We start from the raw sequence: 112,318 nt of genomic DNA, 5'->3' as shown, positions 1-112,318 counted from the left end.
AAGCCGGAGGGCTTCATCGAGGTCATCGAACGGATAGAGCGACGTGACCGGCCCGAAGGTTTCCTGGGCCGCTACCTCCATCCCGGGCTGGACACCGGAGAGGATGGTCGCATGGCACACATGGCCCGTCCATTCGCCCCCGGCGAGTATTTCGGCTCCCTTGCCGCGGGCGTCATCGATATGCTGCCGCACGCGCGCGCGCTGACGCCCGGAAATGATAGGACCCAGCATCGTTGCGGGATCGCGCAGATCGCCGGATGAGAGTTTCGCAGCTGCAGCAGCGAAAGCCTTGGAGAACCGGTCGAAGATCGGACGTTCGACATAGATACGCGACGCCCCCATGCACACCTGGCCCTGATACATGAAGATGCTGAAGATCGCGGCCGCCACGGCCTTTTCGATGTCGGCGTCGGCGCAGACGACGAGAGGACTCTTCCCGCCGAGTTCGAGGGTATATTTCTTGAAGCCTTCAGCTGCGATGCGCGCGATATGCCGCCCGACCCGGGACGAGCCCGTGAAGGTGATCGCGCGAACCTTGGGATGGCCAGTAAGCGCATCGCCGATTTTGGCGCCGTCCCCATATACAATGTTGAACAGGCCTTCGGGCACGCCTGCTTCCTCCCAGAGGCGCGCGAGTTGATCGGCCACGCGCGGTGCCGCTTCCGACGGAAGCAGGACGAAGGCATTGCCCGTCGCGAGCGCCATGGCCGACTGCTTGATCCCCTTGATCAGCGGGACGTTGAACGGCGTAATGCCGGCAACGACTCCGACCGGTTCGCGAAAACTCATGCTGACGCGGCCGGGCGCATCGGATGGAATAGTCTCGCCGCGAATGCGCCGGGGAACGCCTGCGGCCGCGCGCAAGAAGCTCGTGGCGAACCGGGTCTCGAAACCGGCCTTTGCGATCGGCGAGCCGATTTCATCAACGAGCGTGTCGGCAAATTGCGATGCGTCACGCTCCATGAGAGCCGAAGCCTTTATCATCCATCCCTCGCGCGCGGCTGCGGAAAGGTCGCGGTTCCGGCGATAGGCCGTGTCGGCCGCCTCAACTGCTCGATCGACGTCGGCCGGAGTCCCGGCAGCCGCCCGGGAATAGAGACTGTCGTCAATCGGGTTCAGGCTTTCGAAATAAGCGCCGTCGCCAGGGGCAACCGGTGACCCGCCGATCCAGTGGTCAAGCCCCCTCACTTCGTCCTTACGCATCATGAATCTCCTGGGAGCGTGGGTCGCGTGGCATCAGGGACGCGCCGACTTCGGCCATATGCCCTGCTTTCCGGGCGAAAGAATGCCGTTGGGATCGAGAGCGTCCTTCAGGCGGTGATGGAGATCCCAAAGCGCCCCGTCGTTGTAACGATAGGTTCCAGCAATCTGGTCCATGAAGGCGAGATGAGTACGATATTCGCCGAACCCCGCCGCCGCGGCCTCATCCACCAGGAGACTGAAGAGATCGTGGGCGCTCTTGCGCATCGTTTCATCGGCCCGATTGTACATGATCATCAAAATGTGATGCATGTCCCGCCAGCCGACCAGAAACTCCCCGATGTAGTCGAAGCCGAATTCGTGGCAGCGTTTCTTGATCAGATTATATTGAGCCAAGGCTTCCGCCCCGTCGGGCGCGGAAATCGGGGAAAAGTTGACGTGTCCCCCTCCGCCGATCCAGTTCATGATGCTGAACTCGGTCATATTGGGTTCGCCGCGCATGAGCTTAACGCGATAATCCCACGCAGGATCATTCTCGCGCGCGAAGTGGAACTTGGCGCCCGGAATGTTGCTGAATGCCTCCTCGATCAATTTCCAATTATTCTCGATCATGGGCGGTGGTCCGTAGAGGGCGCCGTAATAATTCCACATCCCGAGATTGAGGTCCGCGGCGATCTTCGTCCGGATCGACGGCGGGAGCGGCCCCTTGCCGTCATAATAATGTCGCCGCGTGGTCTTCGCCGAGGCCTCCCACAATAGGTCGACCGCGACCGCTGCGTTAGGGATCACCTGATTCACCTTGAGCGGGCGCGTGATCTCGAAAATCTGCTCGAGATCCTCTTCGCGTGGAAAGGTGATCATGAACGGCTTGTAACCGGGCGGCTCCGGCATCAGCCAGATGCCGAGTTTGGTGACGACGCCGAAATTCGACTGGGTGAACATGCCATCGAACTGCGGTCCGAGCCCATGTTTGCTGATCTGCCAATGCTTGCTGTTAGAGATGCCTCCCTGGCCCGTGCGAACGACCTGGCCATCGGCAAGCACAACTTCCATCCCGCATTGCATAATGAAGTGATCGCCATAGGGCGTGTAGCCGGCGCCATGCTCGAGCGCGTTCCCCATGACGCCGCCCCAGGCGGGCGCTGCCGGATCGATCCACAATTTGCTGCCGATCCGCTGCAGGTGGCGATAAAGCTGCATGTAGGAAACGCCCGGCTCGACCAGCGCATATCCATATTTTTCGTTGACTTCGATGATCCGGTTCATCCGTTTCAGATCGAGGACAAGATATCCGGATTTGCGGGGTGCCGGCCCGCCATATGCGAAGTTCCGTCCAGTCCCGATGGTCCAGATCGGCAATCGGAAGCTGTTGGCGATGGCAAGGATCCGCTGCACCTGTTCGACGCTTTCCGGAGCGACGGCGGCAGAAGGAAGCAGAGTGCCATCGGCAAGCGGCGAATACCGGCGAGACGAAACGTCTTGAAATCCCCCCGTTCCGGGATCTCGCTCTCATGGCAAACCGGATGCCACTCCTCGCCATGAAAAATGCGCTGCAGTTCGGTGTCGTAAACGTCCTTGCGTACAAAAACTTCCTTCGGAATCTCATTGAAATTGTGAGGCCAGTCCAAATCTAGCTTCGTCATGGGATTGCCTCCAATGATAATGGCGTGGATTGCTCGCGTTCCAGCTCGCGTCCCAGATCGGCCCACATCGTGCCGGATTTGCGCGCCCCGGCCAGAAACGGCTCGGGTACGAGATGATAGGGCGGCCGAACTGGTCCCGCTTTCATCCACCCTGCAGCGTCCATTCGGGCCTTCTCGAGGCCGATGTTATACGTTGAAAATTCCTTGAAGCTCCCATTCGGGAACAGGGGCGCGGCGGTGGGGCCCAAGCGGCAGCGGCGAATTGCTAGCAGACCAGCCGAGCGTCAGGTTCAACAATCTCAGCTCATCGATCACTTCCGAGATTTCGATCCGCGCCTCGTCGACCGCGCGCGCGACCAATGGCGATCCCAGCGTCGGCCTGTATCGCAACGGTGCCTATATCGCCGGTGGTCCCGTGGGCGGGCGAAACTTCACCCGCCTCGATCTCCTCGATATCGGCCGGGTCGAGGTGCTGCGGGGGACACAGGGCGCACTCTATGGCCGCAACGCGGTCGGCGGCGCGATCAATATCATTTCGGCCGAGCCCGAATTCGATCTCTCAGGCTGGGCGAGTGCGCGCTACGGCTTCGAGAATAACAGCTTCCACCAGCGCGAACAGATCAGCAAGATTGGCGGGCAGGTCTGCGGTAAATGCCGCATTGGGTGCGAGAGTCAGGATGGCGAGCGCGCCTGCGCTGTCTATCCTTCCCAGGTTTCCGAAGTCGCTTGAGAAGGAGAGGTTCGAGGGACTCAGAACATGCCCGGAAAGGCCTGCGATCGAAATCGCTGTCCAGTCACCTTCAACGACCAACGTTGAAATGCCATCTCCTTCGCGAACGAAGATGTTCGGTGCTGTGCGCGCATTCATCGCAGCAAGTCTCCAACCGGTGTCGGGAGAGCGGATCGCCCGTGGCAACTTCCTCTCCCATAGCCCGTCGTCGAGCGGATCATGCCAGCAAGCGGGACCACTGACCCCACACATTTAACCATGCCGATCCACACATCGCGCCTTGCCTCAATGACATTATGTAGACGTCAGCGTAGCGTTATATCAGGTCGCTTGCAAGGAGTATGCTGCGCACAAATCGGCCGACAGATCGTTTGAATAAGCACAGGATACTCTTGCTAAGGTTAGATAAAATTGTCAGGTGAAATCCCTATGAGATTCTTTCTGAACCGATATCGCACCTTGGAGTTTATATTAACAACACTCGTAGGTGACATTAAATCTTTGCTTGCATTTGCCATCCCAGGCCGAGTGATTTTTGCAGGGCGATCCATGACAGCGTGAGCGCCGCCTTTCCCCGGACGAGGTCGGTTGCCGCCTGCTCCTGTTTGCGAAGCGTGCGATTTAGGTCAGCGCGCGAGATCACTCCGCCGGCAAATCGTTGTCGATCAAGATCGGCTGCGCCATCTGCCTGGGACTTGATCTGCGCGAACGCCACCAGGGCAGAGCGCTGCTGGCCAAAGCGCGACAACGCGCGCTCGGCGTCCTGAAGTGCAGAAAGCACTGTCTGTCGATAGTTGGCAACCGCCTCGGCACGGGCGGCGCTCGCCTGATCGACCGAGGCATCGACCCTTCCGAAATCGAGGAAGTTCCACTGCAGCTGCGGAATAGCGAGAATTGACGGGTTGCTCACATCAAAGAGATCGTCTGGCGACGTTCCGCCAAGTCCCAAGATTCCCATGAATGACAGCTTCGGAAATCGTGCGGCCTCCGCAACACCGATCCGAGCCGTTGCTGCCGCCAGGCTGCGTTCGGCCGCGCGGATGTCGGGCCGACGTGCGACAAGGTTTGAGGGGTCGCCCACCGCGACCTGTTCCGGCGGGAGGGGAACATCGAAGATCTGTTTCAGCGCTTCGTCCGTTGTCCCTGGGATCTGCCCAGCTAAAATGGCAAGCGCATCGAGCAATACCGCCGTGTCAGCTTCGGCCTCGGCGAGCTGAGACTTGAGCAACTCGAGCTCGGCATTTGCATTGCCGAGAGGGAACAGGGGCAAAACGCCTTGCTGATACCGTTGATAGGTTAGCGAGAGGATTTGATGCTGCAACTCGCACTCGGTTCGGTACGCTTTGGCTCGAAACTGGGCCTCGCGCAGGTTGACATAGGCATTGGCGACTTCGGCGGTCAGCTGGACCTTGGCATCCTCCACATTGGCAACCGCTGCCGCTGCCTGAGCGTTGCCGGCCTCGATCCGTCGCTGCGTTCCTCCTGCGAAATCCAGCTCCCAGTTAGCGTTGAGCCCGAGATTGTAGACACTGAGGCTATCATCCGCCTGTCCCTGCGGACTAACAGGCGCGCTCGCCGAAGGCGGGGCACTGTTCTGAATATCAAGGCCCGGCAAGCGGCCCTGAATAGCCGTCGCCTGGGTTCCAAGCGTCGGAAATCTTCCGGCCTTCTCCTGTCTCACGGATGCCCGCGCCTGCGCGATCCGCGCTTGCGCAGCCTGAAGCGAAGGATTGTCCGATAACGCGGCCTCGATAAGCCTGTTCAATTCCGGATCGTTCAAAAGGAGCCACCAATCTGCCAGCTCGGGCTCGGCATCGCTGACGTTACCGCCGGCACGGACAAAGCCGTCATTTCGGTTCGCCGAGAATACTTCTGGAGGCCCGGCGTAGTCTGGGCCCGCGACACAACCGGCCAGCAGAAACGAGGCGAGAAGCGATATTACAGATTTTTTTATCATATCAGGCTCAGTGCATCGAAAGGGAAACATTCCTGGGAAGCGGCTTCAAAAAGATGACCAAAGGAACGGTCATCAAGGTTAGGACGCCCATCGCCAAGAACACATCATTGTAGGTCATTACGAACGCGTCCCGCTGGATGGTCCGGCCTAGCATCGACATGGCACCCTCCATCCCGCCGAAGCTTTTCGCGAGTTCATCAAGATAAATCTGGAGCGAAACACTGTTGGCATTCAGCGTTTCTTCCATGCGCCGGCTATGGTGCCAGATCCGCTGGTCCTGAAACGAAGCCAGTCCGGCCAAAGCGAAAGATCCTCCGAGATTTCGAGCGGCGTTAAAAATACCGGAGGCATCGCCAGCATCTGTATTTGCCACTGAGGCTACGGTAGCCTGGTTCAGGAACATCATGGACAGAATCATGCCAACACCCCGAATAAGCTGGCTTTCGATGAATACGGCGCCCCCGGATTCCGCGGTGAGGCTTATGCTGACGAAACAGCTGGCCGCCATCAGAAGCATTGCGACTCCGACGGCAATGCGGATGTGGAGCCTACGGATCATTAAGGGCAGGATCGGCATAAGCACAAAGGCCGGAATACCCATCCAAAATATAACGAGCCCGGTTTGAAAAGCGTTATAATCCGATATGATCGCAAGAAATTGGGGAATGACGTAGGTCGAACCATACATCACCATTCCCAAGGCGAGAGCCATCACCGCAACGCTTCCGAATTGGCGATTGAGAAGGAGGCGGAGTTTCAGGACGGGCTTGGACGCATTCAGCTGCCCGTAGATCAGTGAAGCGAAACCGATGACGGCAATGAGGGCCAGCCAGCGAATAAGAGCGGATTCAAACCATTCCTCGCGATGCCCCTCCTCAAGCAACACAGTCAAAGCGCCCAACCCCAGAATCAGGCCGGCAATGCCCGCCCAATCAGCATCGGTCAGATACTCCCACTTCGGCTCTTCGTGAGGAAGCCCGACGAATAGCAGCAGCAGCAGCACAGCGCAGATTGGAACATTGACAAAGAAGGCATAGTGCCAGCTCAAATTTTCGGTCAGCCAGCCACCGATCAGCGGCCCCATGACCGGACCCAGAATCACTGTCATGCCGAACAGCGCCATGCCGATCGGCTGTTGATGGGGCGGCAATCTTTTCGCCACGATGGTCATCGCAGTCGGTATCAGCGCACCACCCATGAAACCCTGACCCGTGCGACCGATGATCATGGTCGTGAGGTCGGTCGCCATACCGCAAAGAATTGAAAAGCCGGTGAACGCGGAAACCGCAATGATGAGCAGATTTCGCAGTCCAAAAAGGCGTTCAAGCCAGGCGCTAAGCGGAATTACCACGATTTCGGCTACGAGAAATGCGGTGGCAATCCAGGTTCCCTCGGTGCCGCTGGCTCCGATTTCGCCCTGGATCACCGGAAGCGCGGAATTGACGATAGAGATATCGAGTGTTGCGAGCATGGCGCCAAGTGCGCCCGCTGCGACCGCTATCCACGCGGTGATATCGGCATTCCGCCTGTCTGCAGTCGGAGTACCAGAGGCGCTGTTCGATGCCAACTCGGCGGTCATTTGTCGGTACTCGAGATCTCTTTCAGCTCTCCGGCAGCATTTCGCGTGTCGACAACTGCCACAACCGACATGCCCGGGACGAGCAGACGACGCACTTTGGGCGAGGCTATTATCGCGATACGAACCGTTATCCGCTGAACAATCTTGGTGAAATTCCCTGTGGCGTTTTCGGGCGGCAGGATTGAAAATTCTGCTCCGGTTCCGGGGGAGATGCTCTCAACGCGTCCGGCAATCTCAAAGTCGGGAAGTGCGTCGACCTCGAGCTTGACCGGTTGCCCCGCCCGCAAAAGGCCGACCTGCGTCTCCTTGAAATTAGCGATGACGTAGATTTCGTTTACCGGAACCACCGTCATCAATCGCTGGCCGGGCTGAACGAATTGGCCGACCCTTACTGTTAGATCGCCAACGCGACCTCCCTTGCTGGCTCGCAGCAGGGTCGATGTGACATCTAGGTCGGCCGCTTCCAGCTGCGCGCGGGCCGCGTCAGCTTGGGCTTCGGTCTGGTCGATCTGTTTGAACAAGGTGGCCCTCCGACCGTTGGCGGCAGAGACTGCTGCCTGGGCAGCAACAAAGTCGGCGTGCGCTTGCTGCGCCTGTGTCTCATATTGTTGAAGCTTTTCTCGCGGCTCCGCACCGGTCGCGGCGAGGGGGCGATACCTCGCTACCTGCTCATTGGCGAGGTCGAGCGCCGCGCGCTTGGCGGCGAGTTGGGCCCGCGCCTGTCGAATCGCTGAGTCCTGTTCGGTTACTTGCGAGCGGATTGTGTCGGCGCCGGCCAGCGTCGCCGCAATCTGCGCACGCGCCTGTTGCGCCTGGGCTCTATAATCTCGCACATCCAGTTGCACGAGCGCCTCGCCGGGACTGACCCACCCGTTCTCAGAGACGAGCACCGCGTCCACGTATCCGGCCACTTTTGATGAAACCACAACGCTGTCGGCCGCGACATAGGCGTTGTCGGTCGACTGCATGTACTGCCCATAGGTGACATGCCTGTAATACCACCAACCACCTGCAATCAGCGCAGCAGTGATGGCTATGATGAGGATGAGGCGAAATTTGGGTTGCGATTTCAGGCTGGATGCGGGCGCGCGATCCTGTTCCCGCTCATTTGGTTCGTCGGTCATCTGCCTCTTTCGAAGGATTTTGGACATGTGCTAAGTCGCTTCATGGCGTGGCGTAGACCGTTCCATCCAGTTAGTAAAATCGTTTAGTAATTTGCGTTTTGGCATTCCCACGAAACGGACTAGGCAGCGGTATGAACGCAAATCTCGACACAATGCCGCCACGGCTTCGCGAAGGCGCCCTCACCGACGACGACCGTATGCTATATTTGATGGACGAGATTAGTCGGGGGGCGAGGCGCGCTTATGACGCACGGATTGCCAAGAGCGGCCTCAATCAGACGCAGTGGCGCATCATCGGACAACTTCTCCGCGAACCATCGTTGACGCAGGCCGGAATTGCCAAGCGACTAGAGTTGGAATCCGCCACGATCGGTCAAGCCGTCGCTGGCCTTTGTGAGAAAGGATTGATGGAAAGGCGACGAGCCAAAACGGACGGCCGGGCATGGCAGCTCATCCTGACCCAGGAGCTCGACAGGTTGTTGCCCCAACTGAGAGAATCCGCGGACGGGCTGCATAGGGTCTTATGGCGGAACGCCACGCGCGACGAAAAACGGACGTTGCTGGACATTCTTGTGCGGATTGCGTCGAATCTCGATCAGAGCCGGACCGATGCGGAATAGGACATATGCCTGGGTTCCGAGATAAACCGATAGGAGACATCGCACGCGCCGCCGAGATAGGACAGATTCTTGTCCGGCACGGCGCCAAAAGCCTGGCGGGCGCGCTCGGCGTCATTCCGCATCCTGCCAATTCAATCGATCCAGGTGAATTGCGGCCGGCGGCGGTCGTCGCACTCCTGCGCGACATTGGTCCGGTCGGAATAAAGCTTGGACAGCTGCTGGCGACGCGCAGCGATCTGTTTTCCAGGTCCTGGATTGCTGCCTTCGCGACGCTCCACGATCAGGTTTCTCCGGTGCCATTCGAAGAAATCGAGCCCATCCTTGCCGCAAGCTGGGGAGCTGACTGGCGAGGGGAATTCACCCAATTCGATGAACAACCACTGGCTTCGGCTTCGGTAGCGCAGACCTACTCTGCTTCGCTGCTCGACGGCGCCGGCGTTATCATAAAGGTGCGGCGTCCGGGCACTGCTGCGCGAATGGAGGCCGATGTGCGGCTGCTGTCGCGCCTCGCCGCCGTTGCCGAGGATCGATCCCCTGAAATCGCCCGCTATCGCCCCGTAGAGTTCCTGCGAACCTTTGGCAGAAATCTTGCCTGGGAAATGGATCTGGCAGCCGAAGCTCGTGCATGCGAGCGTATCGGTGGCTATCTTGACACGCTTGGGATCAAGACTCCAACAATTCATTGGGAACTGACGGGGATACGGGTCAACGTCCAGGAGCGGCTGTATGGAACGCCCGCGTCTGCGCTCGAGGCCGGCTCGACCGACCCACGCGTGGCGGCGTTCGCGAGACAATATGCGAATGCAGTCCTGCGCATGATCATTCTGAATGGCGAATTCCATGGCGATCCGCATCCGGGCAATGTTTTCCTTATCGGGGAACAGGATGTGGGCTTTATCGACTTTGGATCGGTCGGCACTCTCACGAAGGCGAGACGCGAGGAGCTGGTGCGACTTGTCATGGCTATAGCCGACGAGGACACAGCCGACGTCGCGAACGTGTTGCTCGAATGGGCCGGAAATCCAAAAGTTGACCGTGATGGGCTCACCCAGAATTTGGACCAGCTGATAGGTGAATTCAGAGGAACCGTCCTTTCGGGGATTGAGTTCTCGCATATTTTCAGCCGCGTGTTCGATCTCCTGCGAGACTATCAGCTCGCACTTCCGCCTGATCTGGCGATCCTTCTTCGAACATTGCTCACGGCGGAGGGGTTTGCGCGTTCCTTTGCGCCTGGTTATAATATTGGGGAGGAAACACGCCCCATCATGTTGGAGCTGTTCGCGGAAAGATTCTCTCTCGGCCGAAATCAGCCCAATCTAAAAAAAGTTCGCCGAAAACTCCTCGCCTTGGCGGCGGTCATGCCCGACCTTCTCGATAACGCCGCCGTGATCGCCAAGTCCGGGTACGTGCCTGTCCAGATCGATCCGGCCAGTTTTGAACGGCTTGCAGCCATTCGCCGCGCGAGCCAGCCTGTCAAAGGTCCTGTGGCGGCCGCACTTATCGTCTCCGCGGCGCTGCTTGCGAATCAGTCCTGGGTGCTTGCAAGTGTTGCACTGGCTCTTGCCGGGTTGGTTCTTCTGCGCAAATGGCGATAAGATCGTTGCTCAGCCTGAACGGGCCAGCGTCCAATATCAGGCCAATTCAAACTGGAGTTTATGATGACCCTGCAGAAGCCAGTCAATCCGGTCCCCGCAGCCACCATGCTGTTGCTTCGCGACGAGCCGGAGTTCCAGGTGCTGATGGTCAAGCGGCATCACCAGATCGATTTTGCATCCGGCGCGCTGGTCTTTCCGGGTGGAAAGCCTTCTGCTGCCGATGAAGCGCCTGAATGGGCCGATTATTGCAGGGGTTGGAAAACGCTAGATCCTACGCAGCGCACCCTCCGGATTGCCGCGATTCGTGAAGCCTTTGAGGAAGCAGGCATCCTGCTGGCCGATCATCGCGACGGTAGCGAGTTCGAGGATATTTGCGATCTTGAAAGCCGCAAAGCCGTCGAGCGAGGCGAGCGCGAATTTTTCGACATTGTGCGTGAGGCCGATGTGCAACTGCGCCTTGATCGCCTGAGCGAGTTCGCGCGGTGGATCACGCCCAGCTTTATGCAAAAGCGCTTCGACACTCATTTCTTCGTCGTTCGCGCCCCAGAGCGCCAGATCGCAGCATGTGATGGATATGAAACCGTTGATGCGGAATGGCTTTCGCCAAGCAAAGCCCTGAAACTGGGTGTCAGCGGTGAACGAACGATCATCTTTCCTACGAGATTGAACCTGCAACTGCTAGCCGAAGCTGCGAGCGCAGACGATTGCGTCGCGCGGGCCAAGGCTCGCGAAATCGTGCCGGTCCTTCCAGAAGTCATCCAGCGAGACGGCACGAACATCCTCACTATTCCCGCCAACGCGGGATACGGCGCAGCGTATGAAATTTTAAGTTGAAAGGCACTGTTGGCACGCCCCCCTCGACTCGCGGGCGCACGAGAGCTAGGTCAGCACAGATCCGCCATTTGATGCTGGGACCTCTGAAAGGTAGCGAGTACCTCCTGGTTGAGCTCTACTCGCGATTTCAGACAGTCGAGCGTCGTGTGAAACACGCGTCACGCAGGCATGTCAGTATTGCTGCTCGGGAACATGCAGAATCAGACCTTCCACCAAGGGCTCGATGGGAATCTGGCAAGCGAGGCGACTATATTCGTTCGCCCCTTCCGCAAACTGCAGGAGGTCTGCCTCCGCACCGCCTTCGGCCAAGCGGCCGACCTTGTCGATCCAGGCCGGATCCACAAACACATGGCAGGTTGCACAAGCGCACACCCCGCCGCAATCACCGTCGATGCCCGGCACATCGTTGAACAGCGCCGCTTCGCGCGCTGTCTCACCTTCGGCTATGTCGACTGCCCTCCGCGTTCCATCGCTGGAAACGAACGTCACTTTGACCATATCAAGCTCCGCTTTTTTTGAATCAGCCAATCAGCGGGCGTGGAGCCTCACCGGCAGTTTCGTAATCCCTCGCACTAGGTTCGAGAACAGGCGCTCGGGTTCACCGGTCACTTCGATCTTCGCGAACCGCTTGTGGATCTCTTCCCAGATGATCCGTAGTTGCAGTTCTGCGAGCCGGTTGCCCATACAGCGATGAATGCCATAGCCGAAAGACAGATGATGCCGTGGGTTCTTACGGTCTATGATGAACTCGTCCGCCCTGTCGATGACCGTCTCGTCGCGGTTACCCGACAGGTACCACATCACAACCTTGTCGCCTTTTCTGATCTTCTTGCCGCCGATCTCCCAATCTTGCAGCGCCGTGCGGCGCATATGGGTCAGCGGTGTCTGCCAGCGGATGATCTCTGGCACCATGCTAGTGATGAGCCCAGGATCGTTATTCAATTTCAAATACGCGTCCGGGTTCTGGTTCAGTGCCAGGACACCACCGCTGATCGAGTTGCGCGTGGTGTCATTGCCGCCCACGATAAGCAGCAAGAGGTTGCCCAGAAACTCCAGGAAGGGCATGTCCCGTGTCGCCGGAGAATGCGCCATCATGGAGATCAGGTCATTCTTCGGCTCCGCATTGATGCGCTGCTCCCACAGACCCTTGAAATACATTGCGCATTCGATCAGCTCTGCGCGCCGCGCCTCATAGGATGCGACGATCCCAGTTTCAGGGGCGGCCGTTGTGACGTCGGACCAGCGCGTGAGCTTGCGGCGTTCCTCCCACGGGAAGTCGAACAGGGTCGCAAGGGTCATTGTGGTCAATTCGACCGCCACCTTATCAACCCAATCAATATCTTCGCCGACCGGCAAGTCGTCGAGGATTTGGCATGCTCGTTCGCGGATAGTTGGCTCAAGCAGCAGCAAGTTGGACGGCGCGACCGCACCAGTAACGGCCTTTCGTTGCTGGTTGTGCTTTGGTGGGTCCATCGCGATGAACATTTCAAGTTCAAGCGCGCTTTTCGCCGAGTGCATGTCCTCGATGGCGATACCGCCGAGCTTCGCCTCTGACGAAAATACCTTATGGTTGGTGTCCACGGCCATGATGTCGTCGAACTTTGTAATCGACCAATATGGTCCGACATAGCTTTCGCGGCAGTAGTGGACCGGCTCCTCTCGGCGAAGCCGCTCGAAGAACAGGCCGACCGTGTCTTTCTGGAAAAGGCTCGGACGCGCAACATCAATCTCGTCGATCGGGATGAAAGCGACCTTTTCGCGGATATTCGGCTCCACCATGTCGGTATCCATGTCGCGCCCTTCGTCGATAACAGCACAATTGCCCTACTTGAAATCGTAAATCCCTTCTGAGGCTCAGTCAATAATGCTTATAAGGTTTTATCATTTTTTTGCATCTGAAACATTTTTATCTCACGACCATGGACATAAACGGAACTTAAATCTTATAAGGCTTCGTGACAGGGGTGAGGCAGAGTGATGTTGCTGAAAGTCGAAAACGCGAAGAAAGCTAAGCGCGCACTCTCGCTTGCCCAGCACATCGTTCGCGATATCGAGGCAGGTGCACACGCCCCGGGCGACAGGTTGCCGCGTGAGGAAGAAATGCTTGCGCGATATGATGTCGCGCGAGCGACCTTGCGCGAAGCGCTCCGCTTCCTTGAGCTCCAGGGCGTTATCCATCTTCAGCTGGGCCGTAGCGGCGGTCCGGTGGTTGCGCGTCCGCAGACCGGCGACTTTGCAAACAGTCTCTCGCTAATTCTGCATTTCATGGACGCCGACCTCAGAGGCCTGCTCGAACTACGTGAAGCGATCGCCGCGGATGTTGCCGCCTACGCCGCCCAGCGCGCGACTACCGGCGACCTGAGCGCACTCGCCGATTGCCTCAAAGAGCTGGAACGAAATGAAGCCGGAGGCCAGTTCGAGGAACTGAACCGTCGTTTTCATGACCTTCTCGGCTGGGCCAGCGGCAATCCATTGTTCGGGCTATTAACGTCGACGCTGCATTTAATTACGCGCGAATTCTCTCACTCACTTGGCTATTCGGCGCAGGAGCGAGCGGTCCAATTGCGATTCCTCCGCCGTGTCCTCGAAGCAGTACGCACCGGGGATTCCGAAGCGGCGCGTCAGGCCATGGCCCGGCTCGTCTCGGGATCCGCGTCCTATCTGGCAGAGCGAAGCCCCGAGCTTGTATCCCAGCGTGTCAGGTGGGGGCAGATTTAGAAAATTGCGTCTGATCGGGCGCGGAACGGAGAGGGTAGGATAATGGCGCTGAAGAGCCCTGTTTGCAAAATTCTCGGGATCGAATATCCGATTCTTCTGGCTGGAATGGGCGGGGCGAGCGTGCCTGCACTCGCTGCCGCGGTGTCGAACGCAGGCGGACTTGGTGTTCTCGGCGCTGCCGCATGCTCGCCCGACCAGTTACGTAGCTGGATCAGGCAAACCCGCGAGATGACCGACATGCCTTTTGGGGTCGATACCTTGCTGCCGGCGTCTGTCAGGCGCGGTTCGGCGCCGGAGAGCGGAGGTGTAGCAGAAAACCCCCTGGCTTTGCTCGGCGAATATCAGGAGTTCACCCGCGAATTCATGGAGCGCGAGCATTTGCCCGCAGTGGACGCCGCCACGGCGATGCGCGCGGCGGGCGCCCCGGACATGGGCAAGGGCGGACTGCAGCTGTTCTCGCGGGAGTTCTTCGAAGCGCAGATGGAAGTAATCATCGAAGAAAAAGTGCCGGTCTATGCCGCAGGCCTTGGCAATCCCGAACCGTGGATGGAACGCCTTCATGCCAATGGCACCAAGGTCATGGCGGTGATCGGAAAGGTCAAGCACGCCCTGCAGGTAGTGGAATCGGGTATCGACCTGATCGTCGCGCAGGGTCACGACGGCGGCGGCCACAACTCTCCTGTCGGAACCTTCTCGCTGATTCCGCAAGTGGTTGATGCAGTCGGCGATCGTGTTCCCGTAATCGGTGCGGGAGGAATAGCCGATGGTCGCGGAGTCGCCGCAGCGATGATGCTCGGCGCCCAGGGGGCGTGGATCGGATCGGCGTTCCTCGCAACCGACGAAGCAGGTATCGAACAATTTCAGAAAGAAGCCATCACCGAAAGCGGCGATGCCGATACGGTGGTCAGCCGATCGCTAACGGGCAAGCCTGCCCGGATGATTCGGAACAAATGGGCCGATGCTTGGGTGGCGGCCGGCAAAGAGCCGCTTCCGATGCCTTATCAGTCGATGGTTTCGGGGCCTGTCATGGCTTCTGGCATCAAGGCCGCACGCAAGGACATCATGCCCGGCTTCGCAGGCCAGGGGATTGGTCTGATCGATGCGATCCGCCCAGCGGCAGTCGTGATGCGCGACCTTATAGAGGGCGCGGAGAGAGCATTGGCCGGCGCCGGAACTCATTTCTGACCGGCGAGCGAGACAGGGACGCGGCATGAATCTTTCATCCACCCTTTCCTTTGCCGACAAGGCAGCAATCACCGGGGTCGGCCAGACCGATTTCGTCAAGGGCACCGAGCGGACTGCAGTGGAAATGATGCTCACCGCCTCGCGCCGGGCCATCGCGGATGCTGGACTGAAACCCTCCGATATCGACGGCATGGTGCCGCCGCCAATCTATACGACGTCGGAGGAGATGGCCGCCAATCTGGGCATTGATGTGCTGCGCTATGCGGCAACCGTGCACATGGGCGGCGCCAGCCCGACAACGGCACTACAGAATGCCGCCATGGCGATCGCCTGTGGTCTATGCGATCATGTGCTCGTGACACTGGGCTGGAACGGCTATTCCGCTCTCAGACCTAAGCCGGGCGCCCCGCCCACCCGGCCGATGAACATGAACACCCTGACCAATACGATCCAAGGCTACTACAGCCCCTACGGCGTATTGTTGCCGGTGCAGATGTACGCCTGGCTGGCGACCCGTCACTCGAAGCTCTACGGCGTTGGCGAAGATGCGATGGCGGCCGTGGCGCTCGCCTGCCGCCGTCATGCGCAATTGAATCCACGCGCCTTTACCTATGGCCGCGAACTCGACGCGGAAACCTATTATTCGGCGCGCTGGATATCTGAGCCGTTTCGCCTCTACGATTGCTGCCTCGAGACCGATGGCGCCTGTGCTGTCGTCCTCTCGCGCATGGACCGTGCCAAAGACATGCCGCATGTGCCCGTCAGCATCGCCGGCGCGGCCGAAGGCCATCCCTATCCCGCCGACGACATCCCTTCCCGCCCCGACCCCTTCAAGATCGGCCTCAGCGATGCCGCCCCGCGCGCATTCGATATGGCGGGCGTCACGCGCGACGACATGGACTTCCTCCAGATCTACGATTGTTTCACCTATATCGTTCTGCTGCAGCTCGAATCGCTCGGATATTGCGAGCCTGGCGCGCAGGCCGAATTTGTCGCCAATGGCCAGATCGAGCTGGGCGGGCGCTTACCGATCAACACCCATGGCGGCTTGCTTAGCGAGGCGCATGTCTGGGGTCTCAACCATGTTGTGGAAGCAGTACGACAGCTGCGCCATGACTGCGGCGAGCGTCAAGTGATCGGAGCCCAGACCGGCCTTGTGACAGGCTGGGGAGACCTTGGCGATGGCAGCATCGCGATCCTCAGGAGGTTTGCATGAGCGACGAGCATGATGTGCCTCCCAAGGCGCGGCCCTCCGCGCAGGCAACGCCGGCCAAGCCGCAGCCGCGGCCGCAGGACCCGATCGAACAGGAGTTCTGGAGGCTGTGCCAGGACGGTCAACTCTATTTCCAGCGTTGCGGAAGTTGCGGCATCTTTCGCCACCTGCCTCGCTACATGTGTGCACGATGCGGCTCGCCAGACTATTCCTGGGAACCCAGCAGCGGCAAGGGCACGCTTTTTTCCTGGACCGTGACCCATCAGGCGCTGCACCCCGCTTTTGCCGCCGACGTCCCGTTCGTGGCTGCCGTGGTGGAACTTGAGGAAGGCGTGCGCATGGCCACGCGCCTCGTGGATTGCGAGCGTGACATCCTCGCACTCGATCTGCCGGTCGAACTCGATTTCGAAATGATCGGGGGGGACTTTCGCCTTCCTGTTTTTCGTCCGCGTGAAGGGTAGAGACGACATGGATCTCGACTACGGCCCCCAATATGACGCCTTCCGCGCGGAGATCCGCGCCTTCATCAATGCGCACAGACATTTGGCGCCACCCTCCGCCACCCGGTTCTCCCGGCCCTCAGCCGAAGCTATCCGATGGCAAAAGCTATTGATCGAGCACGGCTATACGGCGCGCACGATACCGGCCGAATATGGCGGCTACGGAGCGGCGCCGGATATACTCAAATCGCGCATTATCGCGGAAGAGTTTTCGCGAGCTCGGCTTCCGAGCGGCTTGGCGAACCAGGGCATCTCAATGCTCGTCCCGACTTTGCTCGAGTTGGGCACCGATGAACAGAAGCGGCGGTGGATCGCAGCAACGCTGACGGGCGAAGTCGTGTGGTGCCAAGGATATTCCGAACCCGGTGCGGGATCGGACCTCGCCAACCTCAAGACCAGCGCGCGCATCGAAAATGGAGAATTCGTTATAAATGGCCAGAAAATCTGGACCAGCACCGCGAAGCAAGCCGACATGATCTTTTGCCTTGTGAGGACCGAACTCGAGGCCTCGAAGCATAGCGGTATCTCTTATCTGATTTTCTCGATGGACATACCGGGGATCGAGGTACGCCCCTTGAAGACGATGACCGGTCACGCCGAGTTCAACGAGACATTCTTTACTAATGTGCGGGTTCCGGTGGACCAGATCGTCGGCCAGCGAGGACAGGGCTGGTTCGTCGCGAACGCAACGCTTGGCCACGAGCGCGGAATGCTGGGCGATCCCGACGCACTCGAGAACCGGCTGCAGGCATTGATTGGCCTGATGCAGCAGGAATCCATCGGCGAAGGTCGGGCGATCGACAATGCGGTCCTGCGCGACCGGCTGGTGGCGCTCCAGGCCGAAGTGACGGCGATGAAATGTAATGGAATGCGCATTCTATCGAACAGCCTCAAGGGCGAGCCTGGCGGCATGGCGAAGCTGATCGTCAAACTGCAGAGTTGCGAGGTCGCGCATCAGATCTCTGCGCTGGCGATCGACGCGATGGGCGAGATGGGCATTTTGTATCACCGCAGCCCGCGGGAACGAGACGGAGGGGCTTGGCAATGGAACTATATGTTCCAACTCGGCCTCATAATAGGTGGCGGCACCGCGCAGATCCAGAAGAACATCATCGCCGAACGTGGCCTAGAGATGCCGCGCGAGCCGAAGCTGGCGCGGATTTCCGACGAAGCGAAGGGAGCGGCAGGCATGCAGACCGACAGGCAGGGAGCGGCGTGATGGACTTCGGCCTTTCGCAGGATCAGCAGATACTGCGCGACGCAGTTGCGCGGTGTCTTGCCGATACCTCCCCGCTTGAGCATGTCCGCGAATGTGCCGGGCGCGACAACCCGTTAAGTGACACTATTTTCGGAGCCCTCCACGATCTGGCGGTCCCAGCCATGCTTGTCCCCGAAGAGCATGGTGGCCTAGGCATGACCCTTCTCGACGCTGCGGTCGTGGCGGAACAACTCGCCTATGCGGTCACACCAGCGCCATTTCTAGCCAGCGTAGTTCTCGCCCCGATCGCGCTGAGCGAGGCAGGAACTAACAAGCAAAAGTGCCAATGGCTTCCGAAGATCGCGCGTGGCGAGGCCCGTATCGGAGTCGCGATTTCCGCGACGGTCCAGGCGCGCGACGGCGCGGGAGTTCAATTCGTCGAAGGGAAGCTTAGCGGCACCGCCCTGTTCTGCCTCGATTTCGAAGGCGCGGACGCGTATCTCGTAGCGGACGCCGGTGGCAGGCTGCACCTCGTCCCAGCCCTAGCATCGGGACTCAAGGCGACCCGCCTCACCACCATCGATCGCACGCGCAGCGTGGGAGAATTGTCCTTTGCGGCTGTCGAGACCGATCCGCTTGCCGACGACGGCGGCACAGCATCGGCTCGGCTGCGCGATGCTGGCCGCGTGATCCTTGCCGCCGACAGCTTAGGCGCAGGGCAGGCCATGATTGAAAAGGCGGTCGATTATGCTGGTCAGCGAGAGCAGTTCGGCCGCCCTATCGGCAGCTTCCAGGCGGTAAAGCACATGTGCGCCGAAATGGCCGCACGCCATGAACCGTGCCGCGCGCTGGTCTGGTACGCCGCCCATGTCTTCGATGCGCTGCCGGAGGATGCATCTCTCGCGGCTTGCCATGCGAAATCCCTCACGGGCGACGTCCACCGATTTGTCGCCCGCACCGCCACTGAAGTGCATGGCGGGATGGGGTTCACCGATCTGCTCGGCCTGCACTACTGGTTCAAACGGATCGGCTTCGATCGGCAGGTCTTGGGTGGCCCCGAAGCGGTGCGAGCCGAGGCAGCGGCTCTGCAGGGTTGGACGAGAGCAGCCTGATAGTAACGGGAGTCATGCGCCCCGATGCTGCGGCCCCGTCCAGAGAGGAGAATCAATGTGATCGACTGGAATCTCGGGGATATTCTCGACGCGATCGAGCCCTTCATGCCCGAAGATGCGCCGGCTCTGATACATGGAGACCGGATCGTCACCTGGCCCGAGATGTCGGCGCGCTCGAACAATATCGCCCGCGGGTTGCGCCAACGCGGCATCCGCGATGGCGCGAAGGTCGCCTTCTATATGCGCAACCGACCCGAATATGGCGAGTTGATGGCGGCCTGCTTCAAGGGGCGTTTGACGCATGTGAACATCAATTACCGTTATCGGGCCGAAGAGGTGTTTTATATCTTCGACGATTCCGACAGCGAGGTCATCGTTTACAGTTCGGAATTCCGCGACACTATCGTCGAACTCAACGACCGGCTTAGGAAGGTTCGCACCTTCGTCGAAATTGGCGAGCTGTCTTCAATCGCGCCCTTTGCGATCCACTATGAGACTCTCGCGCAAGAGGGGGACGGATCGGCGCTCGGCATCACACGCTCGCCCGCCGATCTGCTTTTCATCTATACGGGTGGTACGACCGGAATGCCCAAGGGCGTGATGTGGCGTCATGATGACATGCGCAAGGCCCAACTCGACGCACAGAAGTTGCTCGGCCCCGTTCCAGAGACACTCGAAGAAAATGTCGCGCTGATCGCCCGCGAAGGCCCGGGCAGGCGCACGCTTTCCTCTTGCCCGCTGATGCACGGAACGGGCTTTATCACTGCGATCGGCACGCTGATGTCTGGCGGCGCGATAGTTACGTTGGAGGCATGGTCTTTCGATGCCGAGGAACTGTGGGATACGGTGGAAAGGCACAAGGTGGAAGGTATAGCGATCGTGGGCGACGCCTTTGCCAAGCCAATGCTTTCCGCGCTCGACGACCACCCTGGCCGCTGGGATACCAGCAGCCTCGTTACAATCCTCTCTTCCGGTGTGATGTGGAGCAAGGAGGTCAAGTCCGGCCTGTGCCGGCATATTCCGCAAATCGTACTGATGGACAGTTTTGGCGCATCCGAAGGCCTCGGCTTCGGCCTTGCCGTCACCACTGCGGAGGGCGGCACGAACACCGCGAAATTTGGGATCGGCGAGTTCTGCGATGTTTTCGACGAAACCGACCAGAAAGTCGAACCGGGGAGCGGCGTGCCGGGATTTATCGCCCGGAAGGGTGCGATCCCCATAGGCTATTACAAGGACCCCGAGAAATCCGCGAAGACGTTTCGCACGATCGATGGGGTGCGCTATTCCATTCCGGGCGACTGGTGTCGGGTAGAAGCCGATGGCAGCCTGACCTTGCTCGGCCGCGGAAGCGTCTGCATCAACACGGCGGGAGAGAAAGTTTATCCCGAGGAGGTCGAGGAAGTGCTCAAGACCCATCCCGCCATCGGGGACGCGCTGGTCGTAGGCGTGCCGGATGATAAATGGGGCCAAGCCGTAACCGCGATCGTCCACCTCAACGACCACGCCCAGTTCGACGAACAAGCGGTCAAAACCCATGTGCGCGCACATTTGGCGGGATACAAAACTCCCAAGACCATAATTCCGACAGACATCCCCATGCGAGCCTCGAACGGCAAGGCCGATTATGCAACGGCAAAAGCGATTGCCGAACGATCGAATGTCGCGACGTGAGATCGACTGGCTCTCCCGATTACGATGCCGTGATCGTCGGTGCAGGCTTCAGCGGCATCTATCTGCTGCACAAATTGCGTGACGCCGGGTTCAAGGTGCTGCTGGTAGATGCGGCCGCCCAGCCCGGCGGCATTTGGTACTGGAATTGCTATCCCGGTGCCCGCGTGGACTCGCAGGTACCGCTCTATGAGTTTTCGATACCCGAGGTTTGGAAATCATGGGCCTGGAGCGAGCGCTTTCCCGGATGGAAGGAGCTCAGAGCCTATTTCCGGCATGTTTGCGATACGCTGGGCCTTTGGCCGCTTATGCGGATGGGATCGAGGGTCCAAAGCGCAAGGTTCGATGAAGAGGGACGACGGTGGCGCCTGCAGCTTGAGGGCGGGGAAGGAATATCGACACACTTCCTTCTGCCCGCTTTGGGATTCGCATCGAAGCCGTATATTCCCGATATGCGAGGAATCGCGGCGTTCGAAGGCGATTGGTGTCACACGGCGCGATGGCCGCAACAGGGTATCGATCTTTCGGGCCGCCGGATCGCCGTCATCGGCACTGGTGCGAGCGGAGTGCAGATCGCGCAGGAGGCCGCCAAATGCGCAGAAAAGCTGACCTTGTTTCAGAGGACTCCTATTCTGGGCCTGCCCATGCGCCAGGAACGGCTTACCGAAGACATTCAGCAGCGTGATAAGCAGGGCTATCCCGCCATTTTTGTTCGGCGCAAGCGAACGAACGGGGGATTCGAATGCCAGTCGCTTGACATCTCCGCGCTCGATGTAGACGCCACGACGCGCAACAACCATTTCGAGACCCTGTGGCGGCAGGGCGGCCTCAAATTCTGGTACAACAACTTTGCCGACATACTGACCAATCGCGAAGCGAACCGCTACGCCTATGAGTTCTGGCGCAAAAAGGTTCTCGCGCGGATTATCGACCCCGTTCTGGCCGAGAAACTTGCGCCTGCGGAGCCGCCGCATCCTTTCGGCACGAAAAGACCCTCGCTCGAACAGGGATATTATGAAATTTTCGAGCAGGATAATGTCGCGCTGGTCGATCTGAAGGCAAACGCGATCATCCGTATCGAGCCCCAGGCCATCAAGATGGAAGACGGTGAGGTCGAATGCGATCTGATCATTTTTGCGACCGGCTTCGATGCCGGGCGTGGCGGGTTGATCGACATGAACATCACCGGGAGGGAGGGGCTTCCCCTTTGGCAGGCGTGGGAAGACGGTGTGCGCGCCTATCTCGGCATGGCGGTGTCGGGTTTTCCCAACATGTTGTTCGCTTATGGTCCTCTCAGCCCGTCGGGTTTCGCCAATGGCCCGACAAGCGCGGAAATACAGGGCGACTGGATTTGCGATTTCATGGTCTGGTTGCGTAGGAGGGACATCGATCTTTTCGAGGGCAAACCGGCTGCCGAAACTGGCTGGACTGAAATGGTTGCCGCGGCTGGCGCGATGACGCTCTTTCCCGAGGCGGCCTCATGGTACATGGGCGCGAATATTCCGGGAAAGAAGCGCCAGCTCATCAATTTTCCGAGCGTGTCTGGCTATGCCGCGCTCTGCGACGAAGAGGCGGCCGGCAGCTATGCTGGCTTCGCTTTCGAAAAACTCACACGCAAGGACGGCCCAACAATATGAACGAGGCGGTAAAGATTGAAGATTGCCCCGAGGACATCGACGCTCTCTGGGCGGGCGATGGTTCGCATCTGCCCGAATGGTTCGTTTCCGCTCTCAGGGTGCCGCGCGAGGAAGGCTATGTAGAGATCGAGGGTGCCAAAGCGCATTACTTTCGCTGGGGCGACCGGGCGAAACCCAAGGTACTGATGACGCACGGTTTTCTCTCGCATGCCCGCTGCTTTTCCTTCATCGCGCCGTTTCTGGCCGAAGATTATGATGTGGTGGCCTTCGATCTTGCCGGCATGGGCGACAGCGAAATGCGAGGGCACGCCGACCCCTTGGCCAGGGGGCGCGAGTTCGGCGAAATTGCCGAAGCGCTTGGACTGTTTGCGGATGGCCACAAGCCCACGATCATTGCCCACAGTTTCGGTTCTGGCGCAGCGTTGACGGCCGTCACCCAATCGCCCGATACCTTCTCCGGCATTGTGGTTTGCGACCTGATGGTCATGCGACCTGCGCTCTTGCAAGCGTATTGGAATCTCCGCCGCGCCAGCCCCGGATCCGGCGACCCGGACAAAGCCAAAAGTCGCTATCCCAGCTACGACGCGGCGCGCAGTCGATACGTCCTTTCCCCACCCCAGCCTGTCGGTGAGCCATTTCTTTTGGACTATATGGCCTTTCATTCTCTGCGGCGTGACGGGGAGGGTTGGACGTGGAAATTCTCTCCCGAAGTGTTCCGGAGGAGCAACCGGCCCGACGAGTGGCTCACCATCGGCGAGCGCCTAGTGAACGCGCCGGGCCGCAAGGCTATCGTTCACGGCGAGGAGAGCCAGCTCTTCAACCGGGATTCCGTGGCATATGTTCGTGAACTGGGGGGAGGAGCCATTCCGATCATTGCCGTGCCTCAAGCCCGCCACCATCTGATGCTCGACCAGCCGCTGGCCTTTGTCACCGCGTTGAGGAGCCTTCTCCGGCTTTGGGAAGCGCCGACTTGAGCAACGTCTAGCGCGATTTTATGGTTGCATGCGACCGTAATGGCGATGCGAGAATTGCCGATCCAACATTTAGTTAAACGATGAGGCCTCTTTTGCACAGCAAGACATAAATACTAAGGCCGAGGCAGAAATAACCAAGCAGAGTTCATATGTTCTGTTTAGATCTTCTTCTCTTGCCTGTGTTGCTTGGCGCCACAAAGAAATCTATCGTGGCACAGTTGGTCGATATGCCTTCCGAGGCAAACAGCAAGGCAAGGTCATGGAGCCACAAAAGGCTGTCCAGCTTCGGCGGGACATGCGCTCGGGATCGGGCGTGCCGTACCGCAGCCGCATCCAAAAGTCGTCGGCGCGCGCTCGACCGTGCCAAGGCTGAAGCGCTGACAGCAAGCATCGGATGTATAAACTGATTTCTTCGGATCTGAGATGGAACACCTCCCAGCGCCCCGAGCAATATAATAAAGTGCCATAATAAAGTTCTTTACCAAATACCGAAAAACTGCTCAGCTTCAAGCCGGGCGGCGAGAATCTTTTCCTCTCCGGAAATCTCCTTCTGGCCACCTCTCAAACTCGGGGCAGCTCGGCGAGCTGCCCCATTTTTGAACATCGACTACCGGGGAAAAGGACGGGTTCGCGTAAGAAACTAAAAAATCGAGACAGGGAGAGAAGGGTGATGAATAACAAAGCTTATTTGTTGGCAAGCGCCGTCCTGATGGCGTTGCCACAGGTCTCAAATGCTCAGGAAGCCATAGCTGAAGAGCCAGATGGCGGTAACGATGTCATCGTCGTGACGGCGCAACGTCAGGCGCAAAGCTTGCAAGACGTGCCGATAGCTGTCAGCGCATTCAGCGCTGAGGCGCTTGAAAGCCAGCAGATCGAAAATGCCTCGGATCTACAGCTGACGCTGCCCAATGTATCTTTCTCGAAAGGCAATTTCACCTCAGCTTCATTCACTATTCGCGGCGTTGGCGACCTGTGCGTCGGCGTCACCTGCGATGCTGCGACCGCAATTCATGTCAATGGATCACCCTTGTTCGGAACACGCCTGTTCGAGACCGAATATTTCGATCTGGAACGGATTGAAGTCCTTCGCGGACCTCAAGGCACCCTGTTCGGTCGGAATGCGACCTCCGGGGTCGTGAATGTCGTGACCGCGAAACCCAAACTCTCCCGTTTCGAGGCTGAAGCGCAATTCGAGTATGGCAATTTCAACAGCATCGAAGCGCGTGGCATGGTCAATGTCCCGATCGGGGATATGATCGGCGTGAGACTGGCGGGCATATATGTGAACCGCGACGGTTATACGACGAATCTTTATGATGGATCGGACATCGACACTCGGGACCTTTACGCGTTGCGAGGCTCACTTCGTTTCGAGCCCGGTCCTGATACGACGATCGATCTCATGGGCTATTATTTCCGGGAAAAGGACACGCGCCTCAGAAACCAGAAACAAACGTGCCAACGCGATCCATTGGGCGTGCTCGGATGCCTGAACAATCGACGTGATTTCGATACCACGAACGCAAATTCCACGGTCGGTGCGACGCTCAGTTCTTCCGAGTTCTTCGCCATTCAGGGCATTCCCGCCGTACTCGGCCTTGGCAGCCTTTATGGCCCTGACGGGTTTTCCGGGTTTCAGGAGCCTGGCGATGTGCGTGTCGTCAACACGGCCTATACGCCCTTCTATTTTGCGGAAGAGCTACAGGTGCAGGCGCGCCTTGAGCAAAAATTCGGCGCGATGACCCTGACGGCCACCGGCATTTATCAGGATACTGAAGTCGATTCCAGGCAGGACTATTTTCTTGGAATTCAAAGCCGTGCCGGTTTCGCCCCGGCGCTCAATACGCTGGCCTTTTTTGCGGCTAACGGATTGCCGACGGGTCTTGCTCCGCCGGCGCCGGCCTTCATTCCCGGCTCCTCGGCCTATTTTTCGCCGATTGCCGGCGCTCTCATCCCGGACGGTCCGCAGGGCGTGCTGTGCACCTCGGATAATGATGATGGAAGCAGAGGCGCTTTCGAAGGGAACTCGCTGTGTTCCGAAACGCCGCTTTCTTTCGATCGATCTTCGGAACAACGCGAATCGTGGAGCGGAGAGCTCATCCTTACGAGTGACTTCGACGGGCCGTTCAATTTCCTGTTGGGGGGAATTTACGCGAAATCGAAAACCACCGACAATAGCTATTATGTGAACTCGTTTGCGCTCGATTACGCCAGTGCCATATTGGGTTCATTCGGCTCCTTGTCGGGCGGCCTTCCGCCATCCTATTTCGCGACGTCGATGTATCGGAACAACTCGCTGGAATCGAATCTGGAGAGCTATGGGATTTTCGGCGAGGTCTATTTCGATCTAAGCGACCGGCTGACGTTGACCGGGGGGCTGCGTTACAACAATGACAAGAAGGATGTAACGGCGCGTACGACACTGATCAGTTTCCTGAACCCTTATGCCAACGATGGAGATCCGTTCGATACCCCGATAACGCCTCTCACCGGGCCGTCTGGACTTTTCGATGCCGACCCGGGGACACCGGGCCAACAGCTCGCCCAGTTTCGCGAAGTAAGCTTCGACGAAATTACCGGACGAGCAGTTCTGGCCTTCGAGGTTACGCCGGACAATTCACTCTATGCATCTTACTCGAGGGGTTACAAATCCGGCGGTATCAATCCTCCGCTTTCTCCGATTTTCGCCGTCAGCGAGAGTTTCGGCTCTGAATCGATCGATGCCTTCGAGATTGGCTCCAAGAACGTCTTCGCAAACGGCGCGTTGCAACTGAATGCCACCGCATTTTACTACAAATATAGTGGACTGCAGCTCAGCCGCATCGTGGCAAGAACGTCTGTGAATGACACGGTTGACGCCAATATCTGGGGTGTCGAACTGGAGTCTGTCATCAGGCCGGACCCGAACTGGCTTATCAATCTGTCCTTCAGCTATCTCAATGCCAAGGTCGCCGGCGATCAATTCTTCTCCAATCCGCGTGATCCGGGCGGCGGAGATCCTGATGCCGTGATTATCAAGGACATCAGCAATGGTGCGCACTGCGCTGTCACGGGACCTGCGCCTGGCGTTGCTGATGCGTTCGTTGCGGGAGTAAATGCGGCTCTCGGCCTTCGCGCACCGCAGGAATTTCCTTCGGACGGCAATATCGCCTCCAGCGGCGCGTTCGGCATTTGCGGTGTCCTCGCGAGCGCTATCCCTGCGAACAGCGGGATCCAGGTATTGAGTCCTGGCGTCGAGGTTAACATCAAGGGCAACACATTGCCCCAAGCGCCGAATGTCAAGGTCTCGATGGGCGTGCAGTACACGGCAGAGGTTGGGAATGGTATGACACTCGTCCCCCGCGTCGACATTTCCCTTACCGGAAAGCAATATGGCAATATCTTCAACGGCAGGATTAATCGTATCGAACCTTTCGTCCAGGCAAATGCGGTTTTACAGTTGAATGGCGCCGACGAGCGCTGGTTTGTCCGGGGGTTCGTTCAGAATATTTTCGATAGCAACTCGGTTACCGGACTTTATGTCACCGATGCATCTTCCGGTAATTTTACAAACATCTATACTCTTGATCCGCGGCGTTATGGTGTCGCCATCGGAGCAAAATTCTGACGATTTAGCGGTTCCAATCTAACTCGCATAGAAATCGCGGCGTCGGAGAGACGGGGGAACCTTCTCCGACGCCGGTTTCCATGCGCCAGGCCCAAGGCACCAAACGGGGGCATCTGCGACGGAAAGAGGCAAGTCATCTGGAGCCACGCCCAGAACAGCGCGGCAATCGTCACGTCGATGACGATGAGGGTCGAGGAGAGAAAGCCGACTTCGCCCCCGAGCAGCCCGAAGCCGCTGTCGATATAAGTCGAGAAGACCGCCAGAAACTGGTCGATAACGCCGGTGTCTTCCATCGGGCTAGTCCTTCTGTCCAAAGAAATGGCGGCGCCTGGCGTCCCAGGCCGCTTCACAGTCCGCATCGGCGACCGTGACCGTGCGGCAGCGCTCGGCCACGTCGGCGGCTGCCGGGTGTGGCGGTCCCGGCAGGCGGCCAGGCGCGTCAGCCGCGCCCCGAAAGTCGTTCGACCGCGCGCCGGAGCCTTTGCTCCCCCAACACGATCGACCCCGCTCGCCGCGCCGCTTCGGCATAAGCCGATAGCGGGTGGCTTGCCGTGAAGTGGAGGTCGCGTTCGATCGTGAGGCCGAACGGAAGGCGGACGGACTCGAGTTCGGACAGCGCGAAGCTGCCGAGTTCGGGGCAGCCGAAGCCGAGATCGGCGAGGCCGAAGAAAATACCGTCCGCATCGATCTCGGTCGCGAGCCAGGTCGCCGCGCCGACGGGGCTGAACAGGCGGACGACCGGTTTGGGGTCCGGCTCGCGTTCGCCGCGCGAAAGCGTGTCGATCCGGGTGGCCAGATTGGCGCGAAGCTGCGCCTCGAGCGCGGGGGTCAAGAGTTTCATGGTACTTTCTCCTGGGGCGACCGGCGGCGAGCCTCTCTCGCCGCGCGCGGTCCGCCGCCCAGGGGCGGGCCATCTCTTCCTCGCCGGTTTCTGGCGTTGCCGGTGGCGGCCGCGCGCCCCGGACCGGGCGGCGACGGGCGGCAGCGGCAGCAAGCGCCCGCTGACCACGCAGGCCGCCCGCGCTGTCCCGGTCACCCACTTGCCAAATTGTTCTCTCTATGTTCTCATTAGGGCATGGACAATATCGATACTGCCCGAGTCGCAGAGACCATCCTTTCCGCCCCTGGCTGGGCGCGCGTGGGTATCACCGCGCCGACGAATCACATCCGTGTCGAGGCCGCGTTCGAACTCGCCCGTGCGATCGTCGAGAGCGTCCGTGCCGGCGCGGAGCCCGCAAGCCCCGACCAGCTTGGACTCTCCCTGTGACGTGGGCGGATGGACAAAGGACGGACAGCATCGCGCCACGCATGTCTTCGAGGCCGCGGCCTGGTTTCGGGCGATCAAGCCCGTTTGCCGCTGCGGGCATAGTGCGACGTTCAATCCCTATGGGATCTGGTGGCGCTTCGAGTGCAGGATGTGGGACGGCAATCTCGTCAAGGCGTGCCAGAAATTCTGGTGTGTTCGCTGCGGCGCGCGGACGGGCAAGCGCGTCCGCCCGGTGCGGATCGAGCTCGTCGACCCGAGCCCCGATGACATCGCCCTGCCGATGCCCGAAGAACGCGAATGGAAGCGCGCGCTCAGCCGTTTCCGCGCCTGAGGACTGAGTTCATGGATATCGAGACGGACGACGCGCTGGTCGGCATCGGCAAGCTCCACCGCGTGATGGTGTGGAACGGCCAGCGCGAATGCGAGAAGGAGATGCTGTGGGGGCTGCCCTCGCGCGATGCCGATATATTCCAGATCCCGCTCCTGAAGTCCGAGACCGCGATCATTGATCGCCCCTGTCTGCTGCTCGCCAATGAGTTCGGCCTCGTGAAGCGCGGCAAGACGATCTACGCCGCAAGCCTCATCAGCGACGAGCCTTTCTTCTGCATCGCAGCGGTCTGGCGTCCGGCGCACCGCCTGTGGCCTGAGAGCTTCGCGGTGCTCACCGTCCCGGCCTATGACGATCTGGCGCCGCACAAGGATCGCCACGTCGGCGTGGTCCGCCCCGAGGACTGGTTCGACTGGTTGATGGGGGCGCGGCCGCCGCTGGACATGTTGCGACCTTTCCCCAAGAATAGCTTCAGCATCATGCCGCCGATCCAGCAGAATTTCGACGAAATGCTCGGCGCGGCCTGACCGAAACCACCCAAGGGGACTCGCCGCCATGTGCAATCTCGTGACCCTCAAGGCTTCGGTCGCCGAAGTGGCCTCGGCGTTCGGTGCGCGGCGTCCGCTCACCAATGCGCAACCCGGCGAAGTCTATCCCGGCGGACAAGGATTTGTGGTCCGTGACGACGCGGGCACGCGCGCGCTCCAGTCGATGACCTGGGGCTTCCCGGTGCGGCTCAAGCATATGAAACCGACGAGCAAGCCCAAGCCCGTCAACAATGCCCGCGACGACAAGCTGATGACCTTCTGGCGAACATGGTTTACCAATCCCGCCCAGCGCTGTCTGATCCCGATCACGGCCTTCGCCGAAGCCGAAGGCGAGAAGGGCAAGATGACGCGAACCTGGCTAAGCGTCGTCGACCAGCCGCTCGCCGCCTGCGCCGGGCTCTGGCGTCCGACCAACGAGTGGGGCGATTGCTATACGATGGTGATGGTCGATGCGACCGAGGAGCTGTTCGACATTCACGACCGGATGCCGGTCATTCTTCACGCCGCCGATCATGACGCCTGGCTGCAAGCTTCGGCTGAGGAGGCAATGAAGCTCGTTACCCAATATCCGGCAAGCCGGTTGGAGGTTGAGCGGACCGACGTCCCGTGGTTCAGCCGCAAGCCCCCGAGCGCGTATGCCCCGACGCTCCTTTGAGAAGCTGGATAGCGGGGCGACGTCACCCGCCGAATAGCGACCGGATCGCGCCGATGAGGCCGGCAATGAAGGAGCCGCCGACGAGAACAGCGGCGAACCAGAATTCGATCGCCAGCGCGCGCGATTTCCATTTCGGTTCCTGATCCATCTGACCGGCATGCCATGACCGGTGAATGTAGGAAATAGTGGAATCGGGGCCATCTCCGAACGCCATAATCATTGCATGACATGTGACAAAACCTATGATACATCGCATTTAAGTTAGAGGTTTTGTCACATGCACACATCGATAACGCAAGGCGAGACGCTTCGAGCGCTCTTTGGCGCGCATCCGATCCTGCGCGCGCGCGAGCTACGCGCCGCAGGCGTGGCACCCGAAACCATCGCTCGCGCGGTCGACAGTGGCGACATCGACCGTATCGCGCGAGGACTCTATCAGCTTCACGGCGCGCCGATCGACACCGACCAAGGCCTCGCCGAAATCACCAAGCGCATCCCGAACGGGGTTATCGCCATGGTATCGGCGCTCGCTTTCCACGGGCTCACCGACCAGATGCCGCGGCGGGTCTGGGTAGCAATAGGACCCAGCGACTGGGCACCGGTCATCGATTATCCGCCTGTCCGGATCGTCCGCCTCGCCGACAAATATCGACGCCAGGGGATCGAGCATCACAAGGTCGCCGGGGTCGATGTTCCCATCTATTCGGTTCCCAAAACGCTGGCCGACCTGTTCCGTAATCCGCGCCTCGTCGATCGCTCGGTTGCGGTCGAGAGTCTGCGCGCAGCGCTCGACCAGCGCAAGACGAGTCCCGGTGACATCGCCGAGGCCGCGGCAGCGGGCGGGGTCTGGAAGCGAATGCAGCCCTATCTCGAGGCGCTCAGCTTCAATGGCTAAGGCACCCGTCAATCTGGCAGCCTCGGTCAAGGACCGGCTGCTCCAATTGGCGCGCAAGGAGCGTCAGCCCTTCGACGTTCTGCTCGTTCGCTTCGCGCTCGAGCGCCTGCTTTACCGACTGTCGCTCTCGCCGCTACGGGACCAGTTCATTCTCAAAGGCGGTCTTCTCGTCACGCTCTGGCTCGAAGACGATAATCGAGTCACCCGCGACGCCGACTTTCTCGCCTTCGGCGATGCAAGCGCCGAACGGCTGATAGCGGATTTCGGCGCGATCATGAAAATCGAGGCGGCTGACGGGCTGACTTTCGATATCGACGCACTCACCGCGCGGCCGATCCGCGAGGGAGCCGAATATGGCGGCATGCGGCTAACAACGACCGCCTTTCTCGAACGAACGCGCATCCCGATCACGATCGACCTCGGCTTTGGCGACGCCCTCTCGGATCCGGCGCCGCCGACTTCCTTCGCGACGCTGCTGGACTTTCCCGATCCGGAGATCCGCACCTATTCGCCGACAAGCGTCATCGCAGAGAAATTTCAGGCGATGGTAGCGCTCGGGATCGCCAATGGTCGCATGAAGGATTTCTACGACCTCTGGGCGATTCCGCAGGCCTGCGACATCAATGCTCAAGCGCTCGACGCAGCACTTGCGGCGACATTCGATCGACGCGGCACGCCGATCCCGGCTGACCGTCCGCCGGGGCTCTCGGCTGCCATGTTCGAAGACGGCGACAAGCGGCGGCAATGGGATGCCTATGCCGCGAGCCTTGAGCTTGAAGGCGTGACATTCTCCGCCGTGATCGACGCGGTCTGGGGCCTTGTCGCGCCGAGCTGCGAACGACTGCTTGCCCATGACGTTTCGATCGCCACTTCGACTCCAGATGCCGCCGGTGCGTGACGCCGGCTCCGCCGCGGTCGGCGTATTAAGGCATTAGGTGTCAATCTGGGTCCGATTGGTGCACCAAGCCGCTTTATCAGGTGATTTCCTGTCGTTACACCGAAGAGGCGATCGGCATTGCGTATAGAGGCTGAGGTATCACCCGCCCGCCGCAGTGCGAGGACCATCGCGCAGCTTGTCCAACTTCATTGTCTCCCGGAGAGGAAACGGGAGCGATGAGCCATGGAGCGGATCGCGGGCGGACGGGTCGGGAACGCGTCGGCGGCCGATGAATCGACGTGAAGCATTTTAATCTGACGGAGGAACTCGCACACGACATATCAGGCGCCGACAAGGAAGAACGGCTCTTTGCCGCCCTGTCGAACGCCGCCGACCGCATGGGATTTGATCTTTTCGCGCTCGCCTTCGATCGCCGCGGCGGCGGCGGCGAGGGTGCATCGATGCTCGTGCATAATTATCCCGACGCCTGGGCGAATGTCTATGTCGGCTTCGATCTCAGCGGCACCGACCCGATCCGGCGCGCCGGCGAAAAATCCATGACGGGTTTTCAATGGCGCAATGTCGATCACTACATCCCGCTTTCTCGCGGTGACCGGCAGTTGCTGAAGGTCGCCCGCGAGAGCGGAATCGGCGACGGCTTCACGGTGCCGCGGCACTTGCCTGGCGAAGCGACCGGAAGCTGCTCCTTTGCCGTCGCTCCCAATGCCAGGATCCCGCTCGAGATGCTCCACGCCGCCGAGATCGTCGGCGCCGTGGCGCTCGCCGCGGCGCGGCAGCTCATCGGGACAGGCTCCTATACTCCGCGGGCGGCGCTGACCGAGCGGCAGCGCGAATGCGTGCTCTGGTCCGCCCGCGGCAAGACTGCTGGCGAGACCGCCAGCATCCTCGGCATCAGCGAAGAGACCGTGGTCCGTCATCTCAAGATCGCGCGCGAGCGCTATTCAGTGCCTTGTCGGCAAATGCTGATCCTCTGCGCCCTGTTCGACGGCGTCATCGGCTTTTCGGATGTCTATGACTGGTGGCGCCCGCTCTGACGCTCGCACATAAATCGTCCCGGGATTGCCCATTTCTGGGCATACCGGCGATCGCTAGATCGTCTGATCCTGTCCGGCGGTGCTAGCCTGAACTGATCCAATTTTCTGATGAGAGGCACCAGATTCTTACCCACGGCACGGTACTTGTCGCGACCTTGGAGAGGTTAACTGAGGGAGGATATGAGAGGCAACCTACAGGATTTGAACCGGTGACCTTCGCCATCAGAGAGTCGTCAAGATTGGTCTTGGAAAGGTCCGATCGAAGAGCAGATTTGCGCGTGGCCACGAGGTTTTTTCGCTCCTGAAAACGGTGATTGCTGGGTGATTGCTGGCCAATTTTTGGAGGTCAAAATTCTGTTAAAAGTCATTCTATTTCAATAGCATGATTGACTTGTCACATGAAGTCTGGTATTTCCGCTATCGCCGCAAGGCGTAGGCCGCACAAACAAATGGGGCGGCCTCGTTGTGAGTGCCGCCCCAGTTAGTGGGGTCCGTCGGGAGAGGGAGAGGACGGACCGGAGATTGGTGTCTTGGGCTTATCTGTTAACGCGCCGCCATCTGGCTGTCGGCTTCGACTTCGGCGACGCCGGCGACCTTCAGGGCCGCGCGGAACTGCTTGGCGGCGGCACGTTCGTTGCCGGCTTCGCAAAGCTTCTTGCCGGTCGAAACGAAGCGCTTCGCGCTTGCCTTCTGGGCGGCGCTGGCGCCGTCGGCCGCGGTGTTCGCCTGGTCAGCGAGGCCCGCACAGCGATAGTCGCTGCCGCTCTGGGCATAAGCAGGCGAGGTCGAGGCGATCAGGCCGGTGAACGCGAGGGCCGAAGCCGCGACGATCGCGAAGGCCGAGGGGAAGCGGCGAAAAGAGGAGAGCTGATTGGTCATGGGAGAGGTTCCTTTCGTTTCGTTGTGCAACCTTTTTAGGTGCTGTTGCGCAAATAGATAATCCTCTATAATCTGCAAGTGCTTTGAAGCAGGATTTAACAATCCCCCATGGGGCGCTCGACGGGATCGAAGCCTTTCTTCGCGTTGCGGAAAGACGAAGCTTTTCCGCCGCCGCCGCCGACCTCGGCGTCTCTCCCTCGGCGATCAGCCAGACGGTGAAAGCCTTGGAGGCGCGCATCGGCGCCCCGTTGTTCATGCGCACGACGCGGAGCGTGGGGCTGACGCAGGCCGGCGAAATGTTCCTCGAACGCGCCGCGCCCGCCTATTCGGGCATCGCCGACGCCTATGAGGCCGCGCGCAACCTCGGCAACCGCCCCGCCGGGCGGCTGCGGATCAATCTGATGCGCGGCGCGGTGCAGCCGCTGTTCGAGCCGATCATCGCCGGCTTTTGCGAAGCCTATCCCGAAATCGAACTGGAGATCTATGCCGACGACGCGCTGTCGGACCTCAGCGCGGGCGGGTTCGATGCCGGCGTGCGGATGGGCGAATCGCTCGATGCCGATGTGATCGCGGTTCGCCTGACCGGCCCGTTCCGCTTCGTTGTCGCCGGGACGCCCGCCTATTTCGAGAAATATGGCCGCCCCGAAACGCCCGAGGATCTGCGCAACCATCGCTGCGTCCGCTTCCGGCTCGCGACCGGCGCGTTGATGCCCTGGACCTTCGAAAAGGGGAATCGCGAATTCGACGTTGCGGTGACCGGCCCGGTGATCGTCAACGACTGGATCGCGGCGACCGTGGCGATGCGCAGCGGGATCGCGATGATCATGACCGCCGAGCCGGTCGCGAAGGCGATGGTCGAAACCGGCGAGGTCGAACTGGTGCTCACCGAATTTGCGGGCGCGACGTCGGGCCTGTTCCTCTACTACCCGAGCCGCAAGCAGGTGATGCCCAAGCTGCGGGCGTTCATCGATTATGTCCGCGAATATCTGCCCGACGACCTTTCGGGACGGTCGGCCTGACGGTTTCACCGGCCGCGAAAACAAATCCCTTCACCGCCAGCAGAAAAATTGGGCTGGCAAATGCGCGCGAAAAGCGGCAGCCGGTTGTCAATTAATATAGTTGGGATGAAGTCATGTTCGATCTGGCGGTGCTGGACCCCTCTTCGCTATTACCCTTCATCCTGATCGGCTTCGCGGCGCAGCTCGTCGACGGCGCGCTGGGCATGGCATTCGGCGTGATCTGCAACACGCTGCTCGTGGCGGTGATGGGCGTGCCGCCCGCACAGGCGTCGGCGCGCATCCATGTCGTCGAAATGTTCACCACCGCGGTGTCGGGGATCAGCCACCTGATCCATCGCAACATCGAATGGCCGCTGTTCTGGAGGCTGCTGATCCCCGGCGTGATCGGCGGCGTACTCGGCGCCTATGTCCTGACCTCGCTTCACTCCGATGCGGTAAAGCCCTTCGTGCTCGCCTATCTCGTCGCGATCGGGATCTGGTTGCTGGTGCGCGGCATCCTCTATCCGCCAAAGGTGCAGAAGCCGACGGTGATCGCGCCCCTTGGCCTCATCGGGGGCTTTCTGGACGCGGCGGGCGGCGGCGGCTGGGGCCCGGTCGTAACCTCGAACCTGCTCGTCCAGGGGGCCGAACCGCGCAAGGTGGTCGGCACGGTGAACAGCGTCGAATTCTTCCTGACGCTCACCGTATCCGCGACGTTCATCTATCATCTGGGCTTCGCCCAGATCGCCGGCGCGACGCTGGGCCTGCTCATCGGCGGCGTGCTCGCCGCCCCGCTCGGCGCCTTCATGGCGAAGCGCTTTTCGGTCAAGCTGATGCTGACGCTGGTCGGCGTCGTTTTGACCGCGACCAGCGCCTTCGGGCTCTATCGCGCGCTGACATAGGACCGGCCGGACCTCCCGGCATCAAGGGCCCGCTCAGCCTGCGTTCAGCGTCCCTTCCTTACGCAGAGGTCAGTTATGACATGCTGGCGCGCGTTTGCGCTGGACCATCGGACCCATCCGCTGATACGGAGCGGGCCGGAACCTCTGTTATAGGGTGAAGATGACCAAAATTTCGACCATGATCGGGCTGATCGTCTCGGCCGCCGTTATCGCGACGCCGGTGGTGGCTCAGACCGTCCCGGACAATGAAGTCCCTACGACCAGCCTCAACATCCCCGGCAATGTCCAGCTTTACGGCGATGCCAAACCGAACGTCTATCGCCCCTCCGCGACTGTGAACGGCGAGATCATCACCGCGACCGATATCGAGCAGCGGATGGCGCTGATCCGTATCGCGAACAACAATGTCAACCTTCCGCCCGAGGAAGAACAGCGGCTGCGCCAGCAGGTGTTCAGCAACCTGATCGACGAGAAATTGCAGATCCAGGAAGCCAAGGCGGCGAAGATCGAGATCGACGAAAAGCTGGTCGACGACCAGTTCGCGCGGCTTGCGGCGCGCTTCAAGCAGTCGCCCGACCAGTTCGCCAAATATCTGACCTCGAAGGGCTCGTCGGCGGGCGCGGTGAAGCAGCAGATTCGCGGCGAATATGCCTGGGACCGTCTGCTCCAGCGCAACATCCAGTCGTCGACCAACGTGTCCACCGAAGAGGTCGAGGCGATCGTCAAGCAGATGAATGAATCGAAGGGGCTCGACGAGTTCCATCTCGGCGAAATCTATCTGTCGGCGACCCCCGAAACCGCCGCCGCCGTGGCCGAGAATGCGCAGAAGATCATTCAGGCGCTGCAGGCCGGCGGCAGCTTCCAGGCCTATGCCCGCCAGTTCTCGGAAGCCTCGACCGCGGTCGTCGGCGGCGACCTCGGCTGGGTCAAGGCCGCGCAGCTTCCGCCGACGATGGCCGAAGCCGCCGCGCAGATGGCGCCCGGCCAGCTCGTCGGCCCGGTCGAGGTGCCCGGCGGCATCTCGATCATGGTGATGATCGACCGGCGCCAGGTGCTCACAGCCGATCCGCGCGATGCGGTGCTCAGCCTGAAGCAGGTCTCGCTCGACTTCCCTGCCGGCACGACCGAGGCACAGGCCACCGAACTGGCCGGCAAGTTTGCCGAGGCGACGCGCGCGATCGCCGGTTGCGGCGGCGCCGACAGTGTCGCGGCCGCGCTCGGCGCGCATGTCGTGTCGCGCGACAATATCCAGATGCGCGCGCTGCCGCCGCCACTGCAGGCGACGCTCGCATCGATGCAGATCGGCCAGACGACGCAGCCCTTCGGCGCGGCGAAAGAAGGCATCAGCGTGCTGGTGCTGTGCGGCCGCGACATGCCGCAGACCGCGACCGCGCCCGACCTGCAGGAGATCGAGAATCGCCTGCTGGAGGAAAAGGTCAACAAGCGCGCGCAGCGCTATCTGCGCGACCTGCGCCGGGATGCCGTGATCGAATATAGCTGATGAGCGATTCCTGTCAGCGGCGCCCGATCGCGGTCACCATCGGTGACCCGGCGGGCGTCGGCCCCGAAGTCGCGGCCGGCGCTTGGGCGGCGCGACGCACGCACGATCTGCCTCCCTTCGTCGTTATCGGCGACGCCGCCGCGATCGAAGCGGTCTGGGATGGTCCGGTCGCGCGCGTGGGCGATATGGACGAAGTCGCCGCCGCGTTCGAGACGGCGCTGCCGGTCTGGCATCTCGAAGACAGCGGCCCGCTGACCCCCGGCTCGCCGACGCCCGCCGGCGCGGCGCTGGCGCTCCACGCGCTCGAAACGGGGATCGGACTGACCCGCAACCAGGCGGCGGCCGCGCTCGTCACCGGATCGGTGTCGAAACATGCGCTGCATGGCATCGGCTACACGCACCCCGGGCAGACCGAATTCATCGCCGAACGCTGCGGCGTCACCGCGACCAACGCGGTGATGATGCTCGCGGGACCGGGTCTGCGCGTCGTACCGCTTACCGTCCACATCCCGCTGGCGCAGGTGCCCGAACGGCTGACGAGCGAGTTGATCGTCGCCAAGGCGCGCATCGTCGCGCGCGGACTGACGCGCGATTTCGGGATCGCGGCGCCGAAGCTGGCAATTGCGGGCCTCAATCCGCATGCGGGCGAGAGCGGCCAGCTCGGCGACGAGGAAGTGCGGATCATGGCGCCTGCCGTCGCGCAGCTTGCCGAGGAGGGGATTGCCGTCGACGGGCCGCTCGCGGCCGACGCGCTGTTCGCGCCCGGCATCCGCGATCGCTATGATGCGATCCTCTGCGGCTATCACGACCAGGCGCTCGCGCCGTTCAAGGCGCTGCATTTCCACGACGGCGTCAATCTGACCTTGGGCCTGCCGATCATCCGCACCTCGCCCGACCATGGGACGGCGTTCAATATCGCGGGGACGGGCAGGGCCGATGCCGGGCCGACGATCGCGGCGATCGCGATGGCGGCGCGCATGGCGGCCGCGCGCGAGCGCAGCTGCGCGCCCGCGAAGTGAGCGTCAAGCCGCGCGTCCCCCTGCCCCCCTTGCGCGAGACGGTGCGCGCGCACGGGCTGTCGGCCAGCAAGGCGCTGGGCCAGAATTTCCTGTTCGACGAGCAATTGCTCGACCGGATCGCCGCGCTGCCGGGCGATTTGGGCGGCGCGACGGTGTTCGAGGTTGGGCCGGGCCCCGGCGGGCTGACGCGCGCGCTGCTTCGCGCGGGCGCGAAGGTGATCGCGGTCGAGCGCGACGAGCGTTGCCTGCCGCTGCTCGCCGAACTGTCCGACGCGTTCGGCGGGCGGCTGACGGTGGTGCCGGGCGATGCGATGGCGATCGATGCCGACGCGCTCGCGGGCGGACCCTATCATATCGTCGCGAACCTGCCCTATAATGTCGGGACCGCGCTGTTCACGCGCTGGCTCGAGCCCGCGGCCTGGCCGCCGCAATGGCTGTCGCTGACCTTGATGTTCCAGCTCGAGGTCGCCGAGCGCATCGTCGCACCGGTCGGCACCGATGCCTATGGCCGCCTCGCCGTCCTCGCGCAGTGGCGCTCGCACGCCCGGATCGCGATGAAGGTCCACCGTTCGGCCTTCACCCCGCCGCCCAAGGTGATGTCGGCGATCGTCCATGTGACCCCGGCCGACGAGCCCGAAGGCGTCGATCCGCGCATCCTGTCGAAGCTCACCGAAAAGGGGTTCGGCCAGCGCCGCAAGATGCTGCGCCAGAGCCTGAAGGGCGTCGCGGGCGCGATCGAGGCGCTGGACGCGCTTGGCATCGATCCGACGCGGCGCGCAGAAACGGTCAGCGTCGCCGAATGGGTTGCCTTGGCCCGACTATTGGGCCGCTGACCTTCCGCTCAGTTCGCCGGCTTGGTCTCGTCGATCTTGTCGACCCATTCGGGATAGAAGCTCGGTTCGCGCGCCGACCAGCCCGGCGCGGTCGCGGCGGCTTCGCTGATCGACTGGAGCAGGGTCTTGCGCTTGTCGGGGTGAAGATGCGGCAACGAGGCTGCGGCGCAGAAGGCGCCGGGCAGCCACGGCCGCGCGTGCGCGCCGAGCAGCCGCTCGTACAGGAAGCGATAGGAGGCGAACCCGGGCAACCGGTCCTGCCCCAGGTCGAACGCCGACACCGCGACGAGCGGCGCCATGAAGCCCTCGAGCGCATCGAGCCCGCTGTCGTCGGGGATATGCGCACGGATATCGCCGATCCGCTGATAGACTTTCGCCTGCACGCGGATCGCGGTTTCCTCGACCATGTCGCGCGACCAGCGGGCGATCGCGTCTTCGCGTTCGAGCCCGATATCGAGCGAGCGGCGGATGTACCGCTGCGTCGCGGCGGGAAAGCCCGCGAATTCCTTGATCTCGGATATGGACAGGTCGCCTGCGGCCGGTCCTGAACGCGTCGCCATGGTCATGCTCCCGCACGGCGCCCGGGGAGCCATCCCCCCGGAGGCCTGCATCCGACAATCTGCCACGAAAAGAGTTAGTGGCAGGTTAACCATGAAGTCGGCGATCGTTCAGCATCGCGAGGGGCGTTGCGCGGCCGCGCGACCGGGCCTAATCAGCGTGCCGAGCCAAGAACAGGACACGCAGGACCCACCATGTCGCACACACCGCAACCGGTCATTTCGTCGACCGGCCTCTTCACCCCCGCCGAAGCGATCTCCAACGAAGAACTTGTCGCCAGTTTTAACCAGTATGTTGCGCTGCACAATAGGGAAAATGCGGCAGCGATCGCGGCAGGCGACGTCATCGAACTCGCTGAATCGAGTGTCGAATTCATCGAAAAGGCGAGCGGCATCGGATCCCGCTACGTCGTCGACAAGGCCGGCATTCTCGACCCGCACCACATGGCGCCGCGCATCGCCGAGCGCAGCAACGACGAGATATCGATCCTCGCCGAAATCGGCGTCGCTGCGGCCAAGGACGCGCTCGCCCGCGCCGGTCGCGACGCGGGCGACGTTGACGCCGTGCTCTGCGCGGCGTCGAACATGCAGCGCCCCTATCCGGCGATGGCGGTCGAGATCCAGGATGCGCTCGGCATCGACGGCTTCGGCTTCGACATGAATGTCGCCTGCTCGTCGGCCACCTTCGGCATCCAGACCGCCGCCGACTATATCCGCGCCGGCCATGCGAAGAGCGTCCTCGTCGTGAACCCCGAAATCTGCTCGGGGCACCTTAACTGGCGCGACCGCGACAGCCATTTCATCTTCGGCGACGTCGCGACCGCGATCCTCGTCGAGGATAAGTCGATGGCTCCCGAGGGCCATTGGGACATCCTCGGCACCAAGCTGAAAACCCAGTTCAGCAACAATATCCGCAACAATTTCGGTTTTTTGAACCGGGGCCATGGCGGGATCGACCAGTCGGGGCCCAAGTCAGACAAGCTCTTCGTCCAGGAGGGCCGCAAGGTCTTCAAGGAAGTCGTCCCCATGGTCGCAACCATGATCGTCGAGCAGATGGAACTGCTCGGCCTCGAAGGCAGCGACATGCGCCGGCTGTGGCTGCACCAGGCGAACACCAACATGAACCGCCTGATCGCGCACCGCGTACTGGGCCACGAGGCGAGCGCGGACGAGAGCCCGACGGTGCTCGACACCTATGGCAATACCTCGAGCGCGGGATCGATCATCGCCTTCCACCTCAACCACGCGGATATGAAAGCCGGCGACATCGGCCTGATCTGCTCGTTCGGCGCGGGCTATAGTGCGGGGACGGTGTTTGTTCGCAAGACCTGAGGTCGTCCTTTCTTCCGCGTCACCCTGAACTCGTTTCAGGGTCCATGGCCTGACCGCGCCCTGAGCGCGGCTTCGAACGGGAGCGTCGACCATGGATGCTGAAACAAGTTCAGCATGACGAAGGTAAAGTGCGCTTGTTTTACGGCACGAAGGTCGTGAACAGGTAAACCGCGAACAGCATCAGGTGGATCGCACCCTGCAACACGGTGGTGCGTCCGTTCGCCAGCGTCTGCGACGCGACGATCAGCGACAGGAACAGCAGCACGGTCGACTTGGCATCGAGGCCGAGGCTGATCGGCAGGCCGGTGAAGATCGACAGGATCGCGACCGCCGGGATGGTCAGCCCGATCGTCGCCAGCGCCGACCCCAGCGCGAGGTTGAGGCTGGTCTGCAGGCGATCCGCCTTCGCCGCACGCACCGCGGCCAGTCCCTCCGGCGCGAGGATCAGCGCCGCGATCAACACGCCGAGCACCGCGGGCGGCGCGCCCCAGTCGGCGAGCAGCGCGCCGATCACCGGCGACAGGGCCTTGGCGAGAAGCACTACCGCGAACAGGCTCGCGAGGAGCAGCGTGCCCGAAATGGCGGTGCGCTGCGCACTCGGCGGTGCGGCGTGCGCGTCGGGCTCTCCGTCGCCGTCGGCATCGCCGTCGGGAAGGAAATAGTCGCGGTGGCGCACAGTTTGCACCAGCGCGAAGGTCGCATAGAGGATCAGCGAAACCGCCGCGACGAAGCCGAGCTGGGTCGCTGAATAGAAGGGGCCCGGCACGCTCGACGTGAAATTGGGGAGGACCAGCGTCACGACGGTGAGCACCGTCAGGGTCGCGAGCGCGGCGCCGATGCCGGTGCGCTGGAAGCGCTGCTCGTGATGGCGGATCGCGCCGCTCAGGAGGCAGAGGCCCATCAGCAGATTGAGGATCACCATCACCGCCGCGAACACCGTATCGCGCGCCAGCGTCTGCGCCTTTTCGGGTTCGGCCTGCATCAGCGTCAGGATCAGCCCGACCTCGATCACCGTTACCGCGAGCGCGAGGATCAGCGTGCCGAAGGGCTCGCCGACGCGGTGCGCAATGACCTCGGCATGATGGACCGCGGCGACGACGGCACCCGCCAGGATCGCGCCGACGAGCCAGGGATTGAGCGGCATCGCGAAGCTCGCCAGCGCGGCAACAAAGCCGAGGATCGGAACGATATCGTTGGCGCGGTCGGCGAGGCGGAGCTTGGACATCATGGGACTTTTATTGCAGCCCCCTCCAGCCGTGACCACCCCCGCCCGGAATTAATGGGTCCTGAACCTAATGCGCGCGGACCGGCAATCCGGCGGCGGCGAGCCGCGCATGGGCCTCGGCGATCGTCGCTTCGCCGAAGTGGAAGATGCTGGCAGCGAGCACCGCGCTCGCGCCGCCCTCGATCACCCCCGCGACCAGATGATCGAGGGTGCCGACGCCCCCCGAGGCGATCACCGGCACGCCGACCGCATCGGCGATCGCGCGGGTGAGCGCCAGATCATAGCCGTCCTTCGTCCCGTCGCGGTCCATGCTGGTGACCAGCAGCTCGCCCGCGCCCATTTCGGCAAGCCGGACGGCATGGTCGAGCGCATCGACGCCGGTAGGCTTGCGCCCGCCGTGGGTGAAAATCTCCCATCGCCCTTCGCCGACCCGCCGCGCGTCGATACTGCCGACCGCGCACTGGCTGCCGAAGCGGTCGGCTATGTCGGCGACGAGTTCGGGCCGCGCGACCGCGGCGCTGTTCACCGCGACCTTGTCGGCGCCCGCGAGCAGCAGAGCGCGCGCATCGTCGGCGCTGCGTACCCCGCCGCCCACGGTCAGCGGCATGAAGCAGACCTCGGCGGTGCGGCTGACCATGTCAAGCAACGTCCCGCGCCCCTGATGGCTGGCCGAAATGTCGAGAAAGCAAAGCTCGTCGGCGCCCGCGGCGTCATAGGCGCGCGCCGCCTCGACCGGGTCGCCTGCATCGCGCAGGTCGACGAAATTCACGCCCTTGACCACGCGCCCGTCGGCGACGTCGAGGCAGGGGATGACGCGGACGCGGACGGTCATGCCGCTAATCTCTCAACCCCGTTCGTGTCGAGCGAAGTCGAGACACCCTTCAGGGCCGCGCCATACCGATGGGCATCTCGACTGCGCTCGATGCGAACGCGAGTGGGACGGCGGGTCATGCCGCGCCCGCCGCAATCGCCTGGGCAAGATCGAGGCGGCCGTCGTAGAGCGCGCGGCCGGTGATCACGCCTTCGATTCCGTCGGCGACATGCGGGCGCAGCGCGTGGATGTCGTGGATATCGGCGACCCCGCCGCTCGCGATCACCGGGATATCGACCGCCTGCGCGAGCGCAACCGTCGCCTCGACATTGCAGCCCTTGAGCAACCCGTCGCGGCCGACGTCGGTGAAGAGCAAGGCGGCGACACCCGCATCCTCGAAGCGGCGCGCAAGATCCTCGACGCGGACGTCGGACACGTCGGCCCAGCCCTCGGTCGCGACCATGCCATCGCGCGCATCGACCCCGACGACGATCCGGCCGGGAAGGTCGCGCGCCGCCGATTTGACAAATTGGGGGTCTTTCAGCGCCGCAGTGCCGATGATCACGCGTTCGACGCCGAGCGCGAGCCAGCGGTCGACCCCCGCGCGGTCGCGGATTCCTCCGCCGACCTGCACCTTGCCCGGAAAGGCGGCGATGATGCTCTCGACCGCCGTGCCGTTGACGCTTGCGCCGGCAAAGGCGCCGTCGAGATCGACGACATGCAGATGCGTTGCGCCCGCGCCCGCAAACAGCCGCGCCTGCGCCGACGGATCGTCGCCATAGACGGTCGCGCGCGCCATATCGCCCTCGGCGAGCCGCACCACCTGCCCGCCCTTGAGATCGATCGCGGGAAAGATGGTCAGGGCCGCCAATTGATGAACCTTTCGAGCGTGGCGAGGCCATAGGCCTGGCTCTTTTCGGGGTGATATTGGACGCCGACGATATTGTCCTTCGCCACCGCGGCGGTGAAGGACGTGCCATGGCTGCTCGTCGCGGCGACATCGACCACATCGGCGAAATGATAGCCGTGCAGATAATAGGCCTCGCCCGCCGCGATCACCGGATGCGCCAACGTGGGAACGACGTCGTTCCATCCCATGTGCGGGATACGCAGGCCCGGCGCCGGGGCGAACGCGCGGACCGTGCCACCGATCCAGCCGAGTCCCTTGTACGTGCCATGCTCCTCTCCTGCATCGGCGAGCAATTGCATGCCGACGCAGATGCCGAGGAAGGGCGCGCCCTCCTGGCGCACGCGACGGTCCATCGCATCGATCAGCCCGTCGATGGCAGAAAGCCCGTTCATGCAGGCAGCAAACGCTCCGACGCCGGGCAGCACGATGCGGTCGGCTTGTCCGACGACATCGGGATCGGCGGTGACGGCAACATTCTCCGCGCCCGCCGCGACGAGCGCATTATGCACCGAGCGAAGATTGCCCGCGCCATAGTCGATCAGGGCAATGGCGCTCATGGACGGCTCCTAGAGCACACCCTTGGTCGAGGGAATCGCATCGCCCTTGCGCGGGTCGATCTCGACGGCCTGACGCAGCGCCCGGGCAAGCGCCTTGTACATGCTTTCGGCGATGTGGTGATTATTCTCGCCGTACAGCGTCTCGATGTGCAGCGTGATGCCCGCGGTCTGCGCGAAACTGTGGAACCAGTGCGGGAACATCTCGGTGTCCATCTCTCCGAGCCGCGGCTGCGAGAAGCTCGATTTATAGACGCAGTGCGGACGCCCCGAAATGTCGAGCACGCAGCGCGTCAGCGTCTCGTCCATCGGCGCGTGCGCCTCGCCGTAGCGGGCGATGCCGCGTTTGTCGCCGAGCGCCGTCGCGACCGCTTCGCCGAGCGCGAGCGCGCTGTCCTCGACGGTGTGATGCTGGTCGATGTGAAGGTCGCCCTTCACCGTCATCGCAATGTCGATCAGCGAATGGCGCGACAATTGCTCGACCATATGATCGAGGAAACCGATGCCGGTGGACACCGAATAATCGCCCGTGCCGTCCAGATTGACGGTGATCGCGATATCCGTTTCCTTGGTCGTGCGCTGGACAGTGGCGGTTCGCATGGCCGACGCCTTAGAGCCTGTGTTTCACGTTGCAAGGCGATTCTCCGCCCTGCCCCCTCTTGACCGGCGCGCGCGCCGCGTTCATCCCCCGCGCATGACCGACGATGTCCGCGACAGCCTGATTCCCTATGACGAAATCGTGCAGGATGCCCTGCGTGCCGTGGTCGGCCGCGTGCTCAGCCAGATCGAGGGGCATGACAGCCTGCCGGGCGAGCATCATTTCTATATCACCTTCAAGACGCAGGCGCCGGGAGTCGACATCCCTGCACATCTGATCGCCAAATTCCCCGACGAGATGACGATCGTGCTCCAGAACCGCTTCTGGGATCTGACGGTCGAAGAGGATCATTTCAGCGTCGGCCTGTCGTTCAACCAGACGCCATCGATGCTCACGATCCCCTATGCGGCGATCACCGCTTTCGTCGATCCGTCGGTCGACTTCGGACTGCAGTTCCAGGTCAGCGACGACGATATCGAAGCCCCCGAGCCACACGACGAAGCCGACAACGACCGCCCCGAGGTCGTCAGTGAGGACGGCTCCAACGTCGTGACCGTGGATTTCGGCAAAAAGAAATAGCATGCCGGGGCCCGCTTGGCCTCCCAGCCGCTTCTGGCAATATTGGGCCCTCGCGGGCATGCTCGTTCTCACCGGTGCCTTCTGGTGGGGTGTCGAGGGCTATGCGCTGTTCGAGGGCGGCTATGCCGGGGGTCAGATCGCCGACGGACTGCTCCGTTTCAGCCTGCTCGTCCTGACCCCGACGCTGGTGCTGGTGTGGATCGCGGCCGCATGGCTGCGCCGCCGCGTCGGCGAGAGCGGCTATTGGCAATTGCTCGGCCTCGTCGCGATGATCTGGGCGGGGGCGATTTTGGTCACAAGGATGCTGCTGGCATGAGCGAAATGCGGATCGAGAGCGACAGCATCGGCGAAATCGAGGTTCCCGCCGCCGCCTATTGGGGCGCGCAGACCGAGCGCAGCCGGCACAATTTCGCCTTCCCGCCGCACGAGCGCATGCCGCTGCCGATCGTCCACGCGCTCGCGCGGGTCAAGGGCGCCGCCGCCCGCGTCAACCGCGCGCACGGGCTCGACGCAGCGCTCGCCGACGCGATCGCCGCCGCCGCCGATGCGGTCGTCGCGGGCGAGTATGACGACGAGTTCCCGCTCGCGATCTGGCAGACGGGTAGCGGCACCCAGTCGAACATGAACGCGAACGAGGTCATCGCGGGAATCGCCAACGAAAGGCTTGCGGGCACGCGTGGCGGCAAGTCACCCGTCCACCCCAACGACCATGTCAACATGGGCCAGTCGTCGAACGACAGCTTCCCGACCGCGCTCCACGTCGCGGTCGCGGTCGAGACGACCGTGCGGCTGCTCCCCGCGCTGGCCGAGCTCACCGATGCGCTCGCTGCGAAAGCGGCGGTCTGGGGCGACATCGTCAAGATCGGCCGCACCCATTTGCAGGATGCGACCCCGCTGACCCTGGGGCAGGAATTTTCGGGCTATGTCGCGCAGCTCATGGCGTGCCGCGCGCGGATCGAAGGCGCGCTGGCGCACAATGTCTGCAAGCTCGCGCAGGGCGGCACGGCCGTCGGCACCGGGCTCAACGCGCCTGCGGGCTTCGACGTTGCCATGGCCGCCGAACTGTCGAAAGCGACCGGCATCGCTTTCGAGCCGGCACCCAACAAGTTCGAGGCGCTGGCGTCGAACGACGGGCTCGTCTTCTTCTCGGGCGCGCTCAACACGCTTGGCGTCGCGCTGACCAAGATTGCCAACGACATCCGCCTGCTCGGATCGGGTCCGCGCGCGGGTTTCGGCGAGCTCGACCTGCCCGCGAATGAGCCCGGAAGCTCGATCATGCCCGGCAAGGTCAACCCGACGCAGTGCGAGATGCTGACGATGGTCGCGGCGCAGGTGATCGGCAACCATCAGGCCGTCACCATCGGGGGGCTCCAGGGGCATCTCGAACTCAACGTCTTCAAGCCGCTGATCGGCTCGAATGTACTCCGCTCGATCGAACTGCTCGCCATCGGCATGGCGGGCTTCACCGAACATTGCGTCGTCGGGATCGAGCCCAACCGCGCGCGCATCGACGAGTTGATGAACCGCTCGCTGATGCTGGTGACGGCGCTCGCCCCCGAAATCGGCTATGACAAGGCCGCGAAGATCGCCAAGCACGCGCATGAGACCGGATCGACATTGCGCGACGCAGCGCTCGATCTCGGCTATGTCGATGGCGCGACCTTCGACCGCGTCGTCGATCCGCGCACGATGTTGGGGCCGGAACCCTGAGCACGCGCGAGGCATTTATGGAGGGGAAGGAGAGAAAGATGATGGGACGGATCATCGGCGGCGTGCTTGGAAGCGCGATCGGACGCCAGAAAAATCATCACCCCATCGCGGGCGCGGTGATCGGCGCGGGAACGCTGTTCGCGGCGCGGCGCCTGTTTCCGCAGCGCTATGCGGTACTCGCCGCGACCGCCGCCGCCGCCTATCTCACCAAGAAATGGGCCGATCGTGCCGAGGCGCGGCAGGCGGCCGCGGACATGCAGGCCGCGACCGCGAAACTCGCGGCGAACGGCGAGCCGCCGACCGACGGCGAAATGCTGGGCGACGCACTCCCGCCCGAAATCCCGATCGATGCGAACGGGCACGCGGCCATCCACTAACCGCCCGCCTGCCACTCCTTCACCGCCTCGACCGGTGCGACCAGCATCAGGACATTGAGCGTCAGATTGTCGCGGATCGTCCACAGCGTGAACAGCTCGAAGGCAATGGCAAGCACCACCGTGACCCACCAGCGCATCCGGCTCGCGGCGAGGAAGCCCAGCACCATGAACGCCGTGTCGCTGACCGAGTTCAGGATCGAATCGCCCGAATAGCCATAGGCCATCGTCACCTCGCGATAGCGGTCGATGATGATCGGCGAGTTCTCCAATATCTCCCACGCGCCCTCGATCCCGATCGCCAGCGCCAGCGCGACCCAGAAGGGCCGCGACGGCATCAGCCAGCGCGACAGGCCGAAAAAGATGAAGCCGTGGATGATATGGCTGAAGCTGTACCAGTCCGAAATCTGCTGGCTGTTCTGGTTCGACTGGACGATGCCGTGCCACAGGCTGACCGTGCCGCATGGGCAGATCGGCGGGCGCCCCATCGCGAAGAGGATCGCGCCCAGCAGCGCGAGCAGCGCCGCGGTAACCAGCCAGCCCTTGCGCGACATCCCCGCCATCCGTCTCTCCCCCTTGACCGCTGCCCTCACCCGCGCGAATAGCGCGCATGACCGAAAGCGTCCATCTCAACCGCCGCGGCGTACTCTTCGTCCTCTCCTCGCCCTCGGGCGCGGGCAAGACGACCATCTCGCGCATGATGCTCGAAGCCGACAAGGATATCGCGCTCTCGATCTCCGCCACCACACGCCCGCCGCGCCCGGGCGAGGTCGACGGCGTCCATTATCATTTCGTCGATACCGACACCTTCAAGAAGATGGCGGCCGACGGCGAATTCCTCGAATGGGCGCATGTCTTCGGCCACCGCTACGGCACCCCGCGCGCGCCGGTCGAGGAAATGCTCGCGGCGGGCAAGGATGTATTGTTCGACATCGACTGGCAGGGCGCGCAGCAGCTTTATCAGGAGGCCGGCCCCGACGTCGTGCGCGTCTTCGTCCTGCCGCCGACGATGGACGAGCTCGAACGGCGGCTGCGGTCGCGCAAGACCGACAGCGACGAAGTGATCGCCGCGCGGATGGAGCGCGCCGCGAACGAGATCAGCCACTGGGACGGCTATGACTATGTGCTGATCAACGACGCGGTCGAGGAATGCTATGGCGAGGTGATGGCGATTCTGCGCGCCGAGCGGCTGAAGCGCCGCCGCCAGATCGGCCTGATCGGCTTCGCACGCGACCTGATCCGGTCGGTGCCCGACGCGGACAGGAAGCTTTGAAGCAGGCTCGCCCTGACTTTTTGTCGTCATCCCGGACTTGATCCGGGATCCACTTACGCAGCGCTGGAATAACGGATCCCGGATCAAGTCCGGGATGACGAAGGTGAGGTTTGGCTAGGCCGCCCTCGCCAGCTTGGCTTCCAGCTCGGCGACCATCTCCGCCCGCAGCGATTTTGCCTGACCGTCGGTGCGGCACACGACCACCGTGTCGCAGGTCGCGATGCAGCGGCCGTTCTGGAACATCGCCTGCACGATCGTCCAGCTCGAGGTGCCGAGGCGGCCGATGCCGGTCGCGATCTGGACCGGATCGGGGAAATTGCCCTCGGCGAGATAATTGATCTCGACCGCCGCGACCATCGTGCGCTCGTTCGCCGGGCGTTCCTCCCACGGGCGGATTTCGCGGTTCAGCAGGACGCGGCCGCTTTCGAACAGCGCTGCGAAGGCCACATTGTTGAGGTGGCCGTTGATGTCCATGTCCTGGAACCGCGTCTGCAGTTCGATGCGGACGGGGTAGCTGGCGGCGTCGAGCCGCCAGCTTTCCGGTTTCGGCATATCAGCGCGGCGCCATGCGGATGCCGCCGTCGAGGCGGACGTCCTCGCCGTTGAAATAGCCATTCTCGATCATGCAGAGCGCGAGATTGGCATATTCGGCCGGATTGCCGAGACGCTTCGGGTTGAGCACCGAGGCGCCGAGCGCGTCGCGGACATTCTGCGGCGCGCCGGCGAGCAGCGGGGTGTCGAAGATGCCGGGCAGGATCGTGTTGACGCGGATATTCTCCGACGCAAGGTCGCGCGCCACGGGGAGCGTCATGCCGACGACGCCGCCCTTCGACGCCGAATAGGCCGCCTGACCCATCTGGCCGTCCTCTGCCGCGACCGACGCGGTGTTGACGATCGCTCCGCGCTCGCCGTCTTCCATCGGGTCGAGCGTCATCATCCCCGCCGCCGACTTGGCAATGCAGCGGAAGGTGCCGACGAGGTTGATCTGGATGATCCAGTTGAAGGCATCGAGCGGGAAATGCTTGATGCTGCCGTCTTCCTTGCTGCGGCTCGCGGTCTTGATCGCATTGCCGGTGCCCGCGCAATTGACGAGGATGCGCTCCTGTCCGATCGCGGCGCGCGACTTGGCAAAGGCGGCGTCGACCGACGCGTCGTCGGTGACGTTGCATTCGCAGAACACGCCGCCGAGTTCGGCCGCGAGCGCGGTGCCTTTCTCTTCCTGCAGGTCGAAGATCGCGACCTTGACGCCCTTGGCGGCGAGCGCGCGCGCCGTCGCGGCGCCAAGGCCCGAGGCGCCCCCGGTAACGACGGCGGATACGGTGGAATCGAGTTTCATGGGTTTCTCCTGAAAAAGCCCTCCCCTTCAGGGGAGGGTTTGGGTGGGGCATGGGGGAGGCAGCTCGCAGGCCCTCCCGTGTCACGAGTCACGTGCTTCGTGACGCCCCCTCCCGCAAGCGGGAGGGGAGATTTCTTAAAGCCGCTCGACGATCGTGACGTTGGCCTGGCCGCCCCCTTCACACATCGTCTGCAGGCCATATTTGCCGCCGGTCGCATCGAGCACGCCGAGCAACGTCGCCATCAGCTTTGCACCGCTGGCGCCGAGCGGGTGGCCGAGCGCGATCGCGCCGCCGTGCTGGTTGAGCCGCGCATGATCGCCGCCCAGATATTTGAGCCACGCCAGCGGCACCGGGGCGAACGCCTCGTTGACTTCATAGGCGTCGATGTCGCCGATCCTGAGCCCGGCCTTCTTCAGCGCCTTTTCGGTCGCGAACAGCGGTTCTTCGAGCATGATCACCGGATCGCCCGCGGTCACCGACACATGGTGGATGCGCGCGCGCGGCGTCAGTCCATGATCCTTCAGCGCCTGTTCGGAAACAACCAGCACCGCCGAGGCGCCATCGCAGATCTGGCTCGACGTCGCGGCGGTGATCGATCCGCCTTCCTGCAGCAGCTTGACGCCGGCAATGCCGTCGAGCGTCGCGTCGAAACGGATCCCCTCGTCGACCTTGTGCCATTCCTTCCCCTCGGGGGTCTCGATCTCGACCGGCACGATCTCGCGCTCGAACACGCCTGCCTCGGTTGCCGCCTTCGCGCGGCGGTGGCTTTCGAGCGCGAAGGCGTCGAGGTCGTCCTTGGTGAAGCCGTGCTTCTTGACGATCATCTCGGCGCCCATGAACTGGCTGAACATGATGCCGGGATATTTCTCCTCCAGCCGCGGCGACTTGTAGTTGCCCAGCCCCTCTTTCATGAACAAGGTCGCGACCGATCCCATCGGCACGCGCGTCATGCTTTCGATGCCGCTGGCGAGGACGATATCCTGCGTGCCCGACAGCACCGCCTGCGCGGCGAAGGTGATCGCCTGCTGCGACGAGCCGCACTGGCGGTCGATCGTCACCGCGGGGATCGAGTCGGGCAGCTTCGAGGCGAGCACCGCGTTGCGGCCGACGTCCATCGTCTGCTGGCCGCCCTGGCTGACGCAGCCCGTGATGACGTCGTCGATGGCCTTGGTGTCGAAGTCGTTGCGGTCGGCGATCGCATCGAAAACGGCGGCACCGAGGTCCACCGGATGCACGCCGGCGAGCTTGCCGCCGCGCTTGCCGCCAGCGGTGCGGACGGCGTCGACGATATAGGCATGGGGCATGGGGATAGTCCTTTCACTTCACTCCCCTCCCGCAAGCGGGAGGGGCTGGGGGTGGGCGCGAGCGGAGCCAGCATCTGGAGGTAGGTAGCCCACCCCGCTGCGACTAGGGAGCAAGCTCCCAAGTCTCGCTGCCCCTCCCGCTTGCGGGAGGGGAAATTACAGCTTGCGCCCGATCAGTTCCTTCATGATCTCGTTCGTGCCGCCGAAAATGCGCGTCACGCGCGAGGCGCGCCACGCCCGCGCGATCGGATATTCGTTCATATAGCCCGCGCCGCCGTGCAGCTGGAGGCATTTGTCCATCACTTCCCACTGCAATTCGGTGTGCCACAGCTTCGCCGCCGCGCCCTCTTCGGGGGTCAGTTCCTTCTTGAGGTGGCGCGCCAGCGCCCAGTCGAGGTGCGCCCAGCCGACCTGCAGCTTGGTCTTGAGGTCGGCGAGCACGAAGCGCGTGTTCTGGAAGTCGAGGATCGGCTTGCCGAACGCCTTGCGGTCGCGGGTGAATTCGACCGTGTCGTCGAAGGCGCGCTGCGCCGCCGACTGCGCGCTGACGGCGATCGACAGCCTCTCTTGGGGAAGCTCGCTCATCAGATAGATGAAGCCCTTGCCTTCCTCGCCAAGGCAGTTGGTGATCGGCACGCGGACGTCCTCGAAGAACATTTCCGACGTGTCGGCTTCGTCCTGCCCGATCTTGTCGAGGTTGCGCCCGCGCTTATAGCCTTCGCGGTCGGCCTCGACGAGCACGATCGACACGCCCTTCCACGCCGGCTGCACCTCGGTGTCGGTCTTGACGCACACCAGGATCAGGTCGGCGTTCTGGCCGTTGGTGATATAGGTTTTCGACCCGTTGATGACATAATGATTGCCGTCCTTCTTCGCGGTCGTGCGCATCCCCTGAAGGTCGCTGCCGGTGCCCGGTTCGGTCATCGCAATCGCAGTGATCACTTCGCCCGCGACCATCTTGGGCAGCCAGTGCTTCTTCTGCTCCTCGCTGCCATATTTGATGATATAGGTCGCGACGATGTCCGACTGGAGCGAGAAGCCGGTGGTCACGCGGCCATTATAGGCGCTTTCCTCGTCGACGATCGCATTATAGCCGAAATCGAGGCCCAGCCCGCCATATTCCTCGGGGACCGTCGGGCACAGCAGGCCGAGCTCGCCGGCTTTCGGCCAGATCGACTTGGGCACGATGCCGTCCTCGGCCCATTGCGCCGCATTGGGCGCGACTTCCTTTTCGAGGAACTGGCGCACCGTCGAACGGAACGCTTCGTGATCCTCGGTATAAACACTGCGCGAGAGGTTATCGAGCGACATCGTCTTTCCTTTTCCCAGTGGGCGGCCTGAGGGTCTGGTGGGGCCATGGTGCCGAGTCCCCGCATCATGCCGTACGGGTTTCGGCGCGCACCTGACCTTACGTTTACGTCCACGTCAAGTAGAAATGCCGCTACGGCAGGAAACTCGTTGCGCGGCGCGCCCTTCTCGCGCTCGCGCTTCGCCATCCCGGACTTGCCCGGGGGTGGCGAACCGACTTGGACCGCGCCTCTCCATTCGTCCCGCATCGAATAGGTTTGCAGTTGCTGGGCAGCACCGGCGCCACGCGCTAAGCTCCCCCGATGGTCGAACTGCTTCTCGATGCCGGCGCGCTGCTCGGCGAATCGCCCGTCTGGCATCCGGGCGAAGCCCGCCTCTATTGGGTCGATATCGAGGCGCGGACGATTCATCGCACCGATCCCGCGACGCGCACCGACGAGGTGATGATGCTCGGCGAACAGATCGGCTGCATCGCGCCGCGCGTGCGGGGCGGCCTCGTCGCCGCGCTCGAAAACGGCTTCGTACTGATCGACCATTGGGGATCGACGCCGCGCCCCTTCGGCCCCGCCATCCTCGCGGACAAGCCCGGGCAACGCTTCAACGACGGCCGCGTCGATGCGGCGGGACGGCTGTGGGTCGGCAGCCTGACGAACGACAAGGCAAAACCCGTCGCGACGCTGTACCGCCTCGGCCCCGACGGGTCGCTCGCCACGATCCTCGGCGGCCTCACCACCAGCAACGGCGCGGCGTTCAGCCCCGACGGGCGCATCTTCTACCACGCCGACACGCCGACGCACGCGATCCGCGCCTTTGACGTCGACCGGGCGGCGGGCACGCTCGCTAATGGACGCGTCTTCCACCAGTTCGAATATGGGAAAGGCCGTCCCGACGGCGCCGCGGTCGATGCCGAGGGCTGCTACTGGTCGGCGCTGTGGGACGGCTGGCGCGTCGTGCGCCTGTCGCCCGCCGGCGAACTGCTCCAGACCGTCGACTTGCCCGTCCAGCGCCCGACAATGATCGCCTTCGGGGGAGACGAGCTTTGCACCGCCTTCGTGACCAGCGCGGGCAAGAATCTGACCGACGAAGACCGCAAGGCGCAGCCGCATGCCGGCGGCCTCTTCACCTTCCGCACCGACGTACCGGGCATTCCACAGCCCTTTTTCGGCGGCTGACCGCGCTCTTGCACCGGCCCGCCCTGTCGGGCTAAGGCAGCCCGATATGGTTTCGCTCGAAACCAAAACTCCGGGGAGCTATGATGATGCCGCGCCGTGTGCAGCCCTTTGTCCGTTTGTCGCTGCTTGCATCGACCGTCCTCTTGATGGGTTATAGTCCGATGACGATTGCCGCCGAGACCGCAACCAAGCCCGCCGCCGCCGAGGCAGGCGCGAACCCGATGCTCCAGCCCTGGACCGGCCCCTATGAGGGGGTGCCGCCGTGGGACAAGCTCGACCCCGAACTTTTCCCCGACGCCTTCGCCAAGGGCATGGCCGAGGTGAAGGCCGAGGTGCAGGCGGTGATCGACAACCCCGCCGAGCCGACCTTCGAGAACACCCACGTCCCGATGCAGCTCGCGGGCGAATCGATGGAGCGCGTCTTCGCGCTGTGGGGCGTGCAGACGTCGAACAAGTCGAACGACCGCGTCGAGGACATCGACGCCGAATGGAGCCCCAAGCTCACCAAATTCTATACCGAGCTGTTCCTCGATCCCAAGCTCTTCGCCCGCTACAAGGCGGTGTACGACAAGCGGCTGACCAGCGGGCTCAACGCGCAGCAGATCCGCATCGTCGAGCGCAGTTATGACGAAATGGTCCGCGACGGCGCCAACCTGTCCGCCGCCGACAAGGCGAAGCTCGTCGACCTCAATGCAAAGCTCGAAGGCCTGTTCTCGGCCTTTTCGTCGAAACTGCTCGGCGACGAGAAGCTCTACACCTTCGTCACCGACAAGGCCGAGCTGGCGGGGCTCGCCCCCGGCTTCGTCGCCTCGCTCGCCGACGCCGCCGAGGCGCAGGGCAAGCCCGGCCAGTGGGCGATCAAGAACACCCGCTCGTCGGCGCAACCCGTGCTGCAGAACGCCGCCAGCCGGGGCTTGCGCGAGAAAGTCTGGCGCGCTTTCGTGGGCCGCGGCGACAATGGCGATGCGAACGACACCAACGCGACGATCGCTGAAATCCTGAAGCTGCGCCAGCAGCGCGCCGAACTGCTCGGCTTCGCGACGCACGCCAATTACCGCATGGCCGACACGATGGCGAAGACGCCAGAGAACGCCATGGCGCTGATGATGAAGGTCTGGCCCGCCGCAGTCGCGCGCGTTCATGAGGAGGTCGCCGACATGCAGGCGATCGCCGATGCCGAGGCCAAGGCCGGCAAGGGACCGAAACTCACCATCGAACCGTGGGACTATCGCTATTACGCCGAAAAGGTCCGCAAGGCGAAATACGACCTCGATGAAAGCGAGGTGAAGCCCTACCTGCAACTCGACAAGCTGCGCGACGCGATGTTCTGGTCGGCGGGGCAGCTCTACGACCTCGGCTTCCGCGAGATCACGGGCACGATTCCGGTGTTCGACCCCAAGGTGAAGACCTTCGAGGTCTATAACCTCAAGACCAACGAAAATGTCGGCGTCCTCTACCTCGACAATTTCGCGCGCGACGGAAAGCGCTCGGGCGCGTGGATGACGACCTATCGCAGCCAGCAGGGCCTTGGCGGCGAGCGCAACGTCCTCGCGTCGAACAACAATAATTTCACCGAGGGCGCGAAGGGCGAGCCGACGCTCGTCAGCTTAGACGACGCGCAGACGCTGTTCCACGAATTCGGGCACGGCATCCATTATCTGCTGCAGCACGTCTATTATCCCGCGCTCGCGGGCGTGCCGCGCGACTTCGTCGAATATCCGAGCCAGGTGAACGAGAATTGGCTGATGACGCCCGAGGTGCTGTCGAAATTCGCGACGCACTACAAGACGGGCGAGCCGATGCCGCAGGCGCTCGTCGACAAGATCCTCGCCTCGAACAAGTTCAACCAGGGCTTTGAAACCGTCGAATATCTGTCGAGCGCGATCGTCGACATGAAACTCCACGACCGCAAGGTGCCGGTGACCGATGTCGACAAGTTCGAGCGCGAAACGCTGAAGGAAATGGGCATGCCGAAGGAAATCGTCATGCGCCACCGCCTGCCGCAATTCGGCCACCTCTTCTCGAGCGACGCCTATTCGGCGGGCTATTACAGCTATCTGTGGTCCGAAACGATGGACGCCGACACCTGGGCGGCCTTCAACGAAGCCGGCGGCCCGTGGGACCGCACCGTCGCCGACAAGTTCCGCACCATCCTGCTGATGACGGGCAACGAGACCGACCGCGCCGAAGCGTACCGCGCCTTCCGCGGCCGCGATCCCGACGTGAAGGCGCTGCTGCGCAAGCGCGGCTTTCCGACCGAATGATCTTTTGACTTAACCGGGGAGCAAAGGGGGCCACCGCGCCCCCTTTGTTTTGCCTGCGGCTGCCGGCCGCTATCGACAGGAAGCTGACCTATCTTTCATCGTCACCCTGAACTTGTTTCAGGGTCCATGGTCGTCGTTCCCTTGGGCGCGGCGCCAGATGCAAGGCCCGGCCATGGATGCTGAAACAAGTTCAGCAGGACGAGAACTGAAAGGCTGAAATCCACCCCAAAGCCGACACTGGCCATCAGGGCAGATGTTTTGCCAGCATCGTCAGTCCGCGCCTCAATCCATCCCGGTCGATGGCGCCGCCGAGCGAGACGCGTAACGCGCGAGCATTGCTGTCGCACGCCGCAAAACTGGTGGCTGGGATCGCCATCATCCCTGCCTCGCGCAGCGCGTTCGCGGCTTTCGCCATGGCGCGCTCATCCGCCAGCGGAACCCACAGATGATATCCGCACGGATGCGCGGCATAACGTCCCGCCGGCAGCGCTTCCGCAGCGATCGCCTGCCGCGCCGCCGCCTCGGCCCGCGTCTCGCCGATCAGCCGGTCGTAACTGCCGTCCTCCAGCCAACGCGTCGCCAGCGCGGCCTCCAGCGGCGGTGGCATCACATTCGCATCATGCACCTCGGCCGCGAGCGCCAGCGCGTCCGCGACCGACGGCGTGCGGACATGCGCGACGCGGAGCGCCGGCGAGATCGTCTTGGAGAGGCTCGCGACATACCAGCCGAGTTCGGGCGCGAAGCTCGACAGCGGCGCGATCGGCGTTTCGGCAAGCTGGCCATAGGCATCGTCCTCAATGATCCGCACGCCATGCCGCCGCGTCACCCGCGCCAGTGCCGCGCGGTCGTCGGCCGCGATCGTCACGGTGGTTGGATTGTCGTTTGTCGGCACCACATAGAGCGCCGCTACCGTCGTCGTCCGGCATAGCGCCTCCAGCGCATCCGCCTCGACGCACGCGAGCGGCGCCAGCCGCAGCCCCGCGCGGCGCGCCAGCGCGAGAAAGCCGGGATAGACATGCGTGCCGCACGCCACGACATCGCCGCGCTCCAGCGTCGCGCCGATGATCGCGTGGAGCGCACTCTGCGCCCCCGCCGTGACAACGACCTGGCCGGCCTCGCTCGCCAGCCCCATCCGGCCGAAAATCTCCGCTCCCGCGGCGCGGTCGGCCTCACGTCCACCCGCCGGGGCGTAATGCAGCCGCCCGCCCGCGCCCGGCGCGCGCAGCAGCGCGCTGGCGGTGCGCTCCCACGTCGCGAGCAACGTTCCGCCTTCGACCTCGGGGGGCATGTTCATTCCGGTGTCGCGCGGCGGCGGCCCCGCGGCGATCGCATCCTGCGGCAGCACGAAGCTCCCCGCCCGTCCGCGCGCACCGATCAGCCCGGCGCTCCGCGCCTGTTCATACGCCTTGGTAACGGTGGTAAGGTCGATCCCCAGCCGCGCCGCAAGGTCGCGCTGCGGCGGCAGGCGGTCGCCGCTGCGCAGCGCGCCGGTCTCGACCGCATTCGCGATCGCGTCGGCAATCACGACATATTTGGCGCCGCGCGTCCGCGTCAGGTCGGGTATCCAGCCGTCAGCCATCGGCGTCGATCATCTCTCCCTTGGCGCGCGCATTGAGCTGCGCCCACAGCGCGCCGGTGCCCGCTTCCTGCGCCCTGTTCACATATTGCGACGCGACGAGCCAGCCCTTGATCGGCTGCAGCACGGCGAGACACGGGATGACCATCAGCGGCACCGAGGTGATCAGATGCATCCACCATGGCGGGTTGAAGGCGACCTCGAACCACACGACGAGGAACAACAGCGGGAAGGCAATGAAGCAGAGCGAGAAAAACGCCGGGCCGTCATCGGGTGCCGCGAAATCATAGTCGAGCCCGCAATGCGGGCAGCGATCCTGGACCTTCAGCCAGCGCCGGAACATCTTTCCCTCGCCGCAATGCGGGCAAAGGCCGTGAAGCCCCGTCCGGTAAATCCACAGCCATTTTTCGCGGCCTTCCAGTTCGCCAGTCATCGACTCATATCCTGCATTACCATACATAATGCCATACATAATGACGCGCATGACAAATGTCGAGGGGCGGACTAGTTCGGGGGCATGAGCGACGCGAAAATCTTCATCAGCGCGAACGAACTGCTCGCCGATTCGCTACGACTGGGCACGCAGGTGATCGACAGCGGCTTTCGCCCGACGCACCTCGTCGGCATCTGGCGTGGCGGCGCGCCGGTCGGGATCGCGGTGCAGGAACTGCTCGACTATCACGGCCACCATTGCGACCATATCGCAATCCGCACGTCGTCGTACAAAGGCATCGACGATCAGGATCCACATGTTCGCGTCTTCGCTTTGGGCTATCTCATCGATACACTGAACCCCGACGATCGGCTGCTGATCATCGACGATGTGTTCGACAGCGGCCGCAGCATCCGCGCTTTCATCGCCGAACTGAAGGCGCGCTGTCGCAACAATATGCCACGCGACATCCGCATAGCGACGGTGTGGTTCAAGCCGCGCCGCAACGTTACCGACCTCCACCCCGACTATTTCGTCCACGAAACCGACCAGTGGCTGATCTTCCCGCACGAGATCGACGGACTGACGCCTGAGGAAATCCGCCACCACAAGCCCGAGGCGGCGATCATCCTGCGCGAAGAAAATGAGGGGGAGGAAGCGCCCGATGCCTGAAGGTTTCGTGTCGGCGGCCGAGCGCGCCGCCTTCATCGCGGGCCTGCCGAAGGCCGAACTGCATCTGCATATCGAGGGCTCGCTCGAGCCCGAGCTGATGTTCGAACTGGCACAGCGCAACAATGTCGCCATTCCCTTCGCCAGCGTCGAAGAGGTCCGCGCCGCCTACGCCTTTTCGAACCTCCAGGATTTCCTCGACATCTATTACCAAGGGATGGGCGTCCTCCACACCGAGCGGGATTTTTACGACCTCACCGCCGCCTATTGCGCGCGCGCCGACGCTGACAACGTCCGCCACATTGAAATCTTCTTCGACCCGCAGGGCCATACGTCACGCGGCGTCGCCTTCGCGACGGTCATCGCCGGCATCACCCGCGCGCTCGACGATGCCCGGACGACCTACGGCATGACCTCGAAGCTCATCCTGTGCTTCCTGCGCCACCTTAGCGAAGCCGATGCCGAAGCGACGCTCGACGAAGCGCTGCCCTATTTGGACCGGATCGCCGGCGTTGGCCTCGATTCCTCAGAGGTCGGTCATCCGCCCTCGAAATTCGAGCGCGTGTTTGCGCGCGCCAAGGGGCTGGGCCTCAAGATCGTCGCGCACGCCGGCGAAGAAGGCCCACCCGCCTATGTCCACGAGGCGCTCGACCTCCTGAAAGTCGACCGCATCGACCACGGCAACCGCAGCCTTGAGGATACCGCGCTGGTCAAGCGCCTCGCGGGCGAGAGCATGACCCTCACCGTCTGCCCGCTTTCGAACCTCAAGCTGTGCGTCGTCCGCGACATCGCCGATCATCCGCTCAAGACCATGCTCGACGCCGGTCTTCACGCGACCGTCAACAGCGACGACCCCAGCTATTTCGGCGGCTATGTGAACGCCAATTACCTTGCCGTCGCCGACGCGCTCGACCTGTCGAGGGCCGACCTCGTGACGCTCGCGCGCAACAGCTTCACCGGATCGTTCCTGGGCGACGCCGAAAAGGCAAGGCACCTCGCCGCGATAGACGCCTACGCCTGACGCAAGCCCTCAGCGCGGATGCAGCTTTGCGAGCGCAATCCCCGCGAGATTCTGCGCCCGCCCGATATGCCGGACCCGCGGCGCCGGGCCGGCGCCGGCCAGATCGCGGAAGGCCGCCAGATGCGCCGCCGCCGCACCGCGCGCCGGGACCCTCCCCATGGCCTGCGCCACGACCGATGCCGAATCACCGAGCAGCACGAAATCGTCGATCCCTCGCTCCCGCGCGAACCGCAGCGCGGCGATCAGCGCCAGCCACTCGGCATCGAGGCTGCTTCCCTCGCCAAGGCCCTGCTCGATCATGACGGCGCCGCCCGCGACCACCGCGACCTCGATCGGACCGGGGTTCGGGCGGCATCCGCCATCGAAAAAGATCTTGGTCCGGCGCGCGGTCATCCCCGCACCATAGCGGCCATCAGAAATTCCCGCGCACCGAAACCGCGAAGATCGGACCGATGAGCCGGTCGCGTTCCTCGACGAACGCGATCGGGCTCTGGCCGCGCACGCCCGTATAGACGGTTCGATCGCGCTTCGAGCGCGCGTTGGCGATGTTGCGGATCTGCGCGCGGACGGTCAGTCCCATCACATTCTTGTGCTCGACGAAGACGTTCGCGAAGACCGGCCCTTCCCACACCTTGTCCGACTGGTTGCGGCGGTAACTGGGCTGGTAGTGCGAATAATTGGCGCCGGCGCCCCACGCCCAGTCGCTGCCGGGAATATCGTGGCGCACGCTGACATCGACGACGCGATCGGTGAAACCGCTCCACTGCCGCTTCTCGCCGGTGAAGGGGTCGCGTAGCGAGCTTTTCTGGAACAGCGCGCTCGACTCGACCTTCATCCCCTTGATCCCGGCCGGATCGAGGTTGATCGTCGAAGACCATTCGACCGCGCCCGCCTTCGCCTTCGCAATATTGCCGACGCCTTCGCCGCCGTTCGAGCCGACGGGCACGACATCGACGCGGTCCTCGACGTCGCGAAAGACGAGATAGAGCTTGGTCGAACCCCACGCGCCGAGCTTCTTGTTGATCTCGAGCTCGTAGCTCCAGTCCTGCTGCGGCCTCAGGTCGTTGTTGCTCTGATTCTCGTTCCCGTCGTTGAGGAAGGCGCGCGCGAGGAAGTCATAGAAGCTGAGCTGGAGCACCCGCCGCCGAATCTTCAGCGACGCATCGAAATCGGCCGACGGCGCCCAGGCGAGCGTCAACGACCCCTTCGGGCGAAAGAAGCTGCGCGTCAGACCGTTCGCGCCCGTCTGGGTGATCGTCGAATGTTCGGCGCCCGCGACGATCTGGACGGTCAGCTTGTCGGTCAGCTTGCGCCCGAAGCTGAGCAGGCCTTCGTAGCGGTCCTCGCTGACGCCGCCGGTGCCGCCGTCGAACGGCTGGCCGACCCACGTGCCCGACGGATCGAGCACCGCGATCGACGCGACATTGTCGAGCGTGTTGAACGCCGCCTCGCCCGACAGCTGCCAGTCGCCGCCAAACAGCTTCCACTGATACTCGCCGCGCGCGATCGTTTCGCCAAGGTCACCGGTCTGCGCGAAGCGATCGCCGGTCGCGATGCCGCCCACCGGCGTCGTGACGATCTCCTGCTTGTACGGCTCGTGACTGAACCGCCGCAGCCCGATCAGCTTGAGCTTCCCCGGCCCGAAGCCGAACTGGTAATCGCCCGAAACCTCGTAATTCCAGCTGTCTGCATTTTCATAGACGGTGCGGATGCGATCGGGCGTTCCGGGGCTCGTCCGCACGCCATCCTCATAATAGCGGTCATATTTGCGCTGATAATGCCCGCCCAGATTGGCAACCGTATCGCCCGGCGGATCCCAGGTGATGCGTCCCGACAGCTTCGGCGTATCGTAATGCGTGTTCCAGCTGTCCTCGCGCCGCTCGATGATATTTCCCGCGCCGTCATAGATCAGCGTCGGCCCACCCGCGCCGCTGCGCGCCGAGTCGTCGTTGCTCAGCGCCGCCTCATATTCGATCTGCCCCGACCGACCGCGCACCGAAACGTCGGCGCGGGTGAACAGGGCATCGGTGTAATGGGCGCGAAACTCGGGCTTCCACGAAAACTGCCCCGAGATACTGTCGGCGCGATAGACGATATTGGCGACCTGCCCCGACAGTCCGGGGATGTCGAGCGTCGCGCCGTCGACGATCTCGATCCGCTCGACATTCTCGGCCGGGATGCGCGACAGCTGGGTGTACATGTCGTCGGCCTTGTTCGACGGCCGCTCGCCGTTGAACAGGACGTTGCCCGTCGCCTGCCCCAGCCCGCGCAAATTCTCGTTATCGCGGATCGAGAAGCCCGGAACCTGCACGAGCATGTCATAGGCGTTCTTCGGCGCGTAGCGCGCGAAGTCGGCGGGCGCGAAGACCTGCCGCGCCGTGCCCGTCGCTCCCGCAGAGGCGGCAACCGGCGGCGGAGCATCGCCAGCGACGGTGGCATCCTGCGCCGCGACGGGCAAAGCCGACAGCGCGGCGGCGATGGCCGAAAGGCTGATCGTCGACTTCACTGGCCACCCCGCGCCGCGCGGTTCATCGCCCGGGCATATTCGGGCGACACGTCCATCGCCTTCATTCCGAGGACCTCGTCGGCCGCAAGTTTCCGGTATCCCGCGTCGGCCAGCCCGCGCACATAGGCGCCGTCGACACCGAGCGCCTTGCAGGCGATCGCATCCTCGACCCCGGTCAGCACCAGCGCCTCCGATCTGAGGTCGCGGACATAGGCTGGCGTGACGCCCAGCGCCGCGGCGGCGATCAGGTCGCCATTGTCCTTGGGCTTCACACCTTCGCGCGTCAGCCCGTCGGCGAGTTCGACGGTCGCATCGACGAGCAGCATCGCGAGCAGGTCGCCCCGGTCGTCGGGGGCGAGGCCGCGCTGTTCCAGCGCCCTTTCGAACCCGGTATCGGCGGTGAAGCGGCAATCGCCTTCGCCGTCGAAGGCGCCGGTCAGCCGCCCCGAACAGGCAAGGGTTCCGGCCTCATGGACGACGGTGAAGCTGATCGGACCCGGCCCGCCACCCAGCGCAGCCCTTGCACCGGCAAATTCGCTCCGCGTTCCGTCGATCACGACATCGCTGCTCGATGTCTTGCGGCTGACGCGGAGCAGCGGCCCGCCGTCGGACGTCGCCGGATCCGCGCGCCAGGCGATATCGCCCGGCACGGGCGGATCGGCGGCCGTGCTTGGCGCGGCGCAGGCGAAAACCGACAGCAAAGCGGCGCCGACAAGCATCATCGGGATCTTCATTAGGTGCACTCCTCCCTCCGTGCGCCGCGCGAGCGTCATCGCTCGCCGCCGCGACGGCGTTTCAAAACAGGGCTTCGATCAACGGAAGTCGGGTTTGGACGAACGTCAGGTCGCGGGCGTTTCCGGCGGCTCCGGGGGCTCGGGAACCTCGACGCGCGTCACGCGACCATCGGCGCCGCGCGCCTCGACCACCGCGCCGTGGCCAACCCGGACGGTCGCGCCCCGATCGTCCTTGCGGTCCTTCGCGGCGGCCCATCCGCCCGTCGCGCGCAGTTCGATCGCGTCATCGGCGCTGCGGATGCGCACCCCCGCCTTGCGCATGTCGGTCACAAAGTCGCAGTCGACCCCCATCGCCTTCAGCGCGATCACATCGTCGATGCCGATGTCGGGGAAATGCGTCTTCATGTCGCGGGCGAAGGAGGGTTCGATGTGCAGCGCCGAAGCGCCCACCAGATCGTCGAGGCTGACGCCGGGGAAAAGGCCGCGCATTTTCTTGATATAGGCGGGATCGACGCCGGTCGCCTTGGCGCCGATGATTTCGTCGGCGGTCATCGGGCCGTTATGCTCGCGCATCTCGGCCGCATATTCGGGCGTGACGCCGACCGCGCGCATGCCGATCAGTTCGTCGGCGCTCAGCGGCCGCGACGGGTCGGCAGCGGCCTCGCCGTCAGGATTGACCCCGCCCGCGGCCGCGGCGACCTGCTGCGTCGCGGCCGGGGCGGTGGCGGCGGCGGGAGCGGGGAACTCCAGCGCCACCTTTTTATCTGCGGTTGCCGAAAAAGCCGCGAGCGGCGCGGTGATACCTGCGAGCACAACGAGGCTCGTCAGCATCCAGCCCGCGCTCGCCGGTCCGCGCTTCAGGCTGGCATCGAGCACGCGCGTGATCCGGCGCTTCAGGCTGTTCCTGCCCGGCGCGACGCCATGCGCGGCCAGCAGCGCCCCCTGATTGTCATGGCGCGCCGCGCCGACGAGCAGGGTCGCATAGTCGGGCCCGTCGATGTCGGCCATCAGCACGGCATCGTCGGCCGCCTCCTCGCGCAGCTGGTGGCTTTCACGCGCGAGCATCCACACCAGCGGGTTGAACCAGAAGACCGCGCAGGCGATTCGCGCGCCGAGCAGCTTCGCCCAGTCGAGCCGTGCGACATGCGCCAGTTCGTGCGCGATGATCGCTTCCGCCTCGTCGACCGCATCGACCGCGCGCGGATTGAGCACGATCGTCGGGCGCAGCACACCCCAGCTGATCGGCGAGCGCAGTTCCTCGCTCACCAGCAACGCGGTGCCATGTTTGAACCCCATGCGCCGCTGCGCCTCGGCAAGCGCCGACAGCCACGATCCCTCGACGAGGATTTCTGCGCGGCGGCGCATCGCGAACAGCCGCACGACCGCAAGCAGCATCACTCCGCACAGCAGCGCGAGCGGAGCGAGATAGAGAAAGGGCGCGATATCGGCGAGAGCGGGAAAGGTCACCGGCGCCGAGCCCGCAGCCTCGACCGCGGTCGGGACCGGCATCGCGACGGGGCCCGGATCGGCGGCCGGAACTCCTGAAACCATCGCCGCGACGGGCGCATCGCCGGCAAACCAATGCTGCGGCAGCGGTGCCCATTTCGGCAGAAAAAGGATCGCGGCGGGAAGCGCGAGCAGCGCTGCGAGCCCCGCATGCGCGACCATCGAGCGCTCACCCGCCGAGCGCGACCGCGCGAGCCGCAGCACGACGAGCGTGAGTCCCGCAATCACCAGCGACTTCCAGGCAAGGCCCAGCAGCATGGCGCTCGTAGTCATTTCATCCTCCCGTCGCGGGCTTTTGCGATCATCTTTTCAAGTTCGTCGAGATCGGCGCCCGTCATTTCGTCCTGCATACCGAGCAGAGCCGCAGCGGCACTCGTCGCCGATCCGTTGAAGAAGACGCGCACGACCTGGCTCAGCGCCGACTTGCGCGCCGCCTTGTCCGACACGCTCGGCGCATAGACAAAGCCGCGTTCCGACGCCTCGCGCGCCACGAAGCCCTTCGCCTCGAGCCGCTTCAGCATCGCGCGGATTGCCGAACCCGACAGCGCGTCGGACAGCGCGTCGCCAATCTCGGTCACCGTCGAGGCCCCGCGCTCATAGAGAATATCGACGATCTCGCGTTCGCGGGGGGGCAGGCTGGACAGCATTCGAATCACCTCGTGCGCTACATTTGTAGCGTGCTACATTTGTAGCGCATCTTTGACAAGAGGGTTTTACTCTACTAATACACATAAGCCGTCGAACAGGATTCCCCTGACGCAATGCACCCCCTATGTAGGCGCATCGCTCAAGGAGTCCCCGATGCCGATCATGGCCGCCCGCCACTATAATGAAGGAAAGCTCGTTCGCGAGCTCGGCCCCGACGACATCATCCCCGAGGATTGCGACGACAGCGATTTTTTCTGGCTCGGCCTTTACGAGCCCACCCCCGACGAACTTGCAGGGATCGCCAAAAGGTTCGGCCTCCACCCGCTCGCGGTCGAGGACGCGCTGAAATCGAAACAGCTTCCGAAGGTCGAGATCTATGGCGACCAGCTGTTCGTCATCGCCGCGACCGCGCGGCAGGAGGGGGATACGATCCAGTCGGGCGAGACCGCGATCTTCCTCGGCCGCCATTTCGCGGTGACCGTCCGCCACGGCTCGGCGCGCGCGCATACCGAGGTGCGCGCGAAGCTCGAAAGCCTGCCGCACAAGCTTATGCACGGGCCCGACTATGTCCTCTACGCGATTCTCGATTTCATCGTCGATGGCTATTTCCCGGTGATCGACGCAATCGAGGACCGGCTGCTGCTGGTCGAGGAAAGCGTGATGGACACGCCGCTCGATGCCGAACAGATCCGCCATCTCTATGGCCAGCGGCACGAAATCATCCGCTTCCAGCGCATCGTCGGGCTGATGAAGGACGTGGCGAACCGGCTGATCGGCGCCGATGACCTGCCGTGGATCGACGACGCGGTACGCCCCTATTTTCGCGATATATGGGACCATGTCCAGCGCGCCGAATTCCGGCTCCAGGGCCTGCGTGAAGTCGCCGCATCGGTCGTCGACACCAATTCGCTTCTCGAACAGCAGCGCCAGGGCATGATCACGCGCCAGCTCGCCGCCTGGGCCGCGATCCTGGCCGTGCCGACCGCGATCGCCGGGGTCTATGGCATGAATTTCGAGCATATGCCCGAACTCGGCTGGACCTTCGGCTATCCCTTCGCGCTGTCGCTCATGGGCGGAATCTGCGGCCTGCTGTACCGCCGCTTCAGGCGGATCGGCTGGCTCTAGAGCCGCACCCGCGCCGCCGCGGCGGATGCAACCTGTCACCGCGTTGCACGGGGGTTTCGCCGCACCATCTTTGCGGCCTTTGATAACCCTCTTTTAACCGTCTCACCCCAAAATTAGGATATGGTCATTTCCGGATATTTCCTGCCCCCGGCCGCCGACGCCGACAGTCGGTCGGCTGCACGCCGCAAACTCAGCCTGCTCGCGCGCGGCGCCCATCATGACGGCACCGAGATCGAGGTGCTGATCCACAATATCTCGGGAACCGGGCTGCTATTCGAAAGCGATATCGAGCTTGAGGCGGGCGACCGGATCGAAATCGAACTGCCGCATGCCGGCGATATTTCGGCGGTTGTAATCTGGGCCAGCGGCCGGCTCTTCGGATGCCAGTTCGAGGGGCCCGTATCGCCCGCGACACTGAGCGCGGTCGAACTCAAGAGCGTCGTGCCCCCCGAACCCGAGGTCGACGACAGCCAGCCGAGCCCCGCCGACGAAGCCTTCGGCGCACGCCTGCAGCGTTTCAGGATCATGGCCGGCCTCAACCAGGCCGACGTCGCCGAACGCATCGGCGTCAGCGCGCCGTCGGTTTCGGGTTGGGAAAAGGGCCGCGCCCGCCCCAAGCACGACCGCATGGACGCACTGGCCGCGATCCTGGGCGTGCAGGTTTCCGACCTGCTCGGCGGCTTCGCGCCCGAAGGACTGCACGACCTGATCGCGCGCAGCCGCGAGCAGATCGCGCGCACGGTCGGAGTCGCACCCGACAAGGTCCGGATCATCGTCGAGCTGTAAACGGCGGCCCGGTCTTGCCGAAACCGCCCCCCTTCCGGTATAGGGTTTACCGCAACCAACAGGGAGTCCGCAGGATCATGGATCGCAACTGAACGCATCGCCGCCACGCCGTGCCTTCAGGAAAGCCTTGTCCATGCCCTCCATCACCCTCGCCAACCTCGGTTGGTCCGCGCCCGACGGCCGCCCCGTCCTCTCCGACATCGACCTTCGTTTCCAGCGCGAGCGCGTCGGAGTCGTCGGCCGCAACGGCGTCGGCAAATCGACGCTGCTGTACCTGCTGACCGGCGAGCGCCAGCCCGCCTCCGGCTCGATCGCGATCGACGGCAGCGTCGCAATGCTGCGCCAGACGGTGCAGGTCGACCCGGACGAGACGATCGCCGACCTGTTCGACGCCCGCGCCTCGCTCGCGCTGCTCCGCAAGGCCGAAGCGGGCGATGCGAGTGCCGAAGACATCGGCGACGCCGATTGGACGCTCGAGGCGCGGATCGACGAAGCGCTCGCGAAGGTCGGCCTCGCGCTTCCGGCGGATACCCCGCTGGCGCACCTGTCGGGCGGCCAGCGCACGCGCGCCGCGCTCGCCGCTGCGATATTCGCCGCGCCCGACTTCCTGCTCCTCGACGAACCGACCAACAATCTCGACCGGGACGGGCGCGCTGCGGTGCGCGATTTGCTGCGTGGCTGGCGCAGCGGCGCTATCGTCGTCAGCCACGATCGCGAATTGCTCGAGGAGATGGACGCGATCGTCGAAATCACCAGCCTCGGCGCCGCGCGCTACGGCGGCGGCTGGAGCGCCTATCTCGCGCGCAAGGAGATTGAACGCGCGGCGGTCGAGGCCGAACTCGCCGACGCCGAAAAGCGACTGGATACCGCCCGGCGCGAGGCGCAGGCCGCGAGCGAAAGACAGGACCGGCGCGACGCCGGCGGCCGGCGCAAGGCGGCGCGCGGCGACATGCCCAAGATCATCATCGGCGGACAGAAGCGCCGCGCCGAAGAGACACGCGCTGCGGCAAGCCGCCTTGCCGGGCGCCAGCGCGACGCCGCACAGGCCCAGCTATCGGCGGCGCGCTCGAGGGTCGAAGTCGTCGATCCGCTGTCGGCGGGGCTTCCGCCGACCGGACTGGCCGCCTCGCGAACCGTCCTCGCGCTCGACGCTGTGACGGCCGGCTATGCCCGGGGGCAGCCCGTCATCCGCGACCTGTCGCTGACGATCACCGGCCCCGAGCGCGTCGCGATCACCGGGCCCAATGGTTCGGGGAAATCGACTTTGCTCGCCCTTGTGGCAGGGACGATCGGCCCATGGTCGGGCGCGGTACGCACGCAGGTGCCGTTCGCGGTGTTCGACCAGCGCGTATCGCTGCTCGACCCGTCGCTTTCGATCGCCGACAATTTCCTTGTGCGCAGCCCAGGGGCGACGAACAACCAGTGCCGCGCCGCGCTCGCCCGCTTCCGCTTCCGCGCCGACGCCGCGGACCGGATCGTCGGCACGCTCAGCGGCGGACAGATGTTGCGCGCCGGCCTCGCCTGCGTCCTCGGCGCTCCGCAGCTGCCGCAACTGCTGATCCTTGACGAGCCAGGCAACCACCTCGACATCGAATCGCTTACCGCGATCGAAACGGGACTTGCCGCCTATGACGGGGCGCTGCTCGTGGTCAGTCACGATCCGGCCTTTCTGGACGCGATCGGGATCACCCGCGAAATTGCGCTGTGCTGATCGCTTTGGTCAGCCTTCGGGGACCGGAAATTTGAGGCCGTGGAGCGCGACGACATGGTCGCCCTCGCAGACCGGCGCTGCGATCAGCCGGATCCAGCGCGTCTGCGCGCGCGCCGGGCCGATCTCGACGTCGAGCGTGAAGCCGCGACGATGCGCGATGGCGTGCGCGCGCAGCCGTTCCATCGCGGCGCGCGATCCCTCGCAATATTGCGCCACCGCCGCCGCCCGTGCGACGTCCGAGCCACGCGGCAGGCCGAAAAGATCGTACACCGTATCGGTCCAGCTCAGCCGGTTGGTCGCAAGGTCGCAATGCCACACGCCCACGCCCAGCCGCGCGATCGCCTCGGCATCCTCGGGCGTTTCGGCGCCGGCCTTGCCGGGCACCCGCACGCTCGTCCGCTGGGCCCAGCCGAGGTCGAAGTGGCGCGCGCGCTCATAGAGCGGCCAGCTATGGTGGAGCGGCAAAGGGTATCGGGCTTGCACGGTTCTGTTCCTCGCCACCTGGCTAGGCGGCGCTGCTTAAGATTATCTGACGGTGCCGGGAGAAAGGTCAGGCGGACGCCAGCACTTTCGCCATCATCCGCTCCTCCTTCTCGACCCACGGCGCTAGGCTGGGGCGCGACAGGATCGCTTCGCTCCATGCCGCGGTCTTCGGGTGTTTCGCCGCGTCGATGCACGCACCGCAATGGCGCAAATTCATCAGCGGGGACGCGGCCGCAAGATCGGCGAGCGTGAAGCGATCGCCGACCAGATTGCCCGACGCGGGGATCGCGCTCTCCAGATAATCGAGCAGCTTCGGCAATTCTTCGGCCTCGGCCTGCGCGGCCGCCGCGAGGTCGCCCTCGCGACCGAGAAATTTGGGCGAGACGATGCGGTTGAAGAACATCTTGCCGCTGCACGCCGCAAACACCGTGTCGCCGAATTCATCCCACCAGATCACACGCCCGCGCTGCTGCGGGTCGGCCGGGATCAGCGCGGGTTCGGGGTGCTTGGCCTCGAGATAATGGATGATCGCGCTCGAATCGGCGAGCAGGAAACCGTCATCGTCCATCGCCGGCATTTTTCCGAGCGGCGATGCGGCGCGAAAGCCCGGATCGGGGTCGCCGATCCCGACGCCCTTCAGCTCGAAATCGATCCCCTTTTCGCCCAGATAACCAAGCAATTTGCGCACGAACGGCGACACCACCGAGCCATAGATGATCATCCTGCAATCTCCCTTTATTCTGCTGTCATAGCATAGGTTAAGGGCGGGGCGACGCAACCCGTGCGACGGATCCGGGCGGCAAAGAAATAAACTTGCCATCGACGCGCCGGCGTGAAACATCGGCGTTTGGAGGGGGGCGCTGCCGCGGCAGCCATCAGCAGGATGTTCGCAATGCGCCCCTCAACCTGGGCAGATCGGCTGATGGGCCTGCTCGCCCGCTTTGTTGGCCTGGTCATCCTGCTCGCAACGCTCGTCGCCGCCGCCGCCAGCTTTTTCTACAACCAGTCCGAAGAGGCCGACCAGGCGGCGCGCGTCGCGATGCAGGTCAATATGCGGCTACGCGACCATGTCGCGGTGCTCGAAGGCGTCCGCGCGCTTTACCAGTCGGACTCCAGTTCCAGCGGTCCCGGCATCCGCGCCTATCTCTCGTCGCTCCAGCCGCAGATCCGCACGCCGGGCATGGAGGGGATCGGCATCGCCGCCGCCTTCCCCGCCGGCGACCCCCGGCTTCCCCAAGCGCAGCTGGCGCAGAATTACGGCCAGGCGATTCGGGTCTGGCCCGCCGTCACCGACCAGAAGATCGGCTTCGCCGTGACGCTGGTCGAGCCCTATACGCCGCGCCGCCACGTCGCGCTCGGTTTCGACATGTACAGCGATCCGACCCGCCGCGCCGCGATGCGCCGCGCCTGGCAGACCGGCCAGCCCGCCGCGAGCGGCGTTGTCGTACTCGCGCAGGAACGCCTGGCCAGGAAGAAGGAGAAGGGCTTTCTGATCTATATCCCGGTCTATGCGCGCCTGCCCGCCTCGCCGCTGACCAATGTCGCGACGCGCCCCGGCGCGCGTCCGATCGAGGCCTTCATCTATGCGCCGTTCCGCGGCAAAGACATGATGACGGCGGTTCTTGGCGACCAGATGCGCGGCATCGACGGGATCGAGGTCTATGCCGGCGACGGGCCTAAGGCACAGCTTCTCTACAGCCAAGGCAAGGTCGGCTGGGACGCGCACGAGCAAAAGCTGCGCGTTGCCGATCGCGAATGGACGATGCGCATTTCCTACGGCCGCTTTCTCGAACGGCTCGGCCGCCCTTTCGCCATCTTCGTCTTCGGCGTCCTGCTCGCCATCCTCGCGACCCAGCTCCACCGTGTCCAGCAACGCCGCGTCGGGGTGGCACAGGCGCTCGCCGCCGAGCAGGCGCGCCATGCCGAGGACCGCGAGTTGATGATCGGCGAGATGGCGCACCGCATGAAGAACGCCTTCGCCCGCATCGGTGCGCTCGCGCGCATCACCCTCCGCGAATCCGCCAGCCTGGAGGATTTCGAAACGAAATTCGACGGCCGCATGCGCGCGCTCTCCGACGCCAAACAGATGCTCGTCACTGGCGCGGTCGATACGGTCGAGCTCGGCCGCATCGTCCACCGCGAGCTGGAAATCGCCGGCTGGTCGGGCGAGCGTCTGGCGGCGCTCGACGGCCCCGTCGTTTGCCTCGATGACGAAAGCGCGCAGGCGATTACGCTTGCGGTCCACGAACTCGTCACCAACAGCATCAAATATGGCGCGCTGTCCGGACGCGGCGGCAATCTGGCCGTCGGCTGGTGCATCGAGGCCGACCAGGTCGAATTTCGCTGGACCGAAACCGGCCTGGCCGCGCCGCCGCAGATCGACACCGAAAGCTTCGGCACCCAGTTCATCCGATCGCTGATCGAACGGCAATTGAAGGGCAGCTGGGATCGCACCGCCGTTGACAACAGCCTGACGATCCTCATCCGCTGGCCGTACGATGGCTCTGCACCCTGACGATCGCTGGCATATCTGGATCGACCGCGGCGGCACCTTCACCGATGTCGTGGCGCGCAGCCCCGACGGCACCGTCGTCACCACCAAATATCTGAGCGAAGATCCCGCGCGACCCGGCGACGCCGCGGTCAATGCGATCCGCGACCTCACTGGCGCGGGCAGCGGCCCGCTTCCGCGCCTCGCGATCCGCATGGGCTCGACCGTCGCGACCAATGCCCTCCTCGAACGCAAGGGCGAGCCGACGCTGCTCGCGATCACGCGCGGCTTCGGCGACGCGCTGACCATCGGCTATCAGGACCGGCCCGACCTCTTCGCGCGCAAACTCCAACGCACCCCGCCGCCGCACGCCGAGGTTGCCGAAATCGCCGAACGCGTCGGTCCCGACGGTGCTGTCCTGACCCCGCTCGACGAAGAACAGGCCCGCACCGCATTGCAAGCCGCCCGCGACCGCGGGCTCGCCAGCATCGCCATCGTCCTCATGCACGGCTACCGCTACCCCGCGCACGAACAGCGCCTCGCCGCCATCGCCCGCGACCTCGGCTTCACCCAAATCTCGACCAGCCACGAGGTCAGCGCCCTCATCAAGCTGATCGGCCGCGGCGATACGACGCTCGCCGACGCCTATCTCTCGCCTGTGCTGCGCCACTATGTCGACCAGTTCGTCGGCCAACTCGGAGAGGGCATCGACCCGCAATTCATGAAAAGCTCGGGCGGCCTCGCCTCTGCCGCCGCCTTCCATGGCCGCGACGCGATCCTCTCCGGCCCCGCGGGCGGCATCGTCGGGATGGTCGGCAGCGCCGCGCCGCTCGGCAAGACGCGCCTCATCGGCTTCGACATGGGCGGCACCTCGACCGACGTCAGCCATTATGCCGGCCGCCTCGAGCGCGACAACGAAACCATCGTCGCGGGCACGCGCATCCGCGCCCCGATGCTCCGCATCCATACCGTCGCGGCGGGCGGAGGTTCGATCTGCCGCTGGGACGGTGCGCGCCTGCTCGTCGGTCCCGAAAGCGCCGGCGCCAACCCCGGCCCCGCCGCCTATGGCCGCGGCGGGCCGCTGACCGTCACTGACTGCAACGTCCTGCTCGGCAAGATCCAGCCCGACCATTTCCCCAAACTCTTCGGACCCGCAGGCGACCAGCCGCTCGACCGCACGGTCGTGGCCGAAAAATTCGCCGCCATGGCCGCCGAGGTCGGAGGCATCACCCCCGAAGCGCTTGCCGAAGGCCTGCTCGCCATCGCGGTCCAGCAAATGGCGAATGCGATCAAGCGCATCACCATCGCGCGCGGCCACGACGTCACCCAAGGCTACAGCCTCGTCGGCTTCGGCGGCGCCGCGGGGCAGCATGTCTGCCTCGTCGCCGATGCGCTCGGCATCGACGAAATCCTGCTCCACCCGCTCGCGGGCGTGCTCTCGGCCTATGGCATGGGTCTCGCCAGGCCCTCGGCGATCCGCGAGCGCACGCTGGGCCTGAAGCTCGACGCCGATTGCGCCACCGCTCTCGCCGCCACCGAAACCGAGCTGTCGGATCAAGCCCGCGCAGATCTTGCCCCCGATGCCACGACCACCCGCGAAACGCTGCTCTTTGTCCGCCTCGCCGACAGCGACAATGCGATCGAACTCCCGCTCGCACCGCCCGCCGAGGTCGCATCGGCCTTCGCCGCCGCCTTCCGCCAGCGCTTCGGCTACGCCCCCCACGACAATCTGGTGGTCGACCGCATCCGCGTCGAACTGACCGAGGCGGGCGACACGCAGGCGGCGCTGCCGCCCCCCGCCGCGTCCGCCGAGGGCGAACCTGAAACGGCCAGCGTCTGGCTCGCCGGTGCGGCGCACGACGTTCCGCTCCATCAGCGCAGCATGCTCCCCGCCGGGCGCAGCATCGCCGGCCCCGCGATCATCATCGACGCACTTTCGACGACGGTGATTGAGCCGGGGTGGAACGCAACGGTCGAGCAGGAGGGGACGCTGCGGCTCGCCAGGACAATCCTCCCCGTCGCGCAGCGATGGGGAGGTGGCAGCCCCGAGGGGGCTGACGGAGGGACCGGGCGCGCAGCGCTCGCTTCGCCCGCAGCCCCTCCACCGTCCTTCGGACGGTCCCCCTCCCCATCGCTAAGCGACGGGGAGGATCAAGAGGCATCCCCCGACCCGATCCGCCTCGAAATCTTCAACAGCCTGTTCATGGCGATCGCCGAGGAAATGGGCGGCGCGCTCCAGCATAGCGCCTCGTCGATCAATATCCGCGAGCGGCTCGACTTCTCCTGCGCGATCTTCGACGGCGAAGGCCGCCTCGTCGCCAACGCCCCGCATATGCCCGTGCACCTCGGATCGATGGGCGAAAGCGTCCGCACGATCCTCCGCCAGCGGTCCGGGGCGGACGGCCAGCCCGGCGACGGCCGCGGCATCCGCCGCGGCGACGCCTATGCGCTCAACGCCCCCTATGACGGCGGCACCCACCTCCCCGATATCACCGTCATCATGCCGGTGTTTGTGGAGAGCAGCACGCCAAGCTTCTTCGTTGCCGCGCGCGGCCACCACGCCGACCTCGGCGGCATCGCCCCCGGCTCGATGCCTCCCGACAGCAAGAGCATTGCCGACGAAGGCATCCTCTTCGACAATGTTCTGATCGTCGATGACGGCAACTTCCTCGACGCCGAGGTCCACGCCCACCTGACTGCCGGCGACTGGCCCGCGCGCAACCCCGCGCTCAACATCGCCGACCTGAAGGCCCAGGTCGCCGCCTGCCAGCGCGGCGCGAGTGCGCTCGTCGACCTCAGCGCCGCGCACGGCGCCGCCACCGTCGCCGCCTATATGGCGCACGGCCAGCGTCAGGCCGAAGCCGCGGTGCGCCAGCTCATCGCGCGCCTCGATGATGGCGCGTTCACCTACGCGATGGACAATGGAGCCGAGGTTGCGGTCGCGGTGAAGGTCGACCGCGCCGCCCGCCACGTCACGATCGACTTCACCGGCTCGTCGCCGACGCTCCCCGACAATTTCAACGCACCGATGCCCGTCGTCCGCGCCGCCGTCCTCTACGTCCTGCGCACCATGCTCGACGACCCGATCCCGATGAACGAGGGCTGCCTCGCCCCCGTCACGCTGATCGTGCCAGACGATTCGATGCTCAGCCCGCACTGGCCCGCCGCGGTCGTTGCGGGCAATGTCGAGACGAGCCAGGTCATCACCGACGCGCTGTTCATCGCCTTTGGCGCGATGGCGGGTGCGCAGGGCACGATGAACAATTTCACCTTCGGCAACGAAGCGCACCAATATTATGAAACGATCGCCGGCGGCTCGGGCGCCGGGCCGGGCTTCAACGGCACCAGCGTGATCCAGACGCATATGACCAACAGCCGGATGACCGACCCCGAGGTGATGGAAATCCGCTTCCCCGTCATCGTCGAGGAATTCTCGATCCGCAAAGGCTCGGGCGGCGTGGGCCGCTGGCACGGCGGTGACGGCGCCACTCGCCGCATCCGCTTCCGCGAACCGATGGCCGCGAACATCCTCGCCAACCGCCGCCGCATCGCCCCCGCAGGCTTGGCTGGCGGCGAAGACGCTGCACCCGGCCGCAACTGGGTCGAGCGCGCCGACGGCTCGGTCGAAATGCTGGCGGCCACGGGCAGCGCGGATCTGACTGCAGGGGATGCTTTCGTGATCGAAACGCCGGGCGGCGGCGGCTACGGGAAAGCGGGGGACGACAATTGACGGCAGCGGCGCAAACCTTCCTTCTCCCTCGATGGGAGAAGGATACGCAGCCTTATCGCGAAGCGATTAGGCGGAGTTGGATGAGGGTGAGGGCATGTCCAGGCATCATCGGCTCAGACCGAGACCGCACCCCCAACGAGGGGGAGGTAATTAAGCCATGCTCGTCCTGATCGGCATCGCCATCATCATCGCGGGCTTCCTGCTCCGCTTCAATCCGCTGCTCGTGATCATGGCCTCGGCGCTCGCGACCGGGCTCGCGGCGGGGCTCGATATCGCCGCGATCGTCGCCGCCTTCGGCAAGGCGTTCAACGACACGCGCTATGTCTCGATCATCTGGATCGTCCTTCCCGTGATCGGCCTGCTCGAGGCTTACGGCCTCCAGCAGCATGCGCGCAGCCTGATCGACCGCATGAAGGGCGCGACGCTCGGCCGCCTGCTCACCGGCTACCTGTTACTCCGCCAGGCAATGGCCGCGGTCGGCCTGACCTCGGTCGCGGGCCATGCGCAGACCGTCCGCCCGCTCGTCGCGCCGATGGCCGAAGCCGCCGCCGAGGCGAAGAACGACGCGCTCACCGGCGACCAGCGCGAGGAGGTCAAGGCCTTCGCCGCCGCGACCGATAACGTCGGCCTCTTCTTCGGCGAGGACATCTTCCTCGCGATCGGTTCGATCCTGCTGATGAAGGGCGTGCTCGAAGGCTATGGCTATCAGATCGAGCCGCTGCACTTCTCGCTCTGGGCGATCCCGACCGCGATCGCGGCCTTCCTGATCCACGGCTTCCGCCTCCGCCGCCTCGAAAAGCGGATGCAAAAGACGGCGGCCGGCGCATGATCACGCTCGACTTCGTCTATATCTTCGCAGGGATCGTCTTTGCGCTTTTCGCGCTGCTCGGCCTCTATGATCGCCGCAACCCCCGACGGTTCGGCAACGCCGCCTTCTGGGGGTTGCTCGCGACCTCGATGATCCTCGGCGACTATCTGGGCGATTTCGGCAACGGGCTGCTCGTCCTCGCGCTCGTCGCGATCGCGGGCACGGGGCAGATCGGCCGCGGCCGCGGGGGAGACGTCCCCGCCGAGGTTCAGGCCGCGCGCGCCTTGCGCTACGGCAATTTCCTGCTCCTCGTCGCGCTGATCATCCCCGTCGTCGCGCTCGCGGGGACCTTTCTCTTCAAATGGATTCCCGGCCTCGCCGACCCCAAGCAGGCGACGCTCATTTCGCTCGCGATCGGCGTGCTGATTGCGCTGGCGGTCGGCATGGCGCGCCTCAAACCCCCCGCGCTCCTCCCGCTCCAGCAGGGCCGCCGCCTGCTCGACGCCGTCGGCTGGGCAGCGATCCTGCCGCAGATGCTCGCGAGCCTCGGCGCAGTCTTCGCGCTCGCGGGCGTCGGCGAGGTCGTCGGCGGCCTCATCGGCGCCGCGATTCCCGAGGGCAGCCTGTTCGGCGCGGTGCTCGCCTTCGGGCTCGGCATGGCGCTCTTCACCATGGTGATGGGCAACGCCTTCGCCGCCTTTCCGGTGATGATGGCCGCGGTCGGCCTGCCCTTGCTGATCAAACATTATGATGGCGACCCCGCGGTCGTCGCCGCGATCGGCATGCTCGCGGGCTTCTGCGGCACGCTGATGACCCCGATGGCGGCGAACTTCAACCTCGTCCCCGCCGCGCTGCTCGAACTCAAAAGCCCCTATGGCGTGATCCGGGCACAGGTCGGCACCGCGCTGCCTTTGCTCGCCGTGAACATCCTCTTCATTTATATCTTCGCCTTCTAGCGCCGATCCCTTTTTCCGTTCGCATCGAGCGAAGTCGAGATGCCCGTCGGTCATCCATGACTTCTGGGTGTCTCGACTTCGCTCGACGCGAACGGATATGGAGGCCGCATGGAATTGAACCCCGACCACGCCACCCGCTTCGCGACCGCCACCCTGTCGCACCTCGGCCGCGAGTATCCGTACAAGATGGACCTTGTCCTCAACGGACCCGAGGACGCCAAACCGCCGCGCGAGCATCACCCGATTTTCCACGGCAGCTTCGACTGGCACAGCTGCGTTCACGGCTGGTGGCAGATCCTCCGCCTCGCGCGCCGCTTTCCCGACCTTCCCGTCAGTGCCGACACCCGCGCCCGCGCCGACGCGATGCTCGTGCCGGAGAAGGTCGCGGGCGAGCTGGCCTTCCTCGATCGCCCCTATTCGGCCACGTTCGAACGCCCCTATGGCTGGGCCTGGCTCCTCGCGCTCCATAAGGAAGCCGAGCGTCACGATGCCCCTTGGGCTGCCGCGCTCGAACCGCTTGCGCTCGCCTTCGCGCAGCGCTTTCACTCCTTCCTCCCGAAGATGACCTACCCGCTGCGCGTCGGCACCCATTTCAACATCGCCTTCGCGCTCCTCCTCGCACGCGACTGGGCAAGGATGCGCGACCCTGCGCTCGCGACGCTGATCGACGCGGCAGCAAAGGCGTGGTTCGCCGACGACCGCGACTGTCAGGCGTGGGAGCCTGGCGGCGACGAATTTCTCTCGTCGGCGCTCACCGAGGCGCATCTGATGGCCGTCGTCCTCGGCGACGATTTCACCGGCTGGTTCGACGCCTTCCTGCCCCGCGCAGCACAGGTACAGCCCGCCACCCTCTTCACCCCCTCCACCGTCTCCGACCGCAGCGACGGCAAGATCGCGCATCTCGACGGCCTCAATCTCAGTCGCGCGTGGTGCTGGCGCAGGATCGCGGCGGCACTGGGTCCTGCGCATCCGGTCGCCCCCGTCGCCGAAGCCGCCGCCGCGCGCCACCTCACCGCCGCGCTCCCGCACGTCACCGGCGATTATATGGGCGAGCACTGGCTCGCGAGCTTCGCGCTGCTGGCGCTAGATGGTCTCTGACGACACACCCCTTTTTCGTCACCCCGGACTTGATCCGGGGTCCATGGCAACGATGCGGCGACGGATGCCGGATCAAGTCCGGCATGACGAAGGAGGAGGGTGCGATTGACAAGCCTTCCCCACACGGCGAGAGACGACGCAACAGGGGAGACCGACTGCCGATGAAAACGCTGCGCCCGACATCGTTCGACGTCGCCGAGCGCGCCGGCGTGTCGCAATCGACCGTCTCGCGCGCGCTCCGCAACTCGCCCGGCGTCAACGCCGAAACCCGCGCCCGCGTCTCCACCGCCGCACGCGAGCTCGGCTATGTCGTCGACCGCCACGCCTCGTCGCTGCGCCTCAAAAGCAGCGAGACGCTCGCGCTCGTCACCATCTGCCGCCCCGGCGAGGATCGCAGCGCGATCAACCCCTTCTATTTCGCGTTGCTCGGCAGCATCGCCGCCGCCACCTCGGCGCGCGGCTTCAACCTGCTCGTCTCCTTCCAGGAAAGCGCCGACAATTTCCGCGCCGATTTCGTCGCCAGCGGCCTCGCCGACGCGATGATCGTCATCGGCACGACCAGCAACCGCGAGGCATGGGACTATTTCGCCGAGGCGCAGCGCTCGGGCCTCGACTTCGTCTGCTGGGGCAGCCCCGGCGACCCCTTCCACTGGATGCGCAGCGACAACGACACCGGCGGCCGCCTAGCCGCCGAGCATCTGGTCGCGAGCGGTCGCAGGCGCATCGCCTTCGTCGGCCCGCAGCGTTCGCCGCAGCGCCAGTTCGACGAGCGCCGCGACGGGTTCGCCGCCGCGCTCGCGGCGCACGGCATCGCCCCCGTCATTGTCGAGCCCCCCGCCGCGGTCGACCGCCACGCGCAGGGCGTGGCCGCCGCTGCAGAACTGCTCGCGGCGCATCCCGACGTCGATGCGATCTTCGCCGCGTCGGATATGCTCGCGCTCGGCGTCCTGCAGGGCCTGAAGGACGCCGGTCGCCGCATACCCGACGATGTCGCGCTGATCGGCTTCGACGGCATCCGCGCGGGCACCCTTGCCGACCCCGCGCTGACCACGATCGAGCCCGATCTCGACGCTGCCGGCGAGGCGATGGTCGCGATGGCGCTGGAGGACGATGATTTCACGCGCAGCGGCACGCGGATTCCCGTCCAACTTGCGCTCCGCGGCACCGCCTAACCGTTACACACTTCCGATTTTCCCATGTCCTTGTAACGACTTGTTATCCATGCGCGGGCACGATGCCTGACGGGGGTCGCAGGAAGCCGCATTGACGGGACAGCTTTTCATTTCACTGCTCAATCCGGGCATCGACCTGCTGTTCGCGGCTGCCTTTTTCTGGATGTGGCGTCAGCGGCAAGAACATTATATCGCCTATGCCGCCGCAGCCTATTTCTGTTCGGCGATCGCTTTCCTGATCCAGGACGTCGCGCCCGTGCTGCCGATGGAGGCGCAGCGGATTCCTGCCAATCTCGGCTTCCTGCTGACCGGCGTCTTTTTCGCTGCTGCGATCATCAAACGCTATGCGCTGCCCGTACCCTGGCGCGCGATGGCGATCACCGGCGCGATTTCGATGGGTGCCTTCCTGTGGTTCCTGCTCGGTCACCCCAGCATCAGCGCGCGCATCTATGCGATCAGCATCGGCGCCGGGCTGATCGCGTCGATGGTCGTGCGGGCGCTGTGGCCGGTCGCGAAGCCCTTCCTCATCGACAAGCTGCTCTTCTGGGTCGCGGGGCTGTCGGCGGTCAACCTGATCGTCCGTCCGGTCGTGCTTCTGTCGCTGCGCGGCGGCTTTGACAGCTATGTCGGTTTCCAGCAGTCGCTCTACTGGACCACGGTGCAGTTCAGCCAGGCGATGGTATCGATCGTCGCCGCGATCTGCCTGACCGTCGCGGTCGCGATCGACATGGTGCGCGAGCTCAAGGTCGAGGCGAATGCCGACGACCTTTCAGGCCTGCTCAACCGCCGCGGGTTCGAGGCCAATGCGACCACCGCGCTCCGTCGCTCGGCCGACGAGGGCCATGGCGTCGCGCTGCTGATCGCCGACCTCGACCATTTCAAGGAGGTCAACGATCGCCACGGTCATGCGGTGGGCGATACGATCATCGCTGCGTTCGGCGCGCATGTGCGACAGCTCGGTCCGGCGGACATGGTCGCGGGGCGCATCGGCGGCGAGGAGTTTGCCATATTGCTTCCCGGCGCGAGCATCGAGGGGGCGCGCCAGCTCGCCGAGATCATCCGCATCGGCTTCCCGACCTCCTGCGCCGAACACATCCCGCCCAACCTCGTCCCGTCGACGAGCGTCGGCATCACCGCAGGCCGCGCCGACGAGGGACTATCCGAACTGCTGCGCCAGGCCGATCAGTCGCTTTACGAAGCGAAACGCGCGGGCCGCAATCGCGTGCGGGCGTTCAGTCCGGTGCCGGTCCGGCTCGCCGCGGGCGGCGGCTGACCAGCGGCAGCCCCCGGGCGTCACCGCGTCCGCAAGCGGTTCATGCTTCATGGGGTAATACCGAATAGCCGAGGCAATTTTCATCGCTCCCCTCCACAACGGTTTCGGGGACCAGGGGAGCAATGCGATGTTCGATGCCCTCGGCCACGGGCGCGTCCGGAGCGGCCTGCGGCCGTTCCCGGTCACGATGGCGATTTTCCTGCTCGGCAATGCCGGCCTCGCCGCGTCGGGCGGTGCCGGCTGGCTGATCGCCGCGATCGCAGCCGCCAATATCGCGCTCGCCGGCGTGGCGGTCGGCCGGCGGCTCGCCGTCCGCGACCTTCCCGGCCGCGACCGCGCCCTGCGCCGGATCGAGCATCTCGCCTCGCACGATACGCTCACCGACCTGTCGAACCGCGCGCATTTCACCGATGCGCTCGATGACGCGATCGACGCGGGCGAGCCGTTCGCGCTGCTCGCGCTCGACCTCGACCGCTTCAAGGCGGTGAACGACATCTTCGGGCACGGCGCAGGCGATGCGATATTGTGCCGCGTCGCCGACATGCTTCGCGCCGCGGTTCGCGGCACCGATATCGTCGCGCGGGTCGGCGGCGACGAATTCCTGATCATCCAGGCCGGCATCTCCGGCCCCGACGATGCACGCAAGCTCGCGAACCGTATTCTGGACACGGTGTCGATCGAGATGGACCGCGGGCGCGACCCGATGGCGGTGGGGGTGAGCATCGGCGTCGCGCTCTTCCCGCGCGACGGCGCCGATGCCGGGACGATCCGGCGCAACGCCGACATCGCGCTTTACCGGGCGAAAGCCGACGGGCGCGGCGGCGCCGCGCTTTTCGACCGGCAGATGGACAGGGTCGCCCGCGAACGCCGCACGCTCGACCGCGACCTGCGGCTTGCGGTCGCGCGCAACGAGCTTTACCTCGAATTCCAGTCGCTCGTCGCCGCCGCGGTCGGCTCGGTGGTCGGTTACGAAGCGCTGCTTCGCTGGCGCCATCCCGGGCTCGGCGAGATCGCGCCCGAGGCCTTCCTTTCCGTTGCCGAAGAAACCGGGGCGATCGTCCCGATCGGCGAATGGATGCTGCGCCAGGCCTGCACGACCGCCGCGACCTGGCCGGACACGCTCGCGGTCGCAGTCAAGATATCGGCGGTGCAGCTCCGCATACCCAATTTCGTCGCGGTCGTCCGCGACGCCCTCGACCGGTCGGGACTCGACGGCCATCGGCTCGAACTGGAGATTCCCGAGGCCGCGCTGCTGCGCAACCGTCAGCGCGCGCTGCAGACGCTCCACGAAATCCGCGCGTCGGGTGTACGCATCGCGATGGACGAATTCGGCACCGGCCCTTCTTCGCTCGGCAATCTGAAAGCCTTCCCCTTCGACAAGATCAGGATCGACCGCAGCTTCGTGGCCGCGATGCGCCATGATGCGGCCGCATCCTCGATCGTCCGCGCGATCGTCGGGCTCGGGCGCAGCTTCAACGTGCCGATCGTCGCCGAAGGGGTCGAGACCGACGAGCAACGGCGGATACTGCTTGACGCCGGTTGCCCGCAGGCCCAGGGCTATTTCTTCGGTCGTCCCGGCAAGGATCCCTTCGGCAGCACCGCGCAGCGTGACCTGAGCCCGGACCCCTGAATTCAACCTTAGCCCCTATCAGAACAGGAGAACCCACCCGATGGCGAAGCGATGCCTGCTGCGTGACGAAAAGGGCGCAACCGCTATCGAATATGGCCTGATCGCCGCGCTGATCTCGGTAGCGTGCATCGTCGCCTTCCAGTCGCTGGGTCTCAATCTCGAAACCATCTTCCTGACGATCGCGAACGCGCTGCGCTGATGAAAGCGCAGATCGCTGCACCAGCCAGCTTGAAATTGCTGTGACTGTTTCCGGGAAAAACTGGATGCCCCGTGACGATTATAACTTTAGTTTCACGGACGGTCATATCGCCTCTAACAACCTGTTATTATATATACATTTTCCGGCGTTCATATCCTCAAGCGCGGGATCAACGTCGGCGGCGCCCGATGACCGGTCTTTCCGGTAGCAAGATCAGTGCCCGGCCGCCGCTCGAGCCCAGCGGATCAGCGAGGCGCGGTCCATCGCGCCGGATTGCCGCGCGACCTCGCGCCCGCCGGCGACGAGCACAAGCGTCGGGATCGAGCGTATCGCATAACGATGGGCGAGCGACGGTTGGGCCTCGGTGTCGATCTTCACGAGACGAATTTCCGGCTCGAGATCGCGGGCCGCCGCCGCGAAGGTCGGGGCCATCGCCTTGCAGGGCCCGCACCATTCGGCCCAGAAATCGACGAGTACGGGCAAGGTGCCGATGCGGATCAACCGATCGAAGCGCGGCGCATCGAGTGCAAGCGGCTCGCCCTGGAATAGCGCCGCCCCGCACTTACCGCAGCGCGGCCCGTCGGCCAGCCGCGCGTGCGGCACACGGTTACCGGCATCGCAGTTCGGACAGATGAGGATTTCAGGGTCAGCCACGCCAGATTCCTCCCGGAGCATTTGCCCATCGGCCTCCTGTCGGGAAGGTGGGCTGGCCGGACGAGTACTAGAGCCGCTAGAGGGTGCCGTCCTCGTCGGCAGGCGAGTGAAATTCATGCCATAGCCCGTTCAATATACCCAAGCCGACCGCGAGGCCGAGACCGAGAACCCAGGTGAAATACCACATCGCTTATCCTCCGGTCAGTAAAAGTCGGGGTTGGTGCGCACCTCTTCGAGGGTGATGCGGCCAAACAGGATCTTCAGCACCCACGCCGTATAGGCGAGCACGATCGGCAGGAAGATCAGCGTCACGACCAGCATGATCCACAAGGTGAGGTGGCTCGACGAGGCGTTCCAGACGGTCAGGCTTGAGTGCGGGTCGATCGAGCTGGGCAGAATGAATGGGAACATCGACATGCCGACGGTCGAAATGATCCCGAAAACCGCCGTCGCCGAACCGGCAAACAACATCGCCTGCCGCCGTCGCGCAATCGCGAGGTATGCGAGCGCGGGGCCGACGAAGCCGAAGATCGGCGCGAGCAGCATCCAGGGCTGCCGTTCATAATTTTCGAGCCAGGCGCCCGGCGCGGATGCCGCGGTCGTCCACCGCGGGTTCGACGGTCCGGCCGCGTCGATGGCGCCTTCGAGCCGGTATCCGATCGAGGTCGTCGCGACCATCATGCCGCCGATTGCGAAGAGGACAAGTACAAGCAGCGCAGCGAACTTGCCCAAGCGCCGGGCGCGTTCCATCACCGCGCCGTCCTCGACCTTGATCGCAAGCCAGCCGGCGCCGTGCAATACGATCATCGCGACCGAGAGCAGCCCGGTGAGCAAGGTGAAGGGAGTGAAGAGCCCGAGCAGCGATCCCTCGTAGAAGGCCCGCAAATCGCTGTCGAGACGAAAGGGTGCGCCGATGAGGACGTTGCCCACCGCGACCCCGAACACGAGCGCCGGGACGATGCCGCCGATGAACAATGCCCAGTCCCAGCGGCTACGCCACGCGGCGTCATCGTGCTTCGACCGATATTTGAAAGCGACGGGCCGTAGGATAAGCGCGGCCAGCACGAGGAATATCGCGAGATAGAAGCCCGAAAAACTGATCGCATAGACGAAGGGCCACGCAGCGAAGATCGCGCCGCCGCCGAGGATCAGCCAGACTTGATGGCCTTCCCAGGTCGGCGCAATGCTGTTGATCGCAAGACGGCGTTCCTCGTCGGTTCTCGCGACAAAGGGCAGCAGCGCCGCGACGCCGAGATCGTAACCGTCGGTGAGTGCGAAGCCGATCAGCAGGACGCCGAGCAAGAGCCACCAAATCAGGCGTAGGGTTTCGTAGTCGATGGGTATCGCCATGATCGTGCCTCCTTATTCGGCGGGAAGCGGGGCATAGCCCGCGCCGGGTTTGGCTGCGGTTTCTGGTGCGCCCCCCGCGAGGCGGTTCGGCTCGGGCCCCTTGCGGATACTCGCCAGCATCAACCGCATTTCGATAACGGCGAGGCCGCCGTAGAGCAGGGTGAAGGCGATGATCGTCGTCCAGAGTTGCGCCACCGTCAGGCTCGATGCGCCTAGGAATGTCGGCAGCACGCCCTCGATCGCCCAAGGCTGACGGCCATATTCGGCGAGCACCCAGCCCATTTCGATCGCGATCCACGGAAGCGGTATGATCAGAACGGCAAGGCGCAGGAACCATTTGACGTCGAAACGCCGCACGGTCGCGAAATAGAAGGCTAACGCGAAGAAGCCGATGAAGAAGAATCCGAGCCCGGCCATCAGCCGGAACAGCCAGAAGGTGACGGGAACATTGGGAACAGTGTCCCAAGCGGCCTGCATCACCTGATCGCGGCTCGCTGTCTGCGGATCGGCGACGTAACGCTTGAGCAGCATCCCGTAGCCAAGATCGCCGCGATGTTCCTCGAACAGCGCGCGGGCCGCGGCATCGGTGCGATCGGCCTTCAGCCGCTCAAGCGCACCATAGGCGATCTTGCCGCTTTCGATACGCTCCTGCGCATGGAGGACCAGTTCGTTGATCCCCTGCACTTCGCCGGTGAGGCTGCGCGTCGAGATGAGCCCGAGCACGTAAGGCAATTTGATCTCATAATAGGTCGTGCGATCCTTGACTGACGGAAAGCCGACCAGCGTCAAGCCCGCGGGCGCCTTTTCGGTGTGCCACATGGCTTCGATCGCAGCTAGCTTCATCTTCTGGTTGTCGGTCAGCGCATAGCCCGACTCGTCGCCTAGCACGACGACCGACAGCGAAGACGCGAGGCCGAAAGCCGCTGCCACCGTCAGCGATCTTTTTGCCAGCGGCGTGAAGCGGCCGCGCAGCAGGTACCAGGCCGAAATACCGAGCACGAAGACCGATGCCGTGACATAGCCAGCGCTTACCGTATGGACGAACTTGGCCTGCGCAACCGGATTGAACAGCACCGAATAGAAGTCGGCCACCTCCATGCGCATCGTCTCGGGATTGAACCGCGCGCCGACCGGATTCTGCATCCAGCCATTCGCGATCAGAATCCACAGCGCCGACAGGTTCGATCCCAGTGCGACGAGGAAGGTGACGAGCAGGTGGACCTGCCGCGATAATTTTTCCCACCCGAAGAACATCAGCCCGACAAAAGTCGCCTCGAGGAAGAAGGCCATCAGCCCCTCGATCGCAAGCGGCGCGCCGAAGATATCGCCGACATAGTGCGAATAATAGGACCAGTTCATCCCGAACTGGAATTCCATCGTCAGCCCCGTCGCGACGCCGAGGACAAAGTTGATCCCGAACAGCTTGCCCCAGAAACGCGTGATCGTGCGCCAGATTTCGCGCCCGGTGATGACATAGATGCTCTCCATGATGACAAGCATGAAAGAGAGCCCCAGGGTGAGCGGGACGAAGAGGAAATGATAAAGTGCCGTCAAGGCGAATTGCAGGCGGGAAAGCTCGACTACGGCCAGATCCATTGCGTCACTCCTGAACGGCGACTCGGACGGCGCACCGCTCTTGCCGGCGCGTCATTTAATGAATATAAGAATGTGTGAATATAAGCAAAATGTCAATCGGTCAGAATGTCTCACCTGAAAGCGCTCGGGCGTGCTCCGGAGCGGTTGTCGCGTGGCTTGGCGATACGGCGGCCGCGATAATCTTCGCCCTGGCGCTGACGCGGTTGCTCGCGCCGATCGTCACGGAAACAGGGCGAGACGATGCAGCGATCTGGATTCTTCTGCTCGTCGCAGCAGCAACGCTGCGGGGACTGGCGCAAGCGGGGGCGATGATGACCGGGTTGCGGCACGGCATGGCGATCGCCGACGCGGCGCGTGCGCGCCTCGCTCCGGCGCTGATCGCAAGCGCCGCCGGGCGCGGGCGGCTCGCCGGCGAGGATGCCGAACTTATCGTCGCGGGTGTGGACCGGATCGAACTTTATGTCGCGCGCTTCCTCCCGCTTCGCCGGGCGGCCATGCTCTCGCCGTTGCTGGTGGCGCTGGCGGCCTTCCCTGCCAGCTGGGTCGCGGCGGCGATCCTGCTCGCGACGCTCATCCCCTTCGCCATCGGCATGGCTCTTGCGGGCGGTGCTGCTCACCGTGCGAGCGAAGACCAGCTTGGCGCGCTGTCGCGGCTCGGCGGGCTGTTCGTCGATCGCGTACGCGCGCTGCCGCTGATCCTCTCCTGCGGCGCCGAGGATCGCGTGACGCGGCATATCGACGTGGCGGCACAGGATCTTGCCACCCGCACACTCGGCGTACTGCGCGTCGCCTTCGTTTCCAGCGCGATCCTCGAATTCTTCAGCGCGCTCGCGGTCGCGCTCGTCGCGGTCTATTGCGGCTTTTCGCTGCTCGGCCTGCTCCCGTTCGCGGCGCCGGAACGCCTCGATTTCGCGCGCGCCTTTTTCGTCCTTGCGCTTGCGCCCGAATTCTATGTCGGAATGCGCCGGCTCGCTGCCGCTTATCACGAAAAGCAGCAGGGCGTGGCGGCGATGGCGGCCATCGCCATGCGACTGGAGAGCTTCCCGCCCGCCCCCACGTCTATCGATACACCGAAACATGCCGCACGGCTCGCGCTCTCCAGCCTCGTCGTTCGGCATCCGGAAGGCGCCGCGATCGGTCCGGTGACCGCCGGATGGAACGGTCCCGGCCTGCATCTGATCATGGGGCCGAGCGGATCGGGGAAGACCAGCCTGCTGCGCGCGCTGATCGGCCAGGTGGCGATCGAGACGGGGGAGATGCGAATGGACGAGGTCGCCCTCGATCCCGCCGCGATCGCGCCGCATTGCGGCTGGGCGGGTCAGCGGGCGCTGTTGTTGCCCGATACGCTGCGTCGCAATCTGTTGCTCGATCAATCGGGAACGAGCGAGCACGAGGCGTTGGCTTTGCTCGACACGCTCGGGTTGGATGCGCTGATCGCGGCGCGTGGCAGCGGGCTCGACTGGGCAATCGACGATCGCGGCAGCGGATTGTCGGGTGGCGAGCGGCGGCGGATCGGCCTCGCGCGCGCGCTGCTCGCGCCGCGCCCGATCCTGCTGCTCGACGAGCCGACAGCCGATCTGGACGCCGAAAACGCCGATGGCGTCGTCGCGCTGCTCGAAGGCGCCGCCGAAACGCGGCTGCTGATCGTCGCGACGCACGACCCACGGCTCGCCGCGATCGCCGACAGCGTCGTGGAGCTCGCATGATCGACGACCTCGTTCACGCCGCGCGACGCGGACAGCGCCGCGCCATCTTGCTCGGCATGGCGTCAGCCGCGCTCGCGGCGCTGGCTGCCGTTGCCCTGCTCGCGATGTCGGGGTGGTTCCTGACCGGCGCGGCGATCGCCGGGCTGGCCGGGGCCGCGGCGGTCAAGGCGTTCAACTATCTGGTCCCCAGCGCCGCGATCCGCGCGCTCGCAATCCTGCGCACGCTGTCGCGCTATGGCGAGCGGCTCTTCAGCCATCAGGCGATGTTGTTCGCACTCGCCGAGGTGCGCACACGCCTGTTTGCGCGCCTTGTCGCCGCGCCGCCGTCCGCTGCGCTGATCCGCGCGCGCGGCGATGTCGCAGCGCGGCTGGGCGAGGATGTGCAGACGCTGGAAGAGGCCCTGCTCCGCACCACGCTCGTCCCGTCGGGAGTCGCGACGCTGACGGGCTCATGCGCGCTCGTCCTGCTGGCCGGCATCGTTCCCGCTGTCATATTATTCGTTGCCGCGATCGGCAGCGCGCTCGTCGCGCGCACCATCGGCGCCCGCAGCATCGCCCCCGCGCTCACGGCCGAAAGTGCCGCGCTTGGACGGCTCAAGCAGCGCTATGTCGGCATGGCATCGGGCGGCGACGACCTTATCGTCTATGGGCTCGGTTCCGACGTCCGCGCCGCACTCGCCGATGCCGGGACGCCGCTCCACACCGCGCGCGTCGCGCTGGCGCGGACGGACGCCGCCATCGGCGTCGTGCATTGGGCGCTGACCGGCGGCGCGGTCGCGGGCGTGATCGCGGCGTCGACCGCAAGTCCGCCGCTCGTTGCGCTCGCGGCGCTGGCCGCCGCGGCCGCGATGGAAATCGCCGGCGCCTTTATCCGGCTCGACCTCCAGCGCTGGAAGAGCCGCGGTGCGCGTGCGCGGCTCGACGCGATGTTTCCGGAACCGGGAACGCCGCGGGAGTATCCCGTGCCGAGCGACCGCAAGATCGAGATCACGCTCCACGGCGCGCGCCACTTGATCGAGCCCGGCTCACGCGTCGCCCTGACGGGCGCGTCGGGCAGCGGCAAGACGCGGATCCTCGAAACGCTCGCCGGCCTGCGCGACGACGCGCCCGAGCCGGTCGCGATCGGCGACGTCCCGGCCGCACGGCTGCCACTCGCCACCCGCCGCATCCTTTTTGCGCTGGCCGCTCAGGACGCCGCGATGATCGCGGGGAGCGTTGCCGACAACCTTTCGCTCGCGCGGCCCGGGCTCGGCCGCGCCGCGATGGCGGAGGCCCTGTCGCTCGCTTGCGCCGACGATGTCGTCGCGGCGCTGCCCGGCGGGCTCGATTGCTGGCTCGGCGACGATGGCGCGCGGCTGTCGGGCGGCCAGCGAAAGCGCCTGTCGCTCGCACGGGCGCTGCTCGCGGGACGCCCCTGGCTCCTGCTGGACGAGCCGAGTGAGGGGCTCGATGCCCCCACCGAAGCGCGGCTGGCCGGCAATCTCGGCACCTGGCTGGAAAGGACTGGTACCGGCCTGATCCTGGTCAGCCACCGACCGGCGATGCTCGGCCTCGTGAGCCGTCGCTTGCGGCTCTAGGGCAGGATCCTAGCGCAGGATACGCGCGAAATGGGCCGCGCTTGCGTCGCCACCGGCGGGCGGCGGCGCCGCGCGGTCGCCCAGGCGGTCGGCAAGCACGCGGATCGGTACCAGCGCCTCGGGCCGCAGCCGATAGAAGATCTGCTTAGCCTCGCGCCGCGTGTCGACGATATCGGCCTTGCGCAGCACGCCGAGTTGCTGGCTGAGCAGCGGCTGGCCGATACCGGTCGCGCTTTCGATCTGGCCGACCGCTAGCTCCTGCTCGCGGATCGCGAAGACGAGCTTCAGGCGTACCGGATGCGCGAGGACACGAAGCAATTCGACCAGGACGTCGTCTGTATCGGCACCGTCGGTCATGGCGCCCCGGCCTTGGTCGGCCGGTCCTTCGCGAGCTGATAGAACCAGCCGGTTGTGCCTTTCGCCGCCAGTGCCTCCTTGGCGAGCAGCGCGGGGGGCAGCAGGATATCGTGGCCGGGCATCCAGTCGGCGGGCGTCATCGCCGCGCCGTCGTGGGTGCGCTGAAGCGCCGCGATAGTGCGCAGCAACTCGGCGACCGATCGCCCGACCGACAGCGGGTAGATGGTGAGTGCGCGGATCACGCCGTCGGGATCGATGAAAAAGGCGGCGCGGACCGATGCGGCGTTGTTCGACGCCGGATCGACCATACCGAATGCATGGGCGATCTCAAGCGAACTGTCCTCAACCACCGGGAAGGGAATCGCGACGCCCAGATCGTCGTGGATCGCGCGGATCCAGCCGAGGTGCGAAAAGAGGCTGTCGACCGAATGCGCGAGCAATTCGCAGCCGAGCGCGGCGAACCGATCCGCCGCGCGCGCGATCGCGACGAATTCGCTCGTGCACACCGGCGTGAAATCGCCGGGGTGCGAGAAGAAGAGCAGCCACCTGCCGCGATAGTCGCTGAGCCGCAGCGTTCCGGCTGTGCTGCGAGCGACAAAATCGGGCGCCATGTCGCCGATGCGAAGCGGGGGTTCGGGGCGAGAGGCGTTGCTGTCGGGCACGGGACATCCTTTGCCGACCTGATATATATATTTCACGATATCGTGTAAATGAATGCTCGAAATCAGCCCGGCATCGCGCCCGCACCCCGGTAGAGCATATAGGCGGCGACTGCGAGCACGAGTAGCGCGAAGATCGTGTCGAGCCGCCCGCTGTGCTCCGACAGGCGCTGCGCACCCTTCAGGCCGAGCCAGCTCCCGAACGCGCCGCCGGCGATAAACAGCCCGGCCAGCTGCCAGTCGACGAGCCCCGACCAGGCATAGTTGGCGGCCGTCGTCAGCCCGAAGGCGGTGACCGCGACGAGCGAGGTGCCGACCGCATTGATCGTCGGCATGCCCGTTGCGGCAACGATGCCGGGCACGATCAGAAAGCCGCCGCCGATTCCGAAAAAGCCGCTGAACGCTCCGCTGCCAAGGCCGTAGCCGAGCAATCGCGGGGCGTTTTCGCGGCTGATTCGCACCATTGGATCGCCTGTCCGTCCGCGCCTGCGCAGCATCACCACCGCGATGACAATCATCAGCAGCGCGAAGAGAAGGAGCAACCTGTCGCCGTCGAAGCTTTTACCGAGTGTCGATCCCGCAAGCGCGCCGACGATACCGGCGCCGGCAAAAGTCAACCCGCACGGCCAGCGGACATGGCCGGCGCGCGCATGGTTGGCCAGACCGGCCGCGGCGTTGGCAGCCACGGCCAGCGCCGCGGTGCCGATCGCAACATGCGGTTGCGGCACGCCGACCAGATAGATCATCAGCGGCACTGCAAGAATCGACCCGCCGCCGCCGACCAGTCCAAGCGTGAAGCCGACGAGCACACCCGACAGCGCGCCGAGGGTCATCTGCGCGAGATCGAGCGTCGCGGGATCGGGCATCGCGCCAGCGCTCAGAGAATGTCGAGCGGCAGCTTGAGGTAGCGTGTGCCGTTGCTCTCGGGCTCGGGCAGGCGACCGCCGCGCATGTTGACCTGTACCGACGGCAGGATCAGCTTCGGCATCGCCAGCGTCCTGTCGCGCGCCTCGCGCATCGCGACGAAGACGTCCTCGCTCACACCGTCATGGACGTGGACGTTCGCGGTGCGCTCGGCGGCAATCGTCGTTTCCCACGCATGATTGTCGCGTCCCGGTGCCTTGTAATCATGGCACAGGAAGACGCGTGTCTCGCCCGGAAGCGACAGCAAGCGGCGGATCGATCGATAGAGCGTGCGCGCGTCGCCGCCCGGAAAGTCGGCGCGCGCGGTGCCATAGTCGGGCATGAACAAGGTGTCGCCGGTGAACAGGGCGTCGCCGATGATCCACGCCATGCACGCGGGCGTGTGGCCCGGCGTATGGAGGACGATGCCGTCGATTTCACCAACCCTGAAGGTGTCTCCGTCGGCCATCAGCCGGTCGAACTGCGATCCGTCGCGTGCAAAACGTTCGCCTTCGTTGAAGATCTCGCCGAACATCGTCTGCACGGTTTTGATATGCCGTCCGATCGCAATCCGGCCGCCCAGTTTTTCCTGTAAATAGGGCGCCGCCGACAGGTGATCGGCGTGGGCGTGGGTTTCGATCTGCCATTCGACGCTCAGCCCCTCGGCGCCGACATAGTCGACGATCGCATCGGCCGCGCCATGGCTCGTCCGGCCCGACGCCTGGTCGAAATCGAGCACCGAGTCGATGATCGCCGCCCTCCGCGTCGCAGGGTCGTGGACGACGTGCGTCGCCGTGAAGGTCGCTTCGTCGAAGAAAGTCCGGACGATGGGAGTGTGGCGGGTGCGCCGCGCGGTTTCGATCGTCGCGGCCGCCGTATCGCGGTGGAGGTCGGTCATCGGCAGTCCTTCGCTTTTCATTCGATCCCGCACAGGAGCCGCAGCCGCCATGCCGCGACCTGCACCGCCGCCCTCGCCTCGGCAAGGCGCGCAGTCGCCGCGATCGCCTCGCGCTCGGCGTCGAGCTCGGCGAGCGGCGGTCGAGCCCCCGAGCGCACTTCGAGCCGCGTGCCGCGCAGCGCCTCGCGCGCAGCTATATCTCCTTCGCGCGCGGCTTCCAGTCCGCGCTCGGCGCTTTCGAGGCCGCTCCACGCCTCGATCACCGCCTGCGTCACCTCGTCGCGCGCCTGCCGCAGCCGCGCCGCGCTTGCCGACCGCTGCGCATGCGCCTCGCGCACGCGCGCGCCGCCCGCGCCGCTGTCGAAAAAGGTCCAGCGACCGCGCAGCCCGACGGTCATGCTGTCGGCGCGGTAATCGGGAAAGAATTGGTCGCGCACGCGCGCTCCCTCAGCAAAGACGCCGATCGTCGGGCGGTTCGAGGCCTTGGCCGCACGCACGCCGGCGTCGGCACCATCGACCGCCGCGCCGGCCTGAGCAAGCATCGCATTTGCAGCGATCGCCGCGTCGACAGCGTCGCCGAGCGATGCGGGAACTTCGGGGCGCGGCGGCAGCGCAGCGAGCACGCCGACAGTTTTGCCGGTCAACCGTTCCAACCGTGCCTCGGCTGCCGCGAGCCGGCCCTGCGCCTGAACAAGGCCCGCCTGTCCTTCGGCGCGGCGCGCCCTCGCCTGCGCGACCTCGCTGCTCGCTGCGTCGCCGACATCGTAGCGCAGCGCGGCGTGGCGCACGATCTCGTCGAGCGCGGCGACCAGCGCGGCATAACTCGCGACCAGTTCGCGTGCCGTGAGGACCTCGGCATAGCTCGACACCGTCGCGAGCGTCAGATTCTGCCGCGCCATGTCCGCGCCGATCTTTGCCGCGCGATGGCCCGCGACCGCCTGATCGAGGGCCGAGGCGATCCGTCCGCCGGCATAGAGCGGATATTCACCGACGAACTGGACCGCACTCGGCGTCACATCGTCGGCCGACAGGCCGAAATAGCCGCCGGGATCAAGCCGGCCATAACCGATGCTGCCTTCGATCCGCGCGGTCGGACCCGCCGCCGCGCGCGCCTGCGCAACCCTCGCCTCGGCGGCGCCGGCGTCGGCTTCGGCCGCGACTAGCTCGGGCGAATGCGCGCGCGTGTCGGCGATCGCCGTCGCCAGATCCTGCGCCCTCGCCCCGTGCGCCAGCGCGAAAGCTGCGAGATTCACCGCGATCAGGACAGTTGCGCGCTTCACCGAAAGGCGGCGCCCGCACGCAGCCCGAGCCGCTTGAAGAGCATCGCGGCGGGGCAAAAGCCGGTAAAGCTTGCCTGGATCAGATTGAGCCCGGCAAAGGCGGCGAGCGCGATCCAGTATGGATGAACGAACCACGCGAGGCAAACCCCCAGCAGGACGATAAAACCGGCGAAGCGCAGTACGGCACGATCGAGATTCATCACATTTTCCTTTCGTCAGAAGCGGAGCTTGCGGATTCCCAGCGCGTGCATCGCCAGCCTTTCGTAGAAAGGCTCGCTCTCGCCCTTGCGGACCTTGCGCAGGAAATATTTCTCGAAGCCGATCTTCGCGAGATGGACCCATTTGCCCGACGCCGACCAATTGAGGTTACGCGGCGGGATTTGCGGCTGCGCGACGAAGGCGACGCCGCCGTCGCCGAAATCGGCGAGGCAGACAGCGTTCCACGTCGCCTCGTGCAGCGGCGGCTGCCCCGCGAGTTCGAGCTTCAGATTCTCCGCGCTCGCGGCGACCATCGATTCGATCATGAAGCCTGTCTTCGGCACTCCGACGGGCACCGGCGTAGGGCCGACCGGCGGTATCGCGACGCAGACGCCGAGCGAATAGATGTTGATGAAGGTCGGATTGCGCTGATGCTTGTCGGCGAGGATGAAACCCCGCGGGTTGGTCAGCCCGTCGATCCCGAACACCGCATCGACGCCGCGAAAGGCGGGCAGCAGCATGGCATAGCCGAAGGCCAGATCATGGCTCGCCTTGACGCTGCCGTCCGCTGCGACTTCCTCGACATGCGCCATGCCGGGCTCGAATTTCGCGACGCGCGCATTGGTGATCCATTTGATGTGGCGATCGCGCAGCTCGCTTTCGAGCAGGCCCTTGGTATCGCCGACGCCGTCGAGCCCGAGGTGGCCGATATAGGGCTCGGCGGTGACGAAGGTCATCGGCACCCGGTCGCGGATCTTGCGGCGCCTGAGCTCGGTGTCGAGGATCAGCGCGAATTCATAGGCCGGGCCATAGCAGGAAGCGCCCTGCGCCGCGCCGACGACGATCGGGCTGGGGTTCTCGCAGAAGCGGTCGAAGGCCTTGGCAGCGGCAGCGGCATGATCGGTCGTACAGATCGAGACGGTATTCGCCTCGGGACCGAAGCCTTCGATCTCGTCGAAGGCGAGCTTCGGCCCTGTTGCAATGACGAGATAGTCATAATCGACGAACGACCCGTCATTGAGTTCGATCCGGCTTTCGGCGGGGTGGACGCGCCTGGCGCCGACCGCGGTGAAACCGATGCCCTTGCGTTTCATGACGGGAGGCAGGTGGACGCGAATCGCCTCGGGCTCGCGCCAGCGCACCGCGACCCATGGGTTGGACGGCACAAACCAGTAATTTTCCTGGTCGCAGACGACCATGACTTCGGCCTTGTCCTTCACGGCATCGCGTATCTCATAGGACGCGATCGTCCCGCCGAGCCCGGCGCCCAAGACAACGATCTTCGGAAGCGACATTCGCTTTCTCCTTGCTCCGCAGGGCAGCACTCCCTCGGGTTCGACACCCAAGCGGCAGGCGGGACTATGCCTGCCAGTCTCGATTGACGTCCATATTAGATTTTCCTAATATGCAATATACGTAATATTAGCAATATCTGAAACTACGGGCCGCTCCTAGGATGCCGATCAATCGAGGAGTTTCGCCATGCTGAGCCCATTCCGCCGTCCGCGATATAGGGGAATATCCGCACCCGGCCTCGCGGCTCTCGCACTGATGCTTTCGGCGTGCGGCGGCAACGCGCCGCCGCCAGCCGAGCGAGCGGTGGAGACAAAGGGCGAAACGCTGGTCCTTCGGCCTTCGACGGTCACCGAGTGGAAGGACGTCGGCGCGCTGGTGACGAGCGTAGACATGGCCGATGCGCGCGCGCGCATCCCCGGCATCCTCGAAAGCCTGACCATCCGCGAGGGCGATCTTGTCCGCAAGGGACAAGTGATCGGCCGCGTCGTCGACAGCAGGCTCGGCTACGAAGGCGCTGCTTATGGCGCGCAGGCGGCCGCGGCGCAGGCGCAGGTCGCGCAGGCAGAGGCCGAACTGGCACGCGTCAAATATCTCCACGCCAACGGCGTCTATACCCAGGCGCGGCTCGATCAGGCCGAGGCCGCGGCGCGCGCCGCGCGGGCGCAGGTCAACGCGGCGAAGGCGCAGCAATCGGCGGTCGGCGCGGTTGCGGGACAGGGCGCGGTCGTCGCTCCCTCGGCAGGGCGCGTCCTGACGGCGCAGGTTCCTGCGGGCTCCGCAGTCGCGGCCGGCACATCGATCGCGACGATCACCTCGGGGCCGATGGTGTTGCGACTCGAACTTCCCGAAACATTGGCGGGCAAGGTGCGCGTCGGAAGTTCGGTCCTGGCGACGGGCCTGACAGAGGGTGCAAAGGACGTTACCCCGCGCGCGACCGTCAGCCGCGTCTATCCCTCGGTGACCGGTGGGCAGATGGCCGCGGACGTCCAAATGCCGGGGCTTGCGAGCAATATGGTCGGCCGCCGGATCACCGCGCGGGTCGCGACCGGCGAGCGGCAGGCGCTCGTCGTCCCGAGACGCTTCGTCGAAACCAGCTATGGCATCGATTATGTAACGATCCGCGTCGGCAAGGATTCGGCGTCGCGCGTGCCGGTCCAGATCGCGCCGTCGGACGACCCGGCACGCGTCGAAATCCTCTCGGGCGCCGCCACGGGCGATACGCTGATCGCACCGTCGGCCGGTGCGCGCCCATGAGCCTCGGCATCTCCGGGCGGCTGACGCGCGCGACGATCCAGAGCCCGCTGACGCCGTTGATGCTGCTCGCGGCGATCCTTGTCGGGCTGCTCGCGATTCTGACGATCCCGCGCGAGGAAGAGCCGCAGATCAGCGTGCCGATGGTCGACCTGATGGTCGGCGCACCCGGCCTGTCGGCAAGCGATGCGGTCGAACTGGTCGGCAAGCCGCTCGAGACGATCGTCAAAAGCGTCGACGGCGTCGAACATGTCTATACGCAGGCCGAGGATGACGGGGTGATGGTGACCGCGCGCTTCCTCGTCGGTTCGGACCCCGACGATGCCGCGACGCGCATCAACGAGCGCTTGTCGGCGAACATGCACCGAATCCCGGCGGGCATCGAGCCGCCGCAGGTGACGGCGCGGGGGATCAGCGACGTGCCGATCGTCGTCCTCACGCTGTCGCCGAAACTCGGCGCGCGCGGCGAATGGACCGAACAGGCGCTGCACGCGCTCGCGACCCGGTTGCGCACCGAGGTCGCGAAGGTCGACGATGTCGGGCTGACCTTCATCGCGGGCGGGCAGGAGGAACAGCTTCGCGTCACGCCCGACCCCGCGAAGCTCGCCGCGCATGGGGTCTCGCTCGGTGCGCTGATCGACGCGGCAGCGCAGGCCAACCGCAGTTTTCCCCTCGGCACGGTGCGCGAAGGCGGTGCGGCGACGGCGGTGGTTGCGGGACAGAAAGTGCGCCGCGCCGCCGAGCTGGCGACGATCACCGTGCGCGGGGCGAACGGCAGCCCCGTCTATCTGCGCGACGTCGCGACGGTGACGCAGGGACCGGCCGAGGAGCAGGCGCGCGCGTGGCGCTGGGCGAAGGGCGAAGACGGACATTGGGCGATGGCGCCCGCGGTCAGCCTCGCCGTCGCCAAGCGTTCGGGCGCCAACGCCGTGAAAGTCTCGCACGCTGTCGTCGCGCGGGTCGAAGCGCTGCGCGGTACACTGATTCCCGCCGGGGTCGATGTCGCGGTGACGCGCAACTATGGCGAGACCGCCAACGAAAAAGCGAACGAGCTGATCTTCCACCTCGGCCTGGCGACGGTGTCGATCGTCATCCTGATCGGCTTTGCGATCGGTTGGCGCGAGGCGGCGGTGACCGCGGTGGTGATCCCGACGACGATCCTGCTCACCATGTTCGCCTCGAACCTGATGGGCTTCACGATCAACCGCGTCAGCCTGTTCGCGCTCATCTTTTCGATCGGCATACTCGTCGACGACGCGATCGTGATGATCGAGAATATCTCGCGCCACTGGGCGATGGCCGACGCCCGCAGCCGCATCGATGCCACGGTCGATGCCGTCGCCGAGGTCGGAAATCCGACGATCATCGCGACGCTGACCGTCGTTGCGGCGTTACTGCCAATGCTCTTCGTCTCCGGGCTGATGGGCCCCTATATGGCCCCGATCCCGATCAATGCTTCGGCGGCGATGCTCTTTTCCTTTTTTGTCGCGGTGATCATCGCGCCGTGGCTGATGGTGCGGTTTGCGCGGAACACGCTCGCGCACGGCCACGACCACCATGCGACCGGCGGCAAGCTCGGAGTACTTTACGGCCGCGTCGCCCGGCATGTGATCCGCGACCGCAAGAGCGCGCGCCGTTTCCTGATCGCGGTCGGCGTCGCGACGCTCGTTGCCTGCTCGATGTTCTATTTCAAGGCGGTGACGGTGAAGCTGCTGCCCTTCGACAACAAGTCGGAGGTGCAGCTCGTGCTCGACATGCCCGAAGGCACCTCGCTCGAAACCACGGGGCGTACGCTCGACGCCGCCGCGGCGATTGCGCGGCAATTGCCCGAAGCGCGCTCGATGGAGGCTTATGCGGGCAGCGCGGCGCCGTTCAATTTCAACGGCCTCGTGCGCCATTATTTCCTGCGCAGCCGCCCGGAGATGGGCGATGTGATGGTGACGCTGGCGCCAAAGGATGAGCGCGACCGGTCGAGCCACGACATCGCGCTCGACCTGCGTCAGAAGTTGAAGAAGGCGTTGCCGCTGCCCCCCGGTGCGTCGATCAAGGTCGTCGAGACGCCGCCGGGCCCGCCGGTGCTCGCGACGATGCTCGCTGAAATCTATGGCCCCGACGAAGCGACGCGGCGCCGGACCGCCGAGCAGGTCGAGAAATTGTTTCGCACCATTCCCTATGTCGTCGATGTCGACAACAGCTTCGGGGTGCCGCGCCCGCGGCTGCGCCTTGTTCCCGACCGCGCGCGGATGGACGCCTATGGCATTTCGGAGCGCCAGCTGTTCGACAGCATCGGCGTGCTGCTCGACGGGCAGACCGTCGGCTACGCGCCGCGGGGGCAGGGGCGCGACCCGCTCCCGATCCGCGTCGCGCTCGATCAGGCGCAGCGGACGTGGAGCGCCAGCCTCGCCGCGACCCCGGTCGCTAGCATGGGGCCGGGCGGCCGGCTCGTGCAACTGGGCGAGATCGTCGAGGCGCGCAAGGAAGCCGGCTCGCCCGCGCTGTTCCGCCGCAACGGCCGCGCCGCCGACATGGTCACCGCCGAGCTGGCGGGCGATTATGAGGCGCCGATCTATGGCATCTTCGCGGTCGACGATGCGATCGAGGCGTTCGACTGGAAGGCGCACGGGATGGAAAAACCCGTCATCCGTTTCAACGGGCAGCCCGAGAATGAAGCGGTGCCCACTTTGCTGTGGGACGGCGAGTGGGAGATTACCTGGGTGACCTTCCGCGACATGGGTGCCGCCTTTATGGTCGCGCTGCTCGCGATCTATGTGCTCGTCGTCGGGCAGTTCCGCAACTTCAAGATTCCACTCGTCATCCTGACGCCGATCCCGCTGACGCTCGTTGGCATCGTGCTCGGGCATATGCTGTTCGGTGCGCCGTTCACCGCGACCTCGATGATCGGCTTTATCGCACTCGCCGGGATCATCGTGCGCAACTCGATACTGCTCGTCGATTTCATCAATCATGCGAAAAATCCCGACAAGCCGCTGCGCGATACCTTGCTCGAAGCCGGGATGATCCGCTTCAAGCCGATTGTGCTGACCGCGGCGGCGGCGATGATCGGCGCCGCGACGATCCTGACCGACCCGATCTTCCAAGGGCTTGCCATCTCGCTGCTGTTCGGGCTTGCCTCCTCGACACTGCTGACCGTGCTGGTTATTCCCGCGATCTACATCGTCCTGCGCGACGATGGCCGCGAAGGAAGCCGCTCTCCATGACAAAGCCGACCGACCTCTCGATCCTCAAGCGCGATGCGCATGACATGGCGGGTTATTTGAAGCTGCTCGCGAACCCCGAGCGTCTGCTGATGCTGTGCCAGATGGACGAGCGCGAGGTATCGGTCGGCGAACTGACCGAGATTTCAGGGCTTTCTCAGTCGGCGGTGTCGCAGCACCTGGCGCGCTTCCGGAAACAGGGAATCGTATCGCTGCGCGGCGAGGCACAAACGCGATACTACACATTGGCGGACCCGAAGATGCAGCGGATCATCGCAGCGCTATGCGAGGCATGCAGCGCAGCATAGCCGGCAAGAGTATCCGGCCCAGGCTCACCACGCATACGTAACAGTCCTGATAAGGGGCTCCCGACCCGCCTGCTAAATCCGGGCCATGAAAGCCGCGACTCGTACCCTTTTGACTCCGGCCGCCACCGCCCACACAGTTGGCGATCGCGTGCCGAAGGGACATGGATTCAAGATTCGCGGCCTTCCCATCGACACTTATCCGGAAAACACGGCCTTCCTGCTGCGCGGTGGCGGCGACTTCGCGCCCGAGCAATTCCAGGCGATGCGCAAGGTCGCCATCGGCGACGGAAAGAAGTCGATCCTTGCCACGCTGGCGATCGTCGATGGCGAGGGCCTGCTGGCGCCGGGCGAAATCGGGCTTGGCGAACAGGCTTTCCGGCGTCTCGGTCTGCCGGAGGGGCGCGAAGTTGGCGTCCGCCAGGCTCCGCCGCCGCACAGTCTCGAGTTCGTCCGCCGCAAGATCGATGGCGACACGCTGGACGACGCCGAGATCGCGGAGATCATCCGCGACATCGCTGCCTATCGCTATTCGCCGATGGAAATCGGAGCCTTCCTCGTCGGCTGTGCGGGATTCATGACCACCGAGGAGACGCTTGCCCTGACCCGCGCGATGGCGGATGCCGGTAGCCGACTTCACTGGCCGCCCGGTCCGATCGTCGACAAGCATTGCATCGGCGGCATCCCGGGCAATCGCACATCGATGATCGTTGTGCCGATCGTTGCCGCGCACGGCCTCGCCATGCCGAAGACATCGTCGCGCGCAATCACCTCGCCCTGCGGTACGGCCGACACGATGGAAGTGCTGGCCTCGGTCGATCTGTCTGCCGAACAGCTGACCTCGGTCGTCGAACGCGAGCACGCCGCGCTCGCCTGGGGCGGACGCGTCAACCTGTCGCCCGCGGATGACATCTTGATTTCGGTCGAACGCCCGCTGCGCATCGATACGTTCGACCAGATGGTCGCCTCGATCCTCTCGAAGAAGCTCGCGGCGGGATCGACCCACCTGCTCATCGACATTCCGGTCGGACCGAGCGCCAAGGTGCGCTCGCAAGCCGAAGCCATCCGGCTGCGCAAGCTCTTCGAATATGTGGGCGGAAAGCTCGGCCTCACGCTCGACGTGGTGTTCACCGACGGGGCGCAGCCGGTGGGGCGTGGGGTCGGACCGGTCCTTGAGGCCCGCGACGTAATGGCGGTGCTTCGGCGAGATCCAGCCGCGCCAACGGATCTGCGCGACCGCGCTCTCATGCTCGCGGGGCGCGTACTCGAATTCGATCCATCGCTGAAAGGCGGTGCCGGCCTGGCCCGTGCCCGCGCTCTTCTGAATTCGGGAGAAGCGCTGGCGGCCATGGAAAGGATCATCGACGCGCAGGGACGGCGCGCCATCGCCATCGAGGCCGGCGCCCTCCATCACGATGTTCCTGCCAGCCATCGCGGGTCGGTCGCTGCGATCGACTGCCACCTCATTTCCCGCATCGCGCGCGCCGCGGGCGCGCCGATGGACAAGGGCGCCGGAATCGACCTGTTGCGAAAGATCGGCGATCGGGTCTGCCAGGGCGATATCCTCTATCGTATCTACGCCGAATCGCCGGCCGGCCTCACCTTCGCGCGCGAACTCGCAGAAGCCTCGCCGGCCTATACGGTTGCACCATGACCACGGCGATCTTCGCCTTCGCGGACAACGAGATACAGGCACAAGCGCTGGCCCGGGAACTCGCCTTGCCTCTCCACCGGATCGAGTGCCGGAAATTCCCGGACGGCGAAAGCCTGGTTCGCATTCAAGCCGACGCAGCTGCGGTCGAAACGGCGATTATCTTTCGCTCGCTGAACGATCCGAATGCAAAGCTGGTCGAGCTGCTTCTCGCTGTTGCCGCGCTGCGCGGCAACGGTGCGCAGCGCGTCATGCTGCTCGCGCCCTATCTCGGCTATATGCGGCAGGATATTGCCTTCCGACCCGGCGAGGCGGTCAGCCAGCGCGTCATCGGCGGGCTCATCGCCGACCATTTCGATGGACTTGTAACGGTTGACCCCCATCTCCACCGCACCGGCTCGCTCGGCGATATCGCCCCGGGCATCGTCGCCATCGCGATCCGGGCGGCGCCCGCGCTCGTTACCGCCCTGCGCCATGACTTCGAACCCGCGAATATATTGATCGGCCCTGACCGGGAATCCCTGTCATGGGTCAGGGACATCGCCGATCCGCTGAGTGCGGAGATGTTGATCGGGGAAAAGTGCCGCAGCGGCGACCGCGATGTCGCGGTCGCCCTGCCCGGCATCGAGCGGGTGCGCGGCCGCCCGGCAATCATCGTCGATGATCTTGTGTCGAGCGGGTCGACACTCGTCGGCTGTGCCGCGATGCTCCATGCGGCAGGCGCGACCCGCGTCGAAGCCGTCGTGACCCATTGTCTCGCCGATGCCGCCGATCTCGCGCGGCTGCAAGGCGCGGGCATCGACCGCATCCGTGCCAGCGATTCGGTGCCCGGACCGGTGGCGACGATCCCGCTCGCGGGCGTGCTGGGCGATGCGATTCGCGCGCTGGGCCGGACGGGCGGCGCGCGATGAACGGCGCGGTTTCCGATGGTGCGCCAGCGTTCCGCTGCTCGGGTCTTGCCAAGATTTACCGGACCGGCGAGACCGAAGTCCAAGCGCTCCGCGGCGTGGACCTCGTCATTCCCGCCGGCGAGATTCTTGTCCTCCTCGGCCCTTCGGGCAGCGGCAAATCGACGCTGCTCAACATCATCGGCGGGCTCGACCGCCCGTCCTCGGGGACACTGCTTTATCGCGACCTCGACCTCACCGCGATGGACGATCGGGAATTGACCCGGTTCCGGCGCGCGGACGTCGGTTTCATTTTCCAGTTCTACAATCTGATTCCCAGCCTGACTGCAGAAGAGAATGTGCGCCTCGTCACGGACATCGCCGAGCGTCCGATGAATGCCGCCGAGGCACTGGAGATGGTCGGCCTCGCCGATCGCAGCGACCATTATCCGGCGCAACTGTCGGGCGGCGAGCAGCAGCGCGTTGCCGTCGCCCGGGCAATCGCCAAGCGGCCGGGCGTGCTGCTCTGCGACGAGCCGACCGGCGCCCTCGACAGCCGCACGGGCATCCGGGTTCTTGAGACGCTTGCCGAGGCGAACCGGACGCTCGGTACCACCGTGGTCCTCATCACGCACAATATCGGCATCGCGGCGATGGCGCACCGCGTCTTCCATTTTCTCGACGGGCGCATCGCGCGCGTCGAGGTCAATGCCGCGCCGATCGATCCTTCCGGAGTTTCGTGGTGAAGGCGCTCGACCTCAAACTCGCGCGCGACTTGTGGCGCATGCGTGGCCAGGTACTGGCGATCGCCCTCGTCCTCGCGGCTGCGAGCGCGACCTTCATTCTGTCGCTCGGCGTCCATCGCTCGCTCACCGACACGCGTGATGCCTATTATGCCGAAAGCGCGTTTGCCGATATTTTCGCCGACATGACCCGCGCGCCGCGCAGTATCACCGCGCGCGTTGCTGAAATTCCCGGCGTCCGGCGCGTCGAAGGTTCGATACGCCAATATGCGACGCTCGATCTTCCCGAAGGGCGCGCTCCGGCGCGCGCGCTCGTCAATTCGCTAAGCACGACGGAACGGTCCCTGCTCAACCGGCTGACGTTGCGTGCCGGTCGGCTCCCCGATGCCGCCCGTCCCGGCGAGGTCGTGGCCGACGAGGCGTTCGTCGCGGCCAATGGCCTCGCGCTCGGCGCCCGGCTCGACGCGGTCATCTATGGTCGCAAGCAACCGCTGACCATCGTCGGGATCGGGTTGGCACCGGACTATATCTATTCGATCGCGCCCGGCGACCTTATCCCCGACAACAGCCGGTTCGGTATTTTCTGGATGGGTGAAAAGGCGCTGGAGGCGGCGACCGACCGTACCGGAGCGATTACCCGCCTCGCGCTGACCCTTGAGCGCGGCGCGTCCGAAGCCGATGTGATCCGGCGAGTCGATGCGCTCCTCGCGCCGTACGGCGGCACCGGCGCCTATGGCCGCGCCGATCATATAAGCCACGCCTTCCTCGACAATGAGCTGATGCAGCTCGAGGCGATGACCCGGGTCATCCCGCCGGTGTTCCTGATCGTATCGACCTTTCTCGTCTATATCGTGCTCGGACGCATGATCCAGACCGAGAGATCGCTGATCGGGCTTGTAAAGGCTTTTGGTTACTCTGATCGGGCGATCGGCTGGCACTATCTCAAATTCGCACTCGCGATCGCGCTCATCGCTACCATCCTCGGGTCGCTGGCCGGCGCCTGGATGGGGCGCGGCATGACGAGCCTCTATGCCGAATATTATCGCTTTCCGATTCTGCGATATCATATTTCCCCCGCAGTCATCGTCGGAGCGGCTGCGCTCGCGGCAGCGTCGGCGGGTCTGGGCGCGCTCGGGGGCATGCGCGCCGCCGTCCGGCTCAGCCCTGCCGTCGCGATGGCGCCGCCTCCGCCCCCTGTCTATCGCGCCGGACCGATCGAACGCCTCGGCAAGCGCGCCGGTCTTTCGGTCATCGGCCACATGATCCTGCGCCATATCGCCCGCTGGCCGGCGCGTTCGGCGATGACCGTTTTCGGCGTGGCGCTGTCGATGGGCCTGCTCTTCGCGACAATGCAGTTTGTCGATTCGAGCCGAAGCATGCTCGATTCCTATTTCTTCCGGGCACAGCGATATGATCTCGCGGTGACTTTCATCGAACCGCGCGGTGCGGACGCGATGCATGCGCTCGCCCAGATTCCCGGCGTGCTGCGGGTCGAGCCGACGCGCGCCCTCCCCGTGAAATTGCGATCAGGCAGCCGGTCCGAGCGCACGGCGATCGAAGCGAGCGCATCGGACGCGCGGCTTTCGGCACATATCGACCGCGACGGGCGCGAGCTCACCCTCCCGCCCGCGGGCCTCATGCTGAGCCGTCAGCTCGCCGACCAGCTCGGGGTGACCCCAGCGCCGCGATGCCAGCTGCACGGTCTGTACGGGTCCAAGATCGGCGGCAGATGTTCCGAGAGCGACCTCATAAGCCCCGCCGGCGATTTGCCACCCGCCTTCTTTCCAGTCGGCGAGAAGTCGCGGGTCGACGGTGACCGTCACGGTTTTGGACGCGCCGGGAGCGAGATTCACCTTACTCCAGCCGAGCAACCGCAACTTTTTCTGCCCCGCGGCGGAGACAAGATAAAGCTGCGCGACGTCAGCGCCGGACTTTTCCCCGATATTCTTGACATTGAAGGTAGCCGTCACGGTCTGCTTGCCGGAGAGCCGGAGCCCCGTGTGAGCAAACTTCGTGTAGCTCAGCCCGTATCCGAACGGGAAAAGCGGTTTATATCCTTTGCGGCTATACCACCTATATCCCACATCCGATCCATCGACATCATAGTCGACGGATAGTCCGCGTTCCTTCCCCTGCCGTCCCATGAGATCGGGCTCGACCCAGTCGCTGCCCGGCAAAATGGGAAAGGGAAGCTGCTCCGCGCTGGCCGGGAATGTCACCGGGAGCCGGCCGGACGGGTTGACGTCTCCGTAGAGGACCGATGCGATCGCTGGTCCACCCCTTGCGCCGGGATACCAGGCCTCGACCACCGCGGCAGTTTTCTCAAGCCAAGGCATGAAGACGGCGCCGCCGGTTTGCAATACGACGATCGTGTTGGGGTTCACTGCCGCCACGGCTTCGATCAGCTGATCCTGACCTTGCGGAAGATTGAGGTCGGGCACGTCGGAGCCTTCCCCGCGCCATTGATTGGCGAAGACGATGGCGACATCGGCTCCGCGCGCAGCTTCAACCGCGTCAGTAATGTAACGGCCGTCCCGAAAGACGAACTTGGTTGCGGGTGCCCGGGCCTTCAGCGCCTCGAGCGGAACGGAACGATGATAGGCCTGCGAAAAGAGGCCTGCGAATGGTCCGCTCCCGCCAATGGGCACCGCAACCGCCGGCCCCTCGATGCTCTGCACCTGCGACGATCCCGCGCCCGACAACACGCCGCTATCCGCATAACCGCCGATGACCGCGATCTTCTTGGCGGTCGCGGCCAGTGGCAACGCATTTGCTCGGTTGTGGAGCAGGACGATGCCTTCTTTCGCCACTGCTTCGGCAATCTTTCCGTTGGCCTCGAAGTCGATGGGCTGGACGACCGGAGGGTTCTGGTCGAGCCCATTGGAATAAATGCCATAAAGCACGCGCCGGTTCATGTCCTTGATCCGCGCGGCCAGCCGAGGTTCGCTTGCCGCAGCTGCGGCAAGTTCGGGGCCGAAGAATAATTTGGGGTCGAGCTGGAAACCGGATTGCTGATCAAGGCCATTGATCGCCGCATCCATTGTGTGAACCCCGCCCCAGTCCGACATGACAAAGCCTTTGAAGCCCCAGTCCTGCTTGAGCACCTTGTTGAGGAGCCAGTCGTTTTCGCAGGCATAGTGGCCGTTCACCTTGTTATATGCGCACATGACGGCGCCCGGGCGCCCCTTCTCCAGGGCGATCTGAAATGACAGCAGGTCGGACTCGCGGGCTGCGGCTTCCGAAATCCTGACGTCGATAAACCCTCGAGCCGTTTCCTGCGCGTTCAACGCGAAATGCTTCATCGTCGAAATCACGTGATTCGACTGAACGCCGCGTATCGATGCTCCTGCCATTTCGCCCGCGAGCAGAGGGTCTTCGCCGAAATATTCGAAGACCCGGCCATTTCGAGGCTCGCGGACCAAGTTCATGCCGCCGGCAAGGAGGACGTTGAAACCCTTTGCGCGCGCTTCTCCGCCGATCATTCGGCCGCCAAGTTCAATCAGGCCCGTGTTCCAGCTCGATGCCATCGCAACTGCCGATGGCAATGCCGTCGCGCCGTCCTTTCTGATACCGCCGGCCCAGGAGACGCCCATCCCGGCATCCGTCTCCTTGAGCGCCGGAATATTCAGGCGCGGAATACCCGGAACATAGCCCGCTGCGGGAATAGCATCCTCGGGAAGCCCTCCATCATGCGGATGAAGATGCCCTTGTCGCTCCACCGCTTCCAGCGATTGTAGAGCGTCTTTGCCGGGCCATATTCTCTCGGCGCATCCCGCCACCTCAGCCCATTACGATTGACGAAGATGATGCCGCTCAAAACCCGCCGGTCATCGACGCGCTCCCGGCCATGGCTCTTCGGAAAATACGGCTGAAGACGCGCCATCTGCTCGTCAGTCAGCCAATACAAATCACTCATCAGTCAGGCTCCTCACAGTGAGCCTGAATCACAGCGGCCTGCTCAAATCAATGGGTCCTGACCCTAGGTACCGCGGGCATATGCGTCTCGGGCCATCGTCTTAAATGGAGCGAATAGCATTGGTGAAACTCGACGGTTGGCACCTTGAATCGCTGAATGCAGTCTCCGCCGGGCTCCCTAAATGGCATAAATCTGCCATCTACCCCACACCTCTGCAAATCTGAAAATTGCGGGGTAAATCTCAACGGGATAGGAGAGAATCGCTCATCTAAGAAATTATGAGCGGCTTCAGATGAAATCTGACATGGTTCTGGATGCCCCGTGAGGATTCGAACCTCAATAGACGGAATCAGAATCCGTAGTCTTACCATTAGACGACGGGGCAACGAGGCGGGCGCAATATGATTGCGTGGCCGTCCTGTCAAGGCCGCTGCGTCGATTTGCAACAGCCCGCTTGCCCTCCGGCATTTCGCCGCTAGCATCGCGCCATAACAAGAGGGGCCGCGCCCTGGCGCAGACCCCGCACATGGAGGTGGGTTGATGCGTCATGTCGCGATCGTCGGGTCGGGTCCGGCAGGATATTATACCGCCGAAGCATTGCAGAAAGCCGACGATATCGCGATCGACGTCATCGACAGGTTGCCCGTTCCCTATGGCCTGATCCGCACCGGCGTCGCCCCCGATCACCAGTCGATCAAGGCGGTGTCGCGCCGCTACGAAGGCGTCGCGCTCACCGACAACGTCCGCTTCGTCGGCCATGTCTCGGTCGGCACCGACGTCAGCATCGATGAATTGACGAGCCTCTATGACGCCGTGGTGCTGGCGACCGGCGCCCCACACGACCGTCCGCTCGACATCCCCGGCGCCTCGCTGCCGGGGGTGATCGGCAGCGCGGCCTTCGTGGGCTGGTACAACGGCCATCCCGATTTCGCGAAGCTCGATCCGTCGCTCGATGCCCCTGGCGTTGTGGTCGTCGGCAACGGCAATGTCGCGCTCGACGTCGCCCGCATCCTTGCCAAGACCCCGGAGGAGTTCGCGGGCAGCGATATCGTGTCGCACGCCCGCGCGGCGCTTTCCGACAGCGCGGTGCGCGAGATCCACATCCTCGGGCGCCGCGGCCCGCACCAGATCGCCATGACCCCCAAGGAACTTGGCGAACTCGGCCATCTCGAACGCGCCAGCCCGCGCGTCGACCCCGCCGACCTTCCCGACGAAGGCGACGACGCCATGCTCGAACCCGGGATGCGCAAGTCGGTGACACACCTCCGCAGCTTCGCGGCCAACCCGGTCGCAAAGCCGGTGACGATCGAGTTCGATTTCTTTGCGATGCCCGTCCGGATCGAGGGAGACGGGCGTGTCGAGCGCGTGATCGTCGAACGCACGACGCTCGACGCCGACCTGCGCAGCCACGGCACCGGCGAAACCTATGCGATCGACGCGGGGCTGGTGATCAGCTGCATCGGCTATCAGACCCCGCCGATCCCCGGTGTCCCCTATGAGCATGGCCGCGGCCGCTTCGCGAGCGACGAGGGGCGGGTGCTTTCCGGGCTCTATGCGGTGGGCTGGGCCCGGCGCGGCCCGTCGGGGACGATCGGGACGAACAAGCCCGACGGTGCCCGCATCGCCGAAATGGTGCTGGAGGACATCGGGCGCGGCGCGGGCAAGGCGGGGCGCGCCGGGCTCGACGCGCTGCTCGCGAGCCGCGATATCGTGCCCGTCACCTTCCGCGACTGGCGCAAGATCGAAGCGGCCGAAATCGCGGCCGCGCTCGACGGCAACCCGCGCGAGAAGTTCACCAGCGTCGAGGCGATGCTCGCCGCAATCCGACGGTGAGCCCCGACCGGGACGGCATCCGCGCATTGCTGCGTTGGCTGCTGGCGCTTGCCTATGGCTATGCGGGCTATCGCCATCTCGCGACGCCCGCGCCCTTCCTTGCGATCACGCCGGAGTGGGTACCGCAGCCCCAATTCGTCGTCGCCGCGACCGGCGTTGCCGAGCTGGCGGGCGCACTCGGGCTGATGGTCCCGCAGACGCGCAAGGCCGCGGGCTGGGGCCTCGCCCTCTATGCACTCTGCGTCTGGCCCGCGAACTTTCACCATGCGCTTGCGAACGTCGCGATCAATGGCGAGACGCTGAGCTGGTGGTACCACGGCCCGCGCCTCGCGCTGCAGCCGCTAATCATCTGGTGGGCGCTGTGGGCGAGCGGCGCGACCGACTGGCCGTTCCGCCGCCGCTAGCCTCTATTTCGCGACCGGCGTCTCGATCGGCGGCTGGCCTTTCTGGCTTGCCGCATAGGCCTCGACCGCCTTCAGCACGCGCAGCATGTTGCCGCTGGCGATCTTTTCGAGATCGGCCTGCGAATAGCCACGCTTCGCAAGCTCGGTGAACAGCGCGGGGTATCCCGACACATCCTCCATCCCGACCGGCGCCGAATCCATCCCGTCATAATCGCCGCCGAGCCCGATATGATCGACCCCGATCATCGTCTTGATATGGTCGATATGGTCGGCGACCTTCTGCACATTGGTCTTCGGCACCGGGTTTGCGGCATCCCATGCCTGCAACGCGGCCTTCGCTGCCGCCGGATCGCCCGGATAGAGCGCCTTCAGCCGCGCCTCCTCGGCCGTGCGCGCAAGCCCCTGCGCGCGGACATCGGCGTCGAGGAAGCTCGGCAGCAGGACGACCATCACGATCCCGCCATTCGCCTTGACGAGCGGCAGCACACTGTCGGGGACGTTGCGCGGATGCGGGTTCACCGCGCGCACCCCCGAATGGCTGAACATCACCGGCGCCTTCGCAACCTCCAGCGCGTCCTTCATCGTGGCTTCGCTGACATGGCTCAGGTCGACGATCATGCCGATGCGGTTCATCTCGCGCACGACCTGCCGACCGAAATCGTTGAGGCCATCGAGCGCGGGCGCGTCGGTCGCGCTGTCGGCCCACGGGATGTTCTTCGAGTGCGTCAGCGTCATGTAGCGCGCCCCGAGATCATACATCTGGCGCAGCACGGCGAGTGACGAGCCGATCGACTGGCCGCCCTCCATCCCCATCATCCCGGCGATCTTGCCCGCCTTCATCGCCTTTTCAAGCTCGGCCGAATTGGCCGCGAGCGCAAGGTCGTTCGGGTAGCGCGCGACGAGCCGTTTGGTGACGTCGATCTGTTCGAGCGTTTGCTGCACCGCCTGCTGCTCGTTGCTGTTCGCGGGCACATAGACCGACCAGAATTGCGCCCCGACATGGCCCTTGCGCAGGCGCCGAAGGTCGGTGTGCATCGCGATCACCGGCGGATCGGCGTCGGGCTTCGCGGTATCGGTCGTGTCGACGAAGTCGAAATCATTGATCATGTTGGCAGCGCGGCCGCGCAGCGCCCAGGGCACGTCATTATGGCCGTCGAACACCGGCGCCTTTTTGAGCGCGGCTTCGGCGGTCGCCTCGGGCGACTTTTGCGCCATGGTGGGAGTGGAGATCAGGGCGAATGCGGCGAGGCCGACAAGCAGGGGGGCTTTGTTCATGGCGCGCGACCCTAATGCGTTGATCGGACGGCGCAAGCCCGAGGCGGAGCGGGAGGTCGCGAGGGCGTGCGGTTTGTTTCACGCAAAGGCGCAAATACGCGAAGAAAATAAAATCTCACACAAAGACACAAAGAGGGCGCGCGCCCACGCGGATGGCAGCTTGTCGCCGCAGGCGGCCATAAAGGCGCTTCGCGTGATTATGGCGCTGCGGTTGCTGGCGTCCAGCGCCCTCTTTGTGTCTTTGTGTGAGATCCCTTTTTTCTCTCTTCTTTGCACCTTTGCGCCTTTGCGTGCGATTTTTTCTGCGCCGCACCCACGGGTCAGACTTGCCTTGACGTTCGCGTAAACCCCGCGCAGCATCGCGCGATGACGGCCTTCGACGACTGGCGCGCGCGTTCGCCCTATTATGACGAAACCCACGACGCGCTGGCGCAAAGCGTCCGCCGTTTCGTCGCGCGCGAGATCGCGCCGCACATCGACCGCTGGGAGGCCGCGGGCGAATTGCCGCGCGACCTGCACCGGAAAGCCGCCGAGGCGGGCATCCTCGGCCTGCGCTATCCCGAACAATATGGCGGCCATTCGGAAGGCTTCGACAATTTCCACGGTCTCGTGCTAACCGAGGAACTCGCCGCAGTGGGCGCGGGCGGACTCGGCGCGTCGCTGATGACGCACGGCATCGGCTTGCCCCCGATCCTTGCCCTCGGTTCCGACGAACTGAAACAGCGTATCGCGCCTCCGGTCCTCGCGGGCGACAAGATCATCGCGCTCGGCATCACCGAGGCGGGCGGCGGCAGCGACGTCGCGAACCTCAAGACGACCGCGGTGCGCGACGGCGACTCCTACCTGGTCAACGGCGGCAAGATGTTCATCACCAGCGGCATGCGCGCCGACTGGCTGACCTGCGCCGTGCGCACCGGCGGCCCCGGCGCCGCGGGCATCTCGCTGTTGCTGATCGACATGGAGAGCCCCGGCGTCGAGCGCACGCGGCTCGACAAGATGGGCTGGCGCTGCAGCGACACCGCCGCGATCCACTTCAGCGACGTCCGCGTCCCCGCCGAAAATCTGATCGGTCCCGAGAATGGCGGCTTCATCGGCATCATGCGCAATTTCAACAGCGAGCGCCTCGGCATGGCGATGGGTTGCTGCGCGATGGCGCGCGTCGCGATGGCCGAGGCCGCCGAATGGGCGCAGCAACGCGAGACCTTTGGGCGTCCGCTCGTCGGCCACCAGTCGATCCGCATCAAGCTCGCCGACATGGAACGCCAGATCGAGGCGACGCAGGCATGGGTCGACCTTTGCGCCTGGCAGGTCAAGGAGGGCAAGGACCGCCCCGCCGACTTCGCGATGCTAAAGGTGCAGGCGACGCGGATGCTCGAAGCCGTCGCGCGCGAGGCGGCGCAGATTCTCGGCGGCGCCTCCTACATCACCGGCAGCAAGGTCGAACGCATCTACCGCGAAGTGCGCGTCAACGCGATCGGCGGCGGCAGCGAGGAAATCATGCTCGATTTGGCTGGGCGGCAATTGTTCGGAGGGAAGCGCTAGGGTCAGGAATCATTGATCAGAGCCAGAAGATGACTGTAGCGGCGAGGGCTACGGCGGAGAAGAAGGCCTTCGGGCACCGATCGTAGCGCGTGGCGACGCGCCGCCAGT

At 64.4% G+C, this 112,318-nt stretch carries 104 protein-coding genes, 1 tRNA gene and 5 pseudogenes (1 of these 110 cut by a window edge); 61 read left to right on the top strand and 49 right to left on the bottom strand.

Annotated elements, in window-relative coordinates:
- The 4 genes and pseudogenes from ATE64_RS17570 to ATE64_RS22405 all read right to left on the bottom strand — a co-directional run.
- On the bottom strand, positions 1-1,206 hold the 5' portion of the coding sequence (locus tag ATE64_RS17570) for an aldehyde dehydrogenase family protein (RefSeq protein ID WP_231729162.1). The gene continues 258 nt to the left of window position 1, outside the view; 1,206 of the gene's 1,464 nt are visible here — the first part of the coding sequence; it begins with the start codon at positions 1,204-1,206; the stop codon falls past the left edge of the window.
- A 30-nt stretch (positions 1,207-1,236) separates the two neighbouring features.
- On the bottom strand, positions 1,237-2,577 hold the full coding sequence (locus ATE64_RS17565; RefSeq protein WP_231729245.1) for an FAD-linked oxidase C-terminal domain-containing protein: 1,341 nt from the start codon (positions 2,575-2,577) through the stop codon (positions 1,237-1,239).
- Positions 2,472-2,843 carry a hypothetical protein gene (locus ATE64_RS22270; RefSeq protein ID WP_231729246.1) on the bottom strand — a complete coding sequence of 124 codons (372 nt, stop codon included), beginning with the start codon at positions 2,841-2,843 and terminating at the stop codon, positions 2,472-2,474. The genes ATE64_RS17565 and ATE64_RS22270 overlap by 106 nt, the downstream gene beginning before the upstream one ends.
- Positions 2,840-3,094: pseudogene (locus ATE64_RS22405) on the bottom strand (hypothetical protein); the annotation flags it as partial. The pseudogene ATE64_RS22405 and the gene ATE64_RS22270, both read right to left, overlap by 4 nt.
- A gap of 11 nt (positions 3,095-3,105) precedes the next feature.
- Between ATE64_RS22405 and ATE64_RS17560 the strand changes: the two are divergent.
- A complete protein-coding gene (locus ATE64_RS17560) occupies positions 3,106-3,573 on the top strand; it encodes a TonB-dependent receptor plug domain-containing protein (RefSeq protein ID WP_058456270.1) in 468 nt (155 codons plus the stop codon).
- 493 nt (positions 3,574-4,066) lie between these two features.
- Here ATE64_RS17560 and ATE64_RS17555 read toward each other — a convergent pair whose 3' ends face one another.
- The 3 genes from ATE64_RS17555 to ATE64_RS17545 are packed head-to-tail and all read right to left on the bottom strand — an operon-like array spanning position 4,067 to position 8,233.
- Positions 4,067-5,530 (bottom strand): efflux transporter outer membrane subunit, encoded by a 1,464-nt coding sequence (locus tag ATE64_RS17555; RefSeq protein ID WP_037557608.1) that lies wholly within the window; start codon positions 5,528-5,530, stop codon positions 4,067-4,069.
- A 7-nt stretch (positions 5,531-5,537) separates the two neighbouring features.
- On the bottom strand, positions 5,538-7,109 hold the full coding sequence (locus tag ATE64_RS17550) for an MDR family MFS transporter (RefSeq protein WP_137752007.1): 1,572 nt from the start codon (positions 7,107-7,109) through the stop codon (positions 5,538-5,540).
- On the bottom strand, positions 7,106-8,233 hold the full coding sequence (locus tag ATE64_RS17545) for an HlyD family secretion protein (RefSeq protein WP_037557697.1): 1,128 nt from the start codon (positions 8,231-8,233) through the stop codon (positions 7,106-7,108). Before ATE64_RS17545 ends, ATE64_RS17550 begins: the two co-directional genes overlap by 4 nt.
- 131 nt (positions 8,234-8,364) lie before the next feature.
- Between ATE64_RS17545 and ATE64_RS17540 the strand changes: the two genes are divergently transcribed.
- From ATE64_RS17540 to ATE64_RS21310, 3 genes are read left to right on the top strand one after another with little or no spacing between them, the layout of a single operon-like run.
- Positions 8,365-8,853, top strand: coding sequence for a MarR family transcriptional regulator (locus ATE64_RS17540; RefSeq protein WP_052182484.1), 489 nt, complete (start codon positions 8,365-8,367; stop codon positions 8,851-8,853).
- Between the two features lie 5 nt (positions 8,854-8,858).
- On the top strand, positions 8,859-10,448 hold the full coding sequence (locus tag ATE64_RS17535) for an AarF/UbiB family protein (protein ID WP_037557607.1): 1,590 nt from the start codon (positions 8,859-8,861) through the stop codon (positions 10,446-10,448).
- Between the two features lie 60 nt (positions 10,449-10,508).
- Positions 10,509-11,282 (top strand): NUDIX domain-containing protein, encoded by a 774-nt coding sequence (locus ATE64_RS21310; protein ID WP_197410089.1) that lies wholly within the window; start codon positions 10,509-10,511, stop codon positions 11,280-11,282.
- Positions 11,283-11,453: 171 nt separating this feature from the next.
- Here the strand turns inward: ATE64_RS21310 and ATE64_RS21305 are convergent, their stop codons facing one another.
- Positions 11,454-11,780, bottom strand: a complete 327-nt coding sequence (locus ATE64_RS21305) for a 2Fe-2S iron-sulfur cluster-binding protein (RefSeq protein WP_081933243.1) — start codon at positions 11,778-11,780, stop codon at positions 11,454-11,456.
- A 30-nt stretch (positions 11,781-11,810) separates the two neighbouring features.
- Positions 11,811-13,073, bottom strand: coding sequence for a cytochrome P450 (locus tag ATE64_RS17520; RefSeq protein ID WP_037557605.1), 1,263 nt, complete (start codon positions 13,071-13,073; stop codon positions 11,811-11,813).
- A 186-nt stretch (positions 13,074-13,259) separates the two neighbouring features.
- Here ATE64_RS17520 and ATE64_RS17515 point away from each other — a divergent pair, with 186 nt between their 5' ends.
- The 10 genes from ATE64_RS17515 to ATE64_RS17470 all read left to right on the top strand — a co-directional run bounded on the left by ATE64_RS17515 (position 13,260) and on the right by ATE64_RS17470 (position 27,094).
- Positions 13,260-14,000 (top strand): FCD domain-containing protein, encoded by a 741-nt coding sequence (locus tag ATE64_RS17515; RefSeq protein ID WP_037557604.1) that lies wholly within the window; start codon positions 13,260-13,262, stop codon positions 13,998-14,000.
- A 42-nt stretch (positions 14,001-14,042) separates the two neighbouring features.
- Positions 14,043-15,185 carry a nitronate monooxygenase gene (locus ATE64_RS17510; RefSeq protein ID WP_037557602.1) on the top strand — a complete coding sequence of 381 codons (1,143 nt, stop codon included), beginning with the start codon at positions 14,043-14,045 and terminating at the stop codon, positions 15,183-15,185.
- Positions 15,186-15,210: 25 nt separating this feature from the next.
- Positions 15,211-16,401 (top strand): transporter, encoded by a 1,191-nt coding sequence (locus ATE64_RS17505; protein ID WP_037557601.1) that lies wholly within the window; start codon positions 15,211-15,213, stop codon positions 16,399-16,401.
- Positions 16,398-16,859, top strand: a complete 462-nt coding sequence (locus tag ATE64_RS17500; protein ID WP_037557599.1) for an OB-fold domain-containing protein — start codon at positions 16,398-16,400, stop codon at positions 16,857-16,859. The genes ATE64_RS17505 and ATE64_RS17500 overlap by 4 nt, the downstream gene beginning before the upstream one ends.
- A 7-nt stretch (positions 16,860-16,866) precedes the next feature.
- Positions 16,867-18,117, top strand: coding sequence for an acyl-CoA dehydrogenase family protein (locus ATE64_RS17495; protein ID WP_037557597.1), 1,251 nt, complete (start codon positions 16,867-16,869; stop codon positions 18,115-18,117).
- Positions 18,117-19,208, top strand: coding sequence for an acyl-CoA dehydrogenase family protein (locus ATE64_RS17490; protein ID WP_037557595.1), 1,092 nt, complete (start codon positions 18,117-18,119; stop codon positions 19,206-19,208). Before ATE64_RS17495 ends, ATE64_RS17490 begins: the two co-directional genes overlap by 1 nt.
- A 24-nt stretch (positions 19,209-19,232) precedes the next feature.
- The gene (locus tag ATE64_RS17485; RefSeq protein ID WP_209023547.1) at positions 19,233-20,879 is read left to right on the top strand and encodes an acyl-CoA synthetase; all 1,647 of its coding nucleotides are present in this window, start codon (positions 19,233-19,235) and stop codon (positions 20,877-20,879) included.
- Positions 20,876-22,513, top strand: coding sequence for an NAD(P)/FAD-dependent oxidoreductase (locus ATE64_RS17480; protein WP_052182483.1), 1,638 nt, complete (start codon positions 20,876-20,878; stop codon positions 22,511-22,513). The genes ATE64_RS17485 and ATE64_RS17480 overlap by 4 nt, the downstream gene beginning before the upstream one ends.
- The gene (locus ATE64_RS17475) at positions 22,510-23,487 is read left to right on the top strand and encodes an alpha/beta hydrolase (RefSeq protein WP_037557592.1); all 978 of its coding nucleotides are present in this window, start codon (positions 22,510-22,512) and stop codon (positions 23,485-23,487) included. The genes ATE64_RS17480 and ATE64_RS17475 overlap by 4 nt, the downstream gene beginning before the upstream one ends.
- A 670-nt stretch (positions 23,488-24,157) precedes the next feature.
- Positions 24,158-27,094, top strand: a complete 2,937-nt coding sequence (locus ATE64_RS17470) for a TonB-dependent receptor (protein WP_137752008.1) — start codon at positions 24,158-24,160, stop codon at positions 27,092-27,094.
- Between the two features lie 143 nt (positions 27,095-27,237).
- Here the strand turns inward: ATE64_RS17470 and ATE64_RS21790 are convergent.
- Together ATE64_RS21790 and ATE64_RS17460 are read right to left on the bottom strand one after the other, a co-directional pair.
- Positions 27,238-27,387, bottom strand: a pseudogene (locus ATE64_RS21790) (P-type conjugative transfer protein TrbL); the annotation flags it as partial.
- Between the two features lie 146 nt (positions 27,388-27,533).
- Positions 27,534-27,935 carry a DUF2958 domain-containing protein gene (locus ATE64_RS17460; RefSeq protein WP_037556205.1) on the bottom strand — a complete coding sequence of 134 codons (402 nt, stop codon included), beginning with the start codon at positions 27,933-27,935 and terminating at the stop codon, positions 27,534-27,536.
- A gap of 234 nt (positions 27,936-28,169) precedes the next feature.
- On the opposite strand from ATE64_RS17460, the gene ATE64_RS17455 reads away from it, so the two are divergent.
- From ATE64_RS17455 to ATE64_RS17440, 4 genes are read left to right on the top strand one after another with little or no spacing between them, the layout of a single operon-like run.
- Positions 28,170-28,361: a DUF6771 family protein gene (locus tag ATE64_RS17455; RefSeq protein WP_037556207.1), complete on the top strand. Its 192-nt coding sequence runs from the start codon at positions 28,170-28,172 to the stop codon at positions 28,359-28,361.
- Position 28,362: 1 nt separating this feature from the next.
- Positions 28,363-28,692 (top strand): hypothetical protein, encoded by a 330-nt coding sequence (locus ATE64_RS17450; protein WP_037556209.1) that lies wholly within the window; start codon positions 28,363-28,365, stop codon positions 28,690-28,692.
- Between the two features lie 11 nt (positions 28,693-28,703).
- Complete coding sequence (locus tag ATE64_RS17445; protein ID WP_037556211.1) at positions 28,704-29,216, top strand: hypothetical protein; 513 nt, start codon at positions 28,704-28,706, stop codon at positions 29,214-29,216.
- A 28-nt stretch (positions 29,217-29,244) separates the two neighbouring features.
- Positions 29,245-29,892, top strand: coding sequence for an SOS response-associated peptidase family protein (locus ATE64_RS17440; protein WP_037556213.1), 648 nt, complete (start codon positions 29,245-29,247; stop codon positions 29,890-29,892).
- Positions 29,893-29,914: 22 nt separating this feature from the next.
- Here ATE64_RS17440 and ATE64_RS22360 read toward each other — a convergent pair whose 3' ends face one another.
- Positions 29,915-30,040 carry a hypothetical protein gene (locus tag ATE64_RS22360; RefSeq protein WP_257545241.1) on the bottom strand — a complete coding sequence of 42 codons (126 nt, stop codon included), beginning with the start codon at positions 30,038-30,040 and terminating at the stop codon, positions 29,915-29,917.
- 129 nt (positions 30,041-30,169) lie between these two features.
- Here ATE64_RS22360 and ATE64_RS17435 point away from each other — a divergent pair, with 129 nt between their 5' ends.
- The 3 genes from ATE64_RS17435 to ATE64_RS17425 all read left to right on the top strand — a co-directional run bounded on the left by ATE64_RS17435 (position 30,170) and on the right by ATE64_RS17425 (position 32,719).
- On the top strand, positions 30,170-30,787 hold the full coding sequence (locus ATE64_RS17435; RefSeq protein WP_037556215.1) for an AbiEi antitoxin N-terminal domain-containing protein: 618 nt from the start codon (positions 30,170-30,172) through the stop codon (positions 30,785-30,787).
- The gene (locus ATE64_RS17430; RefSeq protein ID WP_037556217.1) at positions 30,780-31,685 is read left to right on the top strand and encodes a nucleotidyl transferase AbiEii/AbiGii toxin family protein; all 906 of its coding nucleotides are present in this window, start codon (positions 30,780-30,782) and stop codon (positions 31,683-31,685) included. Before ATE64_RS17435 ends, ATE64_RS17430 begins: the two co-directional genes overlap by 8 nt.
- A 278-nt stretch (positions 31,686-31,963) precedes the next feature.
- Entirely contained in the window at positions 31,964-32,719 is a 756-nt protein-coding gene (locus tag ATE64_RS17425; protein ID WP_231729159.1) for a LuxR family transcriptional regulator, read from the top strand.
- 543 nt (positions 32,720-33,262) lie between these two features.
- Here ATE64_RS17425 and ATE64_RS17420 read toward each other — a convergent pair.
- Positions 33,263-33,598 (bottom strand): hypothetical protein, encoded by a 336-nt coding sequence (locus ATE64_RS17420; protein WP_058456266.1) that lies wholly within the window; start codon positions 33,596-33,598, stop codon positions 33,263-33,265.
- A gap of 83 nt (positions 33,599-33,681) precedes the next feature.
- Between ATE64_RS17420 and ATE64_RS17415 the strand changes: the two genes are divergently transcribed.
- The 5 genes from ATE64_RS17415 (at position 33,682) to rsmA (ending at position 38,851) form a co-directional block, all read left to right on the top strand.
- Positions 33,682-34,617 (top strand): LysR family transcriptional regulator, encoded by a 936-nt coding sequence (locus ATE64_RS17415; protein WP_058456265.1) that lies wholly within the window; start codon positions 33,682-33,684, stop codon positions 34,615-34,617.
- A gap of 113 nt (positions 34,618-34,730) precedes the next feature.
- Positions 34,731-35,498 carry a sulfite exporter TauE/SafE family protein gene (locus ATE64_RS17410; RefSeq protein ID WP_058456264.1) on the top strand — a complete coding sequence of 256 codons (768 nt, stop codon included), beginning with the start codon at positions 34,731-34,733 and terminating at the stop codon, positions 35,496-35,498.
- A gap of 160 nt (positions 35,499-35,658) precedes the next feature.
- Positions 35,659-36,999 (top strand): peptidylprolyl isomerase, encoded by a 1,341-nt coding sequence (locus tag ATE64_RS17405; protein WP_058456263.1) that lies wholly within the window; start codon positions 35,659-35,661, stop codon positions 36,997-36,999.
- On the top strand, positions 36,999-38,018 hold the full coding sequence (gene pdxA / locus ATE64_RS17400; protein WP_058456262.1) for a 4-hydroxythreonine-4-phosphate dehydrogenase PdxA: 1,020 nt from the start codon (positions 36,999-37,001) through the stop codon (positions 38,016-38,018). Before ATE64_RS17405 ends, pdxA begins: the two co-directional genes overlap by 1 nt.
- A complete protein-coding gene (gene rsmA / locus ATE64_RS17395) occupies positions 38,015-38,851 on the top strand; it encodes a 16S rRNA (adenine(1518)-N(6)/adenine(1519)-N(6))-dimethyltransferase RsmA (protein ID WP_231729158.1) in 837 nt (278 codons plus the stop codon). Before pdxA ends, rsmA begins: the two co-directional genes overlap by 4 nt.
- A gap of 8 nt (positions 38,852-38,859) precedes the next feature.
- Here rsmA and ATE64_RS17390 read toward each other — a convergent pair whose 3' ends face one another.
- Positions 38,860-39,411, bottom strand: a complete 552-nt coding sequence (locus tag ATE64_RS17390) for a hypothetical protein (protein WP_058456261.1) — start codon at positions 39,409-39,411, stop codon at positions 38,860-38,862.
- Between the two features lie 192 nt (positions 39,412-39,603).
- Here ATE64_RS17390 and ATE64_RS17385 point away from each other — a divergent pair, with 192 nt between their 5' ends.
- On the top strand, positions 39,604-40,740 hold the full coding sequence (locus ATE64_RS17385; protein WP_058456260.1) for a beta-ketoacyl-ACP synthase III: 1,137 nt from the start codon (positions 39,604-39,606) through the stop codon (positions 40,738-40,740).
- Positions 40,741-40,879: 139 nt separating this feature from the next.
- Here ATE64_RS17385 and ATE64_RS17380 read toward each other — a convergent pair whose 3' ends face one another.
- From ATE64_RS17380 to hisB, 5 genes are all read right to left on the bottom strand, one after another.
- Complete coding sequence (locus tag ATE64_RS17380; protein WP_058456259.1) at positions 40,880-41,968, bottom strand: ionic transporter y4hA; 1,089 nt, start codon at positions 41,966-41,968, stop codon at positions 40,880-40,882.
- A gap of 64 nt (positions 41,969-42,032) precedes the next feature.
- Positions 42,033-42,797 carry an imidazole glycerol phosphate synthase subunit HisF gene (gene hisF / locus ATE64_RS17375; protein ID WP_058456258.1) on the bottom strand — a complete coding sequence of 255 codons (765 nt, stop codon included), beginning with the start codon at positions 42,795-42,797 and terminating at the stop codon, positions 42,033-42,035.
- A 115-nt stretch (positions 42,798-42,912) separates the two neighbouring features.
- A complete protein-coding gene (gene hisA, locus ATE64_RS17370) occupies positions 42,913-43,647 on the bottom strand; it encodes a 1-(5-phosphoribosyl)-5-[(5-phosphoribosylamino)methylideneamino]imidazole-4-carboxamide isomerase (protein ID WP_058456257.1) in 735 nt (244 codons plus the stop codon).
- Positions 43,635-44,243, bottom strand: coding sequence for an imidazole glycerol phosphate synthase subunit HisH (hisH, locus tag ATE64_RS17365; RefSeq protein ID WP_058456256.1), 609 nt, complete (start codon positions 44,241-44,243; stop codon positions 43,635-43,637). Before hisH ends, hisA begins: the two co-directional genes overlap by 13 nt.
- Positions 44,244-44,252: 9 nt before the next feature.
- Positions 44,253-44,840 (bottom strand): imidazoleglycerol-phosphate dehydratase HisB, encoded by a 588-nt coding sequence (gene hisB / locus ATE64_RS17360; protein ID WP_058456255.1) that lies wholly within the window; start codon positions 44,838-44,840, stop codon positions 44,253-44,255.
- A 94-nt stretch (positions 44,841-44,934) separates the two neighbouring features.
- Here hisB and ATE64_RS17355 point away from each other — a divergent pair, with 94 nt between their 5' ends.
- The 4 genes from ATE64_RS17355 to ATE64_RS17340 are packed head-to-tail and all read left to right on the top strand — an operon-like array spanning position 44,935 to position 47,504.
- Positions 44,935-45,417, top strand: a complete 483-nt coding sequence (locus ATE64_RS17355; RefSeq protein ID WP_058456254.1) for a ClpXP protease specificity-enhancing factor SspB — start codon at positions 44,935-44,937, stop codon at positions 45,415-45,417.
- A 1-nt stretch (position 45,418) separates the two neighbouring features.
- Positions 45,419-45,733 carry a hypothetical protein gene (locus ATE64_RS17350; protein WP_058456253.1) on the top strand — a complete coding sequence of 105 codons (315 nt, stop codon included), beginning with the start codon at positions 45,419-45,421 and terminating at the stop codon, positions 45,731-45,733.
- Positions 45,730-47,127 (top strand): class II fumarate hydratase, encoded by a 1,398-nt coding sequence (gene fumC / locus ATE64_RS17345; protein ID WP_058456252.1) that lies wholly within the window; start codon positions 45,730-45,732, stop codon positions 47,125-47,127. The genes ATE64_RS17350 and fumC overlap by 4 nt, the downstream gene beginning before the upstream one ends.
- A 38-nt stretch (positions 47,128-47,165) precedes the next feature.
- Positions 47,166-47,504, top strand: coding sequence for a hypothetical protein (locus ATE64_RS17340; protein ID WP_058456251.1), 339 nt, complete (start codon positions 47,166-47,168; stop codon positions 47,502-47,504).
- On the opposite strand, the gene ATE64_RS17335 is transcribed toward ATE64_RS17340, so the two are convergent.
- Positions 47,501-48,055, bottom strand: coding sequence for a DUF2585 domain-containing protein (locus tag ATE64_RS17335; RefSeq protein WP_058456286.1), 555 nt, complete (start codon positions 48,053-48,055; stop codon positions 47,501-47,503). The genes ATE64_RS17340 and ATE64_RS17335 overlap by 4 nt on opposite strands.
- A 56-nt stretch (positions 48,056-48,111) precedes the next feature.
- Between ATE64_RS17335 and gmk the strand changes: the two genes are divergently transcribed.
- Positions 48,112-48,774, top strand: coding sequence for a guanylate kinase (gmk, locus tag ATE64_RS17330; RefSeq protein ID WP_058456250.1), 663 nt, complete (start codon positions 48,112-48,114; stop codon positions 48,772-48,774).
- A gap of 114 nt (positions 48,775-48,888) precedes the next feature.
- On the opposite strand, the gene ATE64_RS17325 is transcribed toward gmk, so the two are convergent.
- The 4 genes from ATE64_RS17325 to ATE64_RS17310 form a co-directional block, all read right to left on the bottom strand.
- Complete coding sequence (locus ATE64_RS17325) at positions 48,889-49,326, bottom strand: acyl-CoA thioesterase (protein WP_058456249.1); 438 nt, start codon at positions 49,324-49,326, stop codon at positions 48,889-48,891.
- Position 49,327: 1 nt separating this feature from the next.
- Positions 49,328-50,110 (bottom strand): SDR family NAD(P)-dependent oxidoreductase, encoded by a 783-nt coding sequence (locus ATE64_RS17320; protein WP_058456248.1) that lies wholly within the window; start codon positions 50,108-50,110, stop codon positions 49,328-49,330.
- Positions 50,111-50,245: 135 nt separating this feature from the next.
- Positions 50,246-51,415 carry an acetyl-CoA C-acetyltransferase gene (locus ATE64_RS17315; protein ID WP_058456247.1) on the bottom strand — a complete coding sequence of 390 codons (1,170 nt, stop codon included), beginning with the start codon at positions 51,413-51,415 and terminating at the stop codon, positions 50,246-50,248.
- Between the two features lie 156 nt (positions 51,416-51,571).
- Entirely contained in the window at positions 51,572-52,726 is a 1,155-nt protein-coding gene (locus ATE64_RS17310) for an acyl-CoA dehydrogenase family protein (RefSeq protein ID WP_058456246.1), read from the bottom strand.
- 299 nt (positions 52,727-53,025) lie between these two features.
- Between ATE64_RS17310 and ATE64_RS17305 the strand changes: the two genes are divergently transcribed.
- Together ATE64_RS17305 and ATE64_RS17300 are read left to right on the top strand one after the other, a co-directional pair.
- Entirely contained in the window at positions 53,026-53,895 is an 870-nt protein-coding gene (locus tag ATE64_RS17305) for an SMP-30/gluconolactonase/LRE family protein (RefSeq protein WP_058456245.1), read from the top strand.
- 161 nt (positions 53,896-54,056) lie between these two features.
- The gene (locus ATE64_RS17300; RefSeq protein ID WP_231729157.1) at positions 54,057-56,159 is read left to right on the top strand and encodes a M3 family metallopeptidase; all 2,103 of its coding nucleotides are present in this window, start codon (positions 54,057-54,059) and stop codon (positions 56,157-56,159) included.
- Between the two features lie 244 nt (positions 56,160-56,403).
- Here ATE64_RS17300 and ATE64_RS17295 read toward each other — a convergent pair whose 3' ends face one another.
- Together ATE64_RS17295 and ATE64_RS17290 are read right to left on the bottom strand one after the other, a co-directional pair.
- Positions 56,404-57,738 carry a PLP-dependent aminotransferase family protein gene (locus tag ATE64_RS17295; protein WP_058456244.1) on the bottom strand — a complete coding sequence of 445 codons (1,335 nt, stop codon included), beginning with the start codon at positions 57,736-57,738 and terminating at the stop codon, positions 56,404-56,406.
- The gene (locus ATE64_RS17290) at positions 57,731-58,168 is read right to left on the bottom strand and encodes a DUF983 domain-containing protein (protein ID WP_058456243.1); all 438 of its coding nucleotides are present in this window, start codon (positions 58,166-58,168) and stop codon (positions 57,731-57,733) included. The genes ATE64_RS17295 and ATE64_RS17290 overlap by 8 nt, the downstream gene beginning before the upstream one ends.
- A gap of 84 nt (positions 58,169-58,252) precedes the next feature.
- Between ATE64_RS17290 and ATE64_RS17285 the strand changes: the two genes are divergently transcribed.
- Both ATE64_RS17285 and ATE64_RS17280 read left to right on the top strand, forming a co-directional pair.
- Entirely contained in the window at positions 58,253-58,840 is a 588-nt protein-coding gene (locus ATE64_RS17285) for a phosphoribosyltransferase family protein (protein WP_058456242.1), read from the top strand.
- Positions 58,833-59,858 carry an adenosine deaminase gene (locus tag ATE64_RS17280; protein ID WP_058456241.1) on the top strand — a complete coding sequence of 342 codons (1,026 nt, stop codon included), beginning with the start codon at positions 58,833-58,835 and terminating at the stop codon, positions 59,856-59,858. Before ATE64_RS17285 ends, ATE64_RS17280 begins: the two co-directional genes overlap by 8 nt.
- 9 nt (positions 59,859-59,867) lie before the next feature.
- On the opposite strand, the gene ATE64_RS17275 is transcribed toward ATE64_RS17280, so the two are convergent.
- From ATE64_RS17275 to ATE64_RS17255, 5 genes are all read right to left on the bottom strand, one after another.
- On the bottom strand, positions 59,868-60,251 hold the full coding sequence (locus tag ATE64_RS17275; protein WP_058456240.1) for a reverse transcriptase-like protein: 384 nt from the start codon (positions 60,249-60,251) through the stop codon (positions 59,868-59,870).
- Between the two features lie 19 nt (positions 60,252-60,270).
- A complete protein-coding gene (locus ATE64_RS17270; RefSeq protein WP_058456239.1) occupies positions 60,271-62,364 on the bottom strand; it encodes a TonB-dependent receptor plug domain-containing protein in 2,094 nt (697 codons plus the stop codon).
- The gene (locus ATE64_RS17265; protein ID WP_058456238.1) at positions 62,361-63,098 is read right to left on the bottom strand and encodes a hypothetical protein; all 738 of its coding nucleotides are present in this window, start codon (positions 63,096-63,098) and stop codon (positions 62,361-62,363) included. Before ATE64_RS17265 ends, ATE64_RS17270 begins: the two co-directional genes overlap by 4 nt.
- 105 nt (positions 63,099-63,203) lie before the next feature.
- Positions 63,204-64,877 carry a M56 family metallopeptidase gene (locus ATE64_RS17260; protein ID WP_082657513.1) on the bottom strand — a complete coding sequence of 558 codons (1,674 nt, stop codon included), beginning with the start codon at positions 64,875-64,877 and terminating at the stop codon, positions 63,204-63,206.
- On the bottom strand, positions 64,874-65,251 hold the full coding sequence (locus ATE64_RS17255; RefSeq protein WP_058456236.1) for a BlaI/MecI/CopY family transcriptional regulator: 378 nt from the start codon (positions 65,249-65,251) through the stop codon (positions 64,874-64,876). Before ATE64_RS17255 ends, ATE64_RS17260 begins: the two co-directional genes overlap by 4 nt.
- A gap of 154 nt (positions 65,252-65,405) precedes the next feature.
- Between ATE64_RS17255 and corA the strand changes: the two genes are divergently transcribed.
- The 3 genes from corA (at position 65,406) to ATE64_RS17240 (ending at position 68,874) form a co-directional block, all read left to right on the top strand.
- On the top strand, positions 65,406-66,377 hold the full coding sequence (gene corA / locus ATE64_RS17250) for a magnesium/cobalt transporter CorA (protein WP_058456235.1): 972 nt from the start codon (positions 65,406-65,408) through the stop codon (positions 66,375-66,377).
- A gap of 120 nt (positions 66,378-66,497) precedes the next feature.
- Positions 66,498-67,163: a helix-turn-helix domain-containing protein gene (locus tag ATE64_RS17245; protein ID WP_058456234.1), complete on the top strand. Its 666-nt coding sequence runs from the start codon at positions 66,498-66,500 to the stop codon at positions 67,161-67,163.
- A gap of 133 nt (positions 67,164-67,296) precedes the next feature.
- Entirely contained in the window at positions 67,297-68,874 is a 1,578-nt protein-coding gene (locus ATE64_RS17240; RefSeq protein WP_058456233.1) for an ABC-F family ATP-binding cassette domain-containing protein, read from the top strand.
- Between the two features lie 9 nt (positions 68,875-68,883).
- Here ATE64_RS17240 and ATE64_RS17235 read toward each other — a convergent pair whose 3' ends face one another.
- Together ATE64_RS17235 and ATE64_RS17230 are read right to left on the bottom strand one after the other, a co-directional pair.
- The gene (locus tag ATE64_RS17235) at positions 68,884-69,357 is read right to left on the bottom strand and encodes a hypothetical protein (RefSeq protein WP_058456232.1); all 474 of its coding nucleotides are present in this window, start codon (positions 69,355-69,357) and stop codon (positions 68,884-68,886) included.
- 67 nt (positions 69,358-69,424) lie between these two features.
- The gene (locus ATE64_RS17230; protein ID WP_058456231.1) at positions 69,425-70,078 is read right to left on the bottom strand and encodes a glutathione S-transferase family protein; all 654 of its coding nucleotides are present in this window, start codon (positions 70,076-70,078) and stop codon (positions 69,425-69,427) included.
- Between the two features lie 171 nt (positions 70,079-70,249).
- Here ATE64_RS17230 and ATE64_RS17225 point away from each other — a divergent pair, with 171 nt between their 5' ends.
- The 9 genes from ATE64_RS17225 (at position 70,250) to ATE64_RS21295 (ending at position 82,714) form a co-directional block, all read left to right on the top strand.
- Positions 70,250-71,872, top strand: a complete 1,623-nt coding sequence (locus ATE64_RS17225; RefSeq protein ID WP_058456230.1) for a CHASE domain-containing protein — start codon at positions 70,250-70,252, stop codon at positions 71,870-71,872.
- Positions 71,856-75,578 carry a hydantoinase B/oxoprolinase family protein gene (locus tag ATE64_RS17220; RefSeq protein ID WP_058456229.1) on the top strand — a complete coding sequence of 1,241 codons (3,723 nt, stop codon included), beginning with the start codon at positions 71,856-71,858 and terminating at the stop codon, positions 75,576-75,578. Before ATE64_RS17225 ends, ATE64_RS17220 begins: the two co-directional genes overlap by 17 nt.
- A 157-nt stretch (positions 75,579-75,735) precedes the next feature.
- On the top strand, positions 75,736-76,407 hold the full coding sequence (locus ATE64_RS17215; RefSeq protein ID WP_058456228.1) for a DUF969 domain-containing protein: 672 nt from the start codon (positions 75,736-75,738) through the stop codon (positions 76,405-76,407).
- Positions 76,404-77,342, top strand: a complete 939-nt coding sequence (locus tag ATE64_RS17210; RefSeq protein WP_058456227.1) for a DUF979 domain-containing protein — start codon at positions 76,404-76,406, stop codon at positions 77,340-77,342. Before ATE64_RS17215 ends, ATE64_RS17210 begins: the two co-directional genes overlap by 4 nt.
- A gap of 108 nt (positions 77,343-77,450) precedes the next feature.
- The gene (locus ATE64_RS17205) at positions 77,451-78,440 is read left to right on the top strand and encodes a DUF2891 domain-containing protein (protein WP_058456226.1); all 990 of its coding nucleotides are present in this window, start codon (positions 77,451-77,453) and stop codon (positions 78,438-78,440) included.
- A gap of 161 nt (positions 78,441-78,601) precedes the next feature.
- A complete protein-coding gene (locus ATE64_RS17200) occupies positions 78,602-79,612 on the top strand; it encodes a LacI family DNA-binding transcriptional regulator (RefSeq protein WP_058456225.1) in 1,011 nt (336 codons plus the stop codon).
- Positions 79,613-79,703: 91 nt separating this feature from the next.
- Positions 79,704-80,885 (top strand): GGDEF domain-containing protein, encoded by a 1,182-nt coding sequence (locus tag ATE64_RS17195; protein ID WP_058456224.1) that lies wholly within the window; start codon positions 79,704-79,706, stop codon positions 80,883-80,885.
- 127 nt (positions 80,886-81,012) lie between these two features.
- Positions 81,013-82,515, top strand: coding sequence for an EAL domain-containing protein (locus tag ATE64_RS17190; protein ID WP_058456223.1), 1,503 nt, complete (start codon positions 81,013-81,015; stop codon positions 82,513-82,515).
- Between the two features lie 40 nt (positions 82,516-82,555).
- A complete protein-coding gene (locus ATE64_RS21295) occupies positions 82,556-82,714 on the top strand; it encodes a Flp family type IVb pilin (RefSeq protein ID WP_082657512.1) in 159 nt (52 codons plus the stop codon).
- A gap of 213 nt (positions 82,715-82,927) precedes the next feature.
- Here ATE64_RS21295 and trxC read toward each other — a convergent pair whose 3' ends face one another.
- The 4 genes from trxC to ATE64_RS17175 all read right to left on the bottom strand — a co-directional run bounded on the left by trxC (position 82,928) and on the right by ATE64_RS17175 (position 86,314).
- Positions 82,928-83,368 (bottom strand): thioredoxin TrxC, encoded by a 441-nt coding sequence (trxC, locus tag ATE64_RS17185; protein WP_058456222.1) that lies wholly within the window; start codon positions 83,366-83,368, stop codon positions 82,928-82,930.
- Positions 83,369-83,444: 76 nt separating this feature from the next.
- Entirely contained in the window at positions 83,445-83,555 is a 111-nt protein-coding gene (cydX, locus tag ATE64_RS21290) for a cytochrome bd-I oxidase subunit CydX (protein WP_082657511.1), read from the bottom strand.
- A gap of 14 nt (positions 83,556-83,569) precedes the next feature.
- Entirely contained in the window at positions 83,570-84,718 is a 1,149-nt protein-coding gene (cydB, locus tag ATE64_RS17180) for a cytochrome d ubiquinol oxidase subunit II (RefSeq protein ID WP_058456221.1), read from the bottom strand.
- 12 nt (positions 84,719-84,730) lie between these two features.
- Positions 84,731-86,314: a cytochrome ubiquinol oxidase subunit I gene (locus tag ATE64_RS17175; protein WP_058456220.1), complete on the bottom strand. Its 1,584-nt coding sequence runs from the start codon at positions 86,312-86,314 to the stop codon at positions 84,731-84,733.
- 89 nt (positions 86,315-86,403) lie between these two features.
- Between ATE64_RS17175 and ATE64_RS17170 the strand changes: the two genes are divergently transcribed.
- Entirely contained in the window at positions 86,404-88,020 is a 1,617-nt protein-coding gene (locus ATE64_RS17170) for an ATP-binding cassette domain-containing protein (protein WP_082657510.1), read from the top strand.
- The gene (locus ATE64_RS17165; RefSeq protein WP_058456219.1) at positions 88,017-89,597 is read left to right on the top strand and encodes an ATP-binding cassette domain-containing protein; all 1,581 of its coding nucleotides are present in this window, start codon (positions 88,017-88,019) and stop codon (positions 89,595-89,597) included. The genes ATE64_RS17170 and ATE64_RS17165 overlap by 4 nt, the downstream gene beginning before the upstream one ends.
- A 9-nt stretch (positions 89,598-89,606) precedes the next feature.
- Here the strand turns inward: ATE64_RS17165 and ATE64_RS17160 are convergent, their stop codons facing one another.
- The 7 genes from ATE64_RS17160 to ATE64_RS17130 all read right to left on the bottom strand — a co-directional run bounded on the left by ATE64_RS17160 (position 89,607) and on the right by ATE64_RS17130 (position 95,187).
- A complete protein-coding gene (locus ATE64_RS17160; protein WP_058456218.1) occupies positions 89,607-89,954 on the bottom strand; it encodes a metalloregulator ArsR/SmtB family transcription factor in 348 nt (115 codons plus the stop codon).
- Complete coding sequence (locus ATE64_RS17155; protein WP_231729156.1) at positions 89,951-90,616, bottom strand: peroxiredoxin; 666 nt, start codon at positions 90,614-90,616, stop codon at positions 89,951-89,953. The genes ATE64_RS17160 and ATE64_RS17155 overlap by 4 nt, the downstream gene beginning before the upstream one ends.
- A gap of 62 nt (positions 90,617-90,678) precedes the next feature.
- Positions 90,679-91,479 carry a sulfite exporter TauE/SafE family protein gene (locus tag ATE64_RS17150; RefSeq protein WP_058456217.1) on the bottom strand — a complete coding sequence of 267 codons (801 nt, stop codon included), beginning with the start codon at positions 91,477-91,479 and terminating at the stop codon, positions 90,679-90,681.
- A gap of 11 nt (positions 91,480-91,490) precedes the next feature.
- Entirely contained in the window at positions 91,491-92,414 is a 924-nt protein-coding gene (locus tag ATE64_RS17145) for an MBL fold metallo-hydrolase (protein ID WP_058456282.1), read from the bottom strand.
- Between the two features lie 17 nt (positions 92,415-92,431).
- Positions 92,432-93,694 carry a TolC family protein gene (locus tag ATE64_RS17140; RefSeq protein ID WP_231729155.1) on the bottom strand — a complete coding sequence of 421 codons (1,263 nt, stop codon included), beginning with the start codon at positions 93,692-93,694 and terminating at the stop codon, positions 92,432-92,434.
- Positions 93,691-93,894, bottom strand: a complete 204-nt coding sequence (locus tag ATE64_RS17135; protein WP_058456216.1) for a DUF2892 domain-containing protein — start codon at positions 93,892-93,894, stop codon at positions 93,691-93,693. Before ATE64_RS17135 ends, ATE64_RS17140 begins: the two co-directional genes overlap by 4 nt.
- Before the next feature lie 15 nt (positions 93,895-93,909).
- A complete protein-coding gene (locus tag ATE64_RS17130; RefSeq protein ID WP_058456215.1) occupies positions 93,910-95,187 on the bottom strand; it encodes an FAD/NAD(P)-binding oxidoreductase in 1,278 nt (425 codons plus the stop codon).
- 187 nt (positions 95,188-95,374) lie between these two features.
- Here ATE64_RS17130 and ATE64_RS17125 point away from each other — a divergent pair, with 187 nt between their 5' ends.
- The 7 genes and pseudogenes from ATE64_RS17125 to ATE64_RS22400 form a co-directional block, all read left to right on the top strand.
- The gene (locus tag ATE64_RS17125; RefSeq protein ID WP_058456214.1) at positions 95,375-96,442 is read left to right on the top strand and encodes an efflux RND transporter periplasmic adaptor subunit; all 1,068 of its coding nucleotides are present in this window, start codon (positions 95,375-95,377) and stop codon (positions 96,440-96,442) included.
- Positions 96,439-99,657, top strand: coding sequence for an efflux RND transporter permease subunit (locus ATE64_RS17120; RefSeq protein WP_058456213.1), 3,219 nt, complete (start codon positions 96,439-96,441; stop codon positions 99,655-99,657). Before ATE64_RS17125 ends, ATE64_RS17120 begins: the two co-directional genes overlap by 4 nt.
- Positions 99,654-99,962 (top strand): metalloregulator ArsR/SmtB family transcription factor, encoded by a 309-nt coding sequence (locus ATE64_RS17115; protein ID WP_058456212.1) that lies wholly within the window; start codon positions 99,654-99,656, stop codon positions 99,960-99,962. Before ATE64_RS17120 ends, ATE64_RS17115 begins: the two co-directional genes overlap by 4 nt.
- A gap of 148 nt (positions 99,963-100,110) precedes the next feature.
- Entirely contained in the window at positions 100,111-101,613 is a 1,503-nt protein-coding gene (locus tag ATE64_RS17110; RefSeq protein WP_058456211.1) for a thymidine phosphorylase family protein, read from the top strand.
- Positions 101,610-102,521: a ribose-phosphate diphosphokinase gene (locus ATE64_RS17105; RefSeq protein ID WP_058456210.1), complete on the top strand. Its 912-nt coding sequence runs from the start codon at positions 101,610-101,612 to the stop codon at positions 102,519-102,521. The genes ATE64_RS17110 and ATE64_RS17105 overlap by 4 nt, the downstream gene beginning before the upstream one ends.
- Positions 102,518-103,243 carry an ABC transporter ATP-binding protein gene (locus tag ATE64_RS17100; protein WP_058456209.1) on the top strand — a complete coding sequence of 242 codons (726 nt, stop codon included), beginning with the start codon at positions 102,518-102,520 and terminating at the stop codon, positions 103,241-103,243. The genes ATE64_RS17105 and ATE64_RS17100 overlap by 4 nt, the downstream gene beginning before the upstream one ends.
- Positions 103,244-103,281: 38 nt before the next feature.
- Positions 103,282-104,301, top strand: a pseudogene (locus ATE64_RS22400) (ABC transporter permease); the annotation flags it as partial.
- A 465-nt stretch (positions 104,302-104,766) separates the two neighbouring features.
- Here ATE64_RS22400 and ATE64_RS21285 read toward each other — a convergent pair.
- From ATE64_RS21285 to ATE64_RS17080, 3 genes and pseudogenes are all read right to left on the bottom strand, one after another.
- Positions 104,767-106,833, bottom strand: a complete 2,067-nt coding sequence (locus tag ATE64_RS21285; protein WP_082657508.1) for a glycoside hydrolase family 3 C-terminal domain-containing protein — start codon at positions 106,831-106,833, stop codon at positions 104,767-104,769.
- 92 nt (positions 106,834-106,925) lie between these two features.
- Positions 106,926-107,156, bottom strand: a pseudogene (locus ATE64_RS17085) (transposase); the annotation flags it as partial.
- Between the two features lie 311 nt (positions 107,157-107,467).
- Positions 107,468-107,541 (bottom strand) — tRNA-Gln (locus ATE64_RS17080).
- Between the two features lie 155 nt (positions 107,542-107,696).
- Here ATE64_RS17080 and ATE64_RS17075 point away from each other — a divergent pair.
- Both ATE64_RS17075 and ATE64_RS17070 read left to right on the top strand, forming a co-directional pair.
- Entirely contained in the window at positions 107,697-108,989 is a 1,293-nt protein-coding gene (locus ATE64_RS17075; RefSeq protein ID WP_058457696.1) for an FAD-dependent oxidoreductase, read from the top strand.
- On the top strand, positions 108,986-109,393 hold the full coding sequence (locus ATE64_RS17070; protein ID WP_231729154.1) for a DoxX family protein: 408 nt from the start codon (positions 108,986-108,988) through the stop codon (positions 109,391-109,393). The genes ATE64_RS17075 and ATE64_RS17070 overlap by 4 nt, the downstream gene beginning before the upstream one ends.
- A 3-nt stretch (positions 109,394-109,396) precedes the next feature.
- Here the strand turns inward: ATE64_RS17070 and ATE64_RS17065 are convergent, their stop codons facing one another.
- Positions 109,397-110,668 (bottom strand): dipeptidase, encoded by a 1,272-nt coding sequence (locus ATE64_RS17065; RefSeq protein ID WP_058457697.1) that lies wholly within the window; start codon positions 110,666-110,668, stop codon positions 109,397-109,399.
- Here ATE64_RS17065 and ATE64_RS17060 point away from each other — a divergent pair.
- Together ATE64_RS17060 and ATE64_RS17055 are read left to right on the top strand one after the other, a co-directional pair.
- Positions 110,667-111,014 (top strand): hypothetical protein, encoded by a 348-nt coding sequence (locus tag ATE64_RS17060; protein ID WP_058457698.1) that lies wholly within the window; start codon positions 110,667-110,669, stop codon positions 111,012-111,014. The genes ATE64_RS17065 and ATE64_RS17060 overlap by 2 nt on opposite strands.
- Positions 111,015-111,034: 20 nt before the next feature.
- Positions 111,035-112,210 (top strand): acyl-CoA dehydrogenase family protein, encoded by a 1,176-nt coding sequence (locus ATE64_RS17055; protein ID WP_058457699.1) that lies wholly within the window; start codon positions 111,035-111,037, stop codon positions 112,208-112,210.
- A gap of 16 nt (positions 112,211-112,226) precedes the next feature.
- On the opposite strand, the pseudogene ATE64_RS21780 reads toward ATE64_RS17055, so the two are convergent.
- Positions 112,227-112,318, bottom strand: a pseudogene (locus tag ATE64_RS21780) (IS5/IS1182 family transposase); the annotation flags it as partial.

Source organism: Sphingopyxis sp. H073 (genome assembly GCF_001468395.1).
GTDB lineage: Bacteria > Pseudomonadota > Alphaproteobacteria > Sphingomonadales > Sphingomonadaceae > Sphingopyxis.
Note: the sequence above shows the minus strand (reverse complement) of the source record. Positions and strands in the feature narration are given on the sequence as shown.

Excerpts from the sequence above, each read along its gene's own strand:
- ATE64_RS17260 (WP_082657513.1), bottom strand. The coding sequence starts at position 64,877 with ATGACTACGAGCGCCATGCTGCTGGGCCTTGCCTGGAAGTCGCTGGTG.
- ATE64_RS17515 (WP_037557604.1), top strand. The coding sequence starts at position 13,260 with ATGTTGCTGAAAGTCGAAAACGCGAAGAAAGCTAAGCGCGCACTCTCG.
- ATE64_RS17150 (WP_058456217.1), bottom strand. The coding sequence starts at position 91,479 with ATGCCCGATCCCGCGACGCTCGATCTCGCGCAGATGACCCTCGGCGCG.
- ATE64_RS17555 (WP_037557608.1), bottom strand. The coding sequence starts at position 5,530 with ATGATAAAAAAATCTGTAATATCGCTTCTCGCCTCGTTTCTGCTGGCC.
- ATE64_RS17390 (WP_058456261.1), bottom strand. The coding sequence starts at position 39,411 with ATGGCGACGCGTTCAGGACCGGCCGCAGGCGACCTGTCCATATCCGAG.
- ATE64_RS17335 (WP_058456286.1), bottom strand. The coding sequence starts at position 48,055 with ATGTCGCGCAAGGGCTGGCTGGTTACCGCGGCGCTGCTCGCGCTGCTG.
- ATE64_RS17495 (WP_037557597.1), top strand. The coding sequence starts at position 16,867 with ATGGATCTCGACTACGGCCCCCAATATGACGCCTTCCGCGCGGAGATC.
- ATE64_RS21285 (WP_082657508.1), bottom strand. The coding sequence starts at position 106,833 with ATGGGCGTCTCCTGGGCCGGCGGTATCAGAAAGGACGGCGCGACGGCA.
- ATE64_RS17410 (WP_058456264.1), top strand. The coding sequence starts at position 34,731 with ATGTTCGATCTGGCGGTGCTGGACCCCTCTTCGCTATTACCCTTCATC.
- ATE64_RS21310 (WP_197410089.1), top strand. The coding sequence starts at position 10,509 with ATGATGACCCTGCAGAAGCCAGTCAATCCGGTCCCCGCAGCCACCATG.
- fumC (WP_058456252.1), top strand. The coding sequence starts at position 45,730 with ATGAGCGAAATGCGGATCGAGAGCGACAGCATCGGCGAAATCGAGGTT.
- ATE64_RS17170 (WP_082657510.1), top strand. The coding sequence starts at position 86,404 with ATGTCAATCGGTCAGAATGTCTCACCTGAAAGCGCTCGGGCGTGCTCC.
- ATE64_RS17350 (WP_058456253.1), top strand. The coding sequence starts at position 45,419 with ATGCCGGGGCCCGCTTGGCCTCCCAGCCGCTTCTGGCAATATTGGGCC.
- ATE64_RS17190 (WP_058456223.1), top strand. The coding sequence starts at position 81,013 with ATGTTCGATGCCCTCGGCCACGGGCGCGTCCGGAGCGGCCTGCGGCCG.
- ATE64_RS17065 (WP_058457697.1), bottom strand. The coding sequence starts at position 110,668 with ATGAACAAAGCCCCCCTGCTTGTCGGCCTCGCCGCATTCGCCCTGATC.
- ATE64_RS17285 (WP_058456242.1), top strand. The coding sequence starts at position 58,253 with ATGAGCGACGCGAAAATCTTCATCAGCGCGAACGAACTGCTCGCCGAT.
- cydB (WP_058456221.1), bottom strand. The coding sequence starts at position 84,718 with ATGGCGATACCCATCGACTACGAAACCCTACGCCTGATTTGGTGGCTC.
- ATE64_RS17240 (WP_058456233.1), top strand. The coding sequence starts at position 67,297 with ATGCCCTCCATCACCCTCGCCAACCTCGGTTGGTCCGCGCCCGACGGC.
- ATE64_RS17455 (WP_037556207.1), top strand. The coding sequence starts at position 28,170 with ATGGACAATATCGATACTGCCCGAGTCGCAGAGACCATCCTTTCCGCC.
- ATE64_RS17340 (WP_058456251.1), top strand. The coding sequence starts at position 47,166 with ATGATGGGACGGATCATCGGCGGCGTGCTTGGAAGCGCGATCGGACGC.
- ATE64_RS17160 (WP_058456218.1), bottom strand. The coding sequence starts at position 89,954 with ATGACCGACGGTGCCGATACAGACGACGTCCTGGTCGAATTGCTTCGT.
- ATE64_RS17505 (WP_037557601.1), top strand. The coding sequence starts at position 15,211 with ATGAATCTTTCATCCACCCTTTCCTTTGCCGACAAGGCAGCAATCACC.
- ATE64_RS17175 (WP_058456220.1), bottom strand. The coding sequence starts at position 86,314 with ATGGATCTGGCCGTAGTCGAGCTTTCCCGCCTGCAATTCGCCTTGACG.
- ATE64_RS17500 (WP_037557599.1), top strand. The coding sequence starts at position 16,398 with ATGAGCGACGAGCATGATGTGCCTCCCAAGGCGCGGCCCTCCGCGCAG.
- ATE64_RS21295 (WP_082657512.1), top strand. The coding sequence starts at position 82,556 with ATGGCGAAGCGATGCCTGCTGCGTGACGAAAAGGGCGCAACCGCTATC.
- ATE64_RS17130 (WP_058456215.1), bottom strand. The coding sequence starts at position 95,187 with ATGTCGCTTCCGAAGATCGTTGTCTTGGGCGCCGGGCTCGGCGGGACG.
- ATE64_RS17275 (WP_058456240.1), bottom strand. The coding sequence starts at position 60,251 with ATGACCGCGCGCCGGACCAAGATCTTTTTCGATGGCGGATGCCGCCCG.
- ATE64_RS17305 (WP_058456245.1), top strand. The coding sequence starts at position 53,026 with ATGGTCGAACTGCTTCTCGATGCCGGCGCGCTGCTCGGCGAATCGCCC.
- ATE64_RS17325 (WP_058456249.1), bottom strand. The coding sequence starts at position 49,326 with ATGCCGAAACCGGAAAGCTGGCGGCTCGACGCCGCCAGCTACCCCGTC.
- ATE64_RS17300 (WP_231729157.1), top strand. The coding sequence starts at position 54,057 with ATGACGATTGCCGCCGAGACCGCAACCAAGCCCGCCGCCGCCGAGGCA.
- ATE64_RS17540 (WP_052182484.1), top strand. The coding sequence starts at position 8,365 with ATGAACGCAAATCTCGACACAATGCCGCCACGGCTTCGCGAAGGCGCC.
- corA (WP_058456235.1), top strand. The coding sequence starts at position 65,406 with ATGCCGATCATGGCCGCCCGCCACTATAATGAAGGAAAGCTCGTTCGC.
- ATE64_RS17060 (WP_058457698.1), top strand. The coding sequence starts at position 110,667 with ATGGCGCGCGACCCTAATGCGTTGATCGGACGGCGCAAGCCCGAGGCG.
- ATE64_RS17405 (WP_058456263.1), top strand. The coding sequence starts at position 35,659 with ATGACCAAAATTTCGACCATGATCGGGCTGATCGTCTCGGCCGCCGTT.
- ATE64_RS17550 (WP_137752007.1), bottom strand. The coding sequence starts at position 7,109 with ATGACCGCCGAGTTGGCATCGAACAGCGCCTCTGGTACTCCGACTGCA.
- hisF (WP_058456258.1), bottom strand. The coding sequence starts at position 42,797 with ATGACCGTCCGCGTCCGCGTCATCCCCTGCCTCGACGTCGCCGACGGG.
- ATE64_RS17255 (WP_058456236.1), bottom strand. The coding sequence starts at position 65,251 with ATGCTGTCCAGCCTGCCCCCCCGCGAACGCGAGATCGTCGATATTCTC.
- ATE64_RS17510 (WP_037557602.1), top strand. The coding sequence starts at position 14,043 with ATGGCGCTGAAGAGCCCTGTTTGCAAAATTCTCGGGATCGAATATCCG.
- ATE64_RS17115 (WP_058456212.1), top strand. The coding sequence starts at position 99,654 with ATGACAAAGCCGACCGACCTCTCGATCCTCAAGCGCGATGCGCATGAC.
- ATE64_RS17205 (WP_058456226.1), top strand. The coding sequence starts at position 77,451 with ATGGAATTGAACCCCGACCACGCCACCCGCTTCGCGACCGCCACCCTG.
- ATE64_RS17355 (WP_058456254.1), top strand. The coding sequence starts at position 44,935 with ATGACCGACGATGTCCGCGACAGCCTGATTCCCTATGACGAAATCGTG.
- ATE64_RS17245 (WP_058456234.1), top strand. The coding sequence starts at position 66,498 with ATGGTCATTTCCGGATATTTCCTGCCCCCGGCCGCCGACGCCGACAGT.
- ATE64_RS17200 (WP_058456225.1), top strand. The coding sequence starts at position 78,602 with ATGAAAACGCTGCGCCCGACATCGTTCGACGTCGCCGAGCGCGCCGGC.
- cydX (WP_082657511.1), bottom strand. The coding sequence starts at position 83,555 with ATGTGGTATTTCACCTGGGTTCTCGGTCTCGGCCTCGCGGTCGGCTTG.
- ATE64_RS17470 (WP_137752008.1), top strand. The coding sequence starts at position 24,158 with ATGAATAACAAAGCTTATTTGTTGGCAAGCGCCGTCCTGATGGCGTTG.
- ATE64_RS17490 (WP_037557595.1), top strand. The coding sequence starts at position 18,117 with ATGGACTTCGGCCTTTCGCAGGATCAGCAGATACTGCGCGACGCAGTT.
- ATE64_RS17435 (WP_037556215.1), top strand. The coding sequence starts at position 30,170 with ATGCACACATCGATAACGCAAGGCGAGACGCTTCGAGCGCTCTTTGGC.
- ATE64_RS22360 (WP_257545241.1), bottom strand. The coding sequence starts at position 30,040 with ATGGATCAGGAACCGAAATGGAAATCGCGCGCGCTGGCGATCGAATTC.
- ATE64_RS17145 (WP_058456282.1), bottom strand. The coding sequence starts at position 92,414 with ATGACCGACCTCCACCGCGATACGGCGGCCGCGACGATCGAAACCGCG.
- ATE64_RS17120 (WP_058456213.1), top strand. The coding sequence starts at position 96,439 with ATGAGCCTCGGCATCTCCGGGCGGCTGACGCGCGCGACGATCCAGAGC.
- ATE64_RS17485 (WP_209023547.1), top strand. The coding sequence starts at position 19,233 with ATGCTGCGGCCCCGTCCAGAGAGGAGAATCAATGTGATCGACTGGAAT.
- ATE64_RS17520 (WP_037557605.1), bottom strand. The coding sequence starts at position 13,073 with ATGGATACCGACATGGTGGAGCCGAATATCCGCGAAAAGGTCGCTTTC.
- ATE64_RS17105 (WP_058456210.1), top strand. The coding sequence starts at position 101,610 with ATGACCACGGCGATCTTCGCCTTCGCGGACAACGAGATACAGGCACAA.
- ATE64_RS17055 (WP_058457699.1), top strand. The coding sequence starts at position 111,035 with ATGACGGCCTTCGACGACTGGCGCGCGCGTTCGCCCTATTATGACGAA.
- ATE64_RS17420 (WP_058456266.1), bottom strand. The coding sequence starts at position 33,598 with ATGACCAATCAGCTCTCCTCTTTTCGCCGCTTCCCCTCGGCCTTCGCG.
- ATE64_RS17380 (WP_058456259.1), bottom strand. The coding sequence starts at position 41,968 with ATGATGTCCAAGCTCCGCCTCGCCGACCGCGCCAACGATATCGTTCCG.
- ATE64_RS17430 (WP_037556217.1), top strand. The coding sequence starts at position 30,780 with ATGGCTAAGGCACCCGTCAATCTGGCAGCCTCGGTCAAGGACCGGCTG.
- ATE64_RS17445 (WP_037556211.1), top strand. The coding sequence starts at position 28,704 with ATGGATATCGAGACGGACGACGCGCTGGTCGGCATCGGCAAGCTCCAC.
- ATE64_RS17220 (WP_058456229.1), top strand. The coding sequence starts at position 71,856 with ATGGCTCTGCACCCTGACGATCGCTGGCATATCTGGATCGACCGCGGC.
- ATE64_RS17295 (WP_058456244.1), bottom strand. The coding sequence starts at position 57,738 with ATGGCTGACGGCTGGATACCCGACCTGACGCGGACGCGCGGCGCCAAA.
- ATE64_RS17165 (WP_058456219.1), top strand. The coding sequence starts at position 88,017 with ATGATCGACGACCTCGTTCACGCCGCGCGACGCGGACAGCGCCGCGCC.
- ATE64_RS17310 (WP_058456246.1), bottom strand. The coding sequence starts at position 52,726 with ATGTCGCTCGATAACCTCTCGCGCAGTGTTTATACCGAGGATCACGAA.
- ATE64_RS17545 (WP_037557697.1), bottom strand. The coding sequence starts at position 8,233 with ATGACCGACGAACCAAATGAGCGGGAACAGGATCGCGCGCCCGCATCC.
- ATE64_RS17125 (WP_058456214.1), top strand. The coding sequence starts at position 95,375 with ATGCTGAGCCCATTCCGCCGTCCGCGATATAGGGGAATATCCGCACCC.
- ATE64_RS17315 (WP_058456247.1), bottom strand. The coding sequence starts at position 51,415 with ATGCCCCATGCCTATATCGTCGACGCCGTCCGCACCGCTGGCGGCAAG.
- ATE64_RS17135 (WP_058456216.1), bottom strand. The coding sequence starts at position 93,894 with ATGAATCTCGATCGTGCCGTACTGCGCTTCGCCGGTTTTATCGTCCTG.
- ATE64_RS22270 (WP_231729246.1), bottom strand. The coding sequence starts at position 2,843 with ATGACGAAGCTAGATTTGGACTGGCCTCACAATTTCAATGAGATTCCG.
- ATE64_RS17215 (WP_058456228.1), top strand. The coding sequence starts at position 75,736 with ATGCTCGTCCTGATCGGCATCGCCATCATCATCGCGGGCTTCCTGCTC.
- ATE64_RS17460 (WP_037556205.1), bottom strand. The coding sequence starts at position 27,935 with ATGAAACTCTTGACCCCCGCGCTCGAGGCGCAGCTTCGCGCCAATCTG.
- hisH (WP_058456256.1), bottom strand. The coding sequence starts at position 44,243 with ATGAGCGCCATTGCCCTGATCGACTATGGCGCGGGCAATCTTCGCTCG.
- ATE64_RS17075 (WP_058457696.1), top strand. The coding sequence starts at position 107,697 with ATGCGTCATGTCGCGATCGTCGGGTCGGGTCCGGCAGGATATTATACC.
- ATE64_RS17535 (WP_037557607.1), top strand. The coding sequence starts at position 8,859 with ATGCCTGGGTTCCGAGATAAACCGATAGGAGACATCGCACGCGCCGCC.
- gmk (WP_058456250.1), top strand. The coding sequence starts at position 48,112 with ATGACCGAAAGCGTCCATCTCAACCGCCGCGGCGTACTCTTCGTCCTC.
- ATE64_RS17265 (WP_058456238.1), bottom strand. The coding sequence starts at position 63,098 with ATGAAGATCCCGATGATGCTTGTCGGCGCCGCTTTGCTGTCGGTTTTC.
- ATE64_RS17440 (WP_037556213.1), top strand. The coding sequence starts at position 29,245 with ATGTGCAATCTCGTGACCCTCAAGGCTTCGGTCGCCGAAGTGGCCTCG.
- ATE64_RS17210 (WP_058456227.1), top strand. The coding sequence starts at position 76,404 with ATGATCACGCTCGACTTCGTCTATATCTTCGCAGGGATCGTCTTTGCG.
- ATE64_RS17225 (WP_058456230.1), top strand. The coding sequence starts at position 70,250 with ATGCGCCCCTCAACCTGGGCAGATCGGCTGATGGGCCTGCTCGCCCGC.
- ATE64_RS17290 (WP_058456243.1), bottom strand. The coding sequence starts at position 58,168 with ATGACTGGCGAACTGGAAGGCCGCGAAAAATGGCTGTGGATTTACCGG.
- ATE64_RS17320 (WP_058456248.1), bottom strand. The coding sequence starts at position 50,110 with ATGAAACTCGATTCCACCGTATCCGCCGTCGTTACCGGGGGCGCCTCG.
- ATE64_RS17100 (WP_058456209.1), top strand. The coding sequence starts at position 102,518 with ATGAACGGCGCGGTTTCCGATGGTGCGCCAGCGTTCCGCTGCTCGGGT.
- ATE64_RS17475 (WP_037557592.1), top strand. The coding sequence starts at position 22,510 with ATGAACGAGGCGGTAAAGATTGAAGATTGCCCCGAGGACATCGACGCT.
- ATE64_RS21305 (WP_081933243.1), bottom strand. The coding sequence starts at position 11,780 with ATGGTCAAAGTGACGTTCGTTTCCAGCGATGGAACGCGGAGGGCAGTC.
- ATE64_RS17385 (WP_058456260.1), top strand. The coding sequence starts at position 39,604 with ATGTCGCACACACCGCAACCGGTCATTTCGTCGACCGGCCTCTTCACC.
- ATE64_RS17280 (WP_058456241.1), top strand. The coding sequence starts at position 58,833 with ATGCCTGAAGGTTTCGTGTCGGCGGCCGAGCGCGCCGCCTTCATCGCG.
- hisB (WP_058456255.1), bottom strand. The coding sequence starts at position 44,840 with ATGCGAACCGCCACTGTCCAGCGCACGACCAAGGAAACGGATATCGCG.
- ATE64_RS17230 (WP_058456231.1), bottom strand. The coding sequence starts at position 70,078 with ATGATCATCTATGGCTCGGTGGTGTCGCCGTTCGTGCGCAAATTGCTT.
- pdxA (WP_058456262.1), top strand. The coding sequence starts at position 36,999 with ATGAGCGATTCCTGTCAGCGGCGCCCGATCGCGGTCACCATCGGTGAC.